General features: G+C 66.1%; 94 protein-coding genes, 5 tRNA genes and 2 pseudogenes (1 of these 101 running past the window's edge). 58 read left to right on the top strand and 43 right to left on the bottom strand.

The window, feature by feature from the left end; genetic code table 11:
- The 4 genes from tpiA to ABWV23_RS14430 form a co-directional block, all read right to left on the bottom strand.
- On the bottom strand, positions 1-383 hold the 5' portion of the coding sequence (tpiA, locus tag ABWV23_RS14445; protein ID WP_353348949.1) for a triose-phosphate isomerase. 370 nt of this gene lie to the left of the window's left edge; the window shows 383 of its 753 coding nt (coding positions 1-383); it begins with the start codon at positions 381-383; its stop codon lies off the left edge, out of view.
- A gap of 94 nt (positions 384-477) precedes the next feature.
- Positions 478-852, bottom strand: coding sequence for a HesB/IscA family protein (locus tag ABWV23_RS14440; RefSeq protein WP_353348947.1), 375 nt, complete (start codon positions 850-852; stop codon positions 478-480).
- Between the two features lie 311 nt (positions 853-1,163).
- Positions 1,164-1,526: an SUF system Fe-S cluster assembly protein gene (locus ABWV23_RS14435; RefSeq protein ID WP_353348945.1), complete on the bottom strand. Its 363-nt coding sequence runs from the start codon at positions 1,524-1,526 to the stop codon at positions 1,164-1,166.
- Positions 1,527-1,650: 124 nt separating this feature from the next.
- Positions 1,651-2,823 carry an MFS transporter gene (locus tag ABWV23_RS14430; protein ID WP_353348943.1) on the bottom strand — a complete coding sequence of 391 codons (1,173 nt, stop codon included), beginning with the start codon at positions 2,821-2,823 and terminating at the stop codon, positions 1,651-1,653.
- A 107-nt stretch (positions 2,824-2,930) separates the two neighbouring features.
- Between ABWV23_RS14430 and tgt the strand changes: the two genes are divergently transcribed.
- Positions 2,931-4,061 (top strand): tRNA guanosine(34) transglycosylase Tgt, encoded by a 1,131-nt coding sequence (gene tgt / locus ABWV23_RS14425; protein WP_353348941.1) that lies wholly within the window; start codon positions 2,931-2,933, stop codon positions 4,059-4,061.
- A 12-nt stretch (positions 4,062-4,073) separates the two neighbouring features.
- On the opposite strand, the gene ABWV23_RS14420 is transcribed toward tgt, so the two are convergent.
- Entirely contained in the window at positions 4,074-4,766 is a 693-nt protein-coding gene (locus ABWV23_RS14420) for a winged helix-turn-helix transcriptional regulator (protein ID WP_353348939.1), read from the bottom strand.
- Between the two features lie 155 nt (positions 4,767-4,921).
- Between ABWV23_RS14420 and ABWV23_RS14415 the strand changes: the two genes are divergently transcribed.
- Positions 4,922-5,296, top strand: coding sequence for a group I truncated hemoglobin (locus ABWV23_RS14415; protein WP_353348937.1), 375 nt, complete (start codon positions 4,922-4,924; stop codon positions 5,294-5,296).
- A gap of 51 nt (positions 5,297-5,347) precedes the next feature.
- On the opposite strand, the gene ABWV23_RS14410 is transcribed toward ABWV23_RS14415, so the two are convergent.
- Positions 5,348-6,799, bottom strand: coding sequence for an SLC13 family permease (locus ABWV23_RS14410; RefSeq protein WP_353348935.1), 1,452 nt, complete (start codon positions 6,797-6,799; stop codon positions 5,348-5,350).
- Between the two features lie 233 nt (positions 6,800-7,032).
- Between ABWV23_RS14410 and lon the strand changes: the two genes are divergently transcribed.
- From lon to ABWV23_RS14365, 9 genes are all read left to right on the top strand, one after another.
- A complete protein-coding gene (gene lon / locus ABWV23_RS14405) occupies positions 7,033-9,444 on the top strand; it encodes an endopeptidase La (protein WP_353348933.1) in 2,412 nt (803 codons plus the stop codon).
- A gap of 134 nt (positions 9,445-9,578) precedes the next feature.
- On the top strand, positions 9,579-9,989 hold the full coding sequence (locus ABWV23_RS14400; protein ID WP_353348931.1) for an HU family DNA-binding protein: 411 nt from the start codon (positions 9,579-9,581) through the stop codon (positions 9,987-9,989).
- An 81-nt stretch (positions 9,990-10,070) separates the two neighbouring features.
- Positions 10,071-10,145 (top strand) — tRNA-Val (locus tag ABWV23_RS14395).
- A 117-nt stretch (positions 10,146-10,262) separates the two neighbouring features.
- A tRNA-Val gene (locus tag ABWV23_RS14390) sits at positions 10,263-10,338 on the top strand.
- A gap of 119 nt (positions 10,339-10,457) precedes the next feature.
- Positions 10,458-11,396, top strand: coding sequence for a pirin family protein (locus ABWV23_RS14385; protein ID WP_353348929.1), 939 nt, complete (start codon positions 10,458-10,460; stop codon positions 11,394-11,396).
- Positions 11,397-11,510: 114 nt separating this feature from the next.
- Positions 11,511-11,587 (top strand) — tRNA-Asp (locus ABWV23_RS14380).
- A 55-nt stretch (positions 11,588-11,642) separates the two neighbouring features.
- Positions 11,643-11,719: transfer RNA gene (locus ABWV23_RS14375), tRNA-Asp, on the top strand.
- Positions 11,720-11,745: 26 nt separating this feature from the next.
- Positions 11,746-11,979, top strand: coding sequence for an RND transporter (locus ABWV23_RS14370; RefSeq protein ID WP_353348927.1), 234 nt, complete (start codon positions 11,746-11,748; stop codon positions 11,977-11,979).
- Between the two features lie 90 nt (positions 11,980-12,069).
- Positions 12,070-12,843 carry a DUF8692 domain-containing protein gene (locus tag ABWV23_RS14365; RefSeq protein WP_353348925.1) on the top strand — a complete coding sequence of 258 codons (774 nt, stop codon included), beginning with the start codon at positions 12,070-12,072 and terminating at the stop codon, positions 12,841-12,843.
- 109 nt (positions 12,844-12,952) lie between these two features.
- Here the strand turns inward: ABWV23_RS14365 and ABWV23_RS14360 are convergent, their stop codons facing one another.
- Positions 12,953-14,350: a M20/M25/M40 family metallo-hydrolase gene (locus tag ABWV23_RS14360; protein ID WP_353348923.1), complete on the bottom strand. Its 1,398-nt coding sequence runs from the start codon at positions 14,348-14,350 to the stop codon at positions 12,953-12,955.
- 222 nt (positions 14,351-14,572) lie between these two features.
- Here ABWV23_RS14360 and hemA point away from each other — a divergent pair, with 222 nt between their 5' ends.
- The 4 genes from hemA to apbC all read left to right on the top strand — a co-directional run bounded on the left by hemA (position 14,573) and on the right by apbC (position 19,630).
- Positions 14,573-15,796 carry a 5-aminolevulinate synthase gene (gene hemA, locus ABWV23_RS14355; RefSeq protein WP_353348921.1) on the top strand — a complete coding sequence of 408 codons (1,224 nt, stop codon included), beginning with the start codon at positions 14,573-14,575 and terminating at the stop codon, positions 15,794-15,796.
- Between the two features lie 123 nt (positions 15,797-15,919).
- Positions 15,920-17,116 carry a helix-turn-helix domain-containing protein gene (locus ABWV23_RS14350; protein WP_353348919.1) on the top strand — a complete coding sequence of 399 codons (1,197 nt, stop codon included), beginning with the start codon at positions 15,920-15,922 and terminating at the stop codon, positions 17,114-17,116.
- A gap of 82 nt (positions 17,117-17,198) precedes the next feature.
- Positions 17,199-18,335, top strand: coding sequence for a flavodoxin-dependent (E)-4-hydroxy-3-methylbut-2-enyl-diphosphate synthase (gene ispG, locus ABWV23_RS14345; protein ID WP_353349055.1), 1,137 nt, complete (start codon positions 17,199-17,201; stop codon positions 18,333-18,335).
- A 233-nt stretch (positions 18,336-18,568) separates the two neighbouring features.
- A complete protein-coding gene (gene apbC / locus ABWV23_RS14340; RefSeq protein WP_353348917.1) occupies positions 18,569-19,630 on the top strand; it encodes an iron-sulfur cluster carrier protein ApbC in 1,062 nt (353 codons plus the stop codon).
- Positions 19,631-19,999: 369 nt separating this feature from the next.
- On the opposite strand, the gene ABWV23_RS14335 is transcribed toward apbC, so the two are convergent.
- From ABWV23_RS14335 to acs, 3 genes are all read right to left on the bottom strand, one after another.
- Positions 20,000-20,500 carry a flavin reductase family protein gene (locus ABWV23_RS14335; protein WP_353348915.1) on the bottom strand — a complete coding sequence of 167 codons (501 nt, stop codon included), beginning with the start codon at positions 20,498-20,500 and terminating at the stop codon, positions 20,000-20,002.
- 126 nt (positions 20,501-20,626) lie between these two features.
- Entirely contained in the window at positions 20,627-21,316 is a 690-nt protein-coding gene (locus ABWV23_RS14330) for an adenylate kinase (RefSeq protein ID WP_353348913.1), read from the bottom strand.
- An 11-nt stretch (positions 21,317-21,327) separates the two neighbouring features.
- Positions 21,328-23,292 (bottom strand): acetate--CoA ligase, encoded by a 1,965-nt coding sequence (gene acs / locus ABWV23_RS14325; RefSeq protein WP_353348911.1) that lies wholly within the window; start codon positions 23,290-23,292, stop codon positions 21,328-21,330.
- 493 nt (positions 23,293-23,785) lie between these two features.
- Here acs and ABWV23_RS14320 point away from each other — a divergent pair, with 493 nt between their 5' ends.
- The 3 genes from ABWV23_RS14320 (at position 23,786) to ABWV23_RS14310 (ending at position 26,937) form a co-directional block, all read left to right on the top strand.
- Positions 23,786-24,802: a C4-dicarboxylate TRAP transporter substrate-binding protein gene (locus ABWV23_RS14320; RefSeq protein WP_353348909.1), complete on the top strand. Its 1,017-nt coding sequence runs from the start codon at positions 23,786-23,788 to the stop codon at positions 24,800-24,802.
- A gap of 107 nt (positions 24,803-24,909) precedes the next feature.
- Entirely contained in the window at positions 24,910-25,533 is a 624-nt protein-coding gene (locus ABWV23_RS14315; RefSeq protein WP_353348907.1) for a TRAP transporter small permease subunit, read from the top strand.
- A gap of 3 nt (positions 25,534-25,536) precedes the next feature.
- Positions 25,537-26,937: a TRAP transporter large permease gene (locus ABWV23_RS14310; RefSeq protein ID WP_353348905.1), complete on the top strand. Its 1,401-nt coding sequence runs from the start codon at positions 25,537-25,539 to the stop codon at positions 26,935-26,937.
- Between the two features lie 280 nt (positions 26,938-27,217).
- On the opposite strand, the gene ABWV23_RS14305 is transcribed toward ABWV23_RS14310, so the two are convergent.
- Positions 27,218-27,294: transfer RNA gene (locus ABWV23_RS14305), tRNA-Ile, on the bottom strand.
- Positions 27,295-27,432: 138 nt separating this feature from the next.
- On the opposite strand from ABWV23_RS14305, the gene purM reads away from it, so the two are divergent.
- The 3 genes from purM (at position 27,433) to rnd (ending at position 30,371) form a co-directional block, all read left to right on the top strand.
- The gene (gene purM, locus ABWV23_RS14300) at positions 27,433-28,479 is read left to right on the top strand and encodes a phosphoribosylformylglycinamidine cyclo-ligase (protein ID WP_353348903.1); all 1,047 of its coding nucleotides are present in this window, start codon (positions 27,433-27,435) and stop codon (positions 28,477-28,479) included.
- Positions 28,476-29,072: a phosphoribosylglycinamide formyltransferase gene (gene purN, locus ABWV23_RS14295; RefSeq protein WP_353348901.1), complete on the top strand. Its 597-nt coding sequence runs from the start codon at positions 28,476-28,478 to the stop codon at positions 29,070-29,072. Before purM ends, purN begins: the two co-directional genes overlap by 4 nt.
- A 141-nt stretch (positions 29,073-29,213) precedes the next feature.
- Positions 29,214-30,371 (top strand): ribonuclease D, encoded by a 1,158-nt coding sequence (rnd, locus tag ABWV23_RS14290; protein WP_353348899.1) that lies wholly within the window; start codon positions 29,214-29,216, stop codon positions 30,369-30,371.
- Positions 30,372-30,377: 6 nt separating this feature from the next.
- Here rnd and ABWV23_RS14285 read toward each other — a convergent pair whose 3' ends face one another.
- Positions 30,378-30,896, bottom strand: a complete 519-nt coding sequence (locus ABWV23_RS14285) for a hypothetical protein (RefSeq protein WP_353348897.1) — start codon at positions 30,894-30,896, stop codon at positions 30,378-30,380.
- Between the two features lie 135 nt (positions 30,897-31,031).
- Here ABWV23_RS14285 and ABWV23_RS14280 point away from each other — a divergent pair, with 135 nt between their 5' ends.
- On the top strand, positions 31,032-31,442 hold the full coding sequence (locus tag ABWV23_RS14280) for a SufE family protein (RefSeq protein ID WP_353348895.1): 411 nt from the start codon (positions 31,032-31,034) through the stop codon (positions 31,440-31,442).
- A 6-nt stretch (positions 31,443-31,448) separates the two neighbouring features.
- Here ABWV23_RS14280 and ABWV23_RS14275 read toward each other — a convergent pair whose 3' ends face one another.
- Together ABWV23_RS14275 and ABWV23_RS14270 are read right to left on the bottom strand one after the other, a co-directional pair.
- The gene (locus ABWV23_RS14275) at positions 31,449-32,153 is read right to left on the bottom strand and encodes a DUF1638 domain-containing protein (protein ID WP_353348893.1); all 705 of its coding nucleotides are present in this window, start codon (positions 32,151-32,153) and stop codon (positions 31,449-31,451) included.
- Positions 32,154-32,155: 2 nt separating this feature from the next.
- Positions 32,156-32,854, bottom strand: coding sequence for a cobalamin B12-binding domain-containing protein (locus ABWV23_RS14270; protein ID WP_353348891.1), 699 nt, complete (start codon positions 32,852-32,854; stop codon positions 32,156-32,158).
- Between the two features lie 208 nt (positions 32,855-33,062).
- Here ABWV23_RS14270 and ABWV23_RS14265 point away from each other — a divergent pair, with 208 nt between their 5' ends.
- Both ABWV23_RS14265 and ABWV23_RS14260 read left to right on the top strand, forming a co-directional pair.
- Positions 33,063-34,142: a PA0069 family radical SAM protein gene (locus ABWV23_RS14265; protein WP_353348889.1), complete on the top strand. Its 1,080-nt coding sequence runs from the start codon at positions 33,063-33,065 to the stop codon at positions 34,140-34,142.
- A 70-nt stretch (positions 34,143-34,212) separates the two neighbouring features.
- Positions 34,213-34,812 (top strand): SAM-dependent methyltransferase, encoded by a 600-nt coding sequence (locus ABWV23_RS14260; RefSeq protein ID WP_353348887.1) that lies wholly within the window; start codon positions 34,213-34,215, stop codon positions 34,810-34,812.
- A gap of 99 nt (positions 34,813-34,911) precedes the next feature.
- Here the strand turns inward: ABWV23_RS14260 and tkt are convergent, their stop codons facing one another.
- Positions 34,912-36,936: a transketolase gene (tkt, locus tag ABWV23_RS14255; RefSeq protein ID WP_353348885.1), complete on the bottom strand. Its 2,025-nt coding sequence runs from the start codon at positions 36,934-36,936 to the stop codon at positions 34,912-34,914.
- 257 nt (positions 36,937-37,193) lie between these two features.
- On the opposite strand from tkt, the gene ABWV23_RS14250 reads away from it, so the two are divergent.
- Both ABWV23_RS14250 and ABWV23_RS14245 read left to right on the top strand, forming a co-directional pair.
- Positions 37,194-37,943 (top strand): hypothetical protein, encoded by a 750-nt coding sequence (locus tag ABWV23_RS14250; protein WP_353348883.1) that lies wholly within the window; start codon positions 37,194-37,196, stop codon positions 37,941-37,943.
- Complete coding sequence (locus ABWV23_RS14245; RefSeq protein WP_353349053.1) at positions 37,943-38,359, top strand: cell division protein ZapA; 417 nt, start codon at positions 37,943-37,945, stop codon at positions 38,357-38,359. Before ABWV23_RS14250 ends, ABWV23_RS14245 begins: the two co-directional genes overlap by 1 nt.
- An 84-nt stretch (positions 38,360-38,443) precedes the next feature.
- Here the strand turns inward: ABWV23_RS14245 and grxD are convergent, their stop codons facing one another.
- From grxD to ABWV23_RS14225, 4 genes are all read right to left on the bottom strand, one after another.
- Entirely contained in the window at positions 38,444-38,806 is a 363-nt protein-coding gene (grxD, locus tag ABWV23_RS14240) for a Grx4 family monothiol glutaredoxin (protein WP_353348881.1), read from the bottom strand.
- Positions 38,807-38,844: 38 nt separating this feature from the next.
- Positions 38,845-39,087 (bottom strand): BolA/IbaG family iron-sulfur metabolism protein, encoded by a 243-nt coding sequence (locus ABWV23_RS14235; protein WP_353348879.1) that lies wholly within the window; start codon positions 39,085-39,087, stop codon positions 38,845-38,847.
- 111 nt (positions 39,088-39,198) lie between these two features.
- On the bottom strand, positions 39,199-41,358 hold the full coding sequence (purL, locus tag ABWV23_RS14230; protein WP_353348877.1) for a phosphoribosylformylglycinamidine synthase subunit PurL: 2,160 nt from the start codon (positions 41,356-41,358) through the stop codon (positions 39,199-39,201).
- 275 nt (positions 41,359-41,633) lie between these two features.
- Positions 41,634-42,539 carry a LysR family transcriptional regulator gene (locus ABWV23_RS14225; protein WP_353348875.1) on the bottom strand — a complete coding sequence of 302 codons (906 nt, stop codon included), beginning with the start codon at positions 42,537-42,539 and terminating at the stop codon, positions 41,634-41,636.
- A gap of 178 nt (positions 42,540-42,717) precedes the next feature.
- On the opposite strand from ABWV23_RS14225, the gene ABWV23_RS14220 reads away from it, so the two are divergent.
- From ABWV23_RS14220 to ccmE, 5 genes are all read left to right on the top strand, one after another.
- The gene (locus ABWV23_RS14220; RefSeq protein ID WP_353348873.1) at positions 42,718-46,137 is read left to right on the top strand and encodes an indolepyruvate ferredoxin oxidoreductase family protein; all 3,420 of its coding nucleotides are present in this window, start codon (positions 42,718-42,720) and stop codon (positions 46,135-46,137) included.
- Between the two features lie 81 nt (positions 46,138-46,218).
- Positions 46,219-47,097, top strand: coding sequence for a lysophospholipid acyltransferase family protein (locus ABWV23_RS14215; protein WP_353348871.1), 879 nt, complete (start codon positions 46,219-46,221; stop codon positions 47,095-47,097).
- 6 nt (positions 47,098-47,103) lie between these two features.
- Positions 47,104-47,913, top strand: coding sequence for a glutamate racemase (gene murI, locus ABWV23_RS14210; protein WP_353348869.1), 810 nt, complete (start codon positions 47,104-47,106; stop codon positions 47,911-47,913).
- Between the two features lie 69 nt (positions 47,914-47,982).
- The gene (gene argC, locus ABWV23_RS14205) at positions 47,983-49,011 is read left to right on the top strand and encodes an N-acetyl-gamma-glutamyl-phosphate reductase (protein WP_353348867.1); all 1,029 of its coding nucleotides are present in this window, start codon (positions 47,983-47,985) and stop codon (positions 49,009-49,011) included.
- Positions 49,012-49,036: 25 nt separating this feature from the next.
- On the top strand, positions 49,037-49,483 hold the full coding sequence (ccmE, locus tag ABWV23_RS14200; protein WP_353348865.1) for a cytochrome c maturation protein CcmE: 447 nt from the start codon (positions 49,037-49,039) through the stop codon (positions 49,481-49,483).
- Between the two features lie 217 nt (positions 49,484-49,700).
- Here the strand turns inward: ccmE and ABWV23_RS14195 are convergent, their stop codons facing one another.
- Entirely contained in the window at positions 49,701-50,792 is a 1,092-nt protein-coding gene (locus ABWV23_RS14195; RefSeq protein WP_353348863.1) for a helix-turn-helix transcriptional regulator, read from the bottom strand.
- A gap of 218 nt (positions 50,793-51,010) precedes the next feature.
- Here ABWV23_RS14195 and ABWV23_RS14190 point away from each other — a divergent pair, with 218 nt between their 5' ends.
- The 5 genes and pseudogenes from ABWV23_RS14190 to ABWV23_RS14170 form a co-directional block, all read left to right on the top strand.
- Positions 51,011-68,233, top strand: coding sequence for a leukotoxin LktA family filamentous adhesin (locus tag ABWV23_RS14190; protein WP_353348861.1), 17,223 nt, complete (start codon positions 51,011-51,013; stop codon positions 68,231-68,233).
- Positions 68,230-69,837, top strand: a complete 1,608-nt coding sequence (locus ABWV23_RS14185; protein WP_353348859.1) for a POTRA domain-containing protein — start codon at positions 68,230-68,232, stop codon at positions 69,835-69,837. The genes ABWV23_RS14190 and ABWV23_RS14185 overlap by 4 nt, the downstream gene beginning before the upstream one ends.
- A 27-nt stretch (positions 69,838-69,864) precedes the next feature.
- The gene (locus ABWV23_RS14180; RefSeq protein ID WP_353348857.1) at positions 69,865-70,428 is read left to right on the top strand and encodes an invasion associated locus B family protein; all 564 of its coding nucleotides are present in this window, start codon (positions 69,865-69,867) and stop codon (positions 70,426-70,428) included.
- Positions 70,425-70,910, top strand: coding sequence for an invasion associated locus B family protein (locus tag ABWV23_RS14175; protein WP_353348855.1), 486 nt, complete (start codon positions 70,425-70,427; stop codon positions 70,908-70,910). Before ABWV23_RS14180 ends, ABWV23_RS14175 begins: the two co-directional genes overlap by 4 nt.
- 44 nt (positions 70,911-70,954) lie before the next feature.
- Positions 70,955-71,083 (top strand): annotated as a pseudogene (locus ABWV23_RS14170) (cytochrome c maturation protein CcmE); the annotation flags it as partial.
- A gap of 55 nt (positions 71,084-71,138) precedes the next feature.
- Here the strand turns inward: ABWV23_RS14170 and ABWV23_RS14165 are convergent.
- Both ABWV23_RS14165 and ABWV23_RS14160 read right to left on the bottom strand, forming a co-directional pair.
- Complete coding sequence (locus ABWV23_RS14165; RefSeq protein ID WP_353348853.1) at positions 71,139-71,939, bottom strand: SDR family oxidoreductase; 801 nt, start codon at positions 71,937-71,939, stop codon at positions 71,139-71,141.
- A 93-nt stretch (positions 71,940-72,032) separates the two neighbouring features.
- Positions 72,033-72,467: a hypothetical protein gene (locus ABWV23_RS14160; RefSeq protein ID WP_353348851.1), complete on the bottom strand. Its 435-nt coding sequence runs from the start codon at positions 72,465-72,467 to the stop codon at positions 72,033-72,035.
- 109 nt (positions 72,468-72,576) lie between these two features.
- Here ABWV23_RS14160 and ABWV23_RS14155 point away from each other — a divergent pair, with 109 nt between their 5' ends.
- Both ABWV23_RS14155 and ABWV23_RS14150 read left to right on the top strand, forming a co-directional pair.
- Positions 72,577-73,509: a LysR substrate-binding domain-containing protein gene (locus ABWV23_RS14155; protein WP_353348849.1), complete on the top strand. Its 933-nt coding sequence runs from the start codon at positions 72,577-72,579 to the stop codon at positions 73,507-73,509.
- 116 nt (positions 73,510-73,625) lie between these two features.
- Positions 73,626-74,225: a flavin reductase family protein gene (locus ABWV23_RS14150; protein ID WP_353348847.1), complete on the top strand. Its 600-nt coding sequence runs from the start codon at positions 73,626-73,628 to the stop codon at positions 74,223-74,225.
- Positions 74,226-74,254: 29 nt separating this feature from the next.
- Here ABWV23_RS14150 and ABWV23_RS14145 read toward each other — a convergent pair whose 3' ends face one another.
- From ABWV23_RS14145 to ABWV23_RS14135, 3 genes are read right to left on the bottom strand one after another with little or no spacing between them, the layout of a single operon-like run.
- Positions 74,255-75,037, bottom strand: a complete 783-nt coding sequence (locus ABWV23_RS14145; RefSeq protein WP_353348845.1) for a cyclase family protein — start codon at positions 75,035-75,037, stop codon at positions 74,255-74,257.
- Positions 75,038-75,047: 10 nt separating this feature from the next.
- Complete coding sequence (locus ABWV23_RS14140) at positions 75,048-76,298, bottom strand: SDR family NAD(P)-dependent oxidoreductase (RefSeq protein ID WP_353348843.1); 1,251 nt, start codon at positions 76,296-76,298, stop codon at positions 75,048-75,050.
- Positions 76,295-77,455 carry a thiolase family protein gene (locus tag ABWV23_RS14135; protein WP_353348841.1) on the bottom strand — a complete coding sequence of 387 codons (1,161 nt, stop codon included), beginning with the start codon at positions 77,453-77,455 and terminating at the stop codon, positions 76,295-76,297. The genes ABWV23_RS14140 and ABWV23_RS14135 overlap by 4 nt, the downstream gene beginning before the upstream one ends.
- A 429-nt stretch (positions 77,456-77,884) precedes the next feature.
- Here ABWV23_RS14135 and ABWV23_RS14130 point away from each other — a divergent pair, with 429 nt between their 5' ends.
- From ABWV23_RS14130 to ABWV23_RS14115, 4 genes are all read left to right on the top strand, one after another.
- Positions 77,885-79,582 carry an ATP-dependent acyl-CoA ligase gene (locus tag ABWV23_RS14130; RefSeq protein ID WP_353348839.1) on the top strand — a complete coding sequence of 566 codons (1,698 nt, stop codon included), beginning with the start codon at positions 77,885-77,887 and terminating at the stop codon, positions 79,580-79,582.
- A gap of 170 nt (positions 79,583-79,752) precedes the next feature.
- Positions 79,753-80,961 (top strand): acyl-CoA dehydrogenase family protein, encoded by a 1,209-nt coding sequence (locus ABWV23_RS14125; RefSeq protein ID WP_353348837.1) that lies wholly within the window; start codon positions 79,753-79,755, stop codon positions 80,959-80,961.
- An 83-nt stretch (positions 80,962-81,044) separates the two neighbouring features.
- On the top strand, positions 81,045-81,974 hold the full coding sequence (locus ABWV23_RS14120; protein ID WP_353348835.1) for a LysR family transcriptional regulator: 930 nt from the start codon (positions 81,045-81,047) through the stop codon (positions 81,972-81,974).
- Positions 81,971-82,462, top strand: a complete 492-nt coding sequence (locus ABWV23_RS14115; RefSeq protein ID WP_353348833.1) for a flavin reductase family protein — start codon at positions 81,971-81,973, stop codon at positions 82,460-82,462. Before ABWV23_RS14120 ends, ABWV23_RS14115 begins: the two co-directional genes overlap by 4 nt.
- A gap of 44 nt (positions 82,463-82,506) precedes the next feature.
- Here ABWV23_RS14115 and ABWV23_RS14110 read toward each other — a convergent pair whose 3' ends face one another.
- The 8 genes and pseudogenes from ABWV23_RS14110 to ABWV23_RS14075 all read right to left on the bottom strand — a co-directional run bounded on the left by ABWV23_RS14110 (position 82,507) and on the right by ABWV23_RS14075 (position 89,758).
- Positions 82,507-83,250: an HpcH/HpaI aldolase family protein gene (locus ABWV23_RS14110; protein ID WP_353348831.1), complete on the bottom strand. Its 744-nt coding sequence runs from the start codon at positions 83,248-83,250 to the stop codon at positions 82,507-82,509.
- On the bottom strand, positions 83,247-84,644 hold the full coding sequence (locus tag ABWV23_RS14105) for an FAD-binding oxidoreductase (RefSeq protein WP_353348829.1): 1,398 nt from the start codon (positions 84,642-84,644) through the stop codon (positions 83,247-83,249). The genes ABWV23_RS14110 and ABWV23_RS14105 overlap by 4 nt, the downstream gene beginning before the upstream one ends.
- Positions 84,641-85,150: a V4R domain-containing protein gene (locus tag ABWV23_RS14100; protein WP_353348827.1), complete on the bottom strand. Its 510-nt coding sequence runs from the start codon at positions 85,148-85,150 to the stop codon at positions 84,641-84,643. The genes ABWV23_RS14105 and ABWV23_RS14100 overlap by 4 nt, the downstream gene beginning before the upstream one ends.
- Positions 85,151-85,175: 25 nt before the next feature.
- Positions 85,176-86,434: pseudogene (locus ABWV23_RS14095) on the bottom strand (TRAP transporter large permease).
- A gap of 66 nt (positions 86,435-86,500) precedes the next feature.
- Entirely contained in the window at positions 86,501-87,013 is a 513-nt protein-coding gene (locus tag ABWV23_RS14090) for a TRAP transporter small permease (RefSeq protein ID WP_353348825.1), read from the bottom strand.
- Positions 87,014-87,131: 118 nt separating this feature from the next.
- Positions 87,132-88,124, bottom strand: a complete 993-nt coding sequence (gene dctP / locus ABWV23_RS14085; protein ID WP_353348823.1) for a TRAP transporter substrate-binding protein DctP — start codon at positions 88,122-88,124, stop codon at positions 87,132-87,134.
- Positions 88,121-88,876 (bottom strand): GntR family transcriptional regulator, encoded by a 756-nt coding sequence (locus tag ABWV23_RS14080; RefSeq protein ID WP_353348821.1) that lies wholly within the window; start codon positions 88,874-88,876, stop codon positions 88,121-88,123. The genes dctP and ABWV23_RS14080 overlap by 4 nt, the downstream gene beginning before the upstream one ends.
- Before the next feature lie 417 nt (positions 88,877-89,293).
- Positions 89,294-89,758, bottom strand: a complete 465-nt coding sequence (locus tag ABWV23_RS14075; protein WP_353348819.1) for a MarR family winged helix-turn-helix transcriptional regulator — start codon at positions 89,756-89,758, stop codon at positions 89,294-89,296.
- 245 nt (positions 89,759-90,003) lie between these two features.
- On the opposite strand from ABWV23_RS14075, the gene ABWV23_RS14070 reads away from it, so the two are divergent.
- The 6 genes from ABWV23_RS14070 to ABWV23_RS14045 all read left to right on the top strand — a co-directional run bounded on the left by ABWV23_RS14070 (position 90,004) and on the right by ABWV23_RS14045 (position 96,224).
- Positions 90,004-90,615, top strand: coding sequence for a holin-associated N-acetylmuramidase (locus tag ABWV23_RS14070; RefSeq protein WP_353348817.1), 612 nt, complete (start codon positions 90,004-90,006; stop codon positions 90,613-90,615).
- Entirely contained in the window at positions 90,606-91,193 is a 588-nt protein-coding gene (locus ABWV23_RS14065; protein ID WP_353348815.1) for a holin family protein, read from the top strand. The genes ABWV23_RS14070 and ABWV23_RS14065 overlap by 10 nt, the downstream gene beginning before the upstream one ends.
- Positions 91,194-91,293: 100 nt before the next feature.
- Positions 91,294-93,261, top strand: a complete 1,968-nt coding sequence (locus tag ABWV23_RS14060) for a heme lyase CcmF/NrfE family subunit (RefSeq protein ID WP_353348813.1) — start codon at positions 91,294-91,296, stop codon at positions 93,259-93,261.
- Positions 93,258-93,734 carry a cytochrome c-type biogenesis protein gene (locus ABWV23_RS14055; protein ID WP_353348811.1) on the top strand — a complete coding sequence of 159 codons (477 nt, stop codon included), beginning with the start codon at positions 93,258-93,260 and terminating at the stop codon, positions 93,732-93,734. The genes ABWV23_RS14060 and ABWV23_RS14055 overlap by 4 nt, the downstream gene beginning before the upstream one ends.
- Positions 93,735-93,821: 87 nt before the next feature.
- A complete protein-coding gene (locus ABWV23_RS14050; RefSeq protein WP_353348809.1) occupies positions 93,822-94,595 on the top strand; it encodes an enoyl-CoA hydratase-related protein in 774 nt (257 codons plus the stop codon).
- 69 nt (positions 94,596-94,664) lie between these two features.
- A complete protein-coding gene (locus tag ABWV23_RS14045; protein WP_353348807.1) occupies positions 94,665-96,224 on the top strand; it encodes a S1 family peptidase in 1,560 nt (519 codons plus the stop codon).
- A gap of 9 nt (positions 96,225-96,233) precedes the next feature.
- Here the strand turns inward: ABWV23_RS14045 and bmt are convergent, their stop codons facing one another.
- Both bmt and ABWV23_RS14035 read right to left on the bottom strand, forming a co-directional pair.
- The gene (bmt, locus tag ABWV23_RS14040) at positions 96,234-97,250 is read right to left on the bottom strand and encodes a betaine--homocysteine S-methyltransferase (protein ID WP_353348805.1); all 1,017 of its coding nucleotides are present in this window, start codon (positions 97,248-97,250) and stop codon (positions 96,234-96,236) included.
- 174 nt (positions 97,251-97,424) lie between these two features.
- A complete protein-coding gene (locus ABWV23_RS14035) occupies positions 97,425-97,745 on the bottom strand; it encodes a DUF1476 domain-containing protein (protein ID WP_353348803.1) in 321 nt (106 codons plus the stop codon).
- A gap of 154 nt (positions 97,746-97,899) precedes the next feature.
- On the opposite strand from ABWV23_RS14035, the gene purC reads away from it, so the two are divergent.
- The 6 genes from purC to ABWV23_RS14005 all read left to right on the top strand — a co-directional run bounded on the left by purC (position 97,900) and on the right by ABWV23_RS14005 (position 106,092).
- Complete coding sequence (gene purC, locus ABWV23_RS14030; RefSeq protein ID WP_353348801.1) at positions 97,900-98,658, top strand: phosphoribosylaminoimidazolesuccinocarboxamide synthase; 759 nt, start codon at positions 97,900-97,902, stop codon at positions 98,656-98,658.
- A gap of 94 nt (positions 98,659-98,752) precedes the next feature.
- On the top strand, positions 98,753-98,983 hold the full coding sequence (purS, locus tag ABWV23_RS14025; RefSeq protein ID WP_353348799.1) for a phosphoribosylformylglycinamidine synthase subunit PurS: 231 nt from the start codon (positions 98,753-98,755) through the stop codon (positions 98,981-98,983).
- A gap of 77 nt (positions 98,984-99,060) precedes the next feature.
- Positions 99,061-99,729 (top strand): phosphoribosylformylglycinamidine synthase subunit PurQ, encoded by a 669-nt coding sequence (purQ, locus tag ABWV23_RS14020; RefSeq protein ID WP_353348797.1) that lies wholly within the window; start codon positions 99,061-99,063, stop codon positions 99,727-99,729.
- Between the two features lie 37 nt (positions 99,730-99,766).
- Positions 99,767-101,530, top strand: coding sequence for a sensor histidine kinase (locus tag ABWV23_RS14015; RefSeq protein ID WP_353348795.1), 1,764 nt, complete (start codon positions 99,767-99,769; stop codon positions 101,528-101,530).
- 21 nt (positions 101,531-101,551) lie between these two features.
- Complete coding sequence (locus tag ABWV23_RS14010) at positions 101,552-102,886, top strand: sigma-54-dependent transcriptional regulator (RefSeq protein WP_353348793.1); 1,335 nt, start codon at positions 101,552-101,554, stop codon at positions 102,884-102,886.
- A 476-nt stretch (positions 102,887-103,362) separates the two neighbouring features.
- Positions 103,363-106,092, top strand: coding sequence for an Rne/Rng family ribonuclease (locus ABWV23_RS14005; RefSeq protein ID WP_353348791.1), 2,730 nt, complete (start codon positions 103,363-103,365; stop codon positions 106,090-106,092).
- 81 nt (positions 106,093-106,173) lie between these two features.
- Here ABWV23_RS14005 and ABWV23_RS14000 read toward each other — a convergent pair whose 3' ends face one another.
- Positions 106,174-106,407 (bottom strand): sulfurtransferase TusA family protein, encoded by a 234-nt coding sequence (locus tag ABWV23_RS14000; protein WP_353348789.1) that lies wholly within the window; start codon positions 106,405-106,407, stop codon positions 106,174-106,176.
- Positions 106,408-106,501: 94 nt separating this feature from the next.
- On the opposite strand from ABWV23_RS14000, the gene ABWV23_RS13995 reads away from it, so the two are divergent.
- The 3 genes from ABWV23_RS13995 (at position 106,502) to ABWV23_RS13985 (ending at position 109,952) form a co-directional block, all read left to right on the top strand.
- Positions 106,502-107,254, top strand: coding sequence for a cytochrome c biogenesis CcdA family protein (locus ABWV23_RS13995; RefSeq protein ID WP_353348787.1), 753 nt, complete (start codon positions 106,502-106,504; stop codon positions 107,252-107,254).
- Between the two features lie 65 nt (positions 107,255-107,319).
- Positions 107,320-108,594 carry a hypothetical protein gene (locus tag ABWV23_RS13990; RefSeq protein ID WP_353348785.1) on the top strand — a complete coding sequence of 425 codons (1,275 nt, stop codon included), beginning with the start codon at positions 107,320-107,322 and terminating at the stop codon, positions 108,592-108,594.
- 2 nt (positions 108,595-108,596) lie between these two features.
- Positions 108,597-109,952: a cytochrome P450 gene (locus tag ABWV23_RS13985; RefSeq protein ID WP_502901657.1), complete on the top strand. Its 1,356-nt coding sequence runs from the start codon at positions 108,597-108,599 to the stop codon at positions 109,950-109,952.
- Between the two features lie 51 nt (positions 109,953-110,003).
- On the opposite strand, the gene ABWV23_RS13980 is transcribed toward ABWV23_RS13985, so the two are convergent.
- From ABWV23_RS13980 to fumC, 4 genes are read right to left on the bottom strand one after another with little or no spacing between them, the layout of a single operon-like run.
- Entirely contained in the window at positions 110,004-110,234 is a 231-nt protein-coding gene (locus tag ABWV23_RS13980; RefSeq protein ID WP_353348781.1) for an N-(5'-phosphoribosyl)anthranilate isomerase, read from the bottom strand.
- Positions 110,235-110,257: 23 nt separating this feature from the next.
- Positions 110,258-110,473: a ribbon-helix-helix domain-containing protein gene (locus tag ABWV23_RS13975; RefSeq protein ID WP_353348779.1), complete on the bottom strand. Its 216-nt coding sequence runs from the start codon at positions 110,471-110,473 to the stop codon at positions 110,258-110,260.
- A complete protein-coding gene (locus ABWV23_RS13970) occupies positions 110,470-110,658 on the bottom strand; it encodes a DUF4169 family protein (protein ID WP_353348777.1) in 189 nt (62 codons plus the stop codon). The genes ABWV23_RS13975 and ABWV23_RS13970 overlap by 4 nt, the downstream gene beginning before the upstream one ends.
- On the bottom strand, positions 110,658-112,052 hold the full coding sequence (fumC, locus tag ABWV23_RS13965; RefSeq protein ID WP_353348775.1) for a class II fumarate hydratase: 1,395 nt from the start codon (positions 112,050-112,052) through the stop codon (positions 110,658-110,660). Before fumC ends, ABWV23_RS13970 begins: the two co-directional genes overlap by 1 nt.
- Before the next feature lie 238 nt (positions 112,053-112,290).
- On the opposite strand from fumC, the gene ABWV23_RS13960 reads away from it, so the two are divergent.
- Positions 112,291-112,857 (top strand): hypothetical protein, encoded by a 567-nt coding sequence (locus ABWV23_RS13960; protein WP_353348773.1) that lies wholly within the window; start codon positions 112,291-112,293, stop codon positions 112,855-112,857.
- Between the two features lie 19 nt (positions 112,858-112,876).
- Here the strand turns inward: ABWV23_RS13960 and ABWV23_RS13955 are convergent, their stop codons facing one another.
- The 3 genes from ABWV23_RS13955 to ABWV23_RS13945 form a co-directional block, all read right to left on the bottom strand.
- Complete coding sequence (locus tag ABWV23_RS13955) at positions 112,877-113,344, bottom strand: SspB family protein (protein ID WP_353348771.1); 468 nt, start codon at positions 113,342-113,344, stop codon at positions 112,877-112,879.
- Positions 113,345-113,433: 89 nt separating this feature from the next.
- Positions 113,434-114,714 (bottom strand): chromate efflux transporter, encoded by a 1,281-nt coding sequence (chrA, locus tag ABWV23_RS13950; RefSeq protein WP_353348769.1) that lies wholly within the window; start codon positions 114,712-114,714, stop codon positions 113,434-113,436.
- 138 nt (positions 114,715-114,852) lie between these two features.
- Positions 114,853-115,284, bottom strand: a complete 432-nt coding sequence (locus tag ABWV23_RS13945; protein WP_353348767.1) for an ester cyclase — start codon at positions 115,282-115,284, stop codon at positions 114,853-114,855.
- Positions 115,285-115,343: the final 59 nt, after the last annotated feature.

Here is a 115,343-nt window from a genome sequence, read left to right as displayed (position 1 = left end):
GTTTCGCCGAGGCAGACGATGGCCGAGAGCCCGGCCTGCATCGCGGCGCGGGCCTTGGCGCGCACCATTTCGCTTGTCTCGTGATGATCGGCGCGGCGCTCGGAATGGCCAAGGATGACATGCTGCGCGCCGGCGTCCATGATCATTTCCGCGCTGGTGTCGCCGGTATGGGCGCCCGAGGGTTCGGCGTGGCAATCCTGCGCGCCGATGGCAATCGCGGTGCCCGCGACCGTCTGCGCGGCGCGGTGGAGCAGCGGTGCCGGCGGGCAGATCAGGATGTCGCAGTTCGGAGAGGGGTGCGCCCGGGCCAGCGCCTGCACCTCGGCCAGTGCCGCACCGGTGCCGTTCATCTTCCAGTTTCCCGCCGCGAGTTTGCGCCGCATGCCATGCCCCCTGTCGTTGTTACCGGCGTTAGGTAGCACCGAGCGCACAGGGTGACAATCGCGCAGCGCGATGCGGCGGGTGGCCGGCCTGGCCCTAGTCCTCGGCCTCGACCGGGTCGGGCGTGTCCTTGAACTTGATGGATTCGCCACAGCCGCAGGCCTCGGCCACGTTGGGGTTGTTGAACTTGAACCCGGCCTCCAGCAGGGACACCTCATAGTCGATCTGGGTTCCGAACAGGAACATCTGCGCCATCGGGGCGATCATCACCCGGGCGCCGTCCTGTTCGACGACCTCGTCGTTGGGGTCCGCCGTTTCGACGTATTCCATGGTGTATTCCATGCCCGCGCAGCCGCCCTTCTTGACGCCGATGCGCAGGCCCGCGTGGCCCGCCTGATCCATCAGCTTGGCGATCTGCGCCGCGGCGCGAGGGGTCATCGTGATGGCTTGCTTGCCGGGAATGCCAAACATGTGGGTCTCCTTCACCTTTAACCTAGTCGCGACCAGCGGTGCGCTCAAGGGGGTGATCTGTCGAGGGGGGGCGCGGGACCGTCATGAGGCAGGCGGTCCCGCTTGGGTCAAAAGGTGCCGGGGGAACGGCGGTTAGAAAAGACCTTTGGACCGGTTGTCGACCGCCGGGCAGCGGCCATCGCGGCAAGTGATTCCGGTTGACCCGCGCGCGCAGGGTGTTCACGACTTGCGGCGATACCTCAAGGGTTGTGCGCCATAAGTGTGAACATTCGGTAACACGGCGTGGTTTTTCTGTGGATAACCCACCCGCGCTACATGAAGCCGAGTTCCAGCCGGGCCTCGTCGCTCATCATCTCCATGCCCCAGGGCGGTTCCCAGGTGAGCTCCACGTCCACCTGCTTGACGCCGGGGATCGGTTCGATCGCATCGGCGACCCAGCCCGGCATGTCGCCGGCGACCGGGCAGCCCGGCGCGGTGAGGGTCATGATCACGCGTACCTCGTTCTGGTCGTTGATCTCGACGGTGTAGATCAGGCCCAACTCGTAAATATTGACCGGGATTTCCGGGTCATAGACCGTCCGGCAGGCCTCGACGATCTGTTCGTAGAGCGGATGGTCGACGGTCGAGGGCGCGATCAGCGGCGCGCCTTCCAGCGGTTCGGGTGATTTGGTCATCGGGGCCTCGGTGTCATTTCCTGAGCGATTATATAGGAAATGTGAGGCCCAGCGTCCAGAGGCGGTGTTCAGGACGCGTGACTTATCCCATCGCCAAGTTGGGCGGAAACGCGACGCTGTGGGATCAGGGTCGCTGGCGTCGCCGTGCCCGGTCAAGGGCGAGGTGGGTCAAAACCGCCGCGCCGTAGCAGGCTGCGATAACGGCGGTCATGCCCAGCACCCCAGACAGGCCCAGCACCGCCAGCATCAGCGGCGTGCCCAGCATGTTGCCCAGGTTGCCCATCTGCGCCAGCGCCCCGTTGGCCAGTGCCCGGCTCTCGGCGGTCTGGTTGAGCTGCGCGATGGCGGTAAAGCTGGCCCCCTGCACCAGCCCCAGCGTTGCAAAGAGCGCGATGGCCGGCGCGGCGCTGTGCGGCGCCAGCGGCAGCAGCAGCGCCAGTCCGGCGGCCAGCGCAAATCCCAGCAGCACCACGCGGATCGCGCGCCAGCGGCGCAACAGCGCCACGCCAAGCGTCATCGAGACCGCGATGGCGGCGAGCGGGGCCAGCGAGGCGACCAGCGTGCCGGCGCGCGGCGGCAGCAGCGGCGGCCAGACGGCGAGCACGGCAACGAAGGTCAGCGTGTAGAACAGCCACCCCCAGGCCGGCGCCGAGAGAAATGGCGAACGGTAGATCTCGCCATGCCGCCGCAGCACGCCGCGCGGGGTCAGTGGCGGATCGCTTCGGGCCATGGGGCGATCCGCCGGCACCAGCCGGAGCAGCAGCAGCGCCATCGCCGCCATCCAGCCCCCATGGGCGGCGAACAGAGGGCCGGGGCCATACTGCTGCGCCACCGGTACGCCCACAAGCGCGGTCACCGCGAAGGCCACGCCAAAGAAGGTGCCCCAGAGCGTCAGCGCGGCAGGGCGTACCGGGTCGGGCGCCACCTGTGCGATCAGGGTCGGGGCGGCGACGACGATGGCCAGGTGGGTGCCGCCCTCGATCACCCGCAGGGCCAGCATCGCGGGCAGCGGCGGCAGCAGGCTTTGCACCAGCGAGATCGCGGCGCCGAGCACCAGCGCCCCGATCAGCGTGCGGCGAAAACCGATGCGCGCCACCAGGATCCCGGCCACCAGCCCCAGGGTCACGCCCAGCAGGCTGAGCAGCGACACCAGGAACCCTAGCATCGCGCCCGCCTCGGGATAGCTCTGGCCAAGCTGTGGCAGGATCACTGCCATCTTGGAGAACTGCCCGGCGGCCCCGAGGCCGGCGGCGTAAAGCGCGAGGATGGCGATCCAAGGGGAAGCGGGGCGGGTCATGGCGGCTTTGGTGGCCTGCGGCCGGGGTGAATGCAAGGGGCGGCGACCCTTGCCAGCGCCGCGGCTTTGCCGCAATACCGGACGCGACACGAAAAAGGCCCGGCGCGATGACCCAACGATTTTCCTTTCAACTCGACGCCCGCGACGGCAAGGCCCGCAGCGGCGTGATCGACACGCCCCGGGGCCAGATCCGCACGCCGGCCTTCATGCCGGTGGGCACGGCGGCGACGGTCAAGGCGATGATGCCCGAAAGCGTGGCGGCGACCGGCGCCGACATCCTGCTGGGCAATACCTATCACCTGATGCTGCGCCCCACCGCCGAGCGGATCGACCGGCTGGGTGGGCTGCACAAGTTCATGAACTGGTCAAAGCCGATCCTGACGGATTCGGGCGGGTTCCAGGTGATGAGTCTGGCCAGCCTGCGCAAGCTGACCGAAGAGGGGGTGACCTTCAAATCCCACATCGACGGCTCGAAACACCACCTCAGCCCCGAACGCTCGATGGAAATCCAGCGGCTGTTGGGCTCGGACATCGTGATGTGTTTCGATGAATGCCCGGCGCTGCCCGCCGACCGTGACCGGATCGCGGAGTCGATGCGGCTGTCGATGCGCTGGGCCGAGCGGTCGCGCGACGCCTTTGGTGACCGGCCCGGCCATGCACTGTTCGGCATCCAGCAGGGCGGGCTGGAACGTGACCTGCGCGAGGAAAGCGCCGAGGCGCTCAGGGCGATCGGGTTCGAGGGCTATGCCATTGGCGGGTTGGCGGTGGGCGAGGGGCAGGAGGCGATGTTCGACTGTCTCGACTATGCCCCCGACATGCTGCCCGAGGATCGGCCGCGCTACCTGATGGGGGTGGGCAAGCCCGACGATATCGTCGGTGCGGTGGCGCGCGGAGTCGACATGATGGACTGCGTGCTGCCGTCGCGCTCGGGGCGCACCGGGCAGGTGTTCACCCGCCGTGGGGTGCTCAACATCAAGAACGCCCGCCACCAGGACGACCCGCGCCCGCTGGACGAGGAATGCAGCTGCCCGGCCTGTCGCAACTATTCCCGCGCTTATCTGCACCACGTGTTCCGCAGCCACGAGATCATCAGCTCGATGCTGCTGACATGGCACAACCTGCACTACTTCCAGGAGATCATGCAGGGCATGCGCGACGCCATCTCCGAGGGGCGGTTCACCGAGTGGCAGGCGGCGTTCCACGCGCAGCGCGAACAGGGCGATATCGACCCGCTGTGAATATGGGCGGGTTCAGGGCACACGCTTGCGTTCGCTGGCAAACGGGCTGAGGCCCAGCCAGCTTTGCATGCTGCGCGCGATGGCGCGGTCGCCGTCCAGTTCGATCTTGTCGGCCGCGCTCGAAACCGTGGTCAGCCCCATCCAGATCGCGGTCATGGTGCGCAGATCGGTGGTCACGTAAAGATCCACGTCGAAGCCGGGATGCGACTGGCACAGGTCAACCGCGCCGTCGGGTTCGACCACCAGCCAACAGTCGCGTTTCGAGGCGGGCAACTCCGGATAACAGAGGTGCACCACGATGCGCCGCTCGGGCAGGGGGGCGGGGTTCAACCCGCGCCGCATGTCCCACATCAGCAGCGAGGGGTCGAGGTTTTCCAGCGAGGGCTGCGATTCCACCCATTTCTGCCCCCAGAAGCCGAAGGCCTCGATCACCGGGCGCAGGTCCTGCCCGGCCTCGGTCAGGTGGTATTCCAGCACGTCCGGTTGCTCCGGCACCGGGCGGCGGGTGAGGATGCCGGCCTCTTCCAATTCGCGCAGGCGGCGCGACAACAGGCTGGGCGACATGCGCGGCACCCCGCGGCGCAACTCGTTGAACCGGCTCGATCCGGCGATCAGCTCACGCAAGAGCACCATGGTCCAGCGGGTGCAGAGCACCTCTGCCGCCATCGCGACCGGGCAGAACTGCCGGTATCCCGTCTGGCTCATGCCCGCATCCTCCCCGTGCTGGCCCGCCCCCCCCCGGTACAGTTCCTGTACTATCACGGTTCGGTGCCTCTGGATAGAATCGGCAGCAGGGAACAGCGCGGTGACGAAAACGCGCCCCCGCTGTTCGAAACGCGACAGAAAACGGGAGGAAGACAATGCAAGCCAGCATGTACGAACGCCTTGGCGCCGCCGCCGGGATCAAGGCCATCGTTGCCGACGTGGTCGAGGCGCATATGAACAACCCGGTGATCCGGGCCCGGTTCCTGCCCTACCGGGACGACCCGGAGAACCTTGCGGCGGTCTCGCAACAGTTGTGCGATTTCCTCTGTGCCGGCAGCGGCGGGCCCGAAACTTATACCGGGCGCGACATGGTGGAGACCCATCGCGGCATGAACATCAGCGCCGAGGAGTACATGGCCGAGACCGACGACATCATGGCCACCCTGGCCGCGCATGGTATCGATGAGGCCACGCGCAACGATGTCCTTGCCATCGCCTATGGGCTCAAGGGCGAAATTATGCGGGTCTGAACCCCGGGCGCAAATCGTGGGGGCGCGTCCCGGGGGCCGGGCGGTGCGGGGTCAGATCCCCAGCACCGGCCGCGCCACCAGCCACATCGCCCCGGTGATCAGCAGCGTCGCGATCAGGTTCAGCCAGACGCCGGCGCGGATCATGTCGCCCATGCGCAGCCCCTCGTAGCCGAAGACGATGGCATTGGGCGGCGTGGCGACCGGCATCATGAAGGCCATCGACGAGGCCAGCGCCACCGGCACCATCAACCATTGCACCGGCAACCCCATGCCCACGGCGACGGCGCCGAGGATCGGCAGGAAGGTGGCGGTGACGGCGGTGTTCGAGGTCACCTCGGTGATCATCAGGGTGACGCCGGAGACCGCCAGCACCAGCAGCCACAGCGGCACCTCGGCCAGCCCCGCAAAGCCGCCGCCGATCCAGCCGGCCAGGCCGGTGTGATCGAACCCGGCGGCCAGCGCCAGCCCGCCCCCCAGCAACAGCAGGATGCCCCAGGGCACGGCCCGGGTGTCCTGCCAGTCCAGCAGGCGCGTGCCGCTGCTGTCGCCCGCCGGCAGTACGAAGACGGCGATGGCGGCGGCGATGGCGATCCCGGCATCGGTCAGCGGCAGGTCCAGCGCGCCCCGGGACATCCAGCCCAGCGCGGCCAGTGCGAAGACAACGGCGACGCGCCACTCGGACCGGCGCATCGGGCCCAGTGCGCGCCGTTCGCCGGCGATTACCGCCTCGGCCCCCGCCGCGCCCAGGTCTCCGAAATGGAACAGAACCCGCGTCAGCAGCAGGTAGCAGATGGTCAGCATCACCACCGCCACCGGCAATCCGACCTGCATCCACGTGCCGAACCCAAGCTCGATCCCGTAGGAACTGGCCAGAACGCTGGCCAGCAGCGCGTTGCCGGGGGTGCCGATCAGCGTGCCGACCCCGCCGATCGAGGCCGAGTAGGCCACCGACAGCATCAGCGCCACGCCGAACCGGCGCGCCGCGCGGTCATCATCGGCGCGGGCGCCGACCAGTTCGATCACGGGCAGGGCGACGGCGAACATCATCACCGTGCTGGCGGTGTTCGAGATCCACATCGACAGCGCTGCCGTGGCCAGCATGAACCCCAGCAGGATCCGCCGGGGCGCGGCCCCCATCGCCGCCACGATGGCCAGCGCGATGCGGCGGTGCAGCCCGTGGCGTTGCATTGCCGCCGCAACCAGGAAACCGCCAAGGAACAGGAAGATCAGCGGATTGCCGTACTGCCCGGTGATCGTGGCCACGGGGGCGATCCCCATCGCCGGCATCAACGGGACCGGCAGCAGCGCGGTGGCGGGCAGGGGGGCGGCCTGTCCGATCCACCAGATCACCATCCAGGCGGTCACGCCGACCAGCCGCCAGGCCGGTGGCTCCAACCCCGGCGGTGCCGGTACCAGCAGAACCGCCAGCATCACCGCCGGCCCGGACAGCAGCGCCAGCCGCTGCGCCCGTTTCCCGTGTTTCGAGTGAAGCTTGTCGGCCATCCGTCGCGATCCCGTCCAACTCTGCTTATACCTGAAAGCCCTTCCTAGCAGTCCCTGCTCGGGCGAGCCATGGGCGACGAAGGGGGGCATGAGGCGAGAGGGGGGAGGGCCGACGGCTGCAATGCGCGCTTGAAACCCCGGGGCATGTGCCCCAGATTACTAATCCGTAAGAGGAGACGCCGAGCGCTGCCTGATCCAGGGGCCGGGCGTCTTGCCAAGAACAAGGACCGAGCATGCAAGAGCCTCTCAATTCCTCCTATCCCGTCCTGCCGTTGCGCGACATCGTGGTGTTCCCCCACATGATCGTGCCGCTCTTCGTGGGCCGGGAGAAATCCGTTCGGGCGCTGGAAGAGGTGATGGCCGACGACAAGCAGATCCTGCTGTCGAGCCAGATCGACCCGGCCGAGGACGACCCCGAAACCGACGGCATCTACAAGGCCGGCGTGCTGGCCAACGTGCTGCAATTGCTGAAACTTCCCGACGGCACCGTCAAGGTTCTGGTCGAGGGGCAGGCGCGCGTGCGCATCACCGAGTACCTCGACAATGACTCCTTCTTCGAGGCCCGCGCGGAATACCTGACCGAGATGCCCGGCGACGTGACCACGACCGAGGCGCTGCTGCGCACCGTTGTCGACGAGTTCGAACGCTATGCCAAGGTGCGCAAGAACATCCCCGACGAGGCGCTGGCGGCGGTGGGCGAATCCACCGACCCGGCCAAGCTGGCCGACCTGATCGCCGGTCACCTCGGGATCGAGGTGGACCGCAAGCAGGAGTTGCTCGAAACCCTCTCGGTCTCGGAGCGGCTGGAAAAGGTCTATGGGCTGATGCAGGGCGAAATGAGCGTTCTGCAGGTCGAGAAAAAGATCAAGACCCGGGTCAAGAGCCAGATGGAGAAGACCCAGCGCGAATATTACCTGAATGAGCAGATGAAGGCCATTCAGAAGGAGCTGGGCGACGGCGAGGAGGGCGAGGGCGAAATCGCCGAGCTCGAATCCCGCATCGCCGAGACCAAGCTGTCCAAGGAGGCCCGCGAAAAGGCCGAAGGCGAGCTGAAGAAACTCAAGAACATGTCGCCGATGTCGGCCGAGGCTACCGTCGTGCGCAACTATCTCGACTGGATGCTGTCGATCCCGTGGGGCACCAAGTCCCGCGTGAAAAAGGACCTGGGCCGTGCGCAGGAGATCCTCGACGCCGATCACTATGGCCTCGACAAGGTCAAGGAGCGGATCGTCGAGTATCTCGCCGTGCAGCAACGCTCGAAAAAGCTCAAGGGCCCGATCATGTGCCTTGTCGGCCCTCCGGGCGTCGGCAAGACCAGCCTGGGAAAATCGGTGGCGCGGGCCACCGGGCGCGAATTCATCCGGATTTCGCTGGGCGGGGTGCGTGACGAGAGCGAGATCCGCGGTCACCGCCGGACCTATATCGGTTCGATGCCCGGCAAGATCATCCAGGCGCTGAAAAAGGCCAAGACCACCAATCCGCTGATCCTGCTCGACGAGATCGACAAGATGGGCCATGATTTCCGTGGTGATCCGGCCAGCGCGATGCTGGAAGTTCTGGACCCGGAACAGAACTCGACCTTCGTCGACCACTATCTCGAGGTGGAATACGACCTGTCGAACGTGATGTTCCTGACCACGTCCAACAGCTACAACATGCCCGGTCCGCTGCTCGACCGGATGGAGATCATTCCGCTGGCGGGCTACACCGAGGACGAAAAGCACGAGATCGCCAAGGCGCACCTGATCCCGAAGCAGATCAAGAACCATGGCCTCAAGGCCAAGGAGTTCACCCTGACCGACGGGGCGCTGACCGCGATCATCCGCACCTATACCCGCGAGGCCGGGGTGCGGAACCTGGAGCGCGAGATCGCCAAGGTCTGCCGCAAGGCGCTGACCCGGATCATCAAGAAAGAGGCGGAGAGCGTCAGCGTGACGGCCGACAACCTCGACGAGTTCCTCGGCGTGCCCAAGTACCGCTATGGCCTGGCCGAGAAAGAGGACCAGGTCGGCGTGGTCACCGGGTTGGCCTATACCAGCGTCGGCGGCGAACTGTTGTCGATCGAGGCGCTGCGCCTGCCCGGCAAGGGCCGGATGAAGACCACCGGCAAGCTGGGCGACGTGATGAAGGAATCGATCGAGGCGGCCTCGTCCTATGTCCGGTCGGTCAGTCCGCAACTGGGCATCAAGCCGCCGCGCTTTGACCGCTGGGACATCCACGTGCACGTGCCCGACGGTGCCACGCCCAAGGACGGCCCCTCGGCCGGTCTGGCGATGGTGACGGCGATCGTGTCGGTGCTGACCCAGATCCCGGTGCGCAAGGACATCGCCATGACCGGCGAGGTCACCCTGCGCGGCAACGCCACCGCCATTGGCGGGCTGAAGGAAAAGCTGCTGGCGGCGCTGCGTGGCGGCATCAAGACGGTGCTGATCCCGGAAGAGAACGAAAAGGACCTGCCGGAGATCCCCGACAACGTGAAGGAGGGGCTGGAGATCATCCCCGTCTCGCACGTGTCAGAGGTGCTGAAACTGGCGCTAGTGCGCGAGCCCGAGCCGGTTGAATGGGACGAGGCGGCCGAGGAAGAGGCCGCCGCAGCCCGCGCCGCGCTCCGCCCCGAAGAGGGGGTCGGCGCGACCGCGCACTGAGCCGCATGGCGACCACGTAAAGACAATTTGGGGCGGGCCGGATGGTCCGCCCCTTTGTCGTGACAGGGCGCCTTTTCTGGTCTTCGGGGCGGCGCCGTACTAGACTCGCGGCACAGCAGAACAAAGGGAATCCCATGGCAGACGACGAGCATTCCGAAACCGTGCCGACAGGTAACGACTCGAAGGGGACGACGCCGGACGTGGCACCGCAAAGTGCGCCGGTCGAGCCGCACGTGCTGCGGGTGTCCGAGCCCGAGGTGGCGCGGCCCGACCTGCGCAAGAAAGAGCTTATCGACGCGGTGCTGGAGCGCTGCGAGGTGAAAAAGCGCGACGCCAAGCCGGTGATCGAGGCGATGCTGGCGGTGCTGGGCGAGACCTTGGCCGGGGGGCGCGGGTTGAACCTCGAACCGCTGGGCAAGCTGCGCGTCAACCGGACCATGGATCGCAAGGACCGCCGCATCGTGGTCTCCAAGCTGCGTCAGAAGCTGCAATCCTCCGAAGACACCACCGATACGCCCGCGCAGGAGCCGGACCAAGACGCTTAGGAGCAGCCAGGAAAAAGGCGCGGGCTTTCTGCCCGATAGGGGCTTGCACGCGGTGGCAAGCTTGTATAAATCCCCGCGCACGGGTGATTAGCTCAGTGGTAGAGCGCTTCGTTCACATCGAAGATGTCAGGAGTTCGAATCTCTTATCACCCACCATTTTCCCTGCCTCGCGTCGCGGTCTTCTGGATCGCATCACCGGAAAGCGGCGGGGAAGGATGACATGTGCCGGATGCTCTTGCCTCCCCCTTCGGGAATGGCTAAGCACGGCGCCACGGGTGATTAGCTCAGTTGGTAGAGCGCTTCGTTTACACCGAAGATGTCGGGAGTTCGAGCCTCTCATCACCCACCACCTTTCCTCGCTTCGTCGTTCTCTTCTGTGCGCACGCGCACAGCACCTCGAGGCTTTCGCGGGTTTATAAGCCTTCCTGCACGCTTATCCTTTGTGGGCCCCTGACGAAAGGATGAGCCATGAGCTGGAACCCCGCCCTTGATCCGCATCCCCTCGATGCCGGAACGCTTGACGCGATCGAGACCGTGATCGTGCCCCGTGCCCGCGACCTCGGCGATTTCGAGGTCCGCCGCGCGCTGCCCGCGCCGCGCCGCCAGATGGTCGGCCCCTTCATCTTTTTCGACCAGATGGGACCGGCGGAGTTCGTGACCGGGCAGGGGATCGACATCCGCCCGCATCCGCACATCGGGCTGGCGACGGTGACCTACCTGTTCAACGGTCGGTTCCATCACCGCGATTCGCTGGGCACCGATCAATGGATCGAGCCGGGCGCGGTCAACCTGATGACCGCCGGGCACGGGGTGACCCATTCCGAGCGGGTCGACGGCGACATGCTCAAGGCGCCCTACGAGTTGTTCGGCATCCAGACCTGGATCGCCTTGCCCGAGGATCGCGAAGACGGGCCGGCCGGTTTTGCCCATGTCCCCGAGGCCCGGTTGCCGCTGTTGCAGGGCGAGGGCAAGCAGGTGCGTCTGATCCTCGGCTCGGCCTGGGGGGACCGTGCCCCGGTCGAGACCCCGTCCGAGATGTTCTATGCCGACGCGGTGCTGGATCCGGGGGCGGCCATCCCGCTGCCCGGTGACCACGAGGATCGCGGCGCCTATGTGCTCTCCGGGGCGGTCGAGGTTGCCGGCGACCGGTTCGAGGCGGGCCGGATGATGGTGTTCCGCCCCGGCGACAGGGTGTCCTTGCGGGCCGGGCCGCAGGGCGCACGGCTGATGCTCCTGGGTGGCGCGACGTTGAACGGGCCGCGGTACATCTGGTGGAATTTCGTCGCCTCTTCGAAAGACAGGATCGAGGCCGCGAAAGAGGCCTGGCGACACGGCGACCGGGAGACCGGGCCGTTCCGGCTGCCGCCGACGGACAGGGATGAGTTCATTCCATTGCCCGGGGTCTGAGGGCGGTTTGAAAAATGCCTCAAAAAAACGCCTGAATCCTGCGAACGCCGCTTGACGGGGCAGGGGCGTGGCCATAATACAGCCCAACGTTCGGCTTGGCCGGACGGGCAGTGAGCGGTTGTAGCTCAGATGGTTAGAGTACCGGCCTGTCACGCCGGGGGTCGCGGGTTCGAGCCCCGTCAACCGCGCCACCACTGCCAAAGCCCCTGTCCGGGGGACATCGGACGGATGTCGAAGGACCGATGCGCGGTTGTAGCTCAGCTGGTTAGAGTACCGGCCTGTCACGCCGGGGGTCGCGGGTTCGAGCCCCGTCAACCGCGCCATCATCCTTCAAAGGGATCACCATAGAATGGGTGCGATACTTGATCGGCTGTCGTGGGAATTCGCGTTTCTGCTTGCCGTGACGCTGGGACTGGCCCCTTTCGTGCCTGAACCGCATGTCTGGCAAAAGCTGCTGATGCTCTTCGACGGAACTTTGAGCCGGCCCATCGACATCCTTGACTTTGCCTTGCACGGGGCGCCGTGGCTGCTGCTCGCGGCCAAGGCCGGGCGGGCGATCATCGGGCAGAACAGCGCGCCGTGATCGTCTTCGGGGCAGCGCCTTATGATTGACACATCCGCAAGTTATGTCTGATGGCTGCTGGATTCCGATGCCCGATCACGTAACAGGGGGATGACCTTGATCCTTTCATCACAACGCCGGTTCGCCGGAGAAATTCCGTTGTCCTCGGGCGTTCTGGCCGAGCCGTATCGCTTGTTGTCGCTCATCTGGGGGGATCGGCTGGTACGGCAGGTTCTGGCCGTGGTGCTCGGCGTGATCCTTGCGATCATCCTGGTCTTCACGGTGTCCGGGATCTGGAGCGACGGATCCGAGCTGGCGCATATCGTGCACAGCAATTTCCATCTCAGCGAGGACGGCAGCCTCGCCGAGAACTTCAATCACGGGATTGCCTTCGTGGCGGCGTTTCTTTTGCTGGCGTCGGCCATCCAGACGCGTTCGCGTGTGTTCGTGTTCCTCACCTTGCTTTACGGCTTTATCTGGCTTGACGATTCGGCGCGGTATCATGAGCGGGTCGGAGAAAAGCTGGGCCGCGTGCTGGATATTCAGCCTCATTTCGGTCTCGGGGCGCAGGAGTATGGCGAGCTGCTGGCCTGGACCTTGGCCGGCGCGGTCCTTGCGGTCGTCCTGCTGTGGGCCTGGGCCGGGCGCCGGCGAGGCGATGTCGGGGTGCTCTTGCCATTCCTCGGGTGTTTCGTGCTGTTGTTCCTGTGCGGTGTTGTCGCCGATGTGGTGCACAAATGGGTGCCGGAGGGGTTGAACCCGCTGTTCCAGGTGATCGAGGACGGGGGCGAGATGATCGCCGTGGCGCTGGGCGCGGCGCTTGCCTTTGGCACCCTGCGCCATGTCGAAGCCTATTATGCCGGAGTTGAGGAGACCTCGGGCTAGGCTTTCGGATCGGCGGGGTCGCAACGGCCCGCCACTGCGCCGTATGCGGTGCCCGCCGGCGACGCCGGGCAGGAAATACCCGCCCGGCGCCAGTCTCATGCGCGGCCTGTCAGGCCGGTTTGTTGGTCAGTGCCTCCAAAACCCGCGCCCAGCTGCGCATACCCTTGTGAAAGCTGGTCACATCGTATTTCTCGTTCGGGCTGTGGATCGCGTCGTCGTCATTGGCGAACCCGATCAGCATCGCGTCGAGCCCCAGCACCGACTTGAAGAAGCCGGCGATCGGGATCGACCCACCCATGCCGGTGAACACCGCCTCGCGGTCCCACTCGTCCGACAGTGCGCCGCGCGCGGCCTCGAACTCGGGGCGTTCAATGTTCATTACCGGCGCCGGCGAGCCTTCGAGGTCCTGGTTCCAGGTTACCGTGGCGTCCGGCGACAGCCGCTCTTCCACGTGCTTGCGGATCTTGCCGCGCAGCGCATCGGGGTCCATGTCGCCCACCAGCCGGCAGGTGATCTTGCAATGCGCCTGGCTGGGGATCACGGTCTTGGAGCCGGCACCGGTATAGCCGCCCCACATGCCGTTCACCTCCAGCGTCGGGCGCGCCCATTGCTGCTCCAGCGTGGAATAGGCCTTTTCGCCATGCGGCACCGAGTAGCCGACGGAAGTGAGATACTCCGCCTCGTCGAAACCGCAATTCTGCCACTGCCGCAACTGGTCTGCCGGCACCTCGTGCACGCCTTCGTAGAACCCGTCGATGGTGACCCGGCCGCTGTCCTCGTCGTAAAACGAGGCGACGATGCGCGCCATCTCGCGCAGGGGGTTGAGGCCCGGTCCGCCGTAATGGCCCGAATGCAGGTCGATGCGCGGGCCGGTGATGGTGAACTCGTCCTTGAGCATGCCGCGCAGTTGCGAGGCGATCGAGGGCACGCCGCGCGACACCATCGAGGTGTCGCAGATCAGCGCCAGGTCCGCCGTCAGCTCCTCGGCGTTGGCCTCCATGAACGGCACCAGCGAGGGAGAGCCGCTCTCTTCCTCGCCCTCGAAGAAGAAGGTGATGCGGCAGGGCAGGGTGCCGTGCACCGCTTTCCACGCGCGGCAGGCCTCGACAAAGGTCATCAACTGGCCCTTGTCATCGCTGGCGCCACGACCGCGGATCACCTTGCCCGCCGGTGTGTCTTCGATCTGCGGCTCGAACGGGGGCGTCTTCCACAGGTCCAGCGGGTCTACCGGCTGCACGTCATAGTGCCCGTAGAACAGCAGGTGCGGCGCATCGCTGTTTTCCTCGCCGACATGGCCCACCACCATCGGGTGGCCGGTGGTCGGGCGCTTCTCGGCCTTGATCCCGATGCTGTTCAGGTCTGCCACCAGCCAGTCGGCGGCCTTCTCGACATCGCCCTTGAAGGCGGGATCGGTGGAAATGGACTGAATCCGCAGAAACTCCATCAGCCGGTCGATGGACCCGGTCAGATCGTCATCGATTCGGGCAAGCACGGCATCAAGCGACATTCTCTGTCTCCTATAGTGGAATTTGGGGCGAACCTATCAACGTGCGCCCCCCTGTCCAGAGAAGACCGTTGATCCAGATCAAGGTTGCGACAATCTAACCGGCGCTAACAGGTTGATCGAAAGATGTGCAAACTCTATTGGTTTTAATCTATGAAGCTAGCATGCGCATCTGTGAATATGTCCGGAAGGGCATTTCCGGGCCAGCCAAAGGGGGAAAAGCCGGTGAACTACAGCGAGAAACTCGACGAGGCGATCGCGCGGCTGCATGACGAGGGTCGGTATCGGACCTTTATCGACATCGAGCGCAGGAACGGTCATTTCCCCCACGCGATCTGGACCCACCCGGACGGCAGCGAGCGTGACATCACCGTGTGGTGCGGCAACGACTATCTTGGCATGGGCCAGCACCCGGTGGTGCTGGAGGCGATGCACAAGGCGCTCGACGCCGCTGGTGCCGGCTCCGGCGGCACCCGCAACATCTCGGGCACGACCGTGTTTCACAAGCGGCTCGAGGCAGAGCTGGCCGATCTGCACGGCAAGGAGGCCGCCCTGGTGTTTACCAGCGCCTATATCGCCAACGACGCAACGCTTTCGACCCTGCCCAAGCTGTTCCCCGGCATGATCATCTATTCCGACGCGCTGAACCACGCCTCGATGATCGAGGGCGTGCGCCGCAACGGCGGTGCCAAGCGCGTGTTCCGCCACAACGACGTGGAGCATCTGCGCGAGTTGATGGCTGCCGACGACCCCGCGGCGCCCAAGCTGATCGCCTTTGAGTCGGTCTACTCGATGGACGGCGATTTCGGCCCGATCGAGGCGATCTGCGACCTGGCCGACGAGTTCGGCGCGCTGACCTATCTCGACGAGGTGCACGCGGTGGGCATGTATGGCCCCCGTGGCGGCGGCATCGCCGAGCGCGACCGCCTGATGCACCGGCTGGACATCATCAACGGCACGCTGGCCAAGGCGTTCGGCGTGATGGGCGGTTATATCGCCGGGTCGGACAAGATGTGCGATGCGATCCGGTCCTATGCGCCCGGCTTCATCTTCACCACCTCGTTGCCACCGGCGGTGGCGGCGGGCGGCGCGGCCAGCGTGGCGCATCTCAAGCGCGACCAGGAGTTGCGCGACCAGCATCAGACCCAGGCCAAGATCCTGAAAACCCGGCTAAAGGCGCTGGGCCTGCCGATCATCGACCACGGCTCTCATATCGTGCCGGTGATCGTCGGCGACCCGGTGCATACCAAGCAGCTTTCCGACATGCTGCTTGAGAATTACGGGATCTACGTTCAGCCGATCAATTACCCGACGGTTCCGCGCGGGACCGAACGGCTGCGCTTCACCCCCTCGCCGGTGCATGGCCCGAACGAAATGGACAAGCTGGTGCGGGCAATGGACGAACTTTGGTCTCATTGTGCGCTGAATCGTGCCGAACTGGCCGGCTAGCGGCCACCTTGCTGTGCAAACCGCTTGTGCTGTGGTAGTTTTGTCGCAAGAACGGGCGTAGGCGAATCTGAGGCGATGGCCTTACGCAGACGGTAAAGACACGGCAGGCACGGGGCGGCAGGGATGATTAGGCGCAAGACGCAGCGCAAGGTCGAAGAGGATCAGGCCGTCGAAATCAAGGGTTTCGACGACTTTGAGGTCCGACTCGGCGACGTGATGCGGGGCGAGCGCGCCACGATGGGCAAGTCCCTGCTTGACGTGCAGCGGGAGTTGCGGATCAAGGCCAGCTACATTGCCGCGATAGAAAATACCGACCCGGGTGCCTTTGATACGCCCGGGTTCATTGCCGGTTATGTCCGCTCTTATGCGCGCTACCTGAACCTGGACCCGGACGAAGCCTTTGACTCCTTCTGCCGGGAGAGCGGGTTTTCGGTCGCCCATGGCATGTCCGAGCGGGCCTCGAGTGTAAAGAACACCCGCACCGTCGAGAAGACCGCCGGAACCGGCGTCCGCGATCCGTTCACCGCACCCAACACCCCCTTTGTTCCCGAAAGCGACGGCTTTTTCGGCCAGATTGAACCGCGCGCCATCGGTTCCAGCCTGGTGCTTCTGGCGCTGATCGGTGGCATCGGCTACGGCGGCTGGACGGTTCTGAAAGAGGTGCAGCAGGTTCAGGTCGCGCCGGTCGAACAGGTTCCCGTCGTGCTGACCGATCTTGATCCGCTGGCCGGTGCCGCGCGCTCCGGCAGCGCGCGGGAGGGCGGCGGTGGCTTTGCAGAGCCGAGCGCTGAGGCGCTCGACCGGCTCTATCGGCCGCAGGCGCTGGACGTGCCGGTTCTGGTGGCGCGCGATGCCCCGATCTCGACCCTTGATCCGCGCAGCGTGGGAACGCTGCGCTCGCCGGATCTGCCGCAAGTGCAGACCGCTTCGGCCGCGCCGACCCGGACCGGGGACGTGGTGCCGCAGGTGGTCGAACCGGCCGCGCCGAACCTGATGATGGTGGCGGTGCGCCCCTCTTGGGTGCGGGTGCGGGCGGCGGATGGCACCGTGATCTTCGAGGGGATCATGGAAAGCGGCCAGACTTACGAGGTCCCGGCCACCGAGGAGCCGCCGACGCTGCGCGCCGGGGAATCCGGGGCGATCTACTTTGCCCTGAACGGTCAGCATTTTGGCCCGGTCGGGAACCGTGGCGTGGTGACCTCGAACCTGCCGCTCTCGACCGATGAGATTGCGGCGCGCTTCCAGGTCGCGGACCTCGAGCAGGACCGTGACCTCGCCCGCATGGTCGCCGAGGCACAGCTTCAACCCGCCGATCAGTGACCTCTCGGTCATCGGGCCATTGCGGCGGCGCGGCGGGCGGCCTATTTACCCGGTAACACAGGATCGAATGGACAGGCCCCCCATGTCGCTGAACCACGTGCGCCCGTGGCGCAACATCTATCGCCGCAAATCGCGCCGGATCATGGTGGGTGACGTTCCGGTCGGGGGCGATGCGCCGATCACCGTGCAGACAATGACCAATACGCCGACCACGGATGTGGCCGCGACCGTGGCGCAGGTGCAGGCGGCGGCCGAGGCAGGCGCGGATATCGTCCGGGTCTCGGTGCCGGACGAGGCCAGCGCAAAGGCCCTGAAGGAGATCGTTGCCGAAAGCCCGGTGCCGATCGTGGCCGACATCCATTTCCATTACCGTCGCGGGATCGAGGCGGCCGAGGCCGGCGCGGCCTGTCTGCGGATCAACCCGGGCAACATCGGCAGCGAGGACCGCGTGCGCGAGGTGATCCGCGCGGCGCGCGATCACGGCTGCTCGATGCGGATCGGGGTGAATGCGGGAAGCCTGGAAAAACACCTGCTTGAAAAATACGGCGAGCCCTGTCCCGAGGCTATGGTCGAAAGCGGTCTGGAGCATATCAAGCTGTTGGAAGACAACGACTTTCACGAATTCAAGATCAGCGTGAAAGCCTCTGACGTCTTCCTCTCGGCCGCCGCGTACCAAGGCATTGCCGAGGCGACGGATGCGCCGATCCACCTCGGGATCACCGAGGCGGGCGGGCTGACCTCGGGGACGATCAAATCGGCGATCGGGCTGGGCAACCTGCTGTGGATGGGCATCGGCGACACCCTGCGGGTGAGCCTCTCGGCGGACCCGGTGGAAGAGGTCAAGGTCGGTTACGAGATCCTGAAATCGCTCGGGCTGCGGCATCGGGGGGTCAACATCATCTCTTGCCCATCCTGCGCGCGGCAGGGGTTCAACGTGATCAAGACCGTTGAAATCCTTGAGAAAAGACTGGAACACATCAAGACGCCGATGAGCCTGTCGATCATCGGCTGCGTGGTCAACGGGCCGGGCGAGGCTTTGATGACCGATGTCGGTTTCACCGGCGGCGGCGCCGGGGCGGGCATGGTGTACCTGGCGGGCAAGGCGAGCCACAAGATGAGCAACGACCAGATGGTCGAGCATATCGTCGAACAGGTCGAGAAGAAGGCGGAAGAGCTGGAATCGGCCCGCGCGGCCGAGGCGGCGGAGGCTGCCGAGTAGCGCCGGATCGGGGAATTTCGGGGCCGTTTCGTACGTTTCAGCGTAGTCCGAATCCGCCGGAAATCCCCGGTTGGGGAATTGTCCCGGCGTTTTGTACGATCCGCCGGCGCGCGCCCCATAGAAACACATATGTCAGAGTCAGAATTTCTCGCCTGCGGCATCGCAGGGGCTGGCGGGTTGCGATCCGCTCGGGCAGAAAGACCGGCGACACGACGAACCAAGGAGCGAGCGAGATGACCACGCGCGAGGCCGTACTGGAAGAGCTGAAGACGCTGACCGATCCGGGCAGCGGCAAGGACATCGTGAGCGCGGGGCTGGTGCGCGCGCTGGCGGTCGAGGGAGAGACCGTGCGCTTCGTGCTGGAGATCGACCCGAAACACGCCACGGCGATGGAGCCGGTGCGCGCCGAGGCCGAGGCGCGGGTGCAGGCGCTGCCCGGTGTCGCCAAGGCCTCCGTTCTGATGACGGCGCATTCCGACAAGGCGCCGCCGGACCTGAAACCGGCCGCCAAGCCGAAACCGGCGGGGCCGCAGGCGGTGCCCGGCGTAAAGCATATCGTTGCGATTGCCTCCGGCAAGGGCGGGGTGGGCAAATCGACAGTTGCGGCGAACCTCGCGGTGGCGCTGGCCGCCGAGGGCAAGAAGGTCGGGTTGCTGGATGCCGATATCTATGGCCCGTCGCAGCCGCGCATGATGGGGGTGACCAAACGCCCCGCCAGCCCGGACGGCAAGACCATCATTCCGTTGCAGGCACATGGGGTCACCATGATGTCGATCGGGTTGATGATGCAGGAGGGGCAGGCGGTGGTCTGGCGCGGCCCGATGCTGATGGGGGCGTTGCAGCAGATGATGACCCAGGTCGCCTGGGGCGAGCTGGACGTGCTGCTGATCGACCTGCCGCCGGGTACAGGTGACGTGCAGCTGACGCTGAGCCAGAAGTTCCAGGTCGATGGTGCGGTGATCGTCTGTACGCCGCAGGACGTGGCGCTGCTGGACGCGCGCAAGGGAATCGACATGTTCCGCCAGCTCAAGACCCCGGTGCTGGGCATGATCGAGAACATGTCGACCCATATCTGTTCCAACTGCGGCCACGAGGAGCATCTGTTCGGTCATGGCGGCGTCAAGGCCGAGGCCGAAAAGCTGGGCGTGCCGCTGTTGGCGGAGATCCCGCTGCACTTGGATATCCGTCTGGCGGGCGACGCCGGCACGCCGGTCGTGGCCGCCGATCCCGACAGCGCGCAATCGGAGGCCTTCCGCGAGGCGGCGCGGGCGCTGGTGGCGCAGAAGGTGGTCTGAGCAGGCGGTCGTTCGGCCGGTTGGGGTCAGGTTGTCATCCCCGCGAAAGCGGGGATCAGGTGGCGTTGGGGGCGGGTTTATGAGGTCCCTGCTTTCGAGGGGATGACAGGCGCGAGTGACGGTCAGTTCTTTTTGTCCCCCCCGTGCAGGCGGGGATTCCCGGGGCGTTGATGGGCGGGGCGGAGGTCTCCGCTTTCGCGGGGATGACAAGGGACCAGTGGCGGTGACAGGGGCGTGCGCGGGAGAGTGATGGCGCTGCGCGCCATGCCTTCGGCGAGAGTATTTTTTTGAAGAGAAGAAGGGGGGACGTCGGCCGTAAGGGCGCGCGCGGCCTGAAGAGGGCGTCGGCGTTGCAAATGCCTGCGGCGTCTAGTCCAGCCCGAGGAAGCCGCCGAACTGGCCGCGCTTGTAGAGCAGGCCCTGTCCGGGGCGGTGCATGGCGTGCAGCACGCGGCCGACGATGATCGAGTGGTCGCCGCCCGGGTGGCAGGCCTCGGCGGCGCAGTCGAAGCGCGCGAGGCAGCCGGCGAGGATCGGCACGCCGTCGCTGTCCGGGGCCCAGTCGATGCCGGCGAAGTCATGGCCGCTGCCGGCGAAACGGGCGGCGAGCGGCTGTTGCGCCTCGTCCATCACGTGGATGGCATAGCGCGGCGCGGTGGCAAAGGTATCGTGGCGCAGCGAGCGTTTCGCGGCGCACCACAGCACCAGCGCCGGGTCCAGCGAGACCGAGGAAAAGGAATTGACGGTGATCGCCAGCGGACCGTCACTGCCGGCGGCGGTGACCACGGTGACGCCGGTGGCGAAACAGCCCAGGGCATCGCGAAAGGCGCGGGCCGTGTCGGGGCCGGGGACGAAACGGGTCTCGGTCATCTGGTCGCGCGCCTTGGTCACGGGTCAAACTGTCGCAAGAGTTCTGCGTGCCACGCTGCGGCGCGATTGTCCATGGCCCCCGGGGCGCAAAGGCCGGCCCGCGCGATGCGGGGCCGGCCCGGTGGTTCAGGTCATGGCGCCTGTGACGATCCCGGCCATGCCGCGGGCGATGCTGTCGATCTCTCCCATGGCGTCGATGGTCTGCAGCACGCCCTCGCCCTCGTAATAGGCGATCAACGGCGCGGTCTGGGCGTGGTAGGCCGCGAGGCGGCTGGCCACGGTTTCGGCGGTGTCGTCGGCGCGGCGCTTGAACTCGGTGCCGCCGCAGCTGTCGCAGATGCCGGCCTGTGCCGGGGTCTTGAAGCTGTCGTGATAGCCTTCGCCGCAGGCGGCGCAGGTGTAGCGCCCCGAGATCCGTTCGACCATGGCGGCGTCGTCCACCTCAAGGCTGATCGCGGCGTTGATCCGCTGCCCGGTTTCGGACAGCAGCGCGTCGAGCGCCTGCGCCTGTACCGTGGTGCGCGGGAAGCCGTCGAGGATGACCCCCTTGGCGCAGTCGGGTTCGGATAGGCGATCGCGCAGGATGGCGATGACGATCTCGTCGCTGACAAGATCGCCGGCCTCCATCACCGCCTTGGCCTGCTTGCCCGCCGGGGTGCCGGCGGCGACGGCGGCGCGCAGCAGGTCGCCGGTGGAGAGTTGCACCAGGCCGAATCGCTGTTCCAGCATGCGGGCCTGGGTGCCCTTGCCGGCGCCCGGAGGCCCCAGCAGGATCAGCACGGCGGGGGTGGTCGTCGCGGGGGTTGTGGCGTCCATTGCGTCTCTCATCACTTGGCCGCGCGGTTGGCGATCAGGTCGTCGACGACCGATGGATCGGCCAGCGTCGAGGTGTCGCCCAGCGAGTCGAAATCGTTCTCGGCGATCTTGCGCAGGATGCGGCGCATGATCTTGCCCGAGCGGGTCTTGGGCAGGCCGGGGGCCCATTGGATCACGTCGGGGCTGGCGATCGGGCCGATCTCGGTGCGGACCCAGCTGCGCAGCTCCTTGACCAGGTCGTCGCTCGGCTCCTGGTCGTTCATCAGGGTGACGTAGCAATAGATGCCCTGGCCCTTGATCTCGTGCGGGTAGCCGACCACGGCGGCTTCGGCCACGGCGACATGGGCGACCAGCGCGCTTTCGACCTCGGCGGTGCCCATGCGGTGGCCCGAGACGTTGATCACGTCATCGACGCGGCCGGTGATCCAGTAATCGCCGTCGGCATCGCGGCGGCAGCCGTCGCCGGAGAAGTAGTAGCCCTTGTAGTCGGAGAAATAGGTTTTCTCGAAGCGGTCGTGATCGCCCCAGATGGTGCGCATCTGGCCCGGCCAGCTGTCCTTGAGGCAGAGCACGCCCTCGGTCGGGCTTTCATGGATCTCTTCGCCCGATTGCGGATCGAGCACCACCGGTTGCACGCCGAAGAAGGGTTTCATCGCCGCGCCCGGCTTGGTCGCATGGGCGCCGGGCAGCGGGGTGAGCAGGTGGCCGCCAGTCTCGGTCTGCCACCAGGTGTCGACGATGGGGCATTTGCCCTTGCCGACGACCTCGTTGTACCAGGTCCAGGCCTCGGGGTTGATCGGTTCGCCCACGGTGCCGAGGATGCGCAGCGAGGAGAGATCGCATTTCTCGACGAAGGCCTTGCCCTGGCCCATCAGCGCGCGGATCGCGGTGGGGGCGGTGTAGAACTGGGTCACCTTGTGCTTTTCGCAGACCTGCCAGAAGCGGCTGGCGTCGGGGTAGGTCGGCACGCCCTCGAACATCAGCGTGGTGGCGCCGTTGGCGAGCGGGCCGTAGACGATGTAGCTGTGGCCGGTGACCCAGCCGACATCGGCGGTGCACCAGTAGACGTCGCCCTCGTGGTAATCGAAGGTGATCTCATGGGTCATCGCCGCATAGGCGAGATAGCCGCCGGAGGTATGCACGACGCCCTTGGGCTGGCCGGTGGAGCCGGAGGTATAGAGGATGAACAGCGGATCCTCGGCGTTCATCTCGACCGGGCGGGAGTAGTCGTTGGCCTCGAGCACCATCTCGTTATAGTCGCAATCGCGGCCGTCGACCCAGGTGGTCTGGCCGCCGGTGCGTTTCACCACGAGGCATTTCACCGTGTCCTTGCAGTGCAGCAGCGCCGCGTCGGCGTTGGATTTCAGCGGTGTCTTGCGGCCGCCGCGCGGGGCGTGGTCGGCGGTGATCAGCAGCTTGGCGTCGCAGCCGTTGATGCGCGCGGCCAGCGCGTCGGGCGAGAAGCCGGCGAAGACGATGGAATGGATGGCGCCGATGCGGGCACAGGCCAGCATGGCATAGGCGGCTTCGGGGATCATCGGCAGGTAGATCACCACCCGGTCGCCCTTGCGCACGCCGAGGGTCTCGAGGATGTTGGCCATCCGGCAGACCCGGCGGTGAAGCTGGGCATAGGTGATATGTTCGGCCGGCTCGTCCGGATCGTCGGGCTCGAAGATGATCGCGGTCTGGTCGGCGCGGGTCTCGAGGTGCCGGTCGATGCAGTTGGCGGCGACGTTCAGGGTGCCGTCGCCGAACCATTCGATATGGATGTTGCCGGGCTGGAAGCTGACGTCGCGAACCTTGGAAAAGGGCTTGATCCAGTCGATGCGCTTGCCGTGTTCGGCCCAGAAGGCGTCAGGGTCGGCCACCGATGCGGCGTACATCTCGTCGTACTTGGCGGCATCGACGTTGGCCTTGGCGGTGATCTCCGCCGAGGGCGGGAAAACGGCGGTTTCGCTTTGCGCAGGATTGGTCATGTCAGGCTCCTCCCTCTGACGGTTTCGGTGCGACGGCACGCAACATCTAAAACACGCGCCGCCGATGGATTCCACTCTGCCGCGTATCATATCGGCGCGTGAAAATAAGGGAATAACTTACAGAAAAGAAACGATTTGCTTGTAAATCAATTTCGGGATTTGGCGGGAAACTGTAAATTTTGACGCGAGATCGTCGGAATTGTCATGTTAATAAAGGCAATTGGGTGTCAAAGGTTTCCGGGCGCCACGGCGGGCGGTGGCGTCCGGAATTCGCAGGGGTGCGCTTTCGGGCTGTTGCGTGGGGCCGCTTCGGTGTGACATTTTGTTTCGGCATGCAGTGGCATACCGAAGTGCCCCGCCGGCGCGCGCCGGCGACTCGGGCCCCGGAACCGGGGTTTGAGGCGGCAGGCAGGGGTTGGCAGCGGTCGGTGTTATAGCTAGCCTTCCTGCAAGCGGTCCCAACGACCGGCCGCAAGTTAGGGAGAGAGAGTTCATGAAAAGATTGATGTGTGGCGCCGCCACCGCCGCGATCAGCCTGGCCTTTGTCGGCGAGGCCGCCGCGACCGAATGGAATGCCTCCGTCTGGGGCAAGCGGCGCGCCTTTACCGAGCACGTGGAGAAGATCGCCGAGCTGGTGGCGGAAAAGACCGGTGGTGAGTTCACCATCAACGTCAGCTATGGCGGGCTGTCCAAGCCGAAGGAGAACCTGGACGGGATCTCGATCGGGGCGATCGAGATGGCCCAGTTCTGCGCCGGCTATCACCCGGACAAGAATCGGCTGATCACGGTGCTGGAACTGCCGTTCCTGGGGGTGAGCAACCTTGAGGAAGAGGTCGCGGTCAGTAACGCGGTCTATGGCCATCCGGCGGTGCAGAAAGAGATGGCGCAGTGGAATGCAAAGCTGCTGATGACCTCGCCGATGCCGCAGTACAACATCGTCGGCACCGGCGAGCCGCGTGATGAGCTGGCCGAGTTCGACGGCATGCGCGTGCGGGCCACAGGCGGTCTGGGCGAGGCCTTCAAGGCGGTTGGCGGGGTGCCCACCTCGGTGCCCGCGACCGAGGCCTATAACGCGATGGAATCGGGCGTGGTCGATACCGTGGCCTTCGCGCAGCACGCGCATCTGTCGTTCGGCACCATCAACCGGGCCGATTGGTGGACCGCCAACCTGAACCCCGGCACGGTGAATTGCCCGGTCGTTGTCAATACCGATGCCTATGACGCGCTGAGCGACGAAGAACGCGCGGCGCTGGACGGGTCGGTCGACGAGGCGATTGCCCATTACCTGGCCAACTATGGCGAGCTTCTGACGCGCTGGGACAGCGTGCTGGACGAGAAGGGCGTGCAGAAGGTGATGATCTCGGACGAGGTTCTGGCGCAGTTCCGCGAAACGGCCGCGGTGCCGGCTCGCGACAAGTGGATCGCCGACATGACGGCGCAGGGACTGCCGGGTCAGGAGCTTTATGACCTGGTGGTGAGCACCCTGGACAAGGCCCGCATGGGCAACTGATCCGCGTGATCGCGGCCGGACCCCTGGGCGGGGTCCGGTCGTGCCGCGTGCGCGCCCGATGTCGTGCCGCACGCCCCCCGACAACAACAACAACGAGGGTTCGAACCATGGCCGGACATGCCCCGGTGCTGGAGGATGGTAGCCTGCTGAGTCGTCTGGACCGGCGATTCCTGCAACTTGAACGTTTTTTCGGACTGCTGAGCGGTCTGGCGGTGTTTTCGCTGATGGTACTGGCGGTGATCTCGGTCGGGGGGCGCAACCTGATGAACGCGCCGCTGCCCGGCTACGTGGACTGGATCGAGCAGGCGATGCCGCTGATCGCCTTCATGGGGATTTCCTTTGTCCAGCGCGAGGGCGGGCATATCCGCATGGATATCCTGATCGGGCAACTGCGGGGGCGGGCGCTCTGGGCGGCGGAGCTGGTCTCGGTGCTGCTGATGCTGGCGCTGATGGCGGCGCTGGTCTGGGGCAGCTGGGCGCATTTCCAGCGTAGTTTCGATTTCGCCGCGCCGCTGTGGAGCCGCGACAGTTCGATCGACATCGGGCTGCCGCTCTGGCCGGCGAAGCTGTTGGCGCCGGTGGCCTTCTCGGTGCTGTGCCTGCGGCTGGTGCTGCAGGCCTGTGCCTATGGCAAGGCGCTGGTGCTGGGCGAACACAACCCGGTGGCGGTGCCGCTGATTCAGGACACGGCGAGCCAGGCTGCGGCCGAGGCCGAGCAGTTGGAAGGGTAGCGGATGGAACCGATTGAAATCGGCCTTTGGGTCACCGCCGGAATGCTGGTCATGGTCGTGCTGGGGATGCGGGTGGCCTTTGCCGCCGGTCTGGCCGGGCTGGTCGGGCTGATCCTGATCTTCTGGTCCAAGCGCGGTTTCGACACCGAGCACCTGGGCTGGGCGCTGACCGTGGCGATCAAGACCGCCGGGCAAGTGCCGCATTCCAAGGTGGCGAGCCAGGCGCTGAGCCTGATTCCCACCTTCATCCTGATCGGCTACCTGGCCTATTACGCCGGGCTGACGCGGGCGCTGTTCGAGGCGGCGAAACGCTGGATCGCCTGGCTGCCGGGGGGGCTGGCAGTCTCGACGGTGTTCGCCACTGCCGGTTTCGCCGCCGTCTCGGGGGCCAGCGTGGCGACGGCTGCCGTGTTCGCCCGAATCGCCATCCCCGAGATGCTGGAGTGCGGCTACAACAAGCGGTTCGCGGCGGGCGTGGTAGCGGCAGGCGGCACGCTGGCCAGCCTGATCCCGCCCTCGGCGATCCTGGTGATCTATGCGATCATCGTCGAGCAGGACGTGGGCAAGCTGTTGCTGGCCGGGTTCATTCCCGGCGCCTTCTCGGCGGTGATCTATGCCATCCTGATCGTCGGCATCGCGGTGGTGTTCAAATCGGTCGGCCCGCCGGTGCGCGGCTTTACCTGGCGCGAGCGGTTGGTGTCGCTGCCGCCGGCGCTGCCGATCGTCTTTGTCGTCGTGATCATCATCTTCTTTGTCTACAACCCGTTCGGCGATGCCTGGGGCACCCCGACCGAGGGCGGTGCGCTGGGGGCCTTCGTGGTGTTCCTGATGGCGCTCTATCGCGGGATGCGTTGGGCCGAGCTGAAATCGGCGCTGCTGGAGACCGCGAAACTGGCGGTGATGATCTTTACCATCATCTGGGGGGTGCTGATCTATGTGCGCTTCCTCGGGTTCGCCGATCTGCCGGGGGCGTTCTCCGACTGGATCACCTCGCTGCACATGCCACCGCTGCTGATCCTGGTCTGCATCCTGCTGGCCTACGCGGTGCTGGGCATGTTCATGGATGCCATCGGGATGCTGCTGTTGACGCTGCCGGTGGTCTATCCGGCGGTGATGGCGCTGAACGGAGGCGAGGCCGTGACCGCGGCCGAGAGCGCCTTTGGCATGTCGGGAACCATGTGCGCGATCTGGTTCGGCATCCTGGTGGTGAAGATGGCCGAGTTCTGCCTGATCACGCCGCCGATCGGGCTGAACTGCTTCGTGGTTGCCGGGGTGCAGCCGGGCCTGAGCGTGCAGGACGTGTTCCGGGGCGTGATGCCGTTCTTTGTCGCCGATGCGGTGACCATCGCGCTGTTGGTGGCGTTCCCGGGAATCGTGCTCTACCTGCCATCCTTGGCGGGGTGAGGCGCGCCCGGACAAAGGTCCTGCGGATCTTTTTCAGCGCCGAACGGGCCGAGCCCCAAGGGTACGCCCGGAGTGCCCCTTCCCCCTGAGGGGGAGGGGACGCCAAGGGCGAAGGGTGGCGCGATCGAACGATGCCTCTGACGGTCGTACCCGGACAAGGGAAGAGCAGAAGCCCGCGACGGGGCGCGGGCGGCGCTTTTCGGGACAGGTGCCGCGCCAAGATGTTCGCGCGCGCCCCCATCGTGATTTGTGGTTTGAAAGCAGCGTCATGAAAACGGCGTGGTAGGCCCGGCAGGACTTGAACCCGCAACCAAAGCGTTATGAGCGCTCTGCTCTAACCAATTGAGCTACAGGCCCGCCTTGCTGTTTGGGTATCATGATCGCTGCCCGCGTCAAGCCAAACCATCGCCGATAGCGTGCCAATCCGATGGCAAACCGTTGCACAAGCGCGCGCAATCGACTAACCCGCGCGCAACCAGCGGAAAGGACCGGCCGATGACGACAGGCAAGAACGGCATCACCTATGCCGAGGCAGGCGTGGATATCGACGCGGGCAATGCCCTTGTCGACCGGATCAAGCCGGCCGCGAAACGCACCAACCGCCCCGGCGTGATGAGCGGGCTGGGCGGGTTTGGCGCGCTCTTCGATCTCAAGGCGGCGGGATACAGCGACCCGGTGCTGGTGGCGGCCACCGACGGTGTCGGCACCAAGCTGCGGATCGCGATCGACACCGGCAACGTCGACGGGGTCGGCATCGACCTGGTGGCGATGTGCGTCAACGACCTGGTCTGCCAAGGGGCGGAACCGCTGTTCTTCCTCGACTATTTCGCCACCGGCAAGCTGGAGACCGAGAGCGCGGCGCGCATCGTCGAGGGCATCGCCGAGGGCTGTGTGCAATCGGGTTGCGCGCTGATCGGCGGCGAGACGGCGGAAATGCCGGGCATGTACCCGGAGGGCGATTTCGATCTGGCCGGATTCGCGGTCGGTGCGATGGAGCGCGGCACCGCGTTGCCCGAGGGCGTGGCCAAGGGCGACGTGCTGCTGGGGCTGGCCTCGAACGGGGTGCATTCCAACGGCTATTCGCTGGTGCGCAAGCTGGTCGAGATCTCCGGTCTGGGCTGGGACGATGCCTGCCCCTGGGGTGAGGGGAGCCTTGGCGCGGCGCTGCTGGCGCCGACGCGGCTTTACGTGACGCAGGCACTGGAGGCGGTGCGCGCGGGTGGTGTGCACGGGCTGGCCCATATCACCGGCGGCGGGCTGACCGAGAACCTGCCGCGGGTGCTGCCCGAGGGGCTGGGCGCCGAGATCGACCTGGGGGCCTGGGATCTGCCGCCGGTGTTCCGCTGGCTGGCCGAGACCGGTGGCATGGTCGAGGGCGAGATGCTCAAGACCTTCAATTGCGGCATCGGCATGATCGTGGTCTGTGCCGCCGACCGCGCCGAGGCGCTGGCGGACCTGCTGACGCAGGCGGGCGAGAGCGTATCGCGCCTGGGCACCGTGACGGCGGGGCAGGGCGTGACCTATTCGGGCACGCTGCTGTGAGTCACAAGCGCGTTGCCATCCTGCTCTCGGGCGGGGGATCGAACATGGTCGCGCTGGTCGACAGCATGACCGGGGATCATCCGGCGCGCCCCTGCCTGGTGCTGTCGAATGACCCGCAGGCCGGCGGGCTGGTCCGGGCCGCCGAGCGTGGCGTCGCCACGGCGGCGGTGGACCATCGCCCGTTCAAGGGGGATCGCGCGGCCTTCGAGGCCGAGTTGATGAAGCCGCTGTTGGCGGCCGAGCCGGACATCATCTGTCTTGCCGGGTTCATGCGGGTTCTGACCGGCGGTTTCGTGGCCCATTGGCAGGGGCGGATGCTGAACATCCACCCGTCGTTGCTGCCGAAATACCGGGGGCTGCACACCCATGCCCGCGCGCTGGAGGCCGGTGATGCCGAACACGGTTGTACCGTGCACGAGGTGACGCCGGAACTGGACGACGGCCCGATCCTGGGCCAGGCGCGGGTGCCGATCCTGCCGGGCGATACCCCCGAGGCATTGGCCGCGCGGGTTCTGGTGCAGGAGCATCAGTTGTATCCGGCGGTGCTGCGCCGCTTTGCGGCGGGCGAGCGGACACCGGTTCTTCTGGGCTGAACCGACCGGATCATCGCGCGTATTTGCAAAGCTATCGTGAACGGCGTATGAAATCGGGGTCCGCAACCGGGAAGGGGCGGGCGTTTTTCGGCGGCTGGCCCCGAGAATCGTACAAAAGAATAGTCATAAGAAGCGCCATTGATGAAAACGCTTACCACGACGCAGGAGTTGCAAGACTTCTGCGATGAGGCCCGAACCCACGCTTACGTCACCGTCGACACCGAGTTCCTGCGCGAGCGAACCTATTACTCCAAGCTGTGCCTGGTGCAACTGGCGATGCCGGGCGAGACCGATGAGAACGCGGTCCTGGTGGATCCGCTGGCCGGGGAGATGTCGCTCGAGCCGCTGTACGAGCTGTTTCGCGACGAAAGCGTGGTCAAGGTGTTCCACGCCGCGCGGCAGGATCTGGAGATCTTCTGGGTCGAGGCCGGGGTGTTCCCCAAGCCGTTGTTCGACACCCAGGTCGCGGCGATGGTCTGCGGGTTCGGTGATCAGGCCGGCTACGAGACGCTGGTGCGCAAGATCGTGCGTCAGCAGGTGGACAAGACCTCGCGCTTTACCGACTGGTCGCGGCGACCGCTGAGCGATGCGCAAAAAACTTATGCGCTGGCTGACGTGACCCATCTGCGCCAGATTTACGAGTACCTGGCCGCCGAACTCGAGAAGACCGGGCGCAGCCATTGGGTGACCGAGGAGTTGCAGATCCTGACCGATCCGGCGACCTATGACATCCAGCCCGAGGCGGCCTGGCGGCGGGTCAAGACGCGGACCAATTCGGCCAAGTTCCTGGCCGTGGTGCGGGAGCTGGCGGCGTTTCGCGAAAGCTATGCGCAAGAGCACAACGTGCCGCGCAACCGGGTCTACAAGGATGATGCGCTGGTCGAGTTGGCCTCGGTCAAGCCACGGACACATGCCGATCTTGGAGGGCTGCGCCTGTTGCTGCGCGATGCGCGGCGCGGGGCGATCGCGGACGGGATCCTCGCAGCGGTCAAGCGCGGGATCGAGTGCCCGCCGGGCGACATGCCGCAGCCCGACCGCAGCCGCGAAAAAATGCAGGTGAACCCGGCGCTGGCCGACCTGTTGCGGGTACTGCTCAAGGCCAAGACCGAAAGTGCCGGCGTCGCCGCCAAGCTGATCGCGCCGAGCGCCGATCTGGATGCGATCGCGGCGGGCATGCGCGACGTGCCGGCGCTGAAGGGGTGGCGGTACGAGGTGTTCGGCGCCGATGCGCTGCGGCTGTGCGAGGGCAAGCTGGCGCTGGCCGCCAAGGGCCAGACCGTCAAGCTGATCGAGGTCTAGGGCCGCTCAGCGCCGCCTGGTTGTCCGCACGTTGTCGCGGGCGACCACGCGGATCATGCGGATGTTGCGAATTTCCTGCTTGGTCATCGCATGGGCGGCGCGCACGGTGCGCGAGAACGGCGTGCCCAGTCGCGTCGCCCGCTCCGGGTAGACGACCCGGAACGACAGGGAAAACACGCCCTCGGCTTCCTCCTCGGGGGTGGTGACCGGGCGCAGCTCGACCTTGTAGGGACCCTGGCGCGCGGCCAGCCCCTCGACGTAGATGATGGCGCCGGTGGTCGTGGGTTCGACCCGCAGTTCCGTCACCTCGGCAATGGGCACCGTCATGTCGACCGGGTCGGGACGGGAAAATATCCCCTTGCGGCTCTTGGGCAGGAGCGGGTTGACCTCTTCGGCCGGGGCCTCGACGCGTTCGGACCGGCTCTTGCCGAACCAGTTGCCGGGGTTGATACGCGAGTCGCGCCAGCCACCGCATCCGGCAAGCAGCAGGCTGGCGACAAGCAGAACGGTGACCTGTTTTTTCATCTTGCCCTGTCTCGTACTAGATCCGCCCAACCCGGTTATCGCATCCGCGCCCGGTTGAAAAGCCGCAAGCCGGGTCTGGACAGCCCGGCGGGTGCGGCATAGGTCAGAGGGCGGTATCAATCCAAGGAGCTTTCGATGGCGACCCCCGCATTTGAAGAGATTGTCGAGGATTTCGAGTTTCTCGAGGATTGGGAGGACCGCTATCGCCACGTGATCGAGCAGGGCAAGGCGATGGCGCCGCTGGACCCGGCCCTCAAGGTGCCGGCGACCAAGGTGGATGGCTGTGCCAGCCAGGTCTGGCTGCACCCGGTGATCGAGAACGGTCATTTCCATTTCGACGGCGACAGTGACGCGATGATCGTGCGCGGGCTGATCGCGGTGCTGCGGATGCTCTACAACGGGTTGCCGGTGGGCGAGGTGGTCAAGGTCGACGCGCGCGCCGAACTGGGTCGGCTGGGGCTGCACGATCACCTGTCGGCGCAACGCTCGAACGGGCTGCGGGCGATGATCGAACGGATCCGCCTGGTCGCCGCCGAGAACGCCTGAGCCCCCTTACCGGGCCGCCCAGTCGCGCAGCGTGGTTTCCAGATCGCCGTAGCCGGTAAAGCGCCGCTCGAAGGCGAGGCCGAGCCGCGCGGCGCAGTCGCGGGCCTTGTCGGTCAGGTCCGGGTCGTCGGTCTGGGCCTGGTAGACCAGTTTCGTGTAATTGCCGAAATAGCTCTCGAGCAACTCGGGGTGCCTGTCCAACTGGAGCGGCCCCCAGACAAAGGCGTCGAACTGCCGCACCAGGAAATCGGTCAGGTAAAAGGCGGTGGCCTCGTCGTGGGCGGCGAAGCGGTCGTTGCCCTCGAAGAAGGAATAGCAGTGCGGCCCCTGCACCATGTCGACGCCGAGCCGGTCGCAGGCGGATTTGAGATGCCCGCCGGTGCCGCAATCGGCGTAGACCACGTGGATGGTGTCATAGCTGCGGCGATGCTCGGCGATGGCGGCCTCGATGGCCGGGGTGATCCGCTCGGGGTGGTTGTGCAGGATCGCCGGCAGGCAGGCCAGGTCGATGTGATCCCAGCCGTTGCGCCGCTTGAGGTCGAGGATTTCACGCGCCAGCGCGCCACAGGCCAGCAGCAGGATACGCCCGGTCTTGCGCTCGGGCGCGGCCAGCCCGGCCTCGGTCAGGCCCCTGTCGGACAGTCCGGTACCGGGGGGCGGCGGCGCATAGGGCCGCCGCGCGGGGCGGCCGGCCGAGCGCCGGCGCACCATGGTCAGGCCCGCATCGCGTTGTGCTTGCGCGCGACGTAATCCTTGGCGGTTTCCACCGCGACGGCGGCATCACGGCAATAGGCATCGGCGCCGATCGCCTTGCCGAATTCCTCGTTCAGGGGCGCGCCGCCGACCAGAACGATGTAATCGTCGCGGATGCCCTGTTCGACCAGCGTGTCGATCACCACCTTCATGTAGGGCATGGTGGTGGTCAGCAGCGCAGACATGCCGAGGATGTCGGCATCCTCGCGGTCCAATGCTTCGAGATAGTTTTCCACCGGGTTGTTGATGCCCAGATCGACCACCTCGAACCCGGCGCCCTCCATCATCATCGAGACAAGGTTCTTGCCGATGTCGTGGATGTCGCCCTTGACGGTGCCGATCACCATCTTGCCGACGCGCGGAGCGCCGGTCTCGGCCAACAGCGGTTTCAGGATCGACATGCCGCCCTTCATCGCGTTGGCGGCCAGCAGCACCTCGGGGACGAAGAGGATGCCGTCTCGGAAGTCGTTGCCGACGATGGTCATGCCGCCGACCAGCGCCTCGGTCAGCACCCGGTAGGGGGCCCAGCCGCGTTCGAGCAGGATGTTCACGCCTTCCTCGATCTCTTCCCTGAGACCATCGTAAAGGTCGTCGAACATCTGCTGGACGAGTTCCTCGTCATCGAGTTCGGAAAGGATGATGTCTTCTTCTTCGGACATGCGACGGTGTTCCTTGGCTGTCGGGATGATCCCGGTTGGTCCGTTTTGACTCTTTGTTGCCGGATGGGCGCGCGCGCTCTTCGACATTTGCGACACCCGCGGCGCTGCAACCGACCATAGGGGGGAAAATGCGGAATTGATAATGAGCATTTCGCAGGAAGATCATGGGGTGATTGCATGTGTTCGTGTTTTGTTCCATGATTTGCCCATGAGTTGCGAGATTCCCATTGATCCGGCCCGGCGCCGGGCGCGCGGCACGGCCAGCAACCGGGCCGGACGGTTCGACCTGGCGCGCAGCGATGCGCATGACGGCTGGTCCGACCCCGAGCCGCTGCCGCCGATCCGCACCGAGGTGCGCGACGAGGTGGTGCGCAGTGCGATCACCTACAATCGCTCGCCGGATTTGCCGTTCGACCGCTCGGTGAACCCTTATCGCGGCTGCGAGCATGGCTGTTCCTATTGCTTTGCGCGGCCCAGCCATGCCTACCTGGGGCTGTCGCCGGGGCTGGACTTCGAGACCCGGCTGTTGGCGCGTCCCGGCCTGCCCGAGGTATTGGCGCGCGAGCTGAGCGCGAAACGCTACAAGGTGGCGCCGATCGCCATCGGCACCAATACCGACCCCTACCAGCCGCTGGAGCGGGATCGCGGCATTGCCCGCGCGGTGCTGGAGGTGTTGGCGGCGTTCAACCACCCGGTTGCCATCGTCACCAAGGGCACGTTGATCGAGCGCGATCTGGACATCCTCGCGCCGATGGCGGCGAAGGGGCTGGTGCGGGTGGGGATCTCGGTCACGACGCTGGACGCCGGGTTGTCGCGCCGGATGGAGCCGCGCGCGCCGACCCCGGCTCGGCGGATGGAGAGCATCCGCAGGCTGACGGCGGCGGGGGTGCCGGTGCGGCTGATGGCCTCGCCCATCGTGCCGGGGCTGACCGACCACGAGATCGAGGCGCTGTTGGAGGCCGGTCGCGCGGCGGGTGCCGACGCGGCGAGCTGGATCATGCTGCGGCTGCCGCGCGAGGTGTCGCCGCTGTGGCAGGAGTGGCTGGCCGAGCATGAACCGGGGCGAGCGGACAAGGTGATGGCCCGGCTGCGCGAGATGCACGGCGGGCGCGATTACGATCCGCGCTGGGGCCACCGGATGCGCGGCGAGGGGGAATACGCGGCGATGATCGGGCAGCGGTTCAAGGCGGCGGCGCGACGGTTCGGGTTGGACGGGGCGGTACCGGCGCTGCGCTGTGACTTGTTCGCGGTGCCACCGCAGCCGGGGGATCAATTGTCGCTGTTCTGAACCGACGGCTTGATCCGGCGCGGCGGCAGGGCCACAAACGGTGCAACGGGACCGGCAAGGGAGGGCAGGGATGGCCGATTGGGATCAACGGTTCGCGCGGTCGGGATATCTGTTCGGGACCGAGCCGGCGGCGTTCCTGCGGGCGCAGGCCGGGGTGTTGGCGCCCGGCTCGCGCGTGCTCTGCGTCGCGGATGGAGAGGGGCGCAACTCGTCCTACCTGGCCGGTCTGGGGCACCGGGTGACGGCCTTTGATGCCTCGGGCGTGGCGCTGGACAAGGCCCGTGCGCTGGCGGCGGAGCGGGGCGTTTCGGTGGATTTTCGGCAGTCGGGAATCGAGGACTGGGACTGGTCGCGGACCCATGACGCGGTGGTGGGCGTGTTCATCCAGTTCGCCCCGCCCGCGTTGCGCGACCGGCTGTTCGGCTGGATGGCGCAGGCGGTGGCGCCGGGAGGGTTTTTGCTGTTGCACGGCTATGCGCCGCGGCAGGTGGAATATGGCACCGGCGGGCCGCCCTGTGCCGCGAACATGTACACCGAGGAGTTGTTGCGCGCGGCCTTCGCGGGGTGGGAGATCCTGCGGTTGCGTGATTACGACGCCGAGATCGACGAGGGCGAGGGACACTCCGGCCGCTCGGCGCTGGTCGACCTGGTGGCGCGCAAGGCGGGGTGAGGTGGCGCGGCCCGGCCTTGGGCCGGGCAACACCTAGCCAAAGGCGGAAACGAAAAGGGACGCCGAAGCGCCCCTTTCCCTGTCCTTGATCGTGCTGGCCTACTTGCCCAGCAGCGCCTTGGCCTTGTCCGCCACGGCCTGTGCGGTGATGCCGAACTTTTCGTAGAGTACCTCGGCCGGGGCCGAGGCGCCGAAGCTGTCCATGCCGACGAAATCAGCCTTGGCCTCGCGGCCGCGCTCACCCAGCAGCCAGCGGTCCCAGCCGCCGGCACGCACCGCCGCTTCGACGCCCACGCGCACCGGACCGGCCGGCAGCACCTTGCGGCGATAGGCCTCGTCCTGTTCGGCGAACAGCTCCATGCAGGGCATCGAGACGACGCGGGTGCCGATGCCCGCCGCCTGCAGCAGGTCGCGCGCCTCCAGTGCGATGGAAACCTCGGAACCGGTGGCGATCAGGATCGCCTCGCGCTTGCCCTCGGCGTCGGCCAGAACATAGGCGCCCTGTGCGGTGAGGTTGTTCATCTTGTGCTCGACCCGCACCGTCGGCAGCCCCTGGCGGGTCAGCGACAGCACGCTGGGTGTTTCCTTGGAGGTCAGGGCGAGTTCCCAGGCCTCGGCGGTTTCCACCGTGTCGGCGGGGCGGAAGACATAGGTGTTCGGCGTCGCGCGCGAAATCGCCAGGTGCTCCACCGGCTGGTGGGTCGGGCCATCCTCGCCCAGCCCGATGCTGTCATGGGTCATGACGAAGACGGTCGGGATGCGCATCAGCGCCGCCAGCCGCATCGCCGGGCGGGCATAGTCGGTAAAGGCCATGAAGGTGCCGCCATAGGGGCGGATGCCGCCATGCAGCGCCATGCCGTTCATCGCCGAGGACATGCCGTGTTCGCGGATGCCCCAGTGGATGTAGCGCCCCTTGCGGTTCTCGGGCAGGAACACGCCCAGATCGCCGGTCTTGGTGTTGTTGGACCCGGTCAGGTCGGCCGAGCCGCCCACGGTCTCGGGCAGGATCGGGTTGACCAGTTCCAGCACCATTTCCGAGCTCTTGCGCGTGGCCACCTTGTGCCCGGCCTCGCTGGCCTGTTTCTTGAGCGCGCGGATGGTGCCGGACAGGCGCTTGGGCACGTCGCGGGCGTAGGCGCGGGTGAACTCGGCCTGGCGCCGCTCGGACAGCCCCTCGAAGCGGACCTGCCAGTTGGCGCGTTCGACCGCGCCGCGCTGGCCGATCTGTTCCCATTCCGCCTTGATCGTGTCGGGGATGTTGAACGGGGCGGCGGTCCAGCCATAGGCGGCCTTGGCATCCTCGATCAGCTTGGCGTCGGTCAGCGCGCCGTGCCCCTTGGAGGTGTCCTGCGCCGAGGAGCCGAGCGCGATATGGGTCTTGCAGGCGATCATCGAGGGCTTGCGGCTGGCCTTGGCCTTGTCCAGCGCGGCGTCGATCGCCTCGGGGTCATGGCCGTCGATCTCCTGCACGTGCCAGCCCGAGGCGCGGAAGCGCTGCATCTGGTCGGTGCTGTCGGCGATGTCGACGGTGCCGTCGATGGTGATGTTGTTGTTGTCCCACAGCACGATCAGCTTGCCCAGGCGCTGGCGGCCGGCAAAGGAGATCGCCTCCTGGCTGATGCCCTCCATCAGGCAGCCGTCGCCGGCGATCACGTAGGTGTGGTGATCGACGACCTTCTTGCCGTAGCGGGCGCGCTGGATTTCCTCGGCCATGGCAAAGCCGACGGCGTTGGCGATGCCCTGTCCCAGCGGGCCGGTGGTGGTCTCGATCCCCGGCGCGTGGCCGTATTCGGGGTGCCCGGCGGTGATCGCGCCCCACTGGCGGAAATTCTTGATCTGCTCCAGCGTCATTTCCGGGTAGCCAGTGAGATAGAGCAGCGAGTAGAGCAGCATCGAGCCGTGGCCCGCCGACAGGATGAAGCGGTCGCGGTCGGGCCAGTCGGGCGCGGCGGCGTCGAACTTCAGGTGTTTCTCGAACAGGACGGTGGCGACGTCGGCCATGCCCATCGGCATGCCGGAGTGGCCGGAGTTCGCGGCGGCGACCGCGTCCAGCGTCAGCGTACGGATGGCGGCGGCCTTGTTCCAGTGATCGGGATGGGCGGTGCGCAGGGCGGTCAAATCCACGAGTGTTTCCTCTGGCGTTGCGGGCAGATGGGCGCTCAATACCAGCCGGGGGGCAAAGATCAAGCTTGGGCGCGGTCCGGCCCCTGAACGCACATAAGGACCGGCGCCCAAGTGCTTGAAACCAAAGGGGGGGCATTTTATCGAAGGTTTCGCTAGACTGGCCGACAACCGGAAACCGGTGCGATTCGGGATGGCGCAGGCGCCCGGGGCCGGGGTCCGGCAACGTGGTGGACCAACCGCATGAGAAGGTAAGGGGCATGAGCCAGGTAGAAGAACTAGAGAGCCGGATCACGGCCGCGATGGAGCGGATACAGGCGGGGCTGGGCGCGCTGTCCGACCGCGCCGAGAACACGGCGACGGCGCAGCAGCAGGCCGATGCGGACCTGGTCGCGGCGCTGGAAGAGGAACGGCTGGTCACCGCCCAGTTCGAGGAGCGGTTGAAGCGGACCAAGGCCAAGCACGCCGAGGAGATCGAGGCGCTGGAGGCGCAGATCGCCGAGGCCGGCGCGGTCGAGGAGATGCGCGCCGAGATCGAGACGTTGACCGCCCGGCTCGCCGACACCAGCGCCGTCGACGCGCTGAGCCAAGAGGTCGAGGCGTTGAAAGCGCGACTGGCGGACACCTCGGAAACCGATGCGCTGACCCGGGAGGTCGAGCGGCTGAAGGCCGAGCTTGCCGCGCGTGACCCGTCCGACGAGGTCGCGGCCGAGATGGAGATGCTCAGGGCGCAACTGGACAAACAGGCCGAGGCGGCGGCGCGGCTCGACATGGACCTGCAGCGTTTGCGCCAGTCCAACGAGCAATTGCGCGAGGTCAACGCCACATTGCGCGAGGCCAACCAGGCGGCGGTGGGCGAGCCCAGCCTGATCAACAAGGCGATGCTGGCCGAGCTGGAGGGGTTGCGGGCCACCCGCGCCACCGATGCCGCCGAGGCAGGTGCGATCCTGGCCCGGCTGGAGCCGCTGTTGTCCAATGCCCGCAACCTGCCGGAAGGGGAGGATGAATGATGCCCGAGGTGACCATTCATATCGGCGGGCGCGACTTCGAAGTGTCCTGCCAGGAGGGCGAGGAGAGCTTTCTGCACTCGGCCGCCAAGATGCTGGACGACGAGGCGCGGGTGCTGTCGGACCAGATCGGGCGGATGCCCGAGGCGCGGATGTTGCTGATGGCGGGGCTGATGCTGGCCGACAAGACCGCCGCCGTCGAGGACCGGATCAAGGAGGTCGAGGCGCAGCTGGCCGAGTGCCAGGGCGAATTGACGCGGCTGCGCGACGCCCCGGCGCCGGAGGCAGAGCGCATCGAGGTGCCGGTGGTGCCGACCTCGGTGACCGAGACCCTGGCGGAACTGGCGGCGCGGGCCGAGGCGCTGGCGGCCGAGGTCGAGGAGAAGGCCGGCGAGGCCGAGGACAAGACCGGCGATTGAACCGACCGCGTGGCGGGCACGAAAAAGGGGGCCTGCGGGCCCCCTTGGTGTTCGATCCGGTCAGGTTGCGCCTGCGCGGCGCGCTTACCCGTTGGCTTCGCGGATCTTGTCGGCGGCGTCCTTGTCGAAGGTGACGCCGTTATCCTCGAAGAGCTGGTCCAGCTCGCCCGAGAGCGTCATCTCGGTGATGATGTCACAGCCGCCGACAAACTCGCCCTTGACGTAAAGCTGCGGGATGGTCGGCCAGTCCGAGAAATCCTTGATGCCCTGGCGGATGTCGTCGTCGGACAGCACGTTCACATCGGCGTAGTTCACGCCCATGTAGTTCAGCACGCCGGCGACACGGCTGGAGAACCCGCATTGCGGCATCTCCTTGGTGCCCTTCATGTAGAGCACGACGTCGTTCTCGGTGATGGTGGATTGGATGCGGTCTGCTGCGTCTGTCATGGTGTCTCTGTCTCCGTGGAGGGGGGCGCGTGCGGGCGTCAGTCGGGGGCCTTGGTGGTCAGGGCCAGCGCGTGCAGTTCGCCCTGGGCGCCGTCCATCTTGCCCTTGAGCGCGGCATAGACCGCGCGCTGCTGTTGAACCCGGTTCTGACCGCGAAAGCTTTCGTCGATCACTTCGGCGGCATAGTGATTGCCGTCGCCGGCCAGGTCCGTGATGGTGATCTTCGCGTCGGGAAAGGCCGCGCGGATCAGTGTTTCGATTTCATGGGATTGAATCGCCATGCGGGTCGTCTCCTGTTGGTCTTGGTCCAGATGTAGGACGCGCGTGCGAAACGTGCAAGCAGGCTGCAGGTATTCCGGCAGGCACCGCCACGGGGCGGCGCCCTAGCCGGATCAGGCGAAGGTCTGTTCGAAGCTGTCGCGATACAGCGCCGACAATTCCTCGAGCGGGGCCTCGGAACTGCCGAACCGTACGTTTTCGCCGCTGAATCGTCCAACCGAGGAGATCGGCACCCCGGCACGGCCGGCCTCGATCATCAGCGCCTCGGCCTGATCGAAGTTGCAGGCCACGAGGTAGCGGCCCTGATCCTCGCCGAACAGGGTGTCGGTGGCATCGCTGTCGATCAGCACGCCGACGCCGGAGCTCTCGGCCAGCTCGAACGCGGCCAGCGCGAGGCCGCCGTCGGACAGGTCGGTGCAAGCGGTGATCAGCGCGCGGTTGGCGCGGATGAAATCGCCGTTGCGCTTCTCGGCGTCCAGATCGACCGCGGGGGCATCGCCGTCCTCGCGGTTGAACACCTCGGCCAGCAGGGCGGATTGGCCCAGGTGACCGATGGTTTCACCGACCAGCAGGGCGACGTGCCCCTCGCGCACGGTGGTGCCGATCACCTCGTCTTCGCCGGTGATCAGGCCGACGGCGCCGATGGTGGGGGTGGGCAGGATGCCCTCGCCGTCGGTCTCGTTGTAGAGCGAGACGTTGCCGGACACGATCGGCATGTCGAGCGCGGAACAGGCGGCGCCGATGCCCTTGATGGCGCCGACGAACTGGCCCATGATCTCGGGCTTTTCGGGGTTGCCGAAGTTCAGGTTGTCGGTGCTGGCCAGCGGCGTGGCGCCGACGGCGGTGAGGTTGCGATAGGCTTCGGCCACCGCCTGCTTGCCGCCCTCGACCGGGTTGGCGCGCACGTAGCGCGGCGTCACGTCCGAGGTGAAGGCGAGCAGTTTGTCGGTCCCATGCACCCGGACGATGCCGGACCCGAGGCCCGGCGTGCGGGCGGTATCGGCCATCACCATGGTGTCATATTGTTCATAGACCCATTGTTTGGCGCTGTAGTTGGGCGAGCTGACCAGCGCGCGCAGCCCGTCGATGGGGTCGATCTGGGGCACGTCGGCCAGCGGCTCGGCGGCCGGTGTCTCGACCCAGGGGCGGTCGTATTCGGGCGCCTCGGACGACAGTTTCGACAGCGGCAGGTCGGCCATGGCTTCGTTGTGGTGCATGATGAGGAAGCGATCCTCAGCAATGGTCTCGCCGACGATGGCAAAGTCGAGATCCCATTTGTCGAACACCGCGCGGGCCTCGTCCTCTTTTTCCGGGCGCAGCACCATGAGCATGCGCTCCTGGCTTTCGGACAGCATCATTTCATAGGCGGTCATGCCCTCTTCGCGGCAGGGAACCTTTTCCAGGTCGAGCCGCACGCCCAGTTTGCCCTTGTCGCCCATCTCGACGGCGGAACAGGTCAGGCCGGCCGCGCCCATGTCCTGGATCGAGATCACCGCGCCGGTCTGCATCAACTCCAGCGTCGCCTCCATCAGGCGTTTCTCGGTGAACGGGTCGCCGACCTGAACGGTGGGGCGCTTTTCCTCGATGGTGTCGTCGAACTCGGCGCTGGCCATTGTCGCGCCGCCGACGCCGTCGCGGCCGGTCTTGGCCCCGAGGTAGACCACGGGCATGCCGACGCCCGAGGCGGCGGAGTAGAAGATCTTGTCGGTATCGGCCAGGCCGGCGGCAAAGGCGTTGACCAGGCAGTTGCCGTTATAGGCGGGGTGGAACCGCACCTCGCCGCCCACGGTGGGCACACCGAAACAGTTGCCGTAACCGCCGACACCCTCGACCACGCCGTGCACCAGGCGCTTGGTCCTGGGGTGGTCGACCTCGCCGAAGCTGAGCGCGTTCATCGCCGCGATCGGGCGCGCGCCCATGGTGAAGACATCGCGCAGGATACCGCCGACGCCGGTGGCCGCGCCCTGATAGGGTTCGATGTAGGAGGGGTGGTTGTGGCTCTCCATCTTGAAGACCACCGCCTGGCCGTCGCCGATGTCGACGATTCCGGCATTCTCGCCCGGGCCGCAGATCACCTGCGGGCCGTCGGTGGGCAGGGTGCGCAGCCATTTCTTGGACGACTTGTAGGAACAGTGTTCGTTCCACATCGCCGAGAAGATGCCGAGTTCGGTAAACGTCGGCTCGCGCCCGATGATCTCGAGGATGCGGTCGTACTCGTCGGGTTTCAGGCCGTGGCTTTCGATCAGCTCCGGAGTGATCTCGGGGTCTTGCATCGCTTGGGCTTCTCCGCATGGCGTCGTTTGCGCCGTAATAGGGCAACGCCCGGTTGGGGAAAAGGGTCAAGCGCCCACGGCAGCCGCGACCTGTGGACCCGGCGCAAAAAAAAAGGCCGAGCACTAAGCTCGGCCATAGTCCAACAGGGAGGTATGAAGATGATGAGCAACTAAGCACCATCGCCTTCGAATGCTGATTTAGGGATCACACCATGAACGATCAAGCGCAATGTTGCCGCAGGTGCGGCATGCCCGGCATGAGATCAGCGCATAGCTCAGATTTTTCCCAATTGGCGCAATTGCTTGCGATGTGAAATGATCTCGTCCTGGACGAAGTCGCGGAACGCGGTGATGCGCTTGGAATGCCGCAACTCCTCGGGATAGGCGAGAAAAACCGGAACCTCGCCGGATTCGATCTCGGGCAGAACCCGCACCAGGTGGGGGAAATCCTCGGTCAGGTAATCGGGCAGGGCACCGATGCCCAGGTCGTTCAGGACCCCTTGGAGCACCCCGAAATAATTGTTCACCGACAGCAGCGAATGCGGGTTGTGGCTCATCAGCTGCTGGACCAGCCCGGCACCGGCCGCCACCTGCGCCGAGGAGGGATTCTGGCAGATCAGCCGATGATCGGCGAAATCGGTGATATCCTCGGGGGTGCCGTGGCGGCGCAGGTAATCCTGCGAGGCATAGAGCTGCATCTGCACGGTCATCAGCCGTTTGCGGATCAGGTCGGCCTGGCTCGGCTCCTTCATGCGGATGGCGACGTCGGCCTCGCGCATCGGCAGGTCGAGCACGCGTTCCTCGAGCATCAGGTCGATCTTGAGGTCGGGATACTTGTCGTAGAGCTTGGTCAGGCGTGGCGCCAGCCACAGCGTGCCGAAGCCGGTGGTGGTGGTCACCTTGAGGACGCCGAAGACCTCTTCCTCGCTGTCGCGAATGCGCGCGGCGGCGGCATCGAGCCGTTTGGTCATGGCGCGGGTGGCATCGAAAAGCAGTTCACCCTGTTCGGTCAGGATCAACCCGCGCGCATGGCGGTGGAACAGGGTGCTGTTCAGCCCCTCTTCCAGCGCGCGAATCTGCCGGCTCACCGCGGATTGCGACAGGTTGAGTCGCTCGCCCGCGTGGGTGAGGCTGCCCGCGTCGGCCACGGCGTGAAATATCCTAAGCTTGTCCCAATCCATATCCACCAATCACTTTCGTCCGCCGGCCTGTGCTCTACATACTTTAGAGGGTTTACTGACACGTTCCATTTAGCTTCGTTTCGGAGTGTAGCAAAAAAACCCTGTTCAGGTCAGTAATCGTGACCTATTGTGAGGGCAGCAACCAGTTGCAATCTGTACAGACGCGGGGAGGCGCCTAATGAGTACGCAGAAAATCTCGCTCAACGATCGATTTGACCTTGAGAAAAGCCCGGTCCTGCTGAACGGGACGCAGGCGCTGGTCCGGCTCATGCTGATGCAGAAGGCCCGCGACCGGGCCGCCGGGCACAACACCGCCGGACTGGTGACGGGGTATCGGGGCTCTCCCCTCGGGGCGGTGGATCTGCAGATGTCGCGGGCGGCGAAACCGCTGGCCGAAAGCGATGTCACCTTTCAGTACGGGTTGAACGAGGACCTGGCGGCGACCGCCCTTTGGGGCAGTCAGCAGGCCGAGTTGCGCGGCGAGGGCAAGTTCGACGGCGTCTTTGGCCTGTGGTACGGCAAGGGGCCGGGGGTGGACCGCTCCGGCGACGTGATCCGGCACGCCAACATGGCCGGCACCAGCGCGCTGGGCGGGGTGGTGATGGCGATGGGCGACGACCATACGGGTGAGTCGTCCACCGTGCTGCACCAGTCGGAATGGGCGCTGATGGATGCCTACATGCCGATCGTGAGCCCGGCCGGCGTGCAGGAGATCCTCGATTACGGCATCTACGGCTTTGCGCTGTCGCGGTTCTCGGGCCTGTGGGTCGGGCTGAAGACGATGAAGGACACCATCGAGGTGACTTCGGTCGTCGATGGCGATCCGAACCGGGTGCAACTGGTGATGCCGCCCTTTGACATGCCCGAGGGCGGGCTCAACATCCGGCTGGTCGATGATCGCGTGCCGCAGGAGGCGCGGATCATTGATCACAAGCGTTTCGCCGCCGAGGCCTTTGCCCATGCCAACAAGATCGACAAGCGGGTCTGGGGCAAGCCGGGGGCCAAGATCGGGCTTGTCGCGGCAGGCAAGAACTGGCTCGACCTGCAGCACGCGTTGACCCTGCTGAACATCAACGAGGGTGAGGCCGAGCGGCTGGGGATCACCACCTACAAGATCGGGCAGACCTTTCCGCTCGACATGAAGGGGTTCCAATCCTGGGCCGAGGGGCTGGACCTGATCGTGGTGGTCGAGGAAAAGCGCAAGCTGATCGAGGTGCAGATCAAGGAGGCGATCTTCGACGACCGTCGTGGTCGCCGCGTCTATGGCTGGTACAAGGGCGGCGCCGGTGGCATCCACCGCGAAGAGCTGTTCCCGACCCGGGGCGCGCTGGACCCGATCATGATCGCCGAGAAACTGGGCGGCATCCTGATCGAGGAGGGGCGCGAGACCGATGGCATCCGCGCCGGCATGCAGGCGCTGGACGACGCGCGGCGCAACGACAACGCCGAGGAGATCGCCAGCCGTCTGCCCTATTTCTGTTCCGGCTGTCCGCACAACACCGGAACCAAGCTCCCGGACGGCTCGCGCGCCTATGCCGGGATCGGCTGTCACTTCATGGTGCAATGGATGGACCGCGACACGCTGGGATTCACCCACATGGGCGGCGAGGGGGCCAACTGGATCGGCGAGGCGCCGTTCTCCAAGACGCCGCATGTGTTCCAGAACCTTGGCGACGGTACCTATAACCATTCCGGCGTGCAGGCGATCCGGGCCGCCTTGGCGGCGGGCACCAACATCACCTACAAGATCCTGTTCAATGACGCCGTGGCGATGACCGGCGGTCAGGACAACGAGGGCGGCCTGACCGCGCCGCGCATCGTCAACGAGCTCAAGGCGATGGGGGTCAAGCACCTCGCCGTGGTCTACGACGAGAAGGAAGACGTGGATTTCAAGGCGATGCCGGCCGGGGTGCCGACCCATGAGCGCGCCGAGCTGATGAATGTGCAGAAGGATTTCCGCCAGAAGGAGGGTGTCTCGGCCATCGTCTATATCCAGACCTGCGCCGCCGAGAAACGCCGCCGGCGCAAGCGGGGCACCTTTCCCGACCCGGACAAGCGGGTGTTCATCAATACCGACGTCTGCGAAGGCTGCGGCGATTGCGGCGTGCAGTCCAACTGTGTCTCGATCGTGCCGAAAGAGACCGAGCTGGGCCGCAAGCGGGCGATCGACCAGTCGTCGTGCAACAAGGATTTCTCCTGCGTCAAGGGGTTCTGCCCGTCCTTCGTGACTGTGCAGGGCGCCAAGATCCGCAAGGAGGCGACCGCCGAGCTGGACCTGCCGCATCTGCCGCTGCCCGAGCTGCCGCAGATCGACGGCACCCATAACGTGGTGATCACCGGCGTCGGGGGCACCGGGGTGGTGACCATCGGCGCGGTTCTGGCGCAGGCGGCGCAGATCGACGGCAAGGGCGCCGGCATGATGGAGATGGCCGGGCTGGCGCAAAAGGGCGGCGCGGTGCACATCCATTGTCGCATCGCCGAAAAGCCCGAGGACATCAGCGCGATCCGCGTGGCCACCGGCGAGGCCGATGCGCTGATCGGCGGCGACCTCGTGGTCAGCGCCGGGGCCAAGACCCTGGGTTTGATGACGACCGGGCGCAGTGGTGCGGTGGTCAACAGCCACGAGATCATCACCGGCGATTTCACCCGCAATACCGAGTTCACCATTCCCACCGACCGGCTGTCGCTGGCGCTGGAGGCGCGGCTCAAGGAGAACCTGTCGCTGTTCGATGCCTCGGAGCTGGCGCGGGTCACGATGGGCGATTCGATCTATTCCAACATGATGGTGTTCGGCGGCGCCTGGCAGCGCGGGCTGATCCCGGTCAGCCATGAGGCGATCACCCAGGCGATCGAGTTGAACGGCGCGGCGGTGAGCCAGAACCTGCGGGCCTTTGATATCGGGCGCTGGGCGGTGCTGCATCCGGGTGAGGCGCAGAAGCTGCTGACGCCCAACGTGGTCGAGCTGCCCAAGTCGCTGGACGAGAAGATCGCCTATCGCGCCGAGCACCTGCTGGCCTATCAGGGCAAGCGGCTGGCCAAGCGGTATGGCAAGATGCTGGAAGGCATCGAGGATCGCGAGCTGAAGGAGGCGGTCGCCAAGGGGTATCACAAGCTCTTGTCCTACAAGGACGAATACGAGGTGGCCCGGCTGTTGCTGACCAGCCGCGAAAAAGCGGGCGAGGCATTCGACGGCGATCTGAAGATGACGTTCCACCTGGCGCCGCCGATCCTGGGCGGCAAGGGGCCGGACGGACGCCCGAAGAAGCGCGAATTCGGTGAATGGATGCTGGGGCCGCTGAAGATCCTGGCGCGGCTGAAGCGGTTGCGCGGCACGCCTTTCGATGTCTTTGGCTATTCGGCCGAGCGCAAGATGGAGCGCGCCCTGATCCGGCAGTACGAGAAGGACATGAAAGAGGTTCTGCCCAAGGTCACGCCCGAGACCCGTGACATCGTCCTTGCGCTGGCCAAGCTGCCGCTGGAGATCCGCGGCTTTGGTCCGGTGAAACTGGCGAGTGAGGCGAAGGCGGCCAAGCGGCGGGAAGAGCTTTTGGCGGCCTTTCGCCAAGGCGGGCCGAACATGAAGGCCGCGGCGGAATAAAAACTTCACAGAAGGATCATAGGGTTTATGAACCCACGTATCCTTGGCGGCCCGCGCCGCCGATTCTGCCGGAGCTGCCGAATGCCGTCGCGCCGCCACATCGCCCGCGATCTCACCTATGCCCATTCCGCCTCGACCAGGGGCGGGCGGGCCGTGATTCGCCTGATGGAGAACACGACAGGGCGGCTGCGCCTCATCCGGCGCGCCGACGGCTATGCGGACGAAGTCGCCGCCGGGCGCGATTTCTGGTCGGTGATGGTGGAGCGTTACGGCCTGACCCTCGACGTGGTCGGCGGCGCGCTGGAGAACATCCCGCGCGACGGGCCGCTGATCGTGATCGCCAACCACCCGTATGGCATCCTCGACGGGTTGATGATGGGCCATGTGTTGAGCGAGGTCCGCGGCGATTTCCGCATTCTCGCCCACCGGGTGTTCCGCAAGGCGGAGGATATCGAACAGGCCATCCTTCCGATCAGTTTCGACGAGACCAAGGAGGCGGTGCGCCTGAACCTGGAGACGCGAAAGACCGCGCTGAACTATCTAAGCGCGGGCGGGGCGGTCGGCATTTTCCCGGGCGGCACGGTGAGCACGGGGGCGACGCCGTTCTCGCACCCGATGGACCCGGGCTGGCGCGGGTTTACCGCGCGCATGGTGGGCAAGTCGCGGGCCACGGTGGTGCCGATCTATTTCGACGGGCAGACCAGCCGGCTGTTCCAGATTGCCAGCCACCTGCACAGCACGCTGCGGATGGGGCTGCTGATCAAGGAGTTCCGCAAGCGGGTGGATACGCCGGTGCGCGTGGTGGTCGGCGAGCCGATCGGGCGCGACATTCTCGACCCGATGGCAAAGGATTCGCGCAAGATGATGGATTTCCTGCGCAAAGCGACGTATGAGCTGTCACCGCAACCGCTGAAATCATACGATTACGGCTTTGAATTCGAGGAACGGCATCGCGCCTGACGGACCATGGCAGTAGGTATTTTCGATTCCGGGCTGGGCGGGCTGACCGTCCTTGACGCCGTGCAGAACCGCCTGCCGGAGGTGGAGTTCCTGTATTATGCCGACAGCGCCAACGCCCCTTACGGCGTGCGTGATGCCGAGGACATCCATCAACTCACCAAGCGGGCGGTCGAGGACCTTTGGAGCCGGGGCTGTGACCTGGTGATCCTGGCCTGCAACACCGCCAGCGCCGCCGCGCTGCGCCGGATGCAGGAGGCCGGCGTGCCCGAGGGCAAGCGGGTGCTGGGGGTCTTCGTGCCGTTGATCGAGGCGCTGACCGAACGGCAGTGGGGCGACAATTCGCCCCCGCGCGAGGTGGCGGTGAAGACCGTGGCGCTGTTCGCGACCCCGGCCACGGTGGCAAGCCGCGCGTTCCAGCGCGAGCTGGCCTTTCGCGCCATCGGCGTGGACGTCGAGGCGCAGGCCTGCGGCGGGGTGGTGGATGCCATCGAAGAGGGCGACATGATCCTGGCCGAGGCGCTGGTACGCAGCCATGTGGACGCGTTGCGGCGCAAGATGCCGCATCCCGACGCCGCGATCCTGGGCTGCACCCATTACCCGCTGTTGCAGCAGGTGTTCCAGGAGGCGCTGGGCGCAGAGGTGGCGGTGTACAGCCAGGCCAACCTGGTCGCCGGCAGCCTTGCCCATTACCTGACCCGGCATCCGGACATGCAGGGCGCGGGGGCCGGCGGGTTCCTGACCACCGGGGATCCGACCCGGGTCAGCGACCGCGCGACGCAGTTCCTGCGACGACAAATCAGCTTTTCCAAGGCGTGAACCGCCTGTGGTCGCCTGTCGGCCTGTCGCTTTGAAATTCATGCAAATACAATAGGTAAGAGGTCGAAGATGACCCATAAGATCGCCATCCTGGGGGCCAGCGGATACACCGGGGCCGAGTTGATCCGCCTGATCGCCCAGCACCCCAACATCGAGATCGCCGCCCTCTCGGGCGAGCGCAAGGCCGGCATGGAGATGGCCGAGGTGTTCCCGCACCTGCGCCACATGGACCTGCCGCGGTTGTGCAAGATCGACGAGATCGATTTCACCAAGATCGACCTGTGTTTCTGCGCCCTGCCGCACAAGACCAGCCAGGAGGTGATCGCGGCGCTGCCCGGGGACCTCAAGGTGGTGGACCTGTCCGCCGATTTCCGGCTGCGCGATCCGGCGGAGTACGAGAAATGGTATGGCAACAAACATGCCGCTTTGGCGCAGCAGGGTGAGGCGGTTTACGGGCTGACCGAGTTCTACCGCGAGGAAATCCGCAGTGCGCGGCTGGTGGCCGGGACCGGCTGCAACGCGGCCACCGGGCAGTTCGCGCTGCGGCCGCTGATCAGCGCCGGGGTGATCGACCTCGACGAGATCATCCTCGATCTGAAATGCGCGGTGTCCGGGGCGGGGCGGTCGCTCAAGGAAAACCTGCTGCACGCGGAGCTGAGCGAGGGCTACAATGCCTATGCCGTCGGTGGCACCCACCGGCACTTGGGCGAGTTCGACCAGGAGTTCTCGAAAATCGCCGGGCGCCCCGTCAAGGTGCAGTTCACACCGCATCTGATCCCGGCGAACCGGGGCATCCTGGCCACCGTTTACGTCAAGGGGGACGCGCAGGCGATCCATGACACGCTGGCGGCGGCCTATGCCGATGAACCGTTCCTGCAGGTGCTTCCCTTTGGTCAGGCGCCCAGCACGCACCATGTGCGCGGGTCGAACTATTGCCACGTCGGGGTGGCCGCCGACCGGATCGAGGGCCGCGCCATCGTTTTTGCCGCGCTGGATAACCTGACAAAAGGTAGCAGCGGTCAGGCGTTGCAAAACGCCAACCTGATGTTAGGTGAGAACGAGGAGGAGGGGCTGACCATGGCCCCGCTGTTCCCGTAAGGGCAGGTGCCAGGGTGAGGTGGCGATGAAAAGTCTGAAGAAAACGCGTCGTATTCAGGTCATCTTGCTGGCTGTCGTTGCCCTTGTGGCCTCGACCGTGCTGATTGGCTACGGGATGCGTGACGGCATCAACTTCTTTCGCGCCCCCAGCCAGATCGTGGCCGAACCGCCGTCACCAAGCGAGGTGTTCCGTATCGGCGGGCTGGTCGAGGAGGGCACGCTGGTGCGCGGGCAGGGCGAAACCGTGCGGTTCTCGGTCACCGATGGCGGGGCGACGATCCCGGTGGTCTTTACCGGGGTGCTGCCCGATCTCTTTGACGAGAACCAGGGCATGGTCGGCACCGGACGCTACGTGAACGGCGTGTTCGAGGCCACGGAAATCCTTGCCAAACACGACGAGACCTACATGCCGAAAGAGGTCGTGGATGCGCTGAAGGAACAGGGCGTCTACGTGGAGCCGGGCGAAAGCTGATCCGGTTCCGAGACGCGCGGGAACGCCCCCGAGGGGCGTGGTTCCGATGATGCCGATCCCGGGATGCCGTGGTCCGGAGGGGGGCGGCATCTGCCTGGTACGTTTGTGCGATGGGCGCATCGAACCAGCATCAAGTTGGCAGTCAACGCGCTGAGCACGGAGCGAAGTACGCATCCCAAGGACATCGAGCGGAGGCCACGCCAGGCAAAGAGGGGCCTCACCTGTGGCCGAGCATGAGGGCGACCAGTTCCGATTGCCGGCGGGTTCCGGTCTTGTCGAAAATCCGCGTCAGGTGCGAACGGGCCGTCGAGTCGCTGATGCCCAGCCGGGCGGCAACTTCGCCGCGCCCGCCGCCGGCCAGCAATTCGATGGCGAGCCGGGCCTCGGCCGGGGTCAGGTCGAACTGGTGCGCGATCCGGCGACGGTGGTTTTCCCGCCTCCGCTCCCAGTCGCTGATCAAGAGCAGCGCCACGGGGCGCTGGATCAGGCCCGGCGTCGTGTCCTGTTCGGACCAGGGCAGAACCTCGATCGAGAACCTGTCCGGGGCCTCATCCGTGCCCAGACGGATCACGCCGCCGCGCACCCCGGTGTCCGGTGTGGCGCAATCGGAGATCAAGCGGCGCAGCCGGTCGTTGACCTTTCGCGCCGTCAGAAACAGGGTTCCGTTGCGCAGTTGAAGCACCGGAATGGCACCGAGCGCCGCCTCGGTGTGGTCATCGGCGACCACCGGGCGCGCCTGCGCATCGACAGGAATGGCAAAGCTCGCGCCGTGTTGCGCGGCCCGTTCGGCCGCTTCGCGGGCCAGTTTCAGCGCCTGCATCCGACGCATGATCGCGGTGGCCTGGATCGCATGGGGCACGATCTCGGCAAAGGCCTGGGCCGTGGTGTCGTGGATCTCGTCATTGTTTGAACCGGTCTGGATCACCAGCGAGGCAAAGGCGCCATCCTGAACGACCAGTTTGCTCGCCAGTCTTTCCGTGCCGATACCGGACCGAATCCAGAAATCATTGTGGAATTCCGACCTGAGAAACCGGTCGCGGCCATAGGATCCGAGCGAAGTGATCTGACCGACCGGCGCCCCTGCCGTGGCCTGGATGGTGGGGTCCTTGCACCACCAATGCTCGGAATAGGTCTCGATCACTTCCGGGTTGACGCGCGGAGAGAACACCTCGGTCAGGCGAAGTTCGGGGTCGTTGATGACCAACGAGGCATTTTCGACTTCGCAAACATCGGCGATCGAGGTCAGGGCTTGATCCCATGAGGCAGATCCGGCGGCGGCGGCATAAATCCCCGAAATCGACTCCAGCAATTTTTCTTGCGTTCCGCCCAAGCGCATCAACCCCCAAAAGAAATGACATCGTCTAAATGCTGCCAGAATACGCAAACTTGCGCTTATGGGCACCCCTTTTGACGGTTTTGGGCCGGGATCGGTGGTTTATGCGGATTCCGAAGGCACATCGGACGTTTGTCCGATGTTTGGCCGGCGGCATCGTTTTAGCTTCGATGTATTGCAGACAGAGCTGTGGCATGCCCGGATATTATTGGTTTGACGCGTTTCTTTCGTTTGATTTCAAAGCCTATCGCAAGACGCTGCGGATGGGCTCTGCGGTCGTGTGGTCGGCGGTGCTGGCGGTATCGCCCGCCCTTCAGGCCGCGGCGCAGGGCATTCGTCCGGACGGGCGAACCGCCACGACGGTGACCACCAGCGGGCGGGTCACCGATGTCAGGACCACGACAAAGTCGCAGGGGTTTGGCGTCAACAGCCTGCTTGACCTGAATGTGGGGGCCGGGACGGTCACCAATATCCATGCCCCGAAGGGCACCGGCGGAACGGTGAACATCATCACCGGCGGTCGCGGTGTGGTCGTCGACGGAACGCTGAACGGCATGAAGAACGGCCAGGTCGGCGGTGAGCTTTATATCGCCAGCCCGGATGGGTTCACCGTCGGGGCCGATGGCAAGGTGCTGGCCGGGCGTATCGGCCTGTCGACCCCGACCAAGGGGTTTGCCAACCGCATGATCGACGCCGACGGCACTGTCGACGGCGATGCGGTGCAGAGCCTTGTCGATGGCACCGCGCGGCTGGGTGAGGGCGGCATGGACGTGGCCGGTCGGATCGCGGCGCACGAGGGCGTGCGTCTGCGGGCCGGCGGCGACATCACCATTTCGGGCCAGATCGAGGCCGGCGACCGGGCCGGGCTGATGGATGCCGCCGTCAACATGGGCGAGATCGCGTTGTTTTCGAAGGGGGCGGTGAACCTTCGCGACGGGGCCGCGATCACTGCTGGCGGGCGCAAGGATGGCGGCCGCATCGACATTCGCTCGGGCACTGACATCACGCTGGACTGGGGTGCCGTCGTCGGCGCCGAGGGGCTGAAGAACGGCGATGGCGGCGAAGTCGTGATCTTTGCCGGGGACACGGCCCGCCTGGGTGAGGGGGCGGTGGTCTCGGCGGTGGCGCTCGGCAAGGGGGCCGGCGGCTTCGTCGAGTTTTCCGGGATCGAGGCCGTCGACCTGATGGGCGAGTTGCGGGCCTGGTCGGAGATGGGCGACGGGGGCTCGATCCTGATCGATCCGGCCGAGGTGGTCGTGGCCGCGGATGTGTTTACCCACGGTGCGGAGTACAACCTTACGGCGTCGGAACGGATCGTCGTCAGCGAGGGGGTGACCATTTCGACCCGCGCAACGGGCGGCACAGCGGATCATCTGTCCGCGAGTTCCACCGGGGACTCCGGGGCGCTGACGCTCGAGGCGCCGGTGATCGAGGTGGAGGCCGGGGCACAGCTGCTGGCTTTTGCCGATTCCGGCTTTTCCAGCGGCAAGATCCTGCTGGACGCCCATGTGCTGGACACCGTCGATCTCGCCACCTCGGCGCTGCCGGCCGGAACAGCGCGGATCACCGTTATTGAGGCGATCCTCTGGGGCGGCGACGTCACGCTGCGCACGCGGGTCAACAAGGACAACATCTATTCCACCGACGGCATGGTAAACGACTATGTCACCGACATGTTCGGCGGGACCGGGATCGCCCCGATCGATACGCTGCTGCGCAACACGGTCAACGGCGTCGATCAGGACGTTGCCGATCTGCTCGACACGCTCGACGATGCGAACCTGCCGGCCGCGTTGACGGCCAAGGCGATCACCCAGGTTGCCGGCAGCTATATCATCGCCGAGGGTGACGCCAAGATCAGCTCCAAGGCGACGACCGATATCGTGCTGAACCCTGATAACCAGGCGCTGGCCGTTGCCATCGCCTATTCCGATACCCACGCCGAGACCTTGATCGAGAAAAGCCAGCTGTTTTCCGGTGGCGATCTGGACGTTTCGGCGCTGGCCGTCGAGAAACTGGGCCTGGGCGCCGGTAGCGACGATGCGGACAGCGCCAGCAACATGGCGCTGGCGATCAGCCTGAGGGAATCGAGCGCGACCGCGCTGATGGTCGGCTCCACCTACACACTGGCGGCAATCGACGGCGTGCCGAAATACGACTGGGACAGCACGGTCGGGGGCACGGCGAGCGTTCATGCCGAAGTACGCAAGGACATCGCGATCACGGCGACGTCGGGTGGAAATGACAGCGGCGCCGGTGAGGCGGTTATCCTGTCCTATGACGACACGCTGGCGCAGGCCTCGGTGACAACCTTCGTGCGCACCGATGATGGTGATTTCACGATTGATGCGCTGACCGATTACCGCGGCTATGACCTGAGTGCGACGGTGGACGAGGATGCGCTGAGCGTGCCTTCGGCGGTGCCGGCGGACGACACGGATACGCTGGCCGCTGCGCTGGATGCCACGCGCGCGACCCTGTCCTCCGTGTTGGGCAGCACGCTGGACGGGGCAGCGATGGTGGTCGATGTCGCCAATACCGAAACCCTGGCGAGCTATGGTGCGGATACGCCCTATCTGAGCCTTCTCAATCCCTTCTGGCCCGAGCGAGTAGGGTCGGGCGGCAAGTTCGGCGCGATGCTGGACGAGGCGGAAACCGCCTCGGACGAGACCGCGCTGACGCTCTCGGCGCTGACCGATCTGGGCGAAAGCGGTGTCGTGGCATCGGTCGGAACGACCAATGACGAGGGGCTCAGTGCCGGCGGCACGGCGATCGTGGCCAACCTGGAACACGAGGTCTCCTCGCTGCTGGACGGGCTGAGCATCGTGGGCGAGCCCGGCCTGGTCGTCGAGGCGGATCTGACCGGCGGCTACGAGATGCGTCAAAGCAGCATCGGCGGCACCGACATGGGGCTGTCCCTTGGTTATCTGCGGACCGATTTCCTGACCCTGGCCGAGATGACCTATGGGTCTTCGTTCGATTCCGCGGGCATCACGCTGAGCGCGCTGGAAGACCTGGATCTGATCAACGCGCAGGAGGCGACGGCGTTTTCCGACAGCGCCTCGGGCACGCTGGGGTTTGCCCGCACCGAATACGGTTCGGACGTGGTGGCGCGGGTGGAAAGCTCTTTGGTGGGGTGGGACAACACCGATGCGATGTCGGTGCTGGCCGAAAGCGCATCCAGCCTCGAGACGACCGCGATGCGCAATGGCGCGGTACTGGACGACAAGGCGCAGATCGCCGCCGCAACCGCCATCGTGACCGCCACCGGAGAGGTGCGGGCCGAGTACCTGGGCTGGTACGGGATCAACCGCGATGCGCTGACGATCAGCGCCACCGACCGGACCTGGCGCGAAATCGTCGCCAATGCCTCGGCCGACGGCGACAGTCTCAACGTGCTGGGGGCGCTGGCCTATGACGAATACCACCGCGACACCGTCGCGCTGATGCAGAATGTCTCGGCAAACGGCCTTGCGGATGGTCTGACGATCACGGCCCTGTCCGAGACCGGCTCGAACGTGGTCTCGATCGGTCGCGCGACCGGCAGCGGCGGTACCAGCCTGGCCGGGTTGGGCGCCTGGATCGTGGATGACCGGGACGTGAGCGCGCGGCTCGAGGCCTCTTATGCCGAGGTCTCGCTGGCGGGTGATCTGGAGGTCGCCGCGACCCGTACCGACAACTACGTGCTGTTGCAGGGAACCGAGGCCAGCTCCGGCAGCGGCGCGGGGATGGCGGTGGGCGTTCTGCTCCTGGGTGGAGAGACGCGGGCCGAGGCGGAGCTGAACCTTTATACCCCGGAGATCCCCGAGGACGCCGAGCCTTGGGAGCTGGAGGAGTTTAGCCCGATCTGGGCCAGCGTCGCCGGTTCCGTCTCGATCACCGCGACCAACGCGGCGACCGCCTTTGATCTGACCATGGGCGGCGGTTCTGCGGACAGTTTCGGCGGCATGGGTTCGCTTGCTTATGTCGACATGGGGCGCCTGGCCGGTGATACCGCGCTGACCGAGGCGACCGAGGTCTTGCTCGACGATGGATCGGAGCGGGCCGACTACACCAACGAGACCGAAACGGTCCTGGCCGCGCTGGCGAGCGACTATATCGCCGCGGGCAATCTCGGCGGTGGCGGGCTGGCGCCGCGGGATGTGCGGGAGAGCATGACCATCGCCCGGCTGAACGTGTCGGACGGGGTGGCCGATATCGGCGGGTCGCTCACGGTCGAGGCCGTGGACGCGCGCAAGGCAACCGCCGTCGCGGGCCAGCTTCAGACCGGGCTGGTGGCGGCCGCGACCGAGGCCTTCACCACCTATTTCTCGATCGACGACCTGTCCGAAGACGGGGTTGGACTCTCCCTGCGGCCCGACAGCATCGGAGAGGCGGTGGGCACCGCCAAGCAGGTCTATGGGACCGGGGTGAAAGCCTCCTACGCGATCACCGATTTCAAGGATGCGATCACCGCCGCCGGGAGTATCTCGACCTCGGCCACCACGGTCGGCGTGGCCGCGGGCGTGACTGTAATCGGTGGCAGCGTGATCGCCGAAGTCGACCTGACGGCGGCCGATGAATGGTCCGGCGACGGGGCGGTGAGCGCTGGCACGCTGACGATCGCCAGCCGCAATCGCGCCACCGCGACGGCGTTGGGTTTCGGCTTCCAGCTGGGCAGCAACAGCATCGGCGCCTCGGTGTCGCATTCCCGGCTGGCGCAGATGTCCGTGGCCGGGATCCTGAACGGAACGGTCACGGCGGGGTCGGTCGATATCGACGCCGAGAACAGCGGGCGGGCCACCACCATCGGCGGCATCGCGCTGGCGTCGACGGGATTGGCCGCGGTGGGCGGAACGCTGACCCTCGCCGATCTCGACGCGGCGAGCCTGGCGGCGATCACCGGCGCGCAGGTGACGGCGGCAGGCGGGTTGAGCATCGACGCCACCGACACCAGTAGTGCCCTGTCGCTGGCCATCGCGGGCGGCGGTTCGTCCGGGTCGGTGTCCGGGATCGGGGCCATCGGGGCCACCTCGCAACGGGCGGTGGTACAGGCCGGGGCCTTTGGCAGCACCCTGACCGCGACCGGCGGCACGATCACCGTCGCGGCCACGCAGGACGCGACCACCAATGCGCTGACAGTGCAGGGCGGCGGTTCCGGTGCGATCGCCCTCGGCGCGGCGATCTCGGATGTCACATTGCACGGCAAGACCGAGGCGCAGACCGTGGGCAGCGACCTCGAGGCGAGCGGGTCGGACATCGTGGTGAGCGCCGTTTCGGAGCGGTCGGTCGGATCGGCGGCGATCGGCGCGAATGTCGGCGGCACGGCGGGGGTCACCGGGTCGATTTCGCTGATCACGCGCGACGATACGGTGCGGGCGGCGGTCGACGGGTCCGACCTGTTCGCCGGCGATTCCCTTCTTGTCGAGGCACTGGCGGAGGCCACGCTCGGTGCCTCCGGTGGTGGCGGCGAGGGGCTGCTGTCCGGGCTTGGCGCGGCGACCGTATCGCTGGCCGGGGGCGGTACGGTCGGCATTGGTGCCTCGATCACGGTGATCACCTCGTCGGCCACGGTCGAGGCCGATGTCACGGGCGACAGTATGCTGGTCGCGCATGGCACGACCGGAGATGGCGGCGTTGCCGGACATCTGCGCGATGGCGACACGCTGAGCGGTCACAGCTATCACGGCGTGGCGGTCGTGGCTGACAGTACCAATGCGCTCAACGTCCTGTCGGTGGGCGCGGCGGTGGCCGGGGCGGTGGCGGTCTCGGTCCAGGTGCCGATTCTGCTGGTCGAGGACAGCGTTGCGGCCCATGTGGCGGGCGGCATCATCGACAGCGCTTCGGATATCGCGGTGCGGGCCGGGAACGGGTCAACGCTGCGGGTGTTCTCGATGCTGGCGCAGGGCTCCGGCGCGGTGGCCGGTGGTGCGGATGTCGAGGTTCTGAACCTGGCCAAGACCACCAAGGCCCTGGTCGAGGACGCCGGTCTGGTCGCGGCGGACGACATCGGGATTGCCGCGATCTCGGCCGAGGAGATCGTGACGACCTCGGCCAGCCTGTCCGCCGGTGCCACAGCCGCCGTGGCCGGCGTGGTGCAGGTGATGAAGGGCGAGAACGAGACCACCGCGGTGCTGCGGGGCGGCACCACCGAGGCGGGCGGCGATCTGGATCTGGAGGCGGCCTCGGTCCGGGGAATCGTTCAAACCGGGCTCAACGGGAATTTCGGCCCCTATGCCGCTGTTGGCGGCCAGGTCTTCTACATGCTGGCCGAGGACACGGTGACCGCCGAGGTCGCGGATGGAACCGCCGCGGATCATGCCGAACTGGATGTCGAGGGGGATGTGGGCATCACCGCGCTGTCAGACCTGGACATCGGCAATACCGTGGTCAGCGGCGGGGCGGGGCTTGTCGCCATATCTGCCTCGGTCCTGGTGGCAAAGACGGAACAGAGCGTGGTGGCAAGGCTGGGCGATCATGCGGACCTCGGTGGCCGGACCGCTGACAGCATCCTGGTCGAGGCCGAACAGAAGTTCACCCAGACCGCCACGGTCGGCAATATCGCCGGCGGCGGCGCGGCCATCGGCGCGGCGGTCCTGCACCTGTCCGGCGGGAACCAGGTTCTGGCCGAGATCGGCGACGAGGCCATCGCCACGGCCACGGGCGAGGTGGAGGTCGCGGCCCGCGTCGATCGCGATATCACCGCGCTCTCGGCGGCGGCAGCGGTGGGCGGTTTCGCGTTCCAGGGCTCCGCCAGCCTGGTGAGCTTTGGTCTGGACGGGCTGGAGTCGAGTGCCGATGACGAGGTGCCGAATTCGGACGGCGATCTCGAGGAGTCGCTGGCCTCGGTCGAAACCGAGTTGAGCGCGCCGGACTCCTTTGACGGTTACGGCACCGGCGATGACGCGAGCGAAGCGGCGTTGAGCCGCGCCCTCTCGGTACGCAGCGCCGTGGCCGAGGCCCGCGGCGCGGTGGTTCCCGATGGCGTGACCGCGCGGGTCGGCACGGGCGCCAAGGTCAAGGGCGGTCTCGTGACGATCTCCGGCGAGGAAACCGGTTCGCTATCGGCCACATCCGGCGGGATCAGTGGTGGAGCCGTCGCCTTCACCGGGGCGTTGGCCCGGGTAAAATTGGGCAGCGCGGTCGGTGTCGAGATTGACAGCTCGGCGGTGATCCGCAGCGAGGGGGCGATCCGCCTGTCGGCCGTGTCGGACGTCGATGCCGGGGAGACCAAGGCGATCGCGGGGGCGGGCGGCGTCATCGGCGGCGCGGCCGCCGTGGCCGAAACCCATGCCGGGCGTTTGCTGCATGTTACCCTGGGCGAGGACGTGCTGATCAGCGGGATCGGCTCCGGCGTGGCGCAGGAGGTGTCGATCACGGCCAGCGAGACCGGTGACGCCGGAACCCTGGCCACCGGGGCCAATGTGGGGGCCATCGCGGCGGGCGGGGTCTTTGCGACCACCCACAGCACGTCGGATATCACGGTGAGCCTTGCCGGCGATGCAACGGCGCCGCTGCTCAAGACCGACACGCTGTCGATTTCCGCCGCCCGCGAGGGTGCCATCGAGGCCAAGGGCCTCGGGTTGACGGGCGGGTCGCTGTTCGGGCTCAGCGGTGTGGACGTGGCCGCCTACGACAGCTCGGAAGTGGGGATCGACCTGGGGGCCGCGACCCTCATCGCCGGGGGGCTGGTCGATCTTTCCGCCACCTCCGAGGCGGCGATGACTGTCAAGGGGACCGGTGCGGCGATATCGCAGGGCATCTCGGTGAGCGGCACCTTTGCCCATGCCGAACGGGAGACCGAGGTCGAGATCCTGGCGGACGGGCTCGATCTGACTGCGGGAGAGTTGAACGTCCTGGCGCTGGATGCGGAATCCACCGAAGAGGCCGGCGCCTCGTCGATCAGTTCGAAGACCTTCTCGGCCTCGGGCGGGGTCGGGGCGGCAGGTGGCGGCGTCTCGTCGCTGGAGAATGACAGCGCGGTTTCGGTGGACCTGGGTCTTGCGGCGCTGGATGTGGCGGGTGACGCCACGCTCGTCGCGGCGACCAACACGGAAATCACCGCGCTTTCGACCGGCCTGTCCCTCGGGTTCGTGGGGCTTGGCGCGAACCTTGTCGACCTGAGCACCGACGCGGACGCGGTGCTGTCGATGGCGGTCAGCGGCACCGGCACGGTTGGCGGTACGCTGACCGCGCTGACGGCAGGGATCGAGGATATCTCGGTCGAGACGCACGCGGGTCTTGGTAGCATCCTCTCGGTTCACGGCGCCAAGTCCGAACTCGATGTCGATGGCAGCGTGACCCTCGACCTCGATGGCGGCGACGGGCTGAGCGTGGGCGAAACGCTGGCCGCGGCGACCTATCGCGGGGTGAGCTTTGCCAATACCGCCGATTCCATCGAGGTGAGCCTTGCCGATTTCGGCGGCACGAAGATCGACAACGACGTCGATGCCGACAGCAGCCTGACCTTGTCGGGCGCGTTCGAGGCCGATGCCTTCGACGCCGAGATCGTCACCGAGATCAGCAAGAGCGACGATGGCTATTCCGGCCAGATCGGATCGGCCGGGCTGCTCGACGGCACCGCTTTGAACTCCGAGACCGATGTCGACGTGACTGCGGTTCTGACCGTCGCCGATGGCGCGCGCCTGACCGAGACGGTCTCGGGCGGGGTGAGCGACTATGATACGCGGCTGGCGATTTCCAGCTTCTACGACCTGGCTGACAGCGTGAAGATCGACACCGGCGGCGGGATCGCGGTGCCGAATGCCAAGACCAGCATCGACGTGGATGCCGATGACGTCACGATCCGGATCGGCAATGCGGATATCGTCGCCGATGCCGGTATCGAGATGGAGATCCTGGCCGAGGCGGCAATCACCACCGAGGCCTTCGTGAATGTCTACGGCCTTGCCGGATCGCCCCATGCCGAGGCGGTTTCGGACTATGACGCCGTGCAGGCGGTCGAGATTGCCGCCGGCGCCTCGGTGCTGTCGAACAAGGGGTCGATCCACGTCACCTCGGCGGGCGAGAGCAGCGATGTGTCCTCCGAGCTGCGGGTCTGGAATGCCACCGCGGTCCCGATCGGGCGCAAACCCTATGCCGAGTCGCGCAATGCGCTAAGCAATGAGATCACCATCGAACCGGGCGCCGAGGTCCGCGCCGCCAACGATGTCGAACTGGTGGCCGCGGCAGGCGAGACCGATACCTATTCCTACGGGCTGGCCTCCGACCTTTACCGTGAGACGGCGGAAACCGTGGTGAATGCGCTGGGGGATATCGTCGGGGCCGACGATGTCAGCCTTGATACCGAGGTCGGTAAAACCATCGAGGCCCTTCCCACCGCCGTTCTGATCGACGGCGATGTGGAAAGCGGCACCAATTACTTCCAGCAGTTGGTGGTGGACGAATCCGGGGTCACGGCGGCGACCGATGGAATCGACTACGAAATCGTCTCGGATGCCGATCTGAGCGATCTTCTTGACCTGACGCTGGAGGATCTGAACGACGAGCTTGCCGATGCGATCACCGGGGGCGACCTGGTCTCGCAGGTGCGGCTGGAGGCCCAGATCGCCCGGATGGAAACCATCCTGGCCGATATCGGCAGCACCCCGATCGACCTGATCCGGGTCATCTCGGCCTATTCCGCCCCGGGCGACGTGGAGGTGAGCGCCGACTCCCTCACCGGCAGCGGCACGGTGGTGTCCCATGGCGATGCCACGATCCTGATTTCAAACGACAGCCCGGCGGTGATCGAGGTGGTCGATGCCGAGATTCCCTATCGCGGCGGTGGATTGGTGCTGCTGAACGATATCCCGCTGACCGCCGCGACCGCGCCCTCGGACCTGACGATCCAGGCTACCGCCTCGGCCGATGTGGCGGCCGAGACGCTGATTTCGGTCAGCAATTTTTACTCCAATCCCACCGGTCTCTCCGGCGATCTCTACGTGACCGGCAGCATCGAGAACCTGCGCGGCACCGTCAGCCTGTTCACCGCCGATGGCGACATCATGGTGCTGGGCGGCGAGATCGACGCGGCCAATGTCGATATCCATTCGGGGGGCGATTTCCTGCTGACCTCGGGCGACGGGCTGATCACGTTGGGCGCCTCGGCGTTCTCGACCTATGCGCCCCTGTTCGCGTCCAGCGGGTCCAGTTTGGACGGCTGCCTGGACTATAGCTGTTTCCTGGAGGATATCGCCGGGTCCGACTTTGACGAGGTGCTGTCCGGCGGCGGCGAGATCGTCGCGCAGGGCGGGGTCTATGTCTATGCCAACGGCGTGGTGAACATCACCGGGCTGATCCAGTCGGGCGTGACCGATTTCGAGGTGATGATCGAGGATCACATCATTGATGTGATCGACGACTGGGACAGCGCGCAGACCGTTGCCGTCCTTTACAGCCCCGATGGCAGCGGCGCCTCGCCGGCGGAAGAGCCGTACTATGACGCGGCTTCGGGCAATGTTGTCCTGCGCTATGACCAAGAGGCCGGGGTGATCCTGGTCGATCCGATCGTCGCCAAGGGCGGCGAGATCGAGATCGTCGGCCATATCATCTCGACCGGGGGCGGCGAGTTGGTGGCGGCCAACGGTTATGCCCATATCGAGATCACCAACGATTCCGACGTGCCGATCGTGCTCAGCGATCTCTCGACCGGCTACGACGCGGGCGCCAATGGCTTTATCCGCATCGTCGATCTGGCGCGGGAGAATGTCACGGGCGATGGGTTCGTGACCACCGAATATGACCTGGCCGCCGACGGCACGGTGACGCGCACCGTGACCGGCCTGTTCGCCGCCCCGCTGGTCCAGACCGATCGCCCGACCTACGAGATCGTGGACGATTGGCGGGTGGTCTACGCCGCGGGCGAGATCGAACCGCGGATCGACGGCACCTATGAATATGACGAGGACAACCTCGGGGCGATCATCGTCACCCAATACGATTACGTCGATGTGGCCTGGGACGTGGACTTCAACGGTCGGATTGATGAGGACGAAGTGTTGAGCACCTCCGTCGTGGAGGAAGAGGAACTGGCGAATGTTCCCTATTCCCAGAAGTACGCCGTGCTGGCGGAAGAGCTCGACATCGACACCATCTTCGACGGTCTGCTGCGGGACTTGGTCGACGATTACGGCTATGATTATGTCCGGGTGGGTGCGCGTGATCTGGTGACGGCCTGGGATATCGAGAGCGAGGACGTGGGCGACTGGACCCTGGTACAGGACGTCCTGATCGGCGCCGACGTTTACGAGCGCAGTCGGACGGTGACCGAGACCACGTCGAATTGGGATCTTCACATCATTGCCGCCGACCGCACCGTCGATATCGGCTTCGAGGGGCACGACCAGGGATCGCTCAGCGTCACCTCGGTGGGCGACGTGATCTTTGATGGTTCGGTCTACAACCGCTCGGGCCTGACCACGATCACCTCGACCGGCGGGTCGATCCTTGCCAATTCCCGGTCCAATCCGTTCGAAACCAACAAGCTGGTGATGAGCGCCGAGGGCGATATCCTCTATACCCGGGCCTATGACGGGCCCGGGTATACCGGCGGGGCCGAGACGGAGATCGGAAGCTTTGTCCCCGGTTTGCGCGATCATGGCATTTTGGGGAGTTCGAGCCCGGTTTTGGGGAGTTTGTTCTCGTCCACGACCACCGCGACCGATTTCCGCATCGACCAGGCCGAGGGCTTTGGCCTCGACATTACCGCCGGCGGGGCCGCCCGGATCGAGGAGGTCACCGGCGACATGGAGATACTGTCGGCCTTTGCCGAGGGCGATCTGTACCTGACGGCGGCGAACTCGATCCTTGTGCACCGGTATTCGACCGAGCCGGTCCAGGTGGCGGGCGAGCGGCTGAAGCTGACCACGACAGCGGGGTCGGTCGGCACGCTGGAGGCGCCGCTGGTCTTCGAGGCCGACGCGATCATTGCCGATGCCGGTGGTGACATCAACTTGCTGACCTCGTCCGACAAGCCGGTCCAGGTGCGGCACCTGATCTCGGCCGAGGGCGATGTCTCCTTGGTTTCGATGGTATCGGATATCTGGGATTACGATTTCACGGAGACGGTGGACCGCCGCGCCGAGGAAGGGCTGCTCGAGGCGCTTTGGGACGAGATGGGCCTGCGCGCGGTGGATGCGGACGGCTCGGCGGAAACCGAGCGCGAAACGGAGGTGATTGCCGGATTCGAGGCGCAGAAGACACGGGAATACTTCGAGTACTGGGACCGTCTGCGCACATGGGAAGTGGATGGATCGGGCGCGCTGGTCGAAGGGGCGCCGCTGGCCTATGACCCCGACTTCGCGGTCACCTTCAGCGCCGAAGAGATCGGCCGGCTGGAGACCGACGGCCTGAGCGCCGCGCAGATCGCCGATCTTGCGGAGACCGCCACGGAAAGGTTCCACGCCCTGCACGAGACCTGGGGCAGCGTGAGCTTCGATGCGGATTTCGAGTACACCGCCACCCTGGTGAACCGCAGCGAGCTGACGACCGGCCTGCACTGGAGCGAGGCCCAGCTTGGCACCGGATTGCGCAGCGAGTTGATCCTCTCGGTGACCGATACGGTGCCGGTGATCGAGGACGCGAATATCATCGGCAAGAACATCAACATCGCCTCGGCGCAGGATATCGGTCGCAATCGCACACCTTACGTGATCGATCACGCCACCGGCCTGACCGAGGAGGCGTTGCTGGAACTTTGGACGGCTGAGCGGTTCGATATCGAGGTCGGAGAGGACAGCATCGAGATCGCCCGCGCCGACGATATCGACATCAAGGCGACCGGGCATCTGGTTGCCCTTGCCGGTGGCGACGCGCTGATCGGTTCGGAGCAAGCGATCGAGATCCTGTATGCCGATGCCGTCGAGGACCTGAGGATCAAGAGCGCCGAGGCGCTGACCCGGGCCGCGGACGGGGACGTCCTGTCGCATATGGTGCGCGGCAAGACCATCGTTCTGGAGGCGGCCGAGGGCGGGATCGGGGCGCTGAGCGAACCGCTTCTGGTGACCCAGCTTGCGGATGGCGCGCTGGTGGCGCGGGCCGAGGGGGAGATCCGCCTGACCGCGCCGACCAGCGACATGGCGATCACCGAGATATACTCGGAGACCGGTGTCGTGTTGTCGACGCTGACCGGTTCGATCCTCGACCAGGGAGGCACCGACGGTGTCGATATCCTGGCCGACAACATCGTGCTGCTCTCGGTCGGGGCGATCGGGGCGCAGGACAACCCGCTGGACGTGCAGGCATCGGGCGGCGCCGGGAGCCTGTCCGCCGTTGCGCTGACCGGCGATGTCGACCTGAACGTGACCGACGGCGACGTGACCGCCGGCCTGATCGGCAGCTACCTCGGGGATGTCCGGCTGGACATCCAGGGCGGCGACCTGACGCTGTTCGGCCTGGCGGACCCGGCGCTTGCCGAGTTGTTTGCGGTGGAAGAGGTCGAGGTGGCGACGGCGGATACCGAAACCGGCCTCATGGCGTTGCAGGAGGTGCTGTCCGGCGAGGGTGGCCTGTTCGGTCACGTGACCAACGGCCTGGTCACGGAGGGCGAGATCGACGCCCAGGAAACCAACCTGTTCGGCGTGATCGGCAGCCCGGTCGATTCCCGGACCAGGATCGACGCCACGTCTATCGGAATTGCCGAGGCCTTCGATCGGGCGCGGGGGACTTTGGCGGCCCTTGACCTCGGGTCTTACGCCGGCGGGATCGATGCGGCCAGTTCCTCCGACTACCCGCTGCTGGCGGCGGTCCATGCCGGTGGCACATTGACGCTGGACGTGTCAGGCAGCGTGATCGGGCGCGAGGGGGCGGCGCTGGATTTCCAGGCGGCCGAAGACGCAAGGTTCCGGGTCGGCGGAAGTTTCGGGACACGGGAAAACTATATCCTCGGTCGCCTCGACGCGGCCGACGACGGGGCCCCGGCCACGCTGTACCTGCGCGACTACGACAAGGACGATGGTGGTGTGCCGGATTACTACTTGGCCAGTATCGGCTCGGTCGACCTGCAACGGGCAAACCTCACCGAGGGGGAAAGCGCGCTGCGGCTGATGGCCTATGGCGACCTGATCGCCGGCGATGCGGCGTTGTTGCGCGGCGGGACGCTCTGGCTGGGCGCGGTTGGTGACAACCCGGATGGAACCAGCGCCGACTTGGAGGTCGGCAACGGCCTGACGGTGGAGGCCGACCGGCTTGGCCTGTTCTCGACCGGCGCGGTCGAGATCGGCGGGACCGGCGGGCTGACGATGACCGAATCCGACCTGATGATCGTGGCCTCCAACCTGCTGTTCCCGGATGACTGCAGCGATTGCGGCACCGTGGCATTGACCGGCGCGCATTTGCTGAGCATCGTCACCGAGCATTCGGTCAACCTCGATAGCGTCAGTGTACCCGATGGCGAGGTTCGGATTCTTACCGCCGGGATCGGCAAGATCGGGATCGATACGCTGGAGGCCGAGGAGGTCTCTCTGATCACGCGCTTTGGCGATGTGGATATCGCGACGCTCACCGGTGCGGACTTGACGATCATTGCCAATGGCATGGTGCATCCGGGCGCCTATGCGCTGTCCGGGTCGGTGGATATCGACGCCATGGTGATCGGCCGCAGCGAGGCCGAGCCGTTGACCCTGATCGGCGGGGAGGAGACGACCGATATCGCGCTCTATGGCGAATATGGCATGTACGTCGAGTTGGACGACGGCGACCTTTACGAGATCGACACGCTGGGGGCGGGGGCCACCGGGGTCGGCATCACCCTTGACGCGCTGTCCGACGGGGTGTCGACGCTGACGCTGAAGTCGGTGGCAACGGCGGGATCGGACGTGAACATCAGCTCTGATATCCTGACGATTGCCGGCGATGTGACCAGCGCGGGCGGCGACGTGACCCTGCGCAGCCTGGTCGGGGCGCTGCACATGGCCGACAACACGCTGGTCGATGCGCTGAATGGCCATATCACCGTGACCTCGGCGGGCGACATGACCCTCTCCGCCTTGCGGACGGTGGGGCAGGACCCCGATGCGCCGATGATCTATGTTTCGGCGACCGAGGGGCTTTCGCTGGCGGAAACGACCGGGGTTCATGTCTCGGCCGGCGTGCCGGGGAATTCCCACGCGGTGATCTATGCCGGTGCGATCGATACGCTGCCGGGCCGCGCGCTCTGGGTCGATGCCAGCCAGATCACCGTCTATTCCGGTGGCGGCGATCTGCATCTCGGTTCGACCCTGGGCGAGACGGAAATCCTCTCGCTCGTCAATGCGGGGGGCGATGACATCGATTTCGTCGGGCTGGGCGACATCGTTCTGGTCGGTGCGGAGTTGATCTCGGTTGATCCGCTTGGGACCAGCACGGGCCGGATCAGCCTGAATTCGAACTACGGCGATATCGACGGCGACATCGCGACGCTGACCGCCTCGGAACTGACCCTGGTCACGCCCGAGGGGCGGATCGGGGCGTCGGACTTCCCGCTCACGCTGGTCAGCGATGGCAGCACCCGCCTGCGGGTGGGGGCCACGGGCACGATTGCGCTGGATGTCGCGGGCGATCTGGATGCCGCCTTCATCCTGTCCGAAGGCGGTGCCGTCGCGGTCAGTGCGACGGGAACGACGCGGATCGACCTGATCGGCGGAAGCGGTTCGGTGACCGTCGACTCCGCGGGAGGAGAGGTGACGCAGGTGACCGAGGGGACGGTCGTGCCGACCCTTCCGGAGATCGCCAACCTGACGACCCCGACCCGTTTCCCCGAACTCGTGGCCGGACCGCAGCCTGACCTGGTGCTGGTGGATGGTGAGGATACCGGCGGCGATGGGACCGGTGACGACGGAACTGGCGATGACGGCACTGGCGACGATGGCACCGGGGATGACGGCACCGGTGACGATGGCATTGGCGATGACGAAACCGGAGACGACGGCACCGGTGACGATGGCATTGGCGATGACGAAACCGGAGACGATGGGACCGGTGATGATGGCACTGGTGACGACGGGACTGGTGACGACGGGACTGGCGATGACGGCACTGGTGACGATGGGACCGGCGACGACGAGACTGGAGACGACGGCACCGGCGACGATGGCACCGGAGACGACGGCACTGGCGATGACGAAACCGGCGATGACGGGACCGGTGATGACGGCACCGAGGATGACGGGACCGGCGAGGATGGCACCGGTGACGATGGCATTGGCGATGACGAAACCGGAGACGACGGCACCGGTGACGATGGCATTGGCGATGACGAAACCGGAGACGATGGGACCGGTGATGATGGCACTGGTGACGACGGAACCGGCGATGACGGCACCGGTGACGACGGGACTGGCGATGACGGCACCGGCGACGACGGAACTGGCGATGACGGCACTGGTGACGACGGTACCGGCGACGATGGGACCGGGGATGACGGTACTGGTGACGATGGGACCGGCGACGATGGCACCGGAGACGATGGCACTGGTGACGATGGGACCGGAGACGATGGCACCGGAGACGATGGAACCGGTGATGATGGGACTCGTGACGACGGAACCGGAGACGACGGAACTGGTGATGACGGGACCGGTGACGATGGGACCGGTGACGACGGAACCGGAGACGACGGAACCGGCGACGACGGGACCGGTGATGACGGCACCGGGGATGATGGCACTGGTGACGACGGGACCGGGGATGACGGCACTGGCGACGATGGAACCGGTGATGATGGGACTGGTGACGACGGAACTGGCGACGACGGGACTGGAGACGACGGCACCGGTGACGATGGCATCGGCGATGATGAAACCGGAGACGATGGAACCGGTGATGACGGGACTGGTGACGATGGGACCGGCGACGATGGCACCGGCGACGATGGCACCGGAGACGACGGAACTGGCGACGATGGCACCGGCGATGATGGAACCGGTGACGATGGGACCGGCGACGATGGGACCGGCGACGACGAGACTGGAGACGATGGGACCGGGGATGACGGCACCGGTGACGATGGGACCGGCGACGATGGCACCGGGGATGACGGCACTGGCGATGATGGCACCGGCGACGACGAGACTGGAGACGACGGCCCCGAAGACGACGGCACCGGTGACGATGGCATCGGCGACGATGGCACCGGAGACGACGGAACTGGCGACGATGGGACCGGAGACGATGGAACCGGTGACGATGGGACTGGAGACGATGGCCCCGGTGACGACGGTACCGGCGACGATGGGACCGATGATGGAGCGGAAGATGGCAGTTCGCTTCTAGGCGGCTTCGCGGGGCCGACCGGGCCGGGCAGCGCGCCTTCGACCCATATGCCCGGCGGGTTTGCCGGGGGCAGAGACGATGGCGGCAGCGGTTTCGTCTTCCGGTGGGCGACGGGCAATGGGGAAGGGGACGAAGAAGACGAGGGCGAGGACGGCGGCGAAGACAACGGCGGGGACGGCGGAACATGATCGCCGGAACCCTGGCCCGGGCGATCGCTCCGTTGGGACTTCTGTCGACGCTGTTCGCCGCGAGTACCAGCGCCCAAGGCCTGCCGCCGTCCGATGCCGCCTCGGCCTTGGCTGAGCTGGCCGCGCGCAGCCCGCAGGTGGCGGCACCGCGCCCGGTTTCCCAACCTCGGCCCCAGCACTTTACCCTGCGTCGGGTCGTCTTTCCCGGCGCCTCCGCCTATTTCAAACAGGCCGAGCTTGATGCGGCGGTTGCCCCCTTCATCGGTCGCCGCCTGCGGTCCGGCGGGGCACAGGCCGTCGCGGATGCGGTCAACGCCCTCTACCGCGCCGAGGGGATCGACCTTGCCATCGCGCAGGTCGTCGGGGTCGACCGGGGCCGCGGCACCGTGACCATCGATCTGTTCGAGGCGCGTCTTGGCCGGGTCGATTACCGGTCGAAGCGTGCGCGGTCCGCTTACCTTCGGTTCCGGCTGGGGGTCGAGGAGGGCGATCTGGCCGATACCCGGGTGATCGCGGAACGATTGGAACGGTTGTGGCTGACCGACCGGTTGCGGGCCGAGGCTGATTTTTCCCCCGGAGCGATGCCGGGGCACACCAACCTGACGATGTCCTTTGACGACCCGCCGCCGCTTGCCGCCTCGCTGCGGTTCGACAACTATGGCGAGGCCGCGACCGGATCGGCGCGCGCCAGCGCCAGCCTGCGGATCAACAGCCTGACCGGCTGGGGCGATCCGCTGGGGCTGGATCTGATGACCTCCGAAGGCGCCCGCAGCGCCACGCTCACCTACAGTCGCACGGTCACACCGGGGGGCGGGCAGCTCGCCGCGTCGATCTCCGGTCAGCGCAGTGACAGCTTGACCGCGCCGGTGGTGAGTTCGGAAACGGTGAGCGCCGGCCTGATCTATGCCCATCCGTTGACCCTGGCCGAGGACCGCAGCCTCTGGGTCACGCTCGGGCTGGACCGGTATGACGAAACCACCGAGGTCGCGGGCGCGACCACGGCGGACCAGTCGGGCTGGTCGCTGACGCTGGGGGCGAACGGCGCGCGCAGCTTTGACCGGACCCTGCGCCAGGTGGTCTGGTCGGTGGGGCTGACGGCGGGACGGTTCACCGACAGGGTGTTGGGCCTGGGCGATCTGACCTATGGCGCGCTTACCGCATCGGGACGGCTGCAATGGGCGCTGGGCGACTGGGGAACCGCGATCCTCATGGGGGCGGCGCAACTGCCGTTGACCGACGATACCCCGTCGCGTGGAAAATTCTCGGTGACCTCGCCGTTTGCCGTGCCGGGCTACAGCAGCGGCCTGTCCGAGGGTGCCGGCGGCTACTGGAGCCGGTTCCAGATCGAGGCGGCCAAGCCGCTGCGGATTTCGGGCACCGCCATCCATCCCTATGCCTTTGTCGCCCTGGGCGAGGCCTTTGACCGCGTCGGCGGGGCATGGACCGGGCAGGGGCTCGCCTCGTCGTTCGGCATCGGCCAGTCCGGGCGGATCGGTCGGCGCGGGGTGTTCGATGTGCAACTGGCCAGATCGCTTACCCCGGTTCTGGGGCAGGGCGGGGATGGGGCATGGTCTGTACGAATGGCGTTTTCGCTCACGTTCTAGGCAAGACATGGAAAGAAGGAAGACAGCATGACGAGATTTCTGACACGCGCCGCGGCAACGGCATTCCTGGCGGCCCTGGCCGTGCTGGGACAGCCCGCAGCGCGGGCGCAATCCGCGGACGCGGCGGCCAAGGATGTGGTGAACGGCAGCCGCTTCGGGGCCTGGACGGTGAATTGCCAGGCGCTGGGCGTCAACAAGACCTCTTGCGTGTTGACGCAACGGCTCGTGCGTAGTGGTGACGGCGGTTTTCTGGCCGAGGTGCTGGCGTTTTCGAACGCCGACGACAGCAAGCGCTATCTGGCCGCGCGGGTTCCGAACGGGGTCTATTTCCCGGCCGGCTTTGCCATGCGCCCGGCAGAGGCAACCGAGGAGACCCGGTTCATCTGGCAATCGTGCAGTGCCAAGTTGTGCGAGGCCCTGATCGAGCTTTCCCCCGAGGACCTCGCGACCATCGAGGCGAGTGAAAAGGGCGTGGTTGCGGGGTATCGGCCCGGGCTGAGCGCCGAACCGGTGGTCTTTTCGATGTCCGTGGCCGGCATGGCCGCCGGGCTTGATGCCCTGGCCGAGGCCCGGGGGGCTGCCACTGAATGAGGGGCGCTCTCCTCGCTGCCGGCGTGGTGATTGCGGGTGCTGTCTGCGCCGGTGCGCAGGAGGCCCGAAGGTTCGCGGACTGGACTTTGTTGGCGGCAACGGGGCAGGGCTGTGTCCTGCAGTATCGCGCGATCGCCCCGGAGGCGGGGCTCGTGCTGGCCGATCTTTATCTGAGTCCGGTTGCCGAGGGGGGGGCGCTCCTCTCGGTCCGGGTGCCGGTCGGTGCGTCGATCGCCGACCGCGCCGTCTATCGCCACCCCGGGGCCGACCGGGCCGTGCCCCTGATCTGGCAGACCTGCAACCGGGACACCTGCCTTGCACAGGTTCATGTCACCGAACAGGAACTCGACGGGTTGCGGGCGCGGAGGCGCATCGAGCTTGCCTTCGTGCCGACGCCGGGGGCCCGGAGGCTGAGCTTTCCGGTCTCGCTGATGGGGGTGACCGCAGGGTTTCGCGCGGCCCGTGCCTGCACGTCCCGGTAACGCCGTCACGGTTCTTGTCCGGGCCTGAGAAATGCAATTGCCATGTGAACGGCGTGTTCGAGGCCGCGGAAATCCTTGCCAAACGCGATGGGACCAACATGCCGAGTGAGGTCGTGGACGCGCTGAAGGAACAGGGCGTCTACGTGGAGCCGGGCGAAAGCTTATCCGCCTGACAGCGGCGGCGCGATCATGAGGTTTTCTGCCCATGGTCGCCGACCCTGACGGGCGTTAGTCGCCCTGATCCGACATCAGGCCGCACCAGTGGCGGGGGCCGAACCCCCGGTCCGGGCCAAGCGCGGTAAAGCCGCCATCCACGGGAATGTCGCAACCGGTAATCCAGGACGCGGCGTCGGAGGATGCAAAGACAACCGCGTTGGCCACCTCTTTCATCCGGCCCACGCGGCCCAGCAGGTTGACCTCGGCGCCGGCCTTGTCGGCGATGGTCCGGTCGCCGTCGGTCATCGCCTCCATCGGCGGTGTCCAAGTCCAGCCGGGGGTGACGCTGACCGCGCGATTGCCATCGGGTCCCAGTTGCACGGCGGAGAGCTTCATCAGTTGCGCGATGGCCGCCTTGCTGACGGAATAGGGGCCGCGCGTCCGGCTGCCCGACTTGGCCGAGACACTTCCGATCAGCACCACGACGCCCCCCGGGGCGGTCAGGAGACCCCGTGCCTTGTCGATCAGCACGGCGGCGCCGACGACGTTGATGTTCAGCGAGGTCAACCAGTCGGCGCGTGCGGTCCCGATCCCCTCGTCGAGGTAGGAACAGGCGTTGTGCACGACGATGTCGAGCCGGCCGAACCGGGACTTGCAGTCATCCAGCGCAGCGTCGATATCGCCATCCTGCCCAAGGTCCATCCGGCGATAGGCCGCACCCTCGCCCAGAGAGCGGGCCAGCGCCGCGCCTTGGTCATCCTCGATCCCGGTGATCAGGACCTTGGCGCCGGCGGCGTGAAGTTCCTGCGAGATGGTGCCGCCCAGCCCGTGGGTGCCGCCGGTGATGAGCGCAACTTTCCCGGTCAGATCCATGATCTGTTCCCTTTCTTGTTCTGGTTCGAATGGTGTTGGCGGGGCCATCCGCGTGAGGGGCCGGTCAATGGTGGCCCGCCCCGGTCCGGGATCCTATTGCGGATCGCGTTCCGCCAGTCCGCGAATGAGGTACATCTCGGCCTCGTGGACCGTCGAGATCTGTGTCCAGCCGGCGTCGTCCTGATCGGCCAGGCGCCATGTCATGAGGGTGACGACGCAGCTGTCGGCCGCGTGGCCCAGCGTCGCGCCCGGCAGGACACGGGCGCTGTTGCGAAAGCGCAGCGCCGATTTGGATGGACCGACGTCATAGTCGACCAGCAGGCGCGCCCTGTCCGCGTCCAGCCGCACGAAGGTCCGCACTCCGTTGAACACCGAGGTGCCGGCGAAGATACCGTCGCCCACATCCTCGCGGTCAAAGCTGCCCCAGGCCCAGCCACCTTGTTTCACGCCGTCGGACATCAGGTCAAAGACGACCTCGGCCGGTTTGTTCACCTTGATGCTGCTGGTATGGCAATGTGGATCAATCATTCCGGTCCTTTCGGCCCGCCGGCGCGGGCGTGGTCACGTGGTCCTGTCCCTTGTCGCACGATGCGACAAAGCCGTTCCAATTCAAATGATTGGTTGAATTGATGCCAAAATGGTATTGGTCGCCATGTTGCCAAGAAGAATCAGGTACTTCATCGCCGTCGCCGAAGAGGAGCATTTCGGGCGGGCCGCCAGCCGCCTGCGCATTGCCCAGCCGGCGCTGAGCAGGCAGGTGCGGCTTTTGGAAACCGAACTGGGGTTTGACCTGTTCGAGCGGTTGCCAAGGGGCGTGCGCCTGACCCCGGCCGGGCAGGTGATGCTGACCGAGATGCAGGCGCTCGAGGTGCAGGCGCAAGCCGGTGTCGGCCGGGCGCGGTTGGCCGCCGAGGGCCGCCACGGGACTTTGCGGCTGGGGCTGATCGAGAGCGTGGCCTGGCAGGGCCTTGTTCCCGATGCGCTGCGGGAATACCGCCAACGGGTGCCGGATGTCGACGTGTCCTTGTCGACCATGCCGACCGCGCCACAGTTGGAGCGATTGCGCCAGAGGCAGTTGGACGCGGCGATTCTCTACAACCCGTTGGAGGTCGAGGACCTTGTGTCGATCCGGCTGGCCTCGATTCCCATTGTTCTGGCGATGCCTGAGGGGTGCCCGTTGCTCGACCTGCCGGAAATCCGGGTGCGGGATCTGACTGGTTATCCGCTCATCGGGTTCCAGCGGCTGGCGAGCCCCAAGCTGTTTGACGATCTGAACGCCGCGTTGGTGCGTGCGGGGGGTGAACCGACCTTCATTTCGGACCCGATGAACGAGGCAGAGATGCTGGCGCTGGTGAGCATGGGATCGGGCCTCGGGCTGGCGAACGCGATGCAGGTCTGGCGCCCGCCGCATGGGGTGTGCTTTGCCCCCGTTGCCGATCTGAACGTGACGCAGGAGCTGCACGTGCTGCACCGGCGCGATGAGGACTCGCCGGTTCTGGCCGAATTTTTGGCGGTTCTGGGGGAACAGGCGCGGGCCGTGGGGCCGGAGCCGTTGTTCGACGCGGTTTGAACCCGTCGGGGAGGGGGGTGATGAACCCGGCTGATTGGGCGCATTCGGCCAATTCATTTCCCTGATACGCGCCACTTCCGTAAGGTCGCCGAAATCCCCGACAGGAGCCCGAACGCGTGCCATTCCAAGAATTCGACCTGACCGCGCTTGCGAGTGCGGATGCCTATAAATTGCTGAGCGGCGTGGTGATCCCGCGTCCGATCGCGCTGATCACCACGCGCTCGGCCGATGGCGTCGACAACGCGGCGCCGTTCAGCTTTTTCGGGGTGTTGAGCCATCACCCGGCGACCGTTGCCGTCGGGGTCGAGCCGCGCGCGGACGGCAGCCGCAAGGACACCGCGCAGAACATCCTGACCACGGGCGTCTTCACCCTGCATATCCCGGATGTGGCGCTGGCGGACGCGGTGCAGGCCGTGGCCGGCCCGAGCGCGCCGGAGGTGGATGAAATCGCGCTGAATGGGCTGGAGAGCGTGCCCGGGACGTTCATCGACTGCCCGCGTCTGAGCGCGGCGCCGGTGGCGATGGAATGCACCTTTGACCAGCGCCTCGACCTCGGGCCGGCGCGCGACATCCTGATCGGAACCGTGCGCGGGCTTTTCGTGCGGCAAGAGGCTGTGAACGAGCGCCTGCATGTCGACCCGGAAAAGATCGACGCGCTCGGTCGGCTGGGCGGGGCGGTTTTCGCGACCACCCGCGACCGGTTCAGCCTGGGATAAGGGCAGCGGCGCGGGGCGCCTGCGGCGCCTCAGTCCGGGCCGCCGGGAACCAGCGCCACCACGCGCAGCGGACTGCCCGAGCCGGCGAGGATCTTGAGCGGGGCCGCCAGGATCATCGCCCCGGTCGGCGGCAACGCTTCGAGCCCGGTCAGGCACTGCAGCCCGTATTTCCCGGCCCCGTGCAGGTAATGGTGGGCGGGAAACGGCGGGGTCAGGTGGCCGCCTTGGCCCCAGTCGGTTCCGATGGTTTCGGTGCCGAAGCCGAGGATATCGCGCTCTTCGACAAGGAAGCGGATCGCATCGGCGTCGGGGCCCGGCGTATGGGCGCCCTCGGCGTCGAGATTGGCATAGGCCGCGCCGGTCTTGTTGCCCCAGCCGGTCCGCATGAAGACCCAGTTGCCCGCCGGGATCTTGCCGTGTTGGGCCTCCCACGCGAGGATATGATCGCGCGTCAGCAGGAAATCGGCGTCGGCCTCGGCCTCGGCGGTGCAGTCGATCACGCAGACCGGCGCCAGCATCGGCGCGAGCGGCATCGTGTCCACCGTGTTGTTCGGCAGGTCGCGCCCGGTGACCCAATGCACCGGCGCGTCGAAATGGGTGCCAGTGTGTTCCCCGAAGCTGATGTTGTTCCAGTACCAGGCCGGCCCGTTCCCGTCGTAGCGCGAGATGCGCTCGATCTTGACTGGCCAGGACTGGCCGAACTCCGGTGGCATGATGATCGTCGGATCATCGGGCGACAGCGTGCGCGTCAGGTCGACGAGGCGCACCGCGCCATCGGTCAGCGATGAGGCCAGGCGTGTCAGAATATCCATTTCCATCTCCTCAGCCCTGCCACATCAGGCGTTCGACCTCTTTCGGGTTGCGTGCCATGCGCGCGCGGAATTCCTCGGCGTCGGGGCCGACATAGGAGTCCTCGATCCCCTGCTCGAGCGCGGTCACGACCGTCCGGGCAACGGCGGCGGGCGCGGTCTTGGGCGGCGGCAGATCCTCGAACCACTCGTCCTCCAGCGCCCCGGCAAAGACGTTCATCACGCGCACGCCGCCCTGCGCCAGTTCCCCGCGCAGGGATTGGGCCAGCGACAGTTCGGCCGCCTGCGCAGCCGCGAAGATCGCCGAGGCCGGGCGCCCGGTCTGCGCCCAGATGCTCAGGACGTTGACCCAGGCGGCGGCATTGCGCGTGGTGCCGTCACCGCCACGACCCATGAGCGCCGGGCCGAAGGCCTGTGCAAGGCGCAGCAGGCCCAGGGCGCAGATGTCCAGGGTGTCCTTGGCGCGCAGGACCTGACCGGCGTCGAACAGGCCGCCGGGGCGGAAATGATAGGCGCTGTTGATCAGGATATCGGTTTTCCCGGCGAGGTCCGCTGCGAGACCTGTGACCGAGCGTTCGTCGCGCAGGTCGAGATCACAAAGCGTGACCCCCTCGATCCCGCCCAGGGCATCGACGCCGGGCGCGGGTTTCCAGCGATCGGCCACCCCGACGAAAACCTCTTGCGCGCCGGCCTTGAGCAACTGCCGGGCCAGCGGTTCGGCCACCGGGCTGCGGCCATCGGTGATCAGCACGCGGCGGAATTTCGGCTGCGCGGTCAGTTCGCGCCAGTCCGGGTCGTCTTCCATATGGGGGGCGCCTCCGGTTTCGGGATGGGCAAAGACCACCGGCATGCCGGCGCGGTCGGTCATCAGCGACAGGCGCACGCGCCCCTCGGCCGGGCAGTCGCGGTGCAGCAGCGCGATCATCGTCACCCCGCAATCCGCCTGCACGAGGCCCTGCCGCTGTGCGGGCTGGCGGCGAAAATAGGGATCGGCGGTGATGTCGATCGTGGTTTCGGACAACAACACCCCACCGCGCGGGGCGTCCTGGAAAGAGAGCCGTTGGCCCAGGCAGTCGGGGCAGACGTCGCGCACCGGGTAGAGAAAGCGCCCGCAGCCGTCGCAATGCTGAAGCGCGAACCGTCCCTGGGTCGCGCCGATCAGCAGGCCGAGCGTGGGGGCCGACCGGGCCGCCGGCGGCCGCAAGGGGACCTGGCTGCGCTCAAGCGGGTTCTTTTTCGACGGTGGGAGAAGTTCGCGGGTCATGCGGCCTCCAGGATCACGGCGGCCGATGCGAGGCCACGGTCATAGTTGATCATGCCAAAGCCGAGCGCCATCGCGCGTTTCGCCTGCGCCACTTGCGTCGGCCCCGCCTGTCCGGTCACCTGCCGGATCGCCTCGACCAGCCCGAGGTGGCCGCCGGCGGCACCGGCCTGCCCGGCAGAGAGCTGCCCGCCCGAGGTGTTCTGCGGGAAATCGCCGCCGATCCGCAGATCGTGGCTGCGGACGAAATCGTGGCCTTCGCCCTTGGCGCAGAACTTGAGATCTTCGAACTGCATCATGACGATCACCGGGTAATCGTCATAGGTCTGAAGGACGTCGATGTCCCCGGGCGTGCACCCGGCCATGGCGTAAAGCTCGTCGACGTCGACGGCCCATCCGCCGCGAATCTGGATCGGATCCTCGGGAAAGCTGTGATGGCGTTCGATCGCCGAGGTCAGCCGCGCATAGGTCAGCCCCTGGGCGCGGGCGGTTTCCTCGCGCATGACGAGAAAGGCCTCGGCCCCGGCGCAGGGCATCACGCAGTCGAACAGGTGAACCGGCGCCGCGATCGGGCGGGCGGTCATGTACTGTTCGACCGTCAGCGGCTTGCGCATGAGGGCGTTGGGATTTTTCAGCGCATTGTCCCTCTGGGCGACGCAGATCCGGGCGAAATCCTCGCGCGTGGCGCCAAAGCGCGCCATGTAGTTGCGGGTGAGGAGCGCGAAGCTGGCGTTGGCGCCGCCGGACCCCATCGGATAGACCGCGTCCTGAGCGAACCGGGAGAAATTCTCAAGCGATTGGCGAAACGAGTCCGGGTGGTTGGTGTCGGCCCCGATGCAGGCGATCACATCGGCATCGCCGGCCTGTACCGCCCGCGCCGCACGTCGCAGCGATACCGTGGCAGAGGCCCCGCCGAGCGGCACCGTATCGAGATAGCGCACCGTCATTCCGAAATGCTGGGTCAGGCTGATCGCGCTGTCGGCCCCCAACGAGAATGACGACACGCTGAGGCCGTCCATCTCCTTGTGCGAGATGCCCGAGGCCTCGGTCAGCCCGCGCAGCGCCGCGCCGGCCCACCACTGGGCGGTCTCGATGGAAAAGCGCGCGTAGGGCACGCTTACCGGAGATGCCACGACAACGCCGTCGAAATCCCGCCTCATCGCATGCCTCTCCTTTTTCCGCGAATCGCCTTCGCAGTCATTTGATTGCAGTTTAAAATTATTCTGGCCAACGGGGCGGAAAATAGCAAGCATTGCGCGTATTTCGTCGCCACACCCCGAAGGGCAGCGGCATGTCCGCGCGCTGCCGTGGTCATAAAGTGACCGGCGCATTCTGTGGATCGGAGCGGGGCGTCGGTATACGTGAATTATTGATATTTAATAATATTTTAATTCGCCATCGTGTCGTGATATCCGAAAAGCCGGTCGGCGCGCCCCCCTGTCCTTGGGTGACTGCCACCGTTGCGGCAGGCCCCGGCGCGCATAAGGCTTGCCCGGGCGGCAAATTATTTTAAGGTTGTACTAGTTTGCGCGGCGCCCCAGTCGTTGATCGCCGCGGGCAACCGATGACCGCCGCAAAGGAATGACCGCATGACCACATCCCTCACCCCCACGCCTTTTTCGGACGAGGCCCGCGCGGCCTGCCCGCTGCTCGACGCGGCGACTGCCAAGACCTATTGCGCCGAGGCGCATGCCCTTGCGGCGGCGCGTGAACGCGACATCCCGCCCCGGATGCGAAGCCTGCCGGAACTGCTCGCCCGGCGGGCGCGGGTTGCCCCCGATCAGCCGCTGGTTGTCGTCGGTGACGACAGCCTGACCGCCGCAGCGGTTCATGACCTCGCCGCGCGCTGGGGTGGCACCTTTGCGGCAGAGGGCATCGGCAAGGGCGACCACGTCGCGATGATCTGCGGCAACCGGCTGGCGTTCCTGCCGCTGCTGGCCGGCATCGGCTGGGTCGGCGCCGTTTCTGTGCCGATCAACACGGCATCGCGCGGGCTCCAGTTGCAGCATATCCTGGCCAACTCCGGTGCCAAGGCGATGATCATCGAGCCGCAGTTCCTCGACGCGCTCGACACGCTGGATTTCTCGGTGCTGCCGCTCGAGAATATCCTTGTTCTTGACGCCGCCGACGACGACAGCCTGCCGCATGGCGCCCGCCCATTGCCGGCGCCGGCCGAACCGGTCGCCGCCGCACCGGTCAAACCCTCCGATCCGCTCGCGGTTTTGTACACTTCCGGCACCACCGGCCTGTCCAAGGGGGTGATCTGCCCGCACGAGCAGTTCTTCTGGTGGGCGATCACCACCGCGCGCCAGCTTGGCATTCGCGCGGGCGACGTGCTGCACACCACGTTGCCGCTGTTTCATACCAACGCGCTCAACACCTTTTTCCAGGCGCTGGTGTTTGACGGCACGCAATCGCTGGCGGACCGGTTTTCGGTTTCGCGGTATTTCGACATGCTCAAGGAGTCCAAGGCCGACGTCACTTATCTGCTCGGGGCGATGGTTCCGATGCTGCTGTCGCGTCCCGAAACGCCCGCAGAACGCGACCACGGGTGCCGCGTCGCCCTGGCACCGGGGGTGCCGGCCCAGTTCCATGACGAATTCACCCGCCGCACCGGTATCCTGCTGCTGGATGCCTTCGGATCGACCGAGTCGAACAACGTCATCCAGACCGAGGCGGATTCGGTCCGGCCGGGTTACATGGGGCGCGTGGCCGAGGGGTTCGAGGCGCGTGTCGTCGATGACGAGGATTACGAACTGCCGGACGGTACGGCGGGTGAACTCGTGCTGCGCCCGGTCGAACCCTATGCCTTTGCCTTGGGGTACCTCGGCATGGCCGAGGCCACGGTCAGCACCTGGCGCAATCTCTGGCTGCATACCGGCGATCGTGTGCTGCGCGAGGCGGACGGGTATTTCCGCTTTGTCGACCGGATCAAGGAAACCATTCGCCGCCGGGGCGAGAACATCTCGTCCTTCGAGGTCGAACAGGGGGTGCTGAGCCACCCGGCGGTGTCGACCGCCGCCGTGTTCCCGGTGCAGTCGGAGCTGGCGGAAGACGAGGTGATGGTGGCGATCGTCCTCAAGGAGGGCGCGACGCTGACCCATGAGGCGGTGATCCGCCATTGCGAAACCCGGATGCCCTATTTCGCCGTGCCGCGCTATGTCGATTTCCGCGCCGACCTGCCGCGCACGGAAAACGGCAAGATCCAGAAGTTCAAGCTGCGCGAACAGGGCGTGACCGACAGCACCTGGGACCGCGAGGCCGCCGGCGTCACCGTCAAGCGCTGAGACCCCGGAAAAGGGGGAGGGGGCGGTGGCAAACCGGTGCCGCCCCCTTACGCAACTCCGCGCGAAGCTCGTGCATTAATTTGATTCATTGATAAAATAATGACAATGAATTTGAATTATAAAACAGTTTCGGGGTTTCCTGTCATCAGAACAGAACAGGGAACACGCGGATGAAACAGGTCATCGACAAGGATTTCAAAGGGGCGAGCGCCGCTGGCGACAGCGCGGTGGATTTTTCCACGCTGACGGAAACTGCAGAGTTCAAACATCTGCTCGCGGAAATCGACGCGCGGAAAGGCGAATTCGAGGCCAAGCGCCATGTTCCGCGCGACGTGGTCGACCTGATGAAGAAAGCGCGGATCTTCCGCTCCGCGACGCCGGAAAAATTCGGCGGCGACGCGATGGCGCCGCATCATTTCCTCAAGATGATCGACAAGATCGGCACCGTTGACGGCTCTGCCGCCTGGGTCGCGGCCTTTGGTTCGGCCAATACCTATACGGCGGCGCTGCCGGTCGAGGCGCAGGAAGTCATGTATGCCGATGGCCCCGACCAGGTGTTCGCCGGCGGTCTGCACCCGGTTCAGCAGGCGACCCGTGTCGATGGCGGCTGGCGGGTGTCGGGCCGGTGGAAATTCGCCTCGGGCTGCATGGGCGCCGATTGGATCGGTGTCGGCATCGCCGGCGTGCCGCAGGGCGCGGAACCCGATGCGCCGCCGACCGTGATGATGGCGGTGGCCCCGGCCGAAGAGGTCGAGATCATCGAGACCTGGGACGTTTCGGGCATGCAGGGAACCGGATCGCACGACACCACCGTTACCGACAAGTTCTACGCGGATGCGTGGATCTGCGAGCGCGGCGCGCCGGGCGTGATCGACGAGCCGCTCTACAAGTACCCGGCGCTTGCCTATCAGGCGCAGGTGCATGCCGCCTGCAACCTGGGCCTTGCACGGGCGGCGATCGAACAGGCGAAATCTGTCTCCGGCGCGGCGAAGCTCCAGGTCGGGCACAGCCGCCTTTGCGATCGTGGCTATTTCCTGAGCGGGCTGGCCGAATGCGAGGCCAAGCTGCGCGCGGCGCGGGCGTTCTTCTATGAGACGGCGGAAGAAGCATGGGAGCACCTGCTGCGGGGCGATCCGGTGCCGTTGAAGCTGAACAACCTGCTGCGGCTCAGCGCGACCAACGCCGCCAAGTCCGGCGCCGAGGTCGTGCAGAAATGCTATACGATCGCCGGCATGGGCGTGATTTCAAGCCAGAACCCGATGCAGCGATACCTGCGTGACGCGATGGTGGTGACCCAGCACTCGGCCGTTACCGACATCACGATGGAGGGGGCGGGCCGCGTGCTGGCCGGTCTCGACGCGCCGCGCGGCTTTCCCTGATCGGGGCGCAGGACGAGGAGAGGCGGATGGCACGCGATTTGCATCCCCTGTCATTCAACGGGGGAGTGGGGCAGAATTCCGGCATGAAAAACCTGCATCACACCCGGTTTGACCTGAACCTTGTCAAGGTGTTCCTGACCATCTGGGACAGCCGGAGCCTGACCGGCGCCGGCGCGCGGTTGGGTCTGACCCAACCGGCGGTCAGCCATGCGCTGCGCCGTCTACGCGAACAGTTCTCCGACCCGTTGTTCCTGCGGGTCGGAAACCAGATGGAACCGACGGAAGTCGCCACGCGGTTGCGCGAACCCTTTGAGCAGGCGCTGTCGCTTTTGGAGCAGACGATCCACGACACCCACAGCTTTGCGCCCGAGACCGCGACCCGGCGTTTTCGCATCGCGATGTCGGACACCGGTGAATTCTATGCCATGCCGCGTATCCTGGCGGCGCTGGAACAGGCAGCGCCGAATGCCAACCTGTCCTCGGTGCGGATCGACCCGGCCGAGATCGAAAGCGCGCTGCGCAGCGGGCAGGTCGACCTGGCGCTGGGGTTCCTGCCCGATCTCGAGGTGGGGCGCTGCACCGGCAACCTGCTGTTCCACGACCGGCTGGTCGTCCTGATGCGCGAGGGGCACCCCGCGCTTGACGGGGACTGGAGCGAAGAGACCCTTGCCCGGCTGTCGTTCATCGACGTGAGCCGTGCCGCCACCGGCTTTCACCTGGCGCGGGAAACGCTGGAGAGAAAGGGCCTGAACCTTGCCGCCACGGCCCGCCTCGAACACTTCACGGTCTTGCCCGAGGTGGTGCGCCAGACCGATTTCGTCGCCATCTTTCCGAACTCGATCCACATGCGGCTCAAGGAACGAGGGGGATTCGCGGTGCGTGAACTGCCCTTCGACCTGCCGTCTTACGCAATCAAACTCTGGGTGCATGACAGCTTTGCAACGGACCCCGGCCTGACCTGGTTCCGCGCGCTGATCGAGACCGCTCTGACCGCAAAGGACAACGAAACATGACCATCAGCACAGATATCTTCCGTCAGTCGATGGCGCTTTTCCCCGGTGCGGTGACGCTGATCACGACCGGCTCGGGTGATGGGCGCCGCGGCATCACCGCCACCGCCGTCTGCTCGGTCACCGATACGCCGCCGAGCCTGCTGGTCTGTGTCAATCGCAAGACCGAAACCTGTGCCGAGATTACCCGGCTGGGCAAGTTCAGCGTTCAGTTGTTGGGCGGCGACTCGGACGAGATCGCCATGGCCTTTGCCGGGGCGCGGGGGCACAAGGGGCCCGAGAAATTCGGCGTGGGAGACTGGGAGGAGAGCGACCACGGTGTGCCACGGCTGCAGGACGCACTGGTGTCGCTGTGCTGCACCGTCACCTCGCACAGCGATGCGGGCAGCCACCGGGTGTTCATCGGACGGATCGAGGATTCGACCTTTGCGGAGGGAGATGCGCTGGTCTATGCGCAATCGCGCTTTCACCGCCTTCAAATGGCAGTTTGACGGATTGCGGCGCCCGGTGAGGGGCGCCGCAGGTGGTGTTGGGATTACCCGGGCAGCGCGGCGAAGGCCGTGTCGCTTGCTTGGGTGAGCAGCAGCGCATCGGAGCCTTCGATCACGAAGGGCAGCCGCCGGAGCCAGTCGGCGCTTGCCGCGCGGTCGGCGGTGAAGATCCCGGCCGGCACCCCGGCCCGGGCCGCCGCGTCGATCAGGTCGTTCACCAGGTCGTCCAGCGTGCGGGAGCCGCCCTGCGCGGCGAGGTCAACCCCGAGATCGCCCGGCCCGATAAAGGCAAGGTCGATCCCCGGAACCGCCAGGATGTCGGACGCGTTCTCGACCGCCTGCAGGGTTTCGAGTTGCACCGCGACCACGGTTTCGGCGCGGGCCCGCGCGACATATCCCGGAATATCCCGCAGATAGCCCGCCGCCCGACCAGGCCCGGCACCGCGTGCGCCCTCAGGGGCGTAGCGGGCCGCGCGCACCGCCGCGGCGGCCTCGTTGGCGGTGGAGATGTGCGGGACCATCACGCCGATGGCCCCGGCGTCGAGCGCGGCGGCGGTGTGGTTGGGGGACTTGCCGCGCACACGCACCAGTGCCGGAACCCGCGCGACATCGGCGGCGCGGATCATGTCGGTCAAAAGCGCGTCCGAGATCGGGCTATGTTCGGTGTCGATGCAGACGAAATCGGGCCGGGCGCCGGCCACGATCTCGACCGTGACGGGCGAGGGGATGGCGAGGAACGGGCCGCGCAGGGGATCCCGCCGGAGAAGTCGGTCGCGCAAGCAGGTCATGTACAGTTTCCTTCGGCAAAGCTCTTGCCCGGGTTCAGGATGCCCTTGGGATCCAGTGCCGCCTTGATCCGGCGCATCAGCGCGATCTCTTCGGCCGTGCGCGAATAGGCGAGGTAGTCGCGCTTGATCGCACCGATCCCGTGTTCGGCGGAGATCGTACCGCCCAAGGCGCGGGTGATCGCGTAGACGGTCGCCTTGACCTCGTTTGACGGCTGATCCTGTCCCGCCTCGGGTACGTTCACGACCACATGGAGGTTGGAATCCCCGATATGGCCATAGGACAGCGCGCGGGCAGAGGGAAAGGCGTCGTGCACGGCGGCCTCGATCCGGGTGACCGCCTCGCCCATCTGCGAGACCGGGATGCCGACGTCGAAGGGGATGACAGGGCCAAGCACGGTTTCGTATTCCGCCGGGCTTTCGCGCACGGCCCAGAGCGCACGCTCTTCCTTGACGGAATTGGCCAGAACGCCGTCCTCGACCAGCCCCGTGTCGAGGGCGGTCTCGAACAGCTTTTCCATCGCCTGGCGGGTGGCCGCCGCGTCGAATCCGGTGGCCTCGATGATCGCATAGGCCCCGTGTTCCCCCGCTAGCGGCGACCCGAGGCCTGTAGCGCGGGACATGAAGTGGAAAAAGCTCGGCCACATCACCTCGAAGCTCGACAGCATCGGCCCGAGCGTGCCGCGCGCAGCGCGCAGCAGCGAGGTCGCGCTGTCCGAACCGGCGCAGCCGACAAAGGCGGTGACCGTCGCGGGCGGCAGCGGGTGCAGGCGCAGGACGCAGCGGGTGATGACGCCCAGTAGCCCCTCGGAGCCGATGAAAAGCTGCTTAAGGTCAAGGCCGCTGTTGTTCTTGAGCATGGCGTTCATGCCGTTGATCACGGTGCCGTCGGCCAGCACCACCTCGAGCCCGAGCAAGTGGTCGCGGGCCATGCCATAGCGCACCACCGTGTTACCGCCCGCATTGGTGGCGAGCACGCCGCCAAGCTGGCACGAGCCGCGCGCGCCGATGTCGATGCCCAGCATCAGCCCGGCATCGCGGGCGGCGTTCTGCGCGGTTTCGAGGATCACGCCGGCGCCGGCTGTCAGGGTGCCGGCGTCGACATCGATCGCCTCGATGTCATCGAGGCGCTCAAGGCTCAGGACGATCCCGTCGGCCTTTGGATGGGCGGCACCCGAAATGCCGGTCAGCCCGCCCTGCGGCACCACCGGCACGCCGGCGGCGTGGCAGGCCGCCATGATCCGGGAGATGTCCTCTGTCGTTCTCGGACGGGCGAGGGCAAGCGGCTGGACCGGCGCGAGGCCGGCCCAGTCGTGGTGGTATTTCTCGGGCACATCCGCGCCCGGGGTGATGATGTCGGCCCCCAGGGTATCGAGCAGGGTCGCGGCAAAGCTCATGAGCTGGCCAACGCGTCCGCCAGCCGCGCCTCGAACACGCAGCTATCCGCCCCGGTTGCGGCACATTGGACCTCCTGCACCTCGGTCGGCCCGCCGAGGATCATGCCGGATACCGCCCGCAGCATCCCCAGGATCGGGGCGCAGACCGGGGTGTCCGAGGCGCCATAACCCATGACGAAGGGCGAGTTTTCCACGGTGACCTTGAGCCGGTCCTCGACCAGCTCGGTGGTCCACTTGCCCCAGCCAAGTTGCCCGGACGTTTCCCGGATCACCGCGAGGAGGTCATCGGGATTTACCGCGCCGGCCTCCTGGTAGGTCTGGGCCGATTTGCCGCCGTTCTTGAACACCGAGCGCGCCATCGCCTCGAACACGGCGGGGCGTTGATCCTCGGGCATTTCCAGCGCGATATGCATCACCGCCTCGGGCTTGATGAACATGTAGCGCATCGCGCCGTCGTGATAGGTGCCTTGGGTCTCGTCGAAAACGAGACGGTCGCGAAAGCTCATGGCAGGTTCCTTTTCTTTTGTCCGCTTACATCAGCGACGGGATGAAGGTCGCCAGTGTCGGGAAGACGATCACCAGCCCGATCAACACGAAGACGCAGGCGATGTAGGGCAGTGCGGCGCGTGCGACCTCGGGGAGTGTCGTGCCCGGCGGGCTGACCCCGTACATGACGAACAGCAGCAGGCCGAAGGGCGGGGTGGTAAAGCTGACCTCGAGCATCAACAGCATGATCAGGCCCCACCAGACCATGTCGAAGTGCAGCGAGGTCGCCAGCGGAACGAAGAGCGGCAGCGTGATGAGCATCATCGAGACCTGGTCCATGAACATGCCGAGAACCAGCAGGATGAGCGCCATGACCAGAAGGGTTTCGGTCGGCCCCATCTCCAGCGAGGTGGCCCAGCGGACCATGCCCGAAGAGGCGCCCGAGAAGGCCAAAGCTGCGCAAAGGTCGACGAGGCGGTGATCAGCAGGAATGTCATGCCGGTGACCCGCGCCGCATCTGCGATGGCGGTCGTGATCGCCTCCATGTCGAGCGCCTTGAAAATCAGCGCGAGAAGCGCGACGGCCACGATTCCCAGCGCGCCGCTTTCGGTGGGGGTCGCGAAGCCGGTCAGGATCGAGCCGACCACGGCAAGGATGATGACCGCCATCGGCAGGATGTCGCGGCAGAACACCTTGATGCGCAGCGACACCGGCAGCGGCTCGTAATCGTAGGTGGGCGCCGCCTCGGGATCGACCTTGGCCTGCACGAAGATCAGCAGCGCGTAGAGGCAGGCCAGGATCAAGCCGGGAAGGAGACCGGCAACCAGAAGCCCGCCGATGTCGATCTGCGCGAGCGAGCCGAACAGCACGGCAAGCGTCGAGGGCGGGATAATGACGGCGAGCCCTCCCGAACCGAGGATCGGGCCGATCGCCATGTGTTTCTTGTAGCCGCGCTTCATCATCTCAGGGACCATCAGTGTGCCCAGCATGCCGGTATTGGCCAGCGAAGAGCCCGACAGGGCGGCAAACACGGTGCCCGAGGTCACGGTGAGATACGACAGGCGCGCCGGCAGGCGGCCGATCAGCACGTCGATCGCGTCGAGCACACGGCGCGCAAGACCCGAGTGGAAGAACAGCGAGCCCATGACCAGGAACAGCGGCACCGGCGCCAGCGAATAGGTCGAGACCGCCAGCGTCGCGTTGGCGATCATCTGGTCGATGCCACGCGCGCCCCCCATGAAGAGGAACACGCCGATGACGTTGATGACGAAAAAGCCGAGCGCCACCGGCAGGCCGATCCCCATGGAGAACAGCAGGCCGCCGATGAGGATGGCGATTGAAAGGGTCCAGTCCATCATGTCGTGCTCTCCTTACATACCGGCATGCGCATCGGGCGGCGCGCCGAAAAAGCTGTCATTGCGGGCAAAGAAGGACAGGAACTGAAGACCGCCGATTCCGAACCCGATCGGCATCGAAAGGTAGACCGCCCACATCGGCGCATCGAAGGAGCGCACCTCGTAGGAGCCGTCGGCCAGCACCCGGAAGAACGAGCTTGCCGTGTGCCACGTCAGGTAGAAGCAGATCAGCGCGGAAACGATCTGGAGTGCGTTCTCCCAAATGCGGCGCAGGCCCTTGGGAAGGTAGGTCAGCAGAACCTCGACGCAGACATGCCCCTTGGTCAGGACCAGGTGCGGCAGGCACAGGAAGGTGATGTAAAGCATCGCGTACTCGACGGAATTCACCGCCCAGACCGCGGTCGGCAGGCCGAGGTTGCGAGAGGTGACATCGTAGGTGACGACCACGACGATGGCGGCGACCAGCAGGCAGGCCAGTCGAAACAACATCAGTGATGTCCAGTCGAGAAGGCGGAGGAAAAGAGGCATTTGGGGTGTCCTTTGGGGCTGTACGGGTCCCTCGCACGGGGGGGGGGGCGCGCGCCCTTGGGTTCGGTCACGGGCCGGTAGGGCAGGCGCCCCGGCCCGCCCGTGACCTAGGGTGGCTTCAGAAGTCTTCGAAGAAGACCGCTTTCAACTCGTCGTGCATGGTGGCGTCGCGGCCCTTGAGGCGTTCCCAGGCGATGTCGTAGGCGGTCCTGAGGAAGGTTTCGCGTTGCTCGCCGGTCAGTTCGATGGTCTCGATACCGCCCTCGGCAAGGATTTCGCCCTCGGTCACGTTGAGCGCGACGTTGGCCTCATAGGACGATTTCTCGTGGTCGATCGCAGCCTGGTTGACGATGGCCTTGGCCTCGTCCGACAGCCCGTTCCAGCTGTCGAGGTTCATGGAAACCAGAACGTCGGTCTGGAAGAAGCTCGGGTTGATGCGGTATTTCAGGAACTTGTCCCAGCCGTAGTCGCGCAGGCCGGTCACCGGCCAGCCGGTGCCATCGACGACGCCACGCTCGAGAGAGGTGTAGACCTCGCCGGCGGCCTGAACCACGATGGTTGCGCCCAGCTTCTCGAGGAAGGCCCGGTAAAGCGGCGACGAGCGCAGGCGGATGCCGCTCAGGTCGATCTGACCGTTTTCATCAATGCCCGGCTTCTTGGTGGTCCACAGGTGGAAGCCGGCGCCGCCGTCCACATGGGCCAGGACATGGGCGTTACCCTTGGCGTGAAAGGCCTTGTTGACCAGGTCGATGCCGCCGTCGGCGCGCAGGCTCATCGGGTCGCGGTTGGAGCCGGCAAAGGCTTCGCCTTCCGGCACCAGATTGAGGTAGAGGCCGGCGGGCAGCATGAACATGTCGGCGATGCCGTTCTTCTGCGCGTCGCCCATGCGGGCCATCGGGATGGTTTCGGGACCACCGATCACCTGGATCTGGACGACGCCCTCGCCGCGTTCGTTCACGAGGTCGACGAAGCCCTGGAAATTGCGGGCAAACGAGACCTGCGCCGGAACGAAGGTGATCGCGCGGATCACCTCTTCGGCCTGGGCGGCAACGGAGCTGAGCCCGAACAGGGCAGCGGCGGCAAGGCCCTTGATGTATGTATGCTTGGTCATGGTGTCCTCTCTTGCGTTGGAATGGGGTCGGGTTGTTTCCGAGACTTCTTGTCGGTCGTCGTGTGTTGCCCGTCCTGCGAGGAACGGGCGGGGGGCTGCGGAAAACCGCCTTTGTCCGCGCGCTGGAAAAAGACCAGGGCGGCATCCACGAAGTTTCGCATCGCGGTAAAGGCGGCGGCGGTGTCGCGGGCGAAATAGGCCGCCGCGATGTCTTGGGAGCCGATGCGCGCCGCGTCGCGACCCTCTGGGGAATGCAGGGTCGCGTTGCGGACCAGCTGGACCTGCAGGTGAAAGCGCAGCAGGGTTTCGCGCAGGCGCGTGTTGCGGATCCGGTCGACCCAGAAGGCGCGAAAATCCTTGTTGGCCTTGGCCGATGCCTCTGGCGTGTGGGCGGCCTGGATCGCTTCGAACAGCCCCCGGAACTCTTCGTCGTCCTCCGGCGTGGCCTGCGCCACCACGTTGGCGAAGGCGACCGGTTCGAGCGCCTGGCGGATCTCGAAGATCTCGTGGATATCCGCCATGGACGGGGTGATGACGATGTATCCGCTGGGCTTGGTGCCGCGGATCAGCCCGTCGTTCTCGAGCCGGTTCAGGGCTTCGCGCACCGGGGTGCGGGAGACATCCATCTGACGCGCGATCGCGGCCTCGATCAACCGCTCACCGGCCAGCCGACGGCGCGCCGCGATGTCTTCGAGCAGACCTTCGTAAACCCGCTGGGCCAATGGTATCGAGCGTTCGCGATGTGTGGTCAATCCAGGCGCTCCCTTTTCGGTATACCTTCAAGCTTAAAATAATAATTGCAAGAAAATTTCGCATGAGGATCAGTCCGGTTCTGGGCGAGGGGTCTGGGCTGGCCTCAAAACAAGGCAGTTATCGGCCAGTTTTACAAAGGAAACGTCATTTCCTGGACGTATTGGCAATGCCGCGATCACACGGGCGCCCAGGGCGCAACCCATGAGGGAAATTCAAAATTGATTTTAATCTTGAAGGGGTTTCAGCCTATCAGTCGCCGATGATTCTGGGAAATCTCCAGCCATGCGCAGGGCAGGCGCCGCAGCGGATCAGGGGGTGACCCCGTGCAGGCGCAGGCCGGGTTTTCGGCCTGTCCCTCGCATTCGTTCGACGAGGTTCACGCCCCGAGGGGCAGCCCAACAGGGACGCGGTGGCAATCAGCGCTTGTGCCGGATATCCAGCATGATCGAGATGCCGCGCGCGGCATCGGCCTCGGGAACCTCGGAGAGCATCTCGTCGATCCAGCCCAGATGCTGCTCGACCATGTCCTCCATCAGGGTCCTGCCTTGCTCGGTGATCCGAACCAGAAAGGCGCGGCGGTCGCTTGCAAGGGTCTGTCGCTCGACCAGACCGTCGGTGACAAGGCGATTCACGACGCCGGTGACATTGCCATTTGACACCACCAGGTGCTGCGACAACTCGCTCATCTTCATCCCCTCGGGGTGGGCATGAAGCGCGGCCAGCACGTCAAAGCGCGGCAGCGTGGTGTCGTATCCGGCACGCAGCCGTTCGCGCAGGGCGGCTTCGACATGGCGCGTCGCCTTGAGCATCTGCAGCCACAGGCGCAAGCGCTGGCGCGCGAGGCTGTCATCTTCGATCCGGTGGTTGGTCTGGGCGTCCATGGGGCGGTCCCGCACTGTGCTTGAGTTTCAAAATTTACTTCAAGTATCAAATTTTGCAACCAAAGGTAAACTCTGTTCTGTACCGATTTGATCAAAACCAGGGCGGGCTGGTCAAAGCGGTCGCGGGTGAGAGCGGACCAGCGCGGGTGTTGCGCCCGGCGCGGATTTTCCGCGGACGGTGCCGTGATCCTGTCTTAACGCTCTTGTCGCAGCGTTCTCCGCGTTTCCCGAAAAGGAGGGCGCCGATGCAGAACGTGCGGCAGATCGCCGAAGAGATCGTGGACCGCGAAGGCGGTTTCGTCAACGATCCCGACGATCCGGGTGGGGCGACCAATCACGGGGTGACGATTCACACCCTGCGGCGGCTGGGGCTGGACCTGACCGGAGACGGCGCAGTGGGCATCGCCGATGTGCGGGCGCTGAGCCGGGCGCAGGCGGTGGAGATCCTGCTGGCCCATTACTACGAGCGACCCCGGATCGCCGAGATGCCCGCGGCACTGCAACCGGCGCTGTTCGACATGTATGTCAATTCCGGGGCGAACGCGGTCAAGATCCTGCAACGGCTGCTGCGCGAGATGGGCTTTGCGGTGGCGGTGGACGGGGTGATCGGGTCGCAGACCCTTGCCGCCGTGCAGGACGCCGCGCGACCGGACCCGGTGGCGCTGCGCGATGCCTACGGGGTGGCGCGCCGGACGTATTATTTCCGCCTTGCCGACCATCGACCGGCGAGCCGGAAGTATGCCCGCACCCGCGCCGGCGGCAAGGGCGGTTGGATCCGGCGGGCCGAGGCGTTTCTCTCGCCGCGTTATCACCTGAGCGCGGCGGAGTTCCGCGAAAGGGTGGCGGCATGGGAGTGATCCTCGATCTTCTGTCGCTGGTTTTCGGAAATGGGCGCAATGTGTTGCGCGATACCGTTGAAGTATTTCACGAAAACGCCGAGGCCGGGGCTCGGCGCGACGTGGCGGTGCAGCACGGCGCGTTGGCACAGTTCGGGGCGGAATTCGCCCGGCCCCGGCAGGGGATGTTCGACCGGTTCATCGACGGGTTGAATCGTCTGCCACGCCCGGCCTTGGCGCTTGGGACGCTGGGGCTGTTCGCCGCGGCGATGATCGACCCGCTGTGGTTCGCCGCGCGGATGCAGGGCATCGCGCTGGTGCCGGAGCCGCTGTGGTGGCTGCTCGGGGTGATCGTCTCGTTCTATTTCGGGGCGCGGCACCAGAGCAAGCACCAGGCGTTTCAGCGCGACCTGGCGGCGCAACTGGCGACGGCCCCGGCGGTGATGGACAATCTCTCGGCGCTGGATCGGCTTCGGCCGGGCACCGCTGATACTCCCGGCGCGGCCGATCCGGGCACCGATGCCAGCTTGATGTTGTTGGCGTCCGGGTCCGAGGACAACCCCGCACTGGAGGATTGGCGGGCGCTGCGCCGCGGATAACCTGCGCAGGATAAGATGCGGGGGGGGATGCGACAATGTGATCGTGCGACGGTGGTGAAAGTTATTGGCCGCGCGCGGTCGCCCCCCTATACATCGGGGCATGATTACAGAACTCGGACATTTCGCCCTGGTGCTGGCCTTCATGGCCGCAATCGTACAGATGATCGTGCCGATGGTAGGCGCACACAAGAGGTGGCCGGGCTGGATGGCCGTGGCCGAACCGGCCGCGACGCTTCAGTTCCTGATGACAGGTTTTGCCTTCGCGGCGCTGATGCATGCCTTCGTGACCTCGGATTTCTCGCTGCGGGTGGTGGTGCTGAACAGCCATTCGGCCAAGCCGCTGCTTTACAAGATCAGCGGGCTGTGGGGGAACCACGAGGGGTCGATGCTGCTCTGGGTATTGATCGTGTCTCTGTTCGGCGCCACGGCAGCCTGGTTCGGGGGCAACCTGCCGCCGACGCTGCGGGCGCGGGTGCTGTCGGTGCAGGCGGCGATCGGTGTGGCCTTCTATGCCTTCATCCTCTTTACCTCCAACCCGTTCCTGCGGCTGGCCGTACCGCCGTTCGACGGCGAGGATCTGAACCCGCTGCTGCAGGATCCGGGCCTCGCCTTTCACCCTCCCTTCCTCTACCTCGGCTACGTCGGGCTGAGCATGGCGTTCAGCTTTGCCGTCGCCGCCCTGATCGAGGGGCGGGTGGATGCCGCTTGGGCACGCTGGGTGCGACCGTGGACGCTGGCGGCCTGGATCTTCCTGACCATCGGCATCGCGTTGGGCTCCTGGTGGGCTTATTATGAGCTGGGCTGGGGCGGGTTCTGGTTCTGGGACCCGGTCGAGAACGCGAGCTTCATGCCTTGGCTGCTGGCCGCCGCTCTGCTGCACTCCGCCATCGTGGTGGAGAAGCGCGAGGCGCTGAAAAGCTGGACCATCCTGCTCGCGATCCTCGCCTTCGGCTTTTCGCTGATCGGCACCTTCATCGTGCGCTCGGGGTTGCTGACCTCGGTGCATGCCTTTGCCAATGACCCGGAACGCGGGGTGTTCATCCTGATCATTCTGGCGGTCTTTACCGGCGGCGCGCTGTTGCTCTTTGCCGCGCGGGCCAACGTGATGGAGGCGCGCGGCGTCTTCGGCATGGTGAGCCGCGAAAGCGCGCTGGTGGTCAACAACATCCTGCTGGCGGTCTCCAGTTTCGTCATTTTCTTTGGTACGCTCTGGCCGATCGTGGCCGAGATGGCCTTTGATCGAAAGCTGAGCGTCGGCCCGCCGTTCTTCAACTCGGCCTTCACCCCGTTCATGGTGATGCTCGGGCTGGTGCTGCCGATCGGCGCGATGCTGCCGTGGAAGCGCGGGCGGCTGGGGCGCGTGGCGTGGTCCCTGCGCTATGCCTTTGCGTTGGCAGTGGCGCTGGCGGTGCTGGTCTGGGCGATGCAGACCGGGCGCAGCGCGCTGGGGCCGGTGGGCGTGTTTCTTGGCGCCTGGATCGTGTCGGGCGCGGCGCTGGACCTGTGGTCGCGCACCGGGCGCGGGGCCAACCGGCTGGGCCGTCTGGCCCGGCTGCCGCGGGCTGACTGGGGCAAGGCGGTGGCCCATGCCGGGCTGGGCGCGACGATCTTTGCCATCGCCGGGCTGACCGCCTGGGAGCAGGAGGACATCCGCGTGGTGCAGTTGAACACGCCGTTCGAGGTGGGGGCCTATACCCTGACCCTGACCAAGGTGGAGCAGTTGCGCGGGCCGAACTATTTCTCGACCACGGGCACGGTGACACTGGCGCGCGGCGATCGTGCCCTGACGGTGCTGCACCCCGAGAAGCGGACCTATCCGGTGGCGCAGATGCCGACCACCGAGGCGGCGATCGACAACGGGTTCACCCGCGACGTCTATGTCGTGATCGGGGATCGTCAGGATGACGGAAGATGGGCGGTCCGGACCTATATCAAGCCGTTTGCCAACTGGATCTGGGGCGGTGCGATGCTGATGGCGCTGGGCGGGTTGCTGAGCCTGAGCGACCGACGGTTCCGCGTCGCGGCGGGTGCGCGCAAGGGTGCCCGCAAGACGGTGCCGGCGGAATGAGGCGCATATCGCAGGTGATCCGGGGGGGGCTGGTGGTTCTGGTCCTGGCCCTCTCGGGACCGGCATGGGCGGTTCAGCCGGACGAGATACTGGCCGATCCGGCGATGGAGGCCCGCGCGCGGGTGATCAGCAAGGATCTGCGTTGCCTGGTATGCCGCAACGAGAACATCGACGAATCCAACGCCGAACTGGCGCGCGATCTGCGCCTGTTGGTGCGCGAACGCCTGGTGGCGGGCGACAGCAACGAGGAGGTCGTCGATTTCATCGTCGACCGCTATGGCGAGTTCGTCTTGCTGCGGCCGACCACGACCGGGGCGAACTGGCTGCTCTGGGCGGCGGGGCCGCTGATGCTGCTGATGGCGGTGGCGATGGCCTGGGCCTATCTTCGGGGCCGGTCCCGGGCCGCGCGGCCGCAGGAAAGCGCGCTGACCGAGGACGAGAAGGCCCGGCTTCGCCGCATTCTCGAGGACTGACGCGCGGTCGGCCCTTTCCCTCGGGGGCGGCATGGGCCACTCTCCGCGCGATTTGTCACATGAGATAGCGCGCGGAGAACCAGGGCGATGCAATACCAGACCATCACGCTTGAGATCGACGGCGGGCTTGCCGTTCTGACGCTGAACCGGCCCGACAAGATGAACGCGCTGTCGGCCCAGATGCGTGCCGAGATTACCCATGCGATGACCGATGCGGCCAAGCGTGCCCGCGCGGTGGTGCTGACCGGGGCCGGGGCGGCGTTCTGCACCGGGCAGGACTTGGGCGACGCCGGCGGCGGTGTCCCGGACCTGGAGCGGATCCTGCGCGACGAATATACCCCCATGTTGCAGGCGATCTGCAACTGCCCGGTACCGACGCTGGCCGCCGTCAACGGCCCGGCGGCGGGGGCGGGGGCCAGCCTGGCGCTGGCCACCGACGTGGTAATTGCGGCCGAGCGCGCCTATTTCCTGCAGGCCTTTACCCGGATCGGGCTGATCCCGGATGCCGGCGGCACCTGGTTTCTGCCGCGCCAGGTGGGGCTGGCCAAGGCGATGGGCGCGGCGCTGTTCGCCGACCGGATCTCGGCGCGGCAGGCGGAACGCTGGGGCATGATCTGGGAGGCGGTAGAGGACGCGGAATTCGATGCCCACTGGCGCCGCCGCGCGGCCTATCTCGCCGAGGGGCCAACCCAGGCCTTTGCCGCGGTCAAGACCGCCCTGCGCGGCAGTTTCGACGCCGGACTGGAGGAACAGCTGGCCACCGAGGCGCAGTTGCAGGGCGCCTGCGGGCGCACCCGCGATTTTCAGGAGGGGGTCGTGGCCTTCGTCGAGAAACGCGCCGCGAAGTTCGAGGGGCGCTGAGCCGACTGCAGGCACGCGCATGGGGAATTGCATTGACAGGCCGGGGCAAAAGGCGTGCCATCAGGCACGATGACAGCCCTGAGCCATAGCCCGATCGTCGCGGCGCTGGAGCATCTGACCGGCCGGTGCCGTGGCGAGGTGACCTGGATCACCGGTGCCCGCACCGCGTTCTGGCTGGCGGCGGACGGCGGGCTTGTGCCGGTCGGCCCCGGTGAGGACGGCCCCGATGATGCCACCCTCGTCGCGCGGCTGGCGCGCAGCGGTGCGGAGTTCGATGTCGAGGCCGCCGACAAGGGACCGCTTTGGGTCAATGGAATCCGGGTCGAGCAGGCGCGGCTGCGCCCCGGTGACATGATCGAGTTCGGCGAGAACGGGCCGATTTCGCGGTTTCGGGTCTTCGACAGCCAGCGCCGGCCCAAGCCCACCCTGGGCGAGATCGTGGGCGACAGCCTGTCCTACCTGCACAGCAGCCGTCGCCCCTTGCCGGCCCGGGCGGCGCGGGCCTCGGGCGATCTGACCCGGCGGCTGATCCGCGATACCACGGTGTTGTTCCGGGTTGCGGTGCTGGGCGCCTTGATGCTGTTGAGCGTGCTGGTCTACCTGCAATATCGCACTGACCAGCGCCTGCGCGCCGAGATCCAGAGCGGCACGGCGCAGGTCGATGTCCTGGCCTCGGAACTGGCGGCGGCCCGGCGGGATGCGATCCGCAAGGGCGACCTGGCGGCGCTGCGCGAGGATCTGCGCGGCCGGTTGAGCACCACGTCGGAGCGGCTGGAAACGCTCGAGGCGCGCTCGGAGGCGGCCCGCCGGGTGATCGGCACCGCACGGCCCGCGGTGGCCTTCGTGCAGGGCAGCTACGGGCTGCGCGACCGCGAGAGCGGGATGATGTTGCGCCATGTGCTGGGGCCCGGCGGGGTGCCGTTGATGCAGCCGGGCGGGCAGCCGTTCCTGTCGCTGCTGGGCGAGGGGCCGGTGGCCGAGGTGCAGTTCAACGGCACCGGCTTCGTGCTGGGCGAGGGGGCGGTGCTGGTGACCAACCGGCACGTGGCCCTCCCCTGGGGCGAGAAACCGGCGGGTCGGGACGGACCCGCACCGCTGGAGCCGGTGATGACCCGGTTCCTGGCCTACTTCCCGGGGCGGCCCGATCCGGTGCAGCTGCGCCTCGACCGGGTGAGCGAAACCGTGGACCTGGCGTTGCTGACGCCGGAAGAGGGGGCGATCCTGCCGCCGGGGCTGACGCTGGCCGAGGCACCGCCGGCGCCGGGCGAGGGGGTGATCGTGATGGGCTATCCCACCGGGCTGATGTCGCTGCTGGCACAGTCAGGGGCGCAGTTCGTCGAGGATCTGCAGGCGACCGGAGAGACCGATTTCTGGACGGTGGCGGCGCGGCTGGCCGAGGCGGGGCTGATCTCGCCGCTGGCAAGCCGTGGAATCGTCGGGCAGGCGACCGAGGCGGCGGTGGTCTATGACGCCGAAACCACTCACGGCGGCAGCGGCGGGCCGGTCCTGACTCTGGACGGCGCGGTGACCGCGGTGAACACCGCGATCATGCCGGAATTCGGTGGCTCGAACCTGGGCGTTCCGGCGCACCACATCCGGGCGCTGATCGCGGAACGCGAGGTGAACTAGGGCAGGGGGTCAGCCCCGCCGGCGCCGCCGACGCGGGCGCGCCTCGCCGCCGTCATCGTCGCCGGTGCCGTCGGAGGCCGAGGTAAAGGCCCCCAGCGCCGCCGTGATCTGTTCCAGCGTCGGACGCTCGCCGCGCGGACGGCTGTCCAGTGCCTCGCGCATATGCGCCAGGTGTTCCGGCGTGGTGCCGCAGCAGCCGCCGATGATGCGCGCGCCCGAATCACGGGCCATCACCGCGTAATCGGCCATCAGTTCCGGCGTGCCGTCGTAATGGATATGGCCGTGCACGTACTTCGGAATGCCGGCGTTGCCCTTTGAGATGATCGGCCGCTCGGTGCCTTGGGCGACGAATCCCAGCACGGTCCTGAGGATATCCGAGGCACCGGTGCCGCAATTTGCGCCAAAGGCGATCGGCGGGTTGGGCAGGCTTTCGACCAGTTGCGCCAGATCGGCCGAGGTGACGCCCATCATGGTGCGCCCGGCGGTGTCGAAACTCATCGTGCCGCACCATGCCATGCCGGCCAGGCCAAAGGCCTCGGCGGCGGCGCGGAATTCCTCGGCGGCGGAAATGGTTTCCACCCAGACAACATCGGCGCCGCCCTCTTTCAGCCCTTCGGCCTGTTCGTGGAACATCTCGACCGCCAGCGCATGGCTGAGGCTGCCGACCGGCTCCATGATTTCCCCGGTCGGACCCACCGACCCGGCCACGACGACCTTGCGCTCGGTCTTGTCGGCCAGGTTGCGGCCCAGTTCGGCGCCGATGCGGTTCAACTCGCGCACGCGTTTCTCGGCGCCGTGCAGCTTCAGCCGCGAGGCGTTGCCGCCAAAGGTGTTGGTCAGGAACAGGTCGCTGCCCGCGTCCACCGCCCCCTTGTACAGCGCGGTGATCTTGTCCGGCTCGTCGGTGTTCCACAGCTCGGGCGCGTCGCCGGATTGCAGCCCCATGTTGAACAGATTAGTGCCGGTTGCGCCGTCGGCAAGGAGAAAATCCTTTTCCGCCAGCATCTTGGAAAGGGCGTTAGTCATTTCCGTCGCTCCGTTGCTGTCATTTGGTGGGCGTTCGCGCACGTGGATACAGAGGCGCCCCGTCTGTCACGGACGGGGCGTTTTGGCAAATCACAATGGCTCAACATGATCATGAGGCCCGGTCCGATCCGCCCGGCGGGGCCGATCAGGTGCAAGCCGGTCAGAGCGGGCAGCTTACGCGCCGGTCTCTTTCAGGATCTGCGCCTTGGCTTCGGGCAGAAGCTCGGCCATCTTGGCGCGCACCGCCTCGGGGCTGGACTTGTCGCCCAGGTCGCCGGCGACCTTGCGCACCACGTCCTCGTGCCCGGCCTCTTCGAAATCGGAGATCACCACCGACTTGGCATAGACCTCGGCCTCGTCGCCGGTCTTGCCCATCAGCGCGGCGGCCCAGAGACCCAGCAGCTTGTTGCAGCGGGCCTGTGCCTTGAACTGCATTTCCTCGTCGTGCGCGTATTTGTTCTCGAAGGCGTTTTCGCGGTCGTTGAATGTGGTCATGGGTGTTGCCCCTGATAAATGGCTCTTTGGTCCGGTATGCCGTCGCATCGGGCCGACCGCAAGAGGGTCCGTTAGCTTGCGGCACTGCGGCCCTTGCACTATGACGGCAGCACGCGCGGGGACTCATCCCCGACGGATAGCCGAAAGGTCTCGCATGGCGCGCCGCAACAAGATTTACGAAGGTAAGGCGAAAATCCTCTACGAAGGCCCCGAACCCGGGACCATCGTACAGTATTTCAAGGATGACGCCACCGCCTTCAACGCCGAGAAGAAAGACGTGATCGATGGCAAGGGGGTTCTGAACAACCGCCTGAGCGAATATTTCATGACCGGGCTGAACCAGGTCGGCGTTCCCACCCACTTCATTCGTCGGCTGAACATGCGCGAACAACTGGTGCGCGCCTGCGAGATCATCCCGCTTGAGGTGATCGTGCGCAATTTCGCTGCCGGGTCGCTGTCGAAACGGCTGGGCGTCGAAGAGGGCACGCAACTGCCGCGCCCGATCGTGGAATATTGCTACAAGGACGATGCGCTCGGCGATCCGTTGGTCACCGAGGAGCATATCGCCGCCTTTGGCTGGGCCAGCCAGCAGGACATGGACGATGTTCTCAGCCTGGCGCTGCGGGTCAACGATTTCCTGTCCGGCGTGATGTATGGCGTCGGCATCCGCGTGGTGGATTTCAAGATCGAGGTCGGCCGCGTCTATGACGGCGATTTCCAGCGCCTGATCGTCGCCGACGAGATCAGCCCGGACAGCTGCCGTCTGTGGGATATCGAGACCGGCCGCAAGCTGGACAAGGACGTGTTCCGCCGCGACCTGGGCAGCCTGACCGACGCCTATTCCGAGGTTGCCCGCCGCCTGGGCGTGCTGCCGAAGAACGCACAGGTCACCAAGCCGACGCTGATCAACTGAGACCTGCGCCCGGATGCGGGCACAGGATATGCGAAATCAAAGCAAGAACGGGGCCCAAGGGGGCCTTGCCGCCAAGGATCGGGATGCAGGACAAATGAAAGCACGGGTGCATGTGATGCTGAAGAACGGGGTTCTCGACCCGCAGGGCGAGGCCGTGCGCCACGCGCTCGGCGCGATGGGCTTCGACGGGGTCGAGGGCGTGCGACAGGGCAAGGTGATCGACCTGGAACTGGCCGAGGGCACCACCGAGGCGCAGGTGGCCGAGATGTGCGAAAAGCTGCTCGCCAATACCGTGATCGAACGCTACGAGATCGAACTGGGCTGAGGATGGCCGCCATCGACCGCCCGGCGCCGCCTTGTGCGGCCGTCACGACTGATTTCACCTACTGAGGGAGCCTCCGCATGCGCGCCGCCGTCGTCGTTTTTCCCGGGTCCAACTGTGACCGCGATCTTGCCGTCGCCTTCGAACGCGAAGGTTTCACGGTGGACATGGTCTGGCACAAGGAAACCGCGCTGCCCGAGGGGGTCGACATCGTCGGCGTGCCGGGCGGGTTCTCCTATGGTGACTACCTGCGCTGCGGTGCCATCGCCGCGCAATCCCCGATCTGCCAGGCGGTCACCGCCCATGCCGATCGCGGCGGCTACGCGCTGGGGGTCTGCAACGGGTTCCAGGTGTTGGCGGAAACCGGCATCCTGCCCGGCGCGCTGCTGCGCAACGCGGGGCTGAAATACATCTGCAAGACCGTGGGCCTGCGGGTCGAGACCGCCGACAGCGCCTTTACCGGTGGCTACGAGGCGGGGCAGGAGATCGCCATCCCGATCGCCCACCACGACGGCAACTATTTCGCCGACGACGAGACGCTGGCGACCCTGCGCGGCGAGGACCGGATCGCCTTTACCTATACCGACAATCCCAACGGGTCGGTCGGTGACATCGCCGGGATCCTGTCCGCGAACCGCCGGGTTCTGGGCATGATGCCCCACCCCGAGCGCGCGGCCGATACCGGGCACGGCGGCACCGACGGGGCGGCGTTCTTCCGCGCATTGGCAGGGGTGCTGACCCCGGCGTGACTTGAGCCTGCGCGGGTGGCAGCGTAGCCTTGCGCGCATGATTGACGCTCCGACCCCGCGCAGCCTGTGGTCCCGGTCCTCTGCCATCAACTGGCGGCTCCGGGTGGCGCTGCTGTTGGTGCTGGTGGCGGCGGTGGCGACGGTCTGGGTCACCAACCGGCTGTTGAGCGATCGCTTTACCGCGAGCACCCGCTACCGCGCCGACCTGCGGTTGGCGCTCTATAGCGGCAACCTGTTGAGCGAGCTGCGCCGCAACGCCATCGTGCCCCAGCTTCTGGCCCGCGATCCGGCGCTGATCGCCGCGTTGCAGTCCAAGGACTTCAGCCTGTCGACCCAGCGGCTGATCTCCTTCGTCGAAGAGATCGGCGCCGCCTCGCTGATCCTGCTGGACGGCGACGGTCGCACGGTGGCCGCCACCGACCGCAATCGGCTGGGCCAGCAACGCCGGACCGAATCCTATTTCGTCGAGGCGATCCGCTCCAATTCCACCGTGTTCTCGGTGATCCCGCGCGAGGCCGGCGGCTACAGCTTCGTTTATTCCCGGCGGGTGGTCGATTCCTCCAACCTTCTCGGCGTGATCGTGGTCGAGGTCGACCTGCAGAAGTTCGAACGCGCCTGGGCCGGGATTTCCGACGCGGTCCTTGTCACCGACAGCACCGGCACCATCATCCTGTCGTCGGAACCGCGCTGGCGCGGCGTCAACGAGAAGGAGGCGTTGCAAAAGCAGGATCCGCAGGGCGCCATCCAGCGGGCGATCCGGCTGACCACCGACTGGACGGCGTTGCCGCCCGACGCCTACCTGCGCGGCGAGGCGGTGATGCGGCTGGAGACCCGGATTCCGTTCCGGGGCTGGCGCATGACCTCGTTCACCACCTATGCCTCGATCCGGGAAAAGGTGAACACGGTGCTGGCGCTGGAAATCATGGGCTTTGCCATCCTGCTGGCGCTGGCGTTCTATTTCCTCAGCCGCAAGACCGCGCTGCGCATGGCGTTGTTTCAGCGGGAGTCCGCCGAGTTGCGGGCGCTGAACGCCCGGCTGCAGCGCGAGATCGCCGAACGGGAACGGGTGCAGGAAAACCTTGCCGTGGCCGAGCAGACCCTGGCGCAAAGTTCCAAGCTGGCCGCCCTGGGCGAGATGTCGGCGGCGGTCAGTCACGAGTTGAACCAGCCACTGGCGGCGATGAAGACCTACCTCGCCGGGGCGCGGCTTCTGCTCCGGCGCAACCGCGCGGAAGAGGCGCTGGCCAGCTTCGGGCGCATCGACGACCTGCTGGAGCGCATGGGCGCGATCACCCGTCAGCTCAAATCCTATGCCCGCAAGGGCAGCGACACGCTTTCGCCGGTGGTGCTGGGGGATGCGCTTGCCTCGTCGCTGGCGATGATGGAACCGCAATTGCGCCAGCGGCATGTCAAGATCACCAAGATCCTGCCCAAGGAGCCGGTGCGCGTCATGGGCGACCGGATGCGGATCGAACAGGTGATGATCAACCTCTTGCGCAATGCGCTGGATGCAACCAAATCGGTCAAGGACCCGGAGGTCGAGATCCTTCTGGCCGCCGGTGAGACCGCGACGCTCGCGGTGCGGGACAACGGGCCGGGGATCGAGAACCTCGAGTCCCTGTTCGAGCCGTTCTACACCACCAAGCAGCCGGGCGACGGTGTCGGGCTGGGGCTGGCGATCTCCTCGGGGATCGTCAACGACCTGGGCGGTCGGCTGACCGCGCGCAACGGGCAGAGGGGTGGTGCCGTTTTCGAGATGCAGTTGCCGATCCTGGACGAAGGCATCGAGGCGGCGGAATAAGAACAACGAAAGGACCAGGCAATGGCACAGGCCATGAAAATCGCCATCGTCGACGACGAACAGGACATGCGGCAGTCGATCAGCCAATGGCTGGCGTTGTCGGGCTATGACACCGAGACCTTCGCGCGTGCCGAGGATGCGCTCAAGGTGCTGGGTCCGGATTACCCCGGCATCGTGATCTCGGACATCAAGATGCCGGGCATGGACGGGATGCAGTTCCTGAAAAAGCTGATGGGCACCGACAGCGCGCTGCCGGTGATCATGATCACCGGTCACGGCGACGTGCCGATGGCGGTCGAGGCGATGCGGCTGGGGGCGTTCGATTTCCTCGAGAAACCGTTCAACCCGGACCGCATGTCGGACCTGGCCAAGCGCGCGGCCAACGCCCGGCGCCTGACGCTGGACAACCGGGCGCTGCGCAAGGAACTCAGCGACGGCACCCAGATCATGAACAAGCTGATCGGATCGTCGCCGGTGATGGAGCGCCTGAAGGAGGACATCCTCGACCTCGGACAGGCCGACGGACATGTGCTGATCGAGGGCGAGACCGGCACCGGCAAGACGCTGGTCGCGCATGCGCTGCACGCAGCCGGGGGCCGAGCCGGCAAGAAATTCGTGCTGGTCAGCTGTGCCGCGCTCGAGGAAGAGGCGCTTTCCAAGCGCCTGTTCGGCCCGATGATGCCCGAGGATTCGCAGCTTCCCGCGATGGAAGAGGCCCGCAACGGCACACTGGTGCTGGAGGACATCGAAACCCTGAGCGAGGCGCTGCAGGCCAAGCTGCAGAACGCGATGAACGAACAAGGCACCCCGGCCGAGACCCGGATCATCGCCATCTCCAATATCCAGGAGGCGGGCAAGACCTGCGAGGATATGCTGCGCTCGGACCTGTTCTATCGGCTGGCGGCATTGCGGATTACGGTGCCGCCGCTGCGCCAGCGCGGCGAGGATATCCTGACGCTGTTCACCCGTCTGACCGAGCAGTTCTCGGAGGAATACGGCTGCGACGCCCCCAAGGTCAGCGCGCAGGAGGCGGCGCAACTGCTGCAGGCGCCATGGCCGGGCAACGTGCGCCAGCTGATCAACATCGCCGAACGCGCGGTGCTGCAGGCGCGGCGCGGGTCGGGCACCATCGCCTCGCTGCTGATGTCGGACCACGAGGAAATGCAGCCGGTGATGACGACGGAGGGCAAGCCGCTGAAGGAATATGTCGAGGCGTTCGAGCGGATGCTGATCGACAATACCATGCGCCGGCACAAGGGCTCCATCGCCAGCGTGATGGAAGAGTTGTGCCTGCCGCGCCGGACCCTGAACGAGAAGATGGCGAAATACGGACTGCAGCGGTCGGACTATCTCTGATGCGCGTGCGACGGGACGCGCGCACCGATGCAAAAACGGCGGAAAATGCAAGCGCGTCCATCGCCTTGGCGAATTCCGTGGCCGGGGCGCAACAAGCCCATTGTATTTTGCCCGTGCTCTCCCTTATGTTGGGGGGACGGGCGCAGTGTGCTTTGGCGACAGCCGCCCCTTGAGATTCGCTGTTTCAGCCTTGACCGGCATAGATCCGAAAGTCTGGACAGACCGATAGTGCCCATACCGGGCAGTGAGTTGACCCCGCCCGAAACGGGCAGGGTAATAAAACGGGCAGGCGTCGGGACCGTCCCGGCCTGTCGGAGAAGAACCGCGATGACGCGCGCGCGAGCATTGAACACTCAGGTTTCCGGTCCGTCCGTCGGACCGTGCCGCGCGACGTCACCAATCGCCCTGACAAGACACCACCCCAAACGCGCGCGTCCGCCTGGGCGGGCGCGTTTCTGGTTGTGCAACAAGGACATATGGCAAAGAAGATGCTCATCGACGCCACCCACGCGGAGGAAACCCGCGTCGTGGTGGTGGACGGAAACAAGGTCGAGGAATTCGATTTTGAATCCGAGAACAAGCGCCAGCTCGCTGGCAACATTTATCTCGCAAAGGTAACACGGGTCGAACCCTCGCTTCAGGCGGCCTTCGTCGAATACGGCGGAAACCGTCACGGGTTCCTGGCGTTCTCGGAAATTCACCCGGATTATTACCAAATCCCGGTGGCCGACCGCGAGGCGCTGATGGCCGAGGAACAGGCCTATGCCGACGAGATGCGTGACAAGGACGAGGAAGAGGACAAGAAATCCTCTTCGCGCCGCTCCTCGCGGTCGCGGTCCCGGTCCAAGTCGAAGACCAAGGCAGAAGATCTGAAATCCGGTGACGCGGTCGAGACCAAGGAGGTCGAGACCGAGATCAGCGGCATGGAAACCATCGACCTCTCCGAACCGGAGCAGGCGGACGCGTCTGCGACTGAGGTGCCCGAGGGCAGCTCGCCGATGGAACGGGTGGCCGAGACGCCGGTCGAGGAACCAGTCGAGGCAGAGGCTCCGACCGAGGGTGAGGGCGACGCGGACAGCTCTGCGGAGACGACCGAGACCGAAAACGGCGGCAGCGATGACGCCGGGGATGACGCGCGCAACGACGCGGCGGCCAAGGACTCCACCATCGAATCCGTCGCCGACGACGACGATCACGAGGATATCCGCCCGCCGCGCAAACCGCGCCCGCGCCGCTACAAGATCCAGGAAGTGATCAAGGTCCGCCAGATCCTGCTGGTGCAGGTGGTCAAGGAAGAACGCGGCAACAAGGGCGCCGCGCTCACCACCTATCTGTCGCTGGCCGGTCGCTACTGCGTGCTGATGCCGAATACCGCCCGTGGCGGCGGCATTTCCCGCAAGATCACCAATGTCACCGACCGCAAGAAGCTCAAGGAGATCGCGGCCGAGATCGACGTGCCCAAGGGCGCGGGGCTGATCATCCGCACTGCCGGCGCCAAGCGGACCAAGGCCGAGATCAAGCGCGACTATGAATACCTGCAACGGCTGTGGGAGCAGATCCGCGAGCTCACGCTGAAGTCCATCGCGCCCGTCAAGATCTACGAGGAGGGCGACCTGATCAAACGCTCGATCCGCGACCTCTACAACCGCGAGATCGACGAGGTTCTGGTCGAGGGCGAAGGCGGCTATCGCATCGCCAAGGACTTCATGAAGATGATCATGCCGTCCCACTCCAAGAACGTGAAACACTATGTCGACCCGATGCCGCTGTTCGCGCGCTACCAGGTCGAAAGCTATCTCGCCGCGATGTTCAACCCGGTGGTGCAGCTGAAGTCGGGTGGCTACATCGTGATCGGCGTGACCGAGGCGCTGGTGGCGATCGACGTGAACTCGGGCCGGGCCACCAAGGAAGGCTCGATCGAGGAGACCGCGCTCAAGACCAACCTCGAGGCCGCCGACGAGGTGGCGCGCCAGTTGCGGCTGCGCGACCTTGCCGGGTTGATTGTCATCGACTTCATCGACATGGACGAGCGCAAGAACAACGCTGCCGTCGAAAAGCGGATGAAGGACCGGTTGAAGACCGACCGCGCCCGCATCCAGGTCGGCCGCATCTCGGGCTTTGGCCTGATGGAGATGAGCCGCCAGCGGTTGCGCCCCGGCATGATCGAGGCGACCACGCAGCCGTGCCCGGCCTGCCACGGCACCGGCCTCATCCGCTCGGATGACAACATGGCGCTGAACATTCTGCGCCAGATCGAGGAAGAGGGCGTGCGGCGTCGCTCGCGCGAGGTTCTGGTGAAATGCCCGATCGGCATCGCCAATTACCTGATGAACGAAAAGCGCGAGCATATCGCCCAGATCGAATCGCGCTATGGCCTGTCGGTCCGGGTCGAGGGTGACATGCACCTGATCAGCCCCGACTTCACGCTGGAGAAGTTCAAGACCGCGACGCGGACCGTGCCCGAGGCCACCGCGCCGGTGGTATCGGTCGATGCCACCCTGATGGAGCCGGAAGAGGCCGAGGACATCGTCGAGGAGGACATCACCGACGAGGTTGCCGAAGAGGTCGCGGCAGAGGTCGAGACCACCGAGGAAACGCCCAAGCCCAAGCGCAAGCGGCGGCGGCGGCGGCGCAAGCCCAAGTCGGGCAGCACCAACGGTGATGGCGAGAACGGCAACGGCGACGACGCCGGTGACGCAGCGCCTGACACGGCCGAAGAGGCGCCTGCCGCCGAGGTCGAAACCGCCGAATCCGGTGCGTCCGACGCGGAAGCGGAAGAGCCCAAGGCCAAGCCAAAATCCTCGCGCAGCCGGTCGCGGTCCCGTTCGCGGTCGCGCAAGACCGAGACCGTCGCGGCGGATACGGCTGAGGCCGAAACCGGCGCGCCCGAGCCTGTCGCTGAAGTCGAAGCGGTGACCGCAGAACCGGCGGTCGAGAGTGCCCCCGCGGCGGCAGAGGCGCCGGAGACGACACCCGAGCCGGCCCCTGTTGCCGAGCCCGCTGCCCAAGCGGAACCGGAAGCTGCCCCGGAACAACGGCCGGAGCCGGTCGCGGTCACGCCCGAGGCAGACCCCGCGCCGGAAGCCGAACCCGCGCCCGAACCGGAACGCGTTCCGGAACCGGCCGTCGCGGCGGCCGAGCCAGCCTCGGTGGAGGACAAGCCGAAGCCCAAGCGGCGCGGCTGGTGGTCGATGGGCGGACGCTGAGCCTCTTAAGACATTGCAACAAAGGCCCCGGACCAAGGTCCGGGGCCTTTTGCGTTTCAAGCCATGGGCGTTTTGCCCTCCTCAGCCGCCCTTGCGGATCAGGTAGACGTGGTGGTCGCCCTCGGCGGCGTCTTCCAGCAGGACATGGCCGGCCTCGGCACAGAAATGCGGCACGTCGATCACTGCCGCCGGATCACTGGCCAGCAGGCGCAGAACCGCCCCCTCGGGCAGGGCGGCCAGATGTTTGCGCGCCTTGAGAACGGGCAGGGGGCAAAGCAGCCCGATGGTGTCCAGCGTTTCCGAAATCTCCGTCATGGCGGTGAGATAGGCGCAACCGATCCGGCATGTCCACAAAGATGTGACCGCATTGCACAGTGACCTCGCGCCGGCGATCGACTATGTCGCAGGCATGTTGGGAATTGATATCATCGACGCGGGTTTGCTGCCCGCCATGGCCGTGGCCCTTGCGGCCGGGATCATCAGCTTTCTGTCGCCCTGCGTGCTGCCCATCGTGCCGCCCTATCTCGCCTACATGAGCGGCGTTTCGGTGACCGACCTGAGCACCGGGCGCGCGGCGCGCAACAAGGCACTGGTGCCCGCGCTGTTCTTTGTTCTGGGCCTGTCCACGGTGTTCCTGTTCCTTGGCTTCACCGCCTCGGCCATCGGGATGGTGTTCCTGCAGTATCAATCGGTGTTCAACACCGTTGCCGGGATCCTCGTGATGGTGTTCGGGGCGCATTTCCTCGGCATCTATCGCATCGGGTTTCTCGACCGCGAGGCGCGCATCGACGTCGGCGATCGCGGCGGCAGCGCGCTGGGGGCCTATGTGCTGGGCCTCGCCTTTGCCTTTGGCTGGACCCCCTGCATCGGCCCGCAATTGGGTGCGATCCTGTCGCTGGCCGCCTCCGAGGCCTCGGTGACGCGTGGCACGGTTCTGCTGGCGGTCTACGCGATGGGGCTGGGCATCCCGTTCCTGCTGGTCGCCGGATTCCTGCCGCGCCTCGGCGGGCTGATGGGCTGGATGAAGCGACACATGGACCGGATCGAGCGGATCATGGGCCTGCTGCTCTGGACCATCGGGCTGTTGATGCTGACCGGGGGGTTCTCCGCCTTTTCCTATTGGCTGCTCGAAACCTTCCCCGCCCTTGCCGTGCTGGGCTGAAGCCCTGTAATGGCCTTACTCTCGCCCGAAAAGCCGGTTAACATCCGCGCAAGAACGAGGGCGGAATGGGTCACGAGCAGGCGGCAGAACCGGAACGGCAGGCGCCACGGGTGCGCCGGCGACGGGTGTTCTATATCCCCGGCTACGATCCGATCCACCCGCGCCGCTACCGCGAGCTTTATCGAAAAGAGTCCTCCGCGCAGGCCGCGATCTCGGGCTATGACATTGCCCTGCGGCCCAAGCAGGCCGGCAGCGGCCCCTATGGCTGGCACGTCGAGGCCGAGATCGAGGGCGCGCCGGTTTCGGCCGAGGTGGAGGTTCTGGTCTGGTCCGACATCGTGCGTGGCAGCATGTCGAACAGCATCCTCGCCACCTACCTGCAACTGGCGCAAACCGCCTGGATCTATATCGCCAGCGGCGCGCTGGGACGGCTGATGCGGCTGCGCAAGGGGCCGGTGATCGCCGCGCTCTATCCTGTCGGGATGCTGCTGCTGCAACTGGTCGTGGCGGTGGTGCTGATCTGGGCGGCGGCCTTTCTGGCAGGAACCGTGGCCGAGGACCTGGGCCTGACCGGCCTGCCCGGGGCGGTACTGCGACTGTTGGGGGCGGCGCTGGGGGCCGGCGCGGCGCTGGCCCTGATGCTCTGGGTCAAGGCCCGCGATGGCAAGTTCTTCGTCTATTACCTGATGCATGACTATGCCTATTCTGCCCGTTATCGCGGTGCCAACCCGTCGGAACTGGAGGCGCGGCTGTCCGAATTCGCCGATCTCATCGCCGAGGCGCTGCGCGAGGATGTGGACGAGGTTCTGGTGGTTGGCCATTCCTCGGGGGCGCACTTGGGCGTTTCGGTTCTGGCCGACCTGATCCGGGCGGGGCGGGTGCCTGCGGATGGCCCGGCGCTGGGGTTTCTCACGCTGGGGCAGGTGGTGCCGATGGTGTCCTTCCTGCCGCGGGCGCATCGGTTGCGCGCCGATCTGCAATACCTCTGCACGCGGGAGGAACTGGCCTGGGTCGATGTTTCGGCCCCCGGCGATGGATGCGCCTTTGCACTCTGCGATCCGGTCGCGGTCAGCGGAGTGGCACCAGGGGTAAAGCGCTGGCCGCTGGTGCTCTCTGCCGCCTTTACCCAGACGCTCAGCCCGGCCCGGTGGGCGGCGATGCGCTGGCGCTTCTTCCGGCTGCATTTCCAGTATCTCTGTGCCTTCGACCGGCCCGGGGATTACGATTATTTCCGCATCACCGCCGGGCCACAAACGCTGGCCGACCGATACCGGGGCAGGGCGGCGTCGAATTCGCGGATCGAGGCGCCGGTATCGAAATACACCTCGGTGGCACCGTGAGCGTGCCGCCGCCCCCGAAACCGCCCGCGCGCCCCGACAAGGTTTCCTTGTGGCGCTACGCCCGGCTGTTCCGGCAGGATATCCTCTCGGCCCAGCCGGCGCGTCTCTACCGCGCCTGGATGGCCGAGTTCCGCACGCCCTTCTTCCGCTCCTTCCTGCTGAACCAGCCGGAACTGGTGAAGACGGTGCTCAAGGATAGGCCCGATGATTTCCCGAAATCCGGGCGCATTGGCGAGGGGCTGCGGCCGCTGCTGGGAAACTCGGTGTTCCTGACCAATGGAGAGGTCTGGAAGCGGCAGCGGCGGATCATCGACCCGGCCTTCGAGGGCGGGCGGCTCAAGGATGCCTTTCCGGCGATGTGGGCGGCAGGTGAAGCCACCGTCGCCCGGCTGGAGGATCACGCGGATGGCACTCCGGTCGAGATCGAGGCGGTGACAAGCCATGCCGCCGCCGACGTGATCTTTCGCACCCTGTTCTCGATTCCCATCGAGCACGAGGTCGCAGCAGAGGTGTTTTCGCGGTTCCGCGCCTATCAGCGGGCGCAACCGATCCTGAACCTCGCGGCTTTCCTGCCGCTGCCACGCTGGATGCCGCGGTTTTACCCCAGGGGCACGCGGGCGAACGCCAGGAGAATCCGTGGGTTGATCCGGCGGCTGACAGCCGAGCGGCGGGCCGAGATCGACGCCGGCAGGGCGCCGGATGATCTCGCGACCAAGATCATGACGACGGTCGATCCCGACACCGGGCAGGGGTTCGATACCGGCGAGATGGTGGACCAGGTGGCGATCTTTTTCCTCGCCGGCCATGAGACCAGCGCCTCGGCCCTGGCCTGGACGCTGTACCTGATGGCGCTTTATCCCGAGTGGCAGGAGAAGGTCGCGGAAGAGGCGGCGACGCTGGTGCCCGAGTTCGGCGCGGTGTCGAAACTTCGGGTCAGCCGGGACGTGTTCCGCGAGGCGCTGCGGCTTTATCCGCCGGTGCCGATGATGGTGCGCGAGGCCAGTTGTCCGGAGCGGTTCCGCGACCGTGCCGTGCCACAAGGCGCGCAGCTGGTGCTGAGCCCCTGGCATCTGCACCGGCATGAGCGGCTGTGGGACAACCCCGACGGCTTCGACCCCGACCGCTGGAAGAGCGCGAATGGCAAGCAGTGCCAGCGCGAGGCCTATATCCCGTTCTCCGCCGGGCCCCGCGTCTGTACCGGCGCCGGGTTTGCCATGGTCGAGGGGCCGCTGTTGCTGTCGATGCTGCTTCGGCGCTTCCGGGTGGAGCGGGTCGAGGGGCGCGACCCGGTGCCGGTGGCGCATCTGACCGTGCGGGCGAAAGACGGGATCTGGCTGCGGCTGACCCGGCGAGCGTGAGGGCCGAAAAATTCGAATTTTCTGAACAAGTTCCTTCGAAGGAATTTGGCTCTAGCGAATGACCCGGACCGGCTGTTGATTGCAGAAGATCACGATCTGGCCGGCGTTCTCCACCGCGTGAAACCCGCGCCGGGCCAGTTCCGCCTCGAACCGCTGCCGGCCGACCAGGCGTTCCACGTCACGGGCCTGTCGGCGGATGACTCCACCGTCGCAGGCGGCCTTGGAACTGAACAATTGGAACAGCCATTTTTCCGGCGTGAGATGGGGCGAAAGCTGGATCATGTCCAAAGAATGCCCCGGGCTGCTTAACGTGCCCTTAATCGTCGCAACACGTAAAGCCGGATCGCCGAGGCGAGCCCGCAATCGGTGCCTCGCGCCGCGTCAATTTCGGCCGCCAACTCATTGATCGCGCGGCCGTCCTCGGCGGCGATCTCGCGAAAGGCCTGCCAGAACTCGTCTTCCAGTGACACGCTGGTGCGGTGGCCCTTGAGGGTGAGGGAATGCTTGCGCGGACGGTTCATTCGTCGCCCCCACCATCGCGTTCATGGCCATCCAGATCGCGGCGGGCCTTCTCGGCGCGGGCGCGGTCCAGATCTTTCTCGGCCTTGCCGCGGCCGAACTTCACCGCGTTTTGGTCGGCGCGGGCCTTTTTCTCGGCCCGCGCCCTGTCCTTGCGAAACCGGTTCAGGTTGACCGGCTTGCCCATCAGTCCTTGGGGCCGATCATCTGCTCGGGGCGCACGACCTTCTCGAAGGTCTCGGCATCGACGAAGCCAAGCGCGATCGCTTCCTCCTTCAGCGTGGTGCCGTTCTTATGCGCGGTCTTGGCCACCTTGGTCGCGTTGTCATAGCCGATGGTGGGCGCCAGCGCGGTCACTAGCATCAGGCTTTCGGTCATCAGCTTCTCGATCCGCGCCTCGTTGGCCTGGATGCCGTTCAGCATCCGCTCGGTAAAGCTGTCGGTGGCATCGCCCAGAAGCTGGATCGACTGCAGCAGGTTGTAGGCCATCATCGGGTTGTAGACGTTCAGCTCGAAATGTCCCTGGCTGCCGGCGAATTTGATCGCGGCATCATTGCCCATCACGTGGGCTGCGACCTGGGTCAGCGCCTCGGCCTGGGTCGGGTTGACCTTGCCCGGCATGATCGAGGATCCCGGCTCGTTCTCGGGCAGGATCAGCTCGCCCAGCCCGGAACGCGGGCCGGAGCCGAGGAAGCGGATGTCGTTGGCGATCTTGTAGCAGGAGCCGGCCACGGTGGCGAGGGCGCCGGACAGGAAAACCATGGCGTCATGGGCGGCCAGGGCCTCGAACTTGTTGGGCGCGGTGACAAAGGGCAGGCCGGTGATTTCGGCCATGTTGGCAGCGACCGTTTCGCCCCAGCCCTTGCGGGTGTTCAGCCCGGTGCCGACGGCGGTGCCGCCCTGGGCCAGCTCGTAGATACCGGGCATCGCGGCCTCGATGCGGGCGATCCCCTGCCGCACCTGCTGGGCATAGCCCGAGAATTCCTGGCCCAGTGTCAGCGGCGTGGCGTCCTGGGTATGGGTGCGGCCGATCTTGATGATGTCCTTGAACTCTTCCGCCTTGGCCTCGAGTCCGGCGAGGAGTTTCTTCAACCCCGGCAGCAGCACGTCGCGCACCGACATCGCGGTGGCGATATGCATCGCGGTGGGGAAGGTGTCGTTGGAGCTTTGCCCCATGTTGCAGTGGTCGTTCGGGTGCACCGGGTCCTTGGAGCCGATCACGCCGCCGAGGATCTCGATCGCGCGGTTGGCGATCACCTCGTTGGAGTTCATGTTCGACTGGGTGCCCGAGCCGGTCTGCCAGACCACGAGGGGAAAGTTGTCGTCGAACTTGCCCTCGATCACCTCGCCGGCGGCCTGGATGATGGCGTCGGCCAGTTTCGCATCGAGGGCGCCGCTGTCCTTGTTGGCCATGGCGCAGGCCTTTTTGATGACCCCCAGCGCCCGCACGATGGCGACCGGCTGTTTTTCCCAGCCGATCGGGAAATTCATCAGCGACCTCTGGGTCTGTGCGCCCCAGTACTTGTCGGCGGGAACTTCGAGAGGACCAAAGCTGTCGGTCTCGGTGCGGGTCTTGGTCATGGAACACTCCGTTTCGTATGCGGTTGCATGCCGTCTAGCCGCCCCGGCGCGGGGGCGCAATCGGCCAGTTGCGCGCAGCATAAATCCTTAACCTCCCAAGGTATAGACAGGGCGCGGCGGCGGTTGCGTGCCAGTCGCGTATTGGACGATTGCCTTGGCGGCCCCACATTGTAGGGTGTTACCGTCAAGGGCGACCGCGTCCAGCGTTGCGCGGCCGCCAGTTTGAAAGGATCGCCGAATGTCCGTTTCCGCACTGTCGCCGTCCTTCCCGATGCGCCTGCTTGCCGTCGTCGCGGCGCTCGTCCTGACGATCACCGCCGCGCCGGCGCGCGCGAACGGGTCGATCACGCCCTTTGTCGGCAAGTACACCGGCTCCGCCGAGGTGGTTTCGGCCGATGGATCACGCGCGCCGCGTGACATGAGCGTGACCATCAGCGCCAACAAGAAGGGGTTCACCGTGGAATGGACCTCGACCACGCACAGGCCGGATGGGAGCTTCAAATCGAAATCCTACGCCATCGATTTCCTGCCGACCGAACGCAACGGGTTGTTCAGCGCGGGCATGCGGCGCAACGTCTTTGGTCACGCGGTGCAGCTTGACCCGATGAAGGGGGAACCCTTTGTCTGGGGGCGCATCCACGACGACACCATGACGATGTTCTCTCTCTTCGTGGATGAGAACGGAGATTACGAGATCCAGCAGTTCGACCGTACGCTGGCCGAGGGCGGGCTTGACCTGAAGTTCATCGTCACCCGCAACGGGGTGGAGCAACGCTCGGTCGAAACCTTCCTGAAACGGCAATAGCGATCGGCAGGTCCGGCCCCTACTTGCGGAAACTGTCGAGTGAGACGACATCCGCGTCCGGCTTACCCGTGCCTTCGGGCGCCTCGTCCTCTTCGGGCAGGTCGAGATCCTCGTCGTCCTCGTCATCCTCATCGTCGGCCGCCTCGAACCGGAGGCCGAACTCCACCGAGGGATCGACGAAGGTCTTGATCGCGTCGTAGGGAATATAGATCGGCTCTGGCGCATCGCCGAAATTCAGCGTCACCGAAAACCCCTCGTCCGTGACCTCGAGGTTTTCGTACCAGTGCTGCATCACCACCGTCATCTCTTCGGGATAGCGTTCCGACAGCCAGTCGGCGATCTTCACATCGGGGTGCTGGGTGTCGAAGGTGATGAAGAAATGATGTGCGCCGGGCAACCCGTCTTTTTGCACACCCTTCAGAACGGTCTTGATCAGACCGCGCATCGCCTGATGCATCAGGTTGCCGTAATCAATGCCGCGCGACATTTCCGTTCTCCAATTCTTCTTCGGTCAGCATAAGGGATTCGACGGGAAACAAAAGAGGGGGAACGCGGTGCGCTTCGCTTCTGCCGTCATCACAGCGTTCCGACCAGCAGACCGGCGCCGGCCATCACGACAAGGGTCACACCGATGCCGCGCCGGGCCCGGAGTATCAGCGCCGCCGCCAGCGCGACAAGCCCCAGCGCGACCGGGTCCAGCGTGGCCAGTTCGGGCCACGGCAGCGAGGCCGGCCCGAGGTCGCGCGTGGTGACGCGGCCGAACAGGACATGCAGCGCGAACCACACCGACAGGTTCAGGATCACGCCGGCGACGGCGGCGGTGACCCCGCCCAGTGCCGCCGAAAGGCGCGGGCGCGTGGCAAGCCGGTCCATGTAGGGCGCGGCGAGGAAGATCCAGAGAAAGCAGGGTACGAAGGTCGCCCAGAGCGCCACCGCGCCGGCCGCCAGCGCCAGCACCGGGCCCCCCTGTAGCTGCCCGGTGAGCATGGCGACGAACTGTGTCACCAGGATCAGCGGCCCCGGCGTGGTCTCGGCCAATCCCAGCGCGTCGATCATCTGCGCGGTGCTGATCCAGCCATGGGCGTCGACCACGGTCTGGGTCATGTAGGCCAGAACCGCATAGGCGCCGCCAAAGCTGATCACCGCCAACCAGGCAAAGAACCAGCCGATCTGGGCCAGCAGCGGCGCCCCGAAGGCGGTGAGCGCGGCAAGCGGCCCCAGCCACAGCACCAGCCAGCCAAGCGCGGTGCGCAGCGGTTTCTCGGCCGGCACCGACGGTTGGGGCGTGTCGGAGATGGCCTCGCCCCGCGCCGCGACCCACCCCCAGAGCGCGGCGCCTGCGACGATCAACGGAAACGGCAGGTTCAGGACGAAGATCGCGGCAAAGGACAGCCCGGCGAGGATCCGGGCGCCGGGCGAGGTCAGCGCCTTGCGCGTCAGCCCGCGCAGGGCCTGGACCACGATCAAGATCACCGCCGCCTTGATGCCCAGAAACGCCGCCTGCACCGGTGGCAGCGCGCCGAATGCGGCATAGAGCGCCACCAGCACCGCGATCAGCAGGGCGCCGGGCAGGACGAACAGACCGCCCGCGATCAACCCGCCGGGCACCCCGCGCAGCCGCCACCCGGCGTAGGTGGCCAGTTGCATCGCCTCGGGGCCGGGCAGCAGCATGCACAGCGACAGCGCGCGCAGGAAATCGGGCTCGTCCAGCCAGTCGCGCTCTTCCACCAATTCCCGGTGCATCAGCGCAATTTGCGCTGCCGGACCGCCAAAGGACAACAGCCCGATGCGGCCGAAGACCCGCAACAGCGCCCGATAGGCGGGCGGCGCGGCGATGCGGTCCGGGGCGTCGGTCATCGGGGCAGGTCACCTTGTCGGCGGGCAAAGGACATCACGCGGGGCCAGGGGCGTCCCGCCCCGCCGCGATATCCGCCGGGCGCCTGCGGGTCAACGACGCCTTGACCGCCGGTCCCGCATTCGGTTCACGAACGGGCCTCAGGCCCAGGTCAGCCGGGCGCCGGTCATGCAGATCGGCAAGGTATGCGGCGGGAACTGCTCCATCTGTTCGAACAGCGAGATCAGGTTGAACTGGTTATAGGTCTCGACCATCTTGTCGCCCTCGAACCGGGCCATCACCTGGCCCGTCATCTCGACCGGGGCGTGGTTGTCGATGCGCGTCATTTGCGCCCGGACCAGCGCCGCAAGCCAATCGTCCTGTTCGATGGTCTTGTGAAGCGTTACCCGGATGTTGCCGAGGTGGTCGCGCATCACCTTGACCAACTCGCGGAACTCGTCGGGGCCGAACTCGATCTCGGGCAGCACTCCGTTCGCCTCGGTGTTGGGAACGAACAACTCACCGATGGCGTCCAGGTTGCCCCGAAACCACACCTCGTCGAACCAGCGCTGCAACAGCTCTGTCTTGGTCATCGCGACACTCCCTTTCACTGGAAGCTTGACGCAACAACCTGACCAAAACCTAAACATGT

It is taken from the genome of Aquicoccus sp. SU-CL01552, from assembly GCF_040365005.1.
Taxonomy (GTDB): Bacteria; Pseudomonadota; Alphaproteobacteria; order Rhodobacterales; family Rhodobacteraceae; genus Antarcticimicrobium.
The sequence above is the reverse complement of the archived record's forward strand: the minus strand, read 5'-3'. Positions and strand labels throughout refer to the sequence as shown.

Bases quoted from the DNA above. Each gene is read 5' to 3' on its own strand.
- ABWV23_RS14065 (WP_353348815.1), top strand. From the start codon at position 90,606: ATGGGAGTGATCCTCGATCTTCTGTCGCTGGTTTTCGGAAATGGGCGC.
- ABWV23_RS14035 (WP_353348803.1), bottom strand. From the start codon at position 97,745: ATGACCACATTCAACGACCGCGAAAACGCCTTCGAGAACAAATACGCG.
- ABWV23_RS14125 (WP_353348837.1), top strand. From the start codon at position 79,753: ATGAAACAGGTCATCGACAAGGATTTCAAAGGGGCGAGCGCCGCTGGC.
- ABWV23_RS14365 (WP_353348925.1), top strand. From the start codon at position 12,070: ATGACCTTGATCCTTTCATCACAACGCCGGTTCGCCGGAGAAATTCCG.
- ispG (WP_353349055.1), top strand. From the start codon at position 17,199: ATGTCGCTGAACCACGTGCGCCCGTGGCGCAACATCTATCGCCGCAAA.
- ABWV23_RS14005 (WP_353348791.1), top strand. From the start codon at position 103,363: ATGGCAAAGAAGATGCTCATCGACGCCACCCACGCGGAGGAAACCCGC.
- ABWV23_RS14360 (WP_353348923.1), bottom strand. From the start codon at position 14,350: ATGTCGCTTGATGCCGTGCTTGCCCGAATCGATGACGATCTGACCGGG.
- ABWV23_RS14070 (WP_353348817.1), top strand. From the start codon at position 90,004: ATGCAGAACGTGCGGCAGATCGCCGAAGAGATCGTGGACCGCGAAGGC.
- ABWV23_RS14215 (WP_353348871.1), top strand. From the start codon at position 46,219: ATGCCGTCGCGCCGCCACATCGCCCGCGATCTCACCTATGCCCATTCC.
- purM (WP_353348903.1), top strand. From the start codon at position 27,433: ATGACGACAGGCAAGAACGGCATCACCTATGCCGAGGCAGGCGTGGAT.
- ABWV23_RS14400 (WP_353348931.1), top strand. From the start codon at position 9,579: ATGGCAGACGACGAGCATTCCGAAACCGTGCCGACAGGTAACGACTCG.
- rnd (WP_353348899.1), top strand. From the start codon at position 29,214: ATGAAAACGCTTACCACGACGCAGGAGTTGCAAGACTTCTGCGATGAG.
- ABWV23_RS14160 (WP_353348851.1), bottom strand. From the start codon at position 72,467: ATGATTGATCCACATTGCCATACCAGCAGCATCAAGGTGAACAAACCG.
- ABWV23_RS13990 (WP_353348785.1), top strand. From the start codon at position 107,320: ATGGGTCACGAGCAGGCGGCAGAACCGGAACGGCAGGCGCCACGGGTG.
- ABWV23_RS14155 (WP_353348849.1), top strand. From the start codon at position 72,577: ATGGTATTGGTCGCCATGTTGCCAAGAAGAATCAGGTACTTCATCGCC.
- murI (WP_353348869.1), top strand. From the start codon at position 47,104: ATGGCAGTAGGTATTTTCGATTCCGGGCTGGGCGGGCTGACCGTCCTT.
- ABWV23_RS14165 (WP_353348853.1), bottom strand. From the start codon at position 71,939: ATGGATCTGACCGGGAAAGTTGCGCTCATCACCGGCGGCACCCACGGG.
- ABWV23_RS14245 (WP_353349053.1), top strand. From the start codon at position 37,943: ATGCCCGAGGTGACCATTCATATCGGCGGGCGCGACTTCGAAGTGTCC.
- ABWV23_RS14280 (WP_353348895.1), top strand. From the start codon at position 31,032: ATGGCGACCCCCGCATTTGAAGAGATTGTCGAGGATTTCGAGTTTCTC.
- ABWV23_RS14000 (WP_353348789.1), bottom strand. From the start codon at position 106,407: ATGACGGAGATTTCGGAAACGCTGGACACCATCGGGCTGCTTTGCCCC.
- chrA (WP_353348769.1), bottom strand. From the start codon at position 114,714: ATGACCGACGCCCCGGACCGCATCGCCGCGCCGCCCGCCTATCGGGCG.
- ABWV23_RS14175 (WP_353348855.1), top strand. From the start codon at position 70,425: ATGAGGGGCGCTCTCCTCGCTGCCGGCGTGGTGATTGCGGGTGCTGTC.
- ABWV23_RS14415 (WP_353348937.1), top strand. From the start codon at position 4,922: ATGCAAGCCAGCATGTACGAACGCCTTGGCGCCGCCGCCGGGATCAAG.
- ABWV23_RS14410 (WP_353348935.1), bottom strand. From the start codon at position 6,799: ATGGCCGACAAGCTTCACTCGAAACACGGGAAACGGGCGCAGCGGCTG.
- purC (WP_353348801.1), top strand. From the start codon at position 97,900: ATGGCGCGCCGCAACAAGATTTACGAAGGTAAGGCGAAAATCCTCTAC.
- ABWV23_RS14330 (WP_353348913.1), bottom strand. From the start codon at position 21,316: ATGGACGCCACAACCCCCGCGACGACCACCCCCGCCGTGCTGATCCTG.
- ABWV23_RS14130 (WP_353348839.1), top strand. From the start codon at position 77,885: ATGACCACATCCCTCACCCCCACGCCTTTTTCGGACGAGGCCCGCGCG.
- ABWV23_RS14335 (WP_353348915.1), bottom strand. From the start codon at position 20,500: ATGACCGAGACCCGTTTCGTCCCCGGCCCCGACACGGCCCGCGCCTTT.
- acs (WP_353348911.1), bottom strand. From the start codon at position 23,292: ATGACCAATCCTGCGCAAAGCGAAACCGCCGTTTTCCCGCCCTCGGCG.
- ABWV23_RS14060 (WP_353348813.1), top strand. From the start codon at position 91,294: ATGATTACAGAACTCGGACATTTCGCCCTGGTGCTGGCCTTCATGGCC.
- ABWV23_RS14420 (WP_353348939.1), bottom strand. From the start codon at position 4,766: ATGAGCCAGACGGGATACCGGCAGTTCTGCCCGGTCGCGATGGCGGCA.
- ABWV23_RS14050 (WP_353348809.1), top strand. From the start codon at position 93,822: ATGCAATACCAGACCATCACGCTTGAGATCGACGGCGGGCTTGCCGTT.
- ABWV23_RS13995 (WP_353348787.1), top strand. From the start codon at position 106,502: ATGTTGGGAATTGATATCATCGACGCGGGTTTGCTGCCCGCCATGGCC.
- ABWV23_RS14270 (WP_353348891.1), bottom strand. From the start codon at position 32,854: ATGTCCGAAGAAGAAGACATCATCCTTTCCGAACTCGATGACGAGGAA.
- ABWV23_RS14135 (WP_353348841.1), bottom strand. From the start codon at position 77,455: ATGAGGCGGGATTTCGACGGCGTTGTCGTGGCATCTCCGGTAAGCGTG.
- ABWV23_RS14110 (WP_353348831.1), bottom strand. From the start codon at position 83,250: ATGACCTGCTTGCGCGACCGACTTCTCCGGCGGGATCCCCTGCGCGGC.
- purL (WP_353348877.1), bottom strand. From the start codon at position 41,358: ATGCAAGACCCCGAGATCACTCCGGAGCTGATCGAAAGCCACGGCCTG.
- ABWV23_RS14145 (WP_353348845.1), bottom strand. From the start codon at position 75,037: ATGGATATTCTGACACGCCTGGCCTCATCGCTGACCGATGGCGCGGTG.
- ABWV23_RS14235 (WP_353348879.1), bottom strand. From the start codon at position 39,087: ATGGCGATTCAATCCCATGAAATCGAAACACTGATCCGCGCGGCCTTT.
- ABWV23_RS14090 (WP_353348825.1), bottom strand. From the start codon at position 87,013: ATGCCTCTTTTCCTCCGCCTTCTCGACTGGACATCACTGATGTTGTTT.
- ABWV23_RS14105 (WP_353348829.1), bottom strand. From the start codon at position 84,644: ATGAGCTTTGCCGCGACCCTGCTCGATACCCTGGGGGCCGACATCATC.
- fumC (WP_353348775.1), bottom strand. From the start codon at position 112,052: ATGACCAAGACCCGCACCGAGACCGACAGCTTTGGTCCTCTCGAAGTT.
- ABWV23_RS14260 (WP_353348887.1), top strand. From the start codon at position 34,213: ATGGCCGATTGGGATCAACGGTTCGCGCGGTCGGGATATCTGTTCGGG.
- bmt (WP_353348805.1), bottom strand. From the start codon at position 97,250: ATGACTAACGCCCTTTCCAAGATGCTGGCGGAAAAGGATTTTCTCCTT.
- purQ (WP_353348797.1), top strand. From the start codon at position 99,061: ATGCGCGCCGCCGTCGTCGTTTTTCCCGGGTCCAACTGTGACCGCGAT.
- argC (WP_353348867.1), top strand. From the start codon at position 47,983: ATGACCCATAAGATCGCCATCCTGGGGGCCAGCGGATACACCGGGGCC.
- ABWV23_RS13975 (WP_353348779.1), bottom strand. From the start codon at position 110,473: ATGAACCGTCCGCGCAAGCATTCCCTCACCCTCAAGGGCCACCGCACC.
- ABWV23_RS13970 (WP_353348777.1), bottom strand. From the start codon at position 110,658: ATGGGCAAGCCGGTCAACCTGAACCGGTTTCGCAAGGACAGGGCGCGG.
- ABWV23_RS14055 (WP_353348811.1), top strand. From the start codon at position 93,258: ATGAGGCGCATATCGCAGGTGATCCGGGGGGGGCTGGTGGTTCTGGTC.
- ABWV23_RS14265 (WP_353348889.1), top strand. From the start codon at position 33,063: ATGAGTTGCGAGATTCCCATTGATCCGGCCCGGCGCCGGGCGCGCGGC.
- ABWV23_RS14220 (WP_353348873.1), top strand. From the start codon at position 42,718: ATGAGTACGCAGAAAATCTCGCTCAACGATCGATTTGACCTTGAGAAA.
- ABWV23_RS14015 (WP_353348795.1), top strand. From the start codon at position 99,767: ATGATTGACGCTCCGACCCCGCGCAGCCTGTGGTCCCGGTCCTCTGCC.
- ABWV23_RS14250 (WP_353348883.1), top strand. From the start codon at position 37,194: ATGAGCCAGGTAGAAGAACTAGAGAGCCGGATCACGGCCGCGATGGAG.
- ABWV23_RS14225 (WP_353348875.1), bottom strand. From the start codon at position 42,539: ATGGATTGGGACAAGCTTAGGATATTTCACGCCGTGGCCGACGCGGGC.
- ABWV23_RS14320 (WP_353348909.1), top strand. From the start codon at position 23,786: ATGAAAAGATTGATGTGTGGCGCCGCCACCGCCGCGATCAGCCTGGCC.
- dctP (WP_353348823.1), bottom strand. From the start codon at position 88,124: ATGACCAAGCATACATACATCAAGGGCCTTGCCGCCGCTGCCCTGTTC.
- ABWV23_RS14435 (WP_353348945.1), bottom strand. From the start codon at position 1,526: ATGACCAAATCACCCGAACCGCTGGAAGGCGCGCCGCTGATCGCGCCC.
- ABWV23_RS14100 (WP_353348827.1), bottom strand. From the start codon at position 85,150: ATGAGCTTTCGCGACCGTCTCGTTTTCGACGAGACCCAAGGCACCTAT.
- purS (WP_353348799.1), top strand. From the start codon at position 98,753: ATGAAAGCACGGGTGCATGTGATGCTGAAGAACGGGGTTCTCGACCCG.
- tgt (WP_353348941.1), top strand. From the start codon at position 2,931: ATGACCCAACGATTTTCCTTTCAACTCGACGCCCGCGACGGCAAGGCC.
- lon (WP_353348933.1), top strand. From the start codon at position 7,033: ATGCAAGAGCCTCTCAATTCCTCCTATCCCGTCCTGCCGTTGCGCGAC.
- apbC (WP_353348917.1), top strand. From the start codon at position 18,569: ATGACCACGCGCGAGGCCGTACTGGAAGAGCTGAAGACGCTGACCGAT.
- ABWV23_RS14140 (WP_353348843.1), bottom strand. From the start codon at position 76,298: ATGACCCGCGAACTTCTCCCACCGTCGAAAAAGAACCCGCTTGAGCGC.
- ABWV23_RS14350 (WP_353348919.1), top strand. From the start codon at position 15,920: ATGATTAGGCGCAAGACGCAGCGCAAGGTCGAAGAGGATCAGGCCGTC.
- ABWV23_RS14385 (WP_353348929.1), top strand. From the start codon at position 10,458: ATGAGCTGGAACCCCGCCCTTGATCCGCATCCCCTCGATGCCGGAACG.
- ABWV23_RS13960 (WP_353348773.1), top strand. From the start codon at position 112,291: ATGTCCGTTTCCGCACTGTCGCCGTCCTTCCCGATGCGCCTGCTTGCC.
- ABWV23_RS13955 (WP_353348771.1), bottom strand. From the start codon at position 113,344: ATGTCGCGCGGCATTGATTACGGCAACCTGATGCATCAGGCGATGCGC.
- ABWV23_RS14185 (WP_353348859.1), top strand. From the start codon at position 68,230: ATGATCGCCGGAACCCTGGCCCGGGCGATCGCTCCGTTGGGACTTCTG.
- ABWV23_RS14010 (WP_353348793.1), top strand. From the start codon at position 101,552: ATGGCACAGGCCATGAAAATCGCCATCGTCGACGACGAACAGGACATG.
- ABWV23_RS14430 (WP_353348943.1), bottom strand. From the start codon at position 2,823: ATGACCCGCCCCGCTTCCCCTTGGATCGCCATCCTCGCGCTTTACGCC.
- ABWV23_RS14120 (WP_353348835.1), top strand. From the start codon at position 81,045: ATGAAAAACCTGCATCACACCCGGTTTGACCTGAACCTTGTCAAGGTG.
- ABWV23_RS14275 (WP_353348893.1), bottom strand. From the start codon at position 32,153: ATGGTGCGCCGGCGCTCGGCCGGCCGCCCCGCGCGGCGGCCCTATGCG.
- ABWV23_RS13945 (WP_353348767.1), bottom strand. From the start codon at position 115,284: ATGACCAAGACAGAGCTGTTGCAGCGCTGGTTCGACGAGGTGTGGTTT.
- ABWV23_RS14315 (WP_353348907.1), top strand. From the start codon at position 24,910: ATGGCCGGACATGCCCCGGTGCTGGAGGATGGTAGCCTGCTGAGTCGT.
- ccmE (WP_353348865.1), top strand. From the start codon at position 49,037: ATGAAAAGTCTGAAGAAAACGCGTCGTATTCAGGTCATCTTGCTGGCT.
- ABWV23_RS14045 (WP_353348807.1), top strand. From the start codon at position 94,665: ATGACAGCCCTGAGCCATAGCCCGATCGTCGCGGCGCTGGAGCATCTG.
- ABWV23_RS13980 (WP_353348781.1), bottom strand. From the start codon at position 110,234: ATGATCCAGCTTTCGCCCCATCTCACGCCGGAAAAATGGCTGTTCCAA.
- ABWV23_RS14370 (WP_353348927.1), top strand. From the start codon at position 11,746: ATGGGTGCGATACTTGATCGGCTGTCGTGGGAATTCGCGTTTCTGCTT.
- ABWV23_RS14190 (WP_353348861.1), top strand. From the start codon at position 51,011: ATGCCCGGATATTATTGGTTTGACGCGTTTCTTTCGTTTGATTTCAAA.
- ABWV23_RS14310 (WP_353348905.1), top strand. From the start codon at position 25,537: ATGGAACCGATTGAAATCGGCCTTTGGGTCACCGCCGGAATGCTGGTC.
- grxD (WP_353348881.1), bottom strand. From the start codon at position 38,806: ATGACAGACGCAGCAGACCGCATCCAATCCACCATCACCGAGAACGAC.
- ABWV23_RS14075 (WP_353348819.1), bottom strand. From the start codon at position 89,758: ATGGACGCCCAGACCAACCACCGGATCGAAGATGACAGCCTCGCGCGC.
- ABWV23_RS14115 (WP_353348833.1), top strand. From the start codon at position 81,971: ATGACCATCAGCACAGATATCTTCCGTCAGTCGATGGCGCTTTTCCCC.
- ABWV23_RS14285 (WP_353348897.1), bottom strand. From the start codon at position 30,896: ATGAAAAAACAGGTCACCGTTCTGCTTGTCGCCAGCCTGCTGCTTGCC.
- ABWV23_RS14440 (WP_353348947.1), bottom strand. From the start codon at position 852: ATGTTTGGCATTCCCGGCAAGCAAGCCATCACGATGACCCCTCGCGCC.
- ABWV23_RS14180 (WP_353348857.1), top strand. From the start codon at position 69,865: ATGACGAGATTTCTGACACGCGCCGCGGCAACGGCATTCCTGGCGGCC.